The sequence below is a fragment of the Sphingomonas sp. genome (assembly GCF_003248515.1).
Taxonomy (GTDB): Bacteria; Pseudomonadota; Alphaproteobacteria; order Sphingomonadales; family Sphingomonadaceae; genus Sphingomonas_I.
This window is the reverse complement of sequence record NZ_QFOB01000002.1, coordinates 342,711-458,053: the sequence shown is the minus strand read 5'-3', so window position 1 is coordinate 458,053 and position 115,343 is coordinate 342,711. Positions and strand designations below refer to the sequence as shown.

The 115,343-nt window shown below is 65.7% G+C and carries 103 protein-coding genes and 1 tRNA gene (2 of these 104 cut by a window edge); 44 read left to right on the top strand and 60 right to left on the bottom strand.

The genetic code is table 11. The features are described from left to right. Positions 1-110 carry the end of a fumarylacetoacetate hydrolase family protein gene (locus tag DI605_RS05220; RefSeq protein ID WP_293970052.1) on the top strand. Its footprint begins 853 nt before the window's first position, so 110 of the gene's 963 nt are visible here — the last part of the coding sequence; the start codon falls outside the window, past its left edge; its stop codon occupies positions 108-110. Continuing rightward, positions 103-648 carry a DUF4286 family protein gene (locus DI605_RS05215; protein ID WP_293970049.1) on the top strand — a complete coding sequence of 182 codons (546 nt, stop codon included), beginning with the start codon at positions 103-105 and terminating at the stop codon, positions 646-648. The genes DI605_RS05220 and DI605_RS05215 overlap by 8 nt, the downstream gene beginning before the upstream one ends. Here the strand turns inward: DI605_RS05215 and DI605_RS05210 are convergent. Next, positions 609-1,310 carry a hypothetical protein gene (locus tag DI605_RS05210; RefSeq protein WP_293970046.1) on the bottom strand — a complete coding sequence of 234 codons (702 nt, stop codon included), beginning with the start codon at positions 1,308-1,310 and terminating at the stop codon, positions 609-611. The genes DI605_RS05215 and DI605_RS05210 overlap by 40 nt on opposite strands. A 101-nt stretch (positions 1,311-1,411) precedes the next feature. Here DI605_RS05210 and DI605_RS05205 point away from each other — a divergent pair, with 101 nt between their 5' ends. After that, the gene (locus DI605_RS05205; protein ID WP_293970043.1) at positions 1,412-2,011 is read left to right on the top strand and encodes a carboxymuconolactone decarboxylase family protein; all 600 of its coding nucleotides are present in this window, start codon (positions 1,412-1,414) and stop codon (positions 2,009-2,011) included. Here the strand turns inward: DI605_RS05205 and DI605_RS05200 are convergent. The 7 genes from DI605_RS05200 to DI605_RS05170 all read right to left on the bottom strand — a co-directional run bounded on the left by DI605_RS05200 (position 1,960) and on the right by DI605_RS05170 (position 10,240). Further along, positions 1,960-2,931 (bottom strand): LysR family transcriptional regulator, encoded by a 972-nt coding sequence (locus DI605_RS05200; RefSeq protein WP_293970040.1) that lies wholly within the window; start codon positions 2,929-2,931, stop codon positions 1,960-1,962. The genes DI605_RS05205 and DI605_RS05200 overlap by 52 nt on opposite strands. A 126-nt stretch (positions 2,932-3,057) precedes the next feature. After that, the gene (locus tag DI605_RS05195) at positions 3,058-4,056 is read right to left on the bottom strand and encodes an amidohydrolase (RefSeq protein WP_293970037.1); all 999 of its coding nucleotides are present in this window, start codon (positions 4,054-4,056) and stop codon (positions 3,058-3,060) included. Positions 4,057-4,073: 17 nt separating this feature from the next. Beyond that, entirely contained in the window at positions 4,074-5,159 is a 1,086-nt protein-coding gene (locus DI605_RS05190) for an amidohydrolase family protein (RefSeq protein WP_293970034.1), read from the bottom strand. A 14-nt stretch (positions 5,160-5,173) separates the two neighbouring features. Further along, a complete protein-coding gene (locus tag DI605_RS05185; protein ID WP_293970031.1) occupies positions 5,174-5,746 on the bottom strand; it encodes a cytochrome b in 573 nt (190 codons plus the stop codon). A 63-nt stretch (positions 5,747-5,809) separates the two neighbouring features. After that, positions 5,810-8,230, bottom strand: coding sequence for a TonB-dependent receptor (locus tag DI605_RS05180; RefSeq protein WP_293970028.1), 2,421 nt, complete (start codon positions 8,228-8,230; stop codon positions 5,810-5,812). Between the two features lie 176 nt (positions 8,231-8,406). Next, positions 8,407-9,849 carry an FAD-binding oxidoreductase gene (locus tag DI605_RS05175; RefSeq protein ID WP_293970025.1) on the bottom strand — a complete coding sequence of 481 codons (1,443 nt, stop codon included), beginning with the start codon at positions 9,847-9,849 and terminating at the stop codon, positions 8,407-8,409. Positions 9,850-9,889: 40 nt separating this feature from the next. Continuing rightward, positions 9,890-10,240, bottom strand: a complete 351-nt coding sequence (locus DI605_RS05170) for a c-type cytochrome (RefSeq protein WP_293970022.1) — start codon at positions 10,238-10,240, stop codon at positions 9,890-9,892. 325 nt (positions 10,241-10,565) lie between these two features. Between DI605_RS05170 and DI605_RS05165 the strand changes: the two genes are divergently transcribed. Continuing rightward, positions 10,566-11,438, top strand: coding sequence for an alpha/beta hydrolase (locus DI605_RS05165; protein WP_293970019.1), 873 nt, complete (start codon positions 10,566-10,568; stop codon positions 11,436-11,438). A 188-nt stretch (positions 11,439-11,626) separates the two neighbouring features. Here the strand turns inward: DI605_RS05165 and DI605_RS05160 are convergent, their stop codons facing one another. The 7 genes from DI605_RS05160 to DI605_RS05130 all read right to left on the bottom strand — a co-directional run bounded on the left by DI605_RS05160 (position 11,627) and on the right by DI605_RS05130 (position 19,740). Continuing rightward, positions 11,627-13,990: a TonB-dependent receptor gene (locus DI605_RS05160; RefSeq protein ID WP_293970016.1), complete on the bottom strand. Its 2,364-nt coding sequence runs from the start codon at positions 13,988-13,990 to the stop codon at positions 11,627-11,629. Positions 13,991-14,207: 217 nt separating this feature from the next. Next, positions 14,208-15,056 (bottom strand): acetoacetate decarboxylase family protein, encoded by an 849-nt coding sequence (locus DI605_RS05155; protein ID WP_293970013.1) that lies wholly within the window; start codon positions 15,054-15,056, stop codon positions 14,208-14,210. Between the two features lie 48 nt (positions 15,057-15,104). Next, positions 15,105-15,494 (bottom strand): cytochrome c, encoded by a 390-nt coding sequence (locus DI605_RS05150; protein ID WP_293970010.1) that lies wholly within the window; start codon positions 15,492-15,494, stop codon positions 15,105-15,107. After that, a complete protein-coding gene (locus tag DI605_RS05145; protein ID WP_293970007.1) occupies positions 15,491-17,107 on the bottom strand; it encodes an FAD-binding oxidoreductase in 1,617 nt (538 codons plus the stop codon). Before DI605_RS05145 ends, DI605_RS05150 begins: the two co-directional genes overlap by 4 nt. After that, positions 17,104-17,700, bottom strand: coding sequence for a twin-arginine translocation signal domain-containing protein (locus tag DI605_RS05140; protein ID WP_293970004.1), 597 nt, complete (start codon positions 17,698-17,700; stop codon positions 17,104-17,106). The genes DI605_RS05145 and DI605_RS05140 overlap by 4 nt, the downstream gene beginning before the upstream one ends. Before the next feature lie 31 nt (positions 17,701-17,731). Beyond that, positions 17,732-18,742: a dihydrodipicolinate synthase family protein gene (locus tag DI605_RS05135; protein WP_293970001.1), complete on the bottom strand. Its 1,011-nt coding sequence runs from the start codon at positions 18,740-18,742 to the stop codon at positions 17,732-17,734. Between the two features lie 2 nt (positions 18,743-18,744). Further along, positions 18,745-19,740: an ornithine cyclodeaminase family protein gene (locus tag DI605_RS05130; protein WP_293969998.1), complete on the bottom strand. Its 996-nt coding sequence runs from the start codon at positions 19,738-19,740 to the stop codon at positions 18,745-18,747. Positions 19,741-19,882: 142 nt separating this feature from the next. Here DI605_RS05130 and DI605_RS05125 point away from each other — a divergent pair, with 142 nt between their 5' ends. The 3 genes from DI605_RS05125 (at position 19,883) to DI605_RS05115 (ending at position 23,090) form a co-directional block, all read left to right on the top strand. Continuing rightward, positions 19,883-20,536: a FadR/GntR family transcriptional regulator gene (locus tag DI605_RS05125; protein WP_293969996.1), complete on the top strand. Its 654-nt coding sequence runs from the start codon at positions 19,883-19,885 to the stop codon at positions 20,534-20,536. Positions 20,537-20,654: 118 nt separating this feature from the next. Further along, entirely contained in the window at positions 20,655-22,109 is a 1,455-nt protein-coding gene (locus DI605_RS05120) for an NAD-dependent succinate-semialdehyde dehydrogenase (RefSeq protein ID WP_293969993.1), read from the top strand. Positions 22,110-22,118: 9 nt separating this feature from the next. Further along, complete coding sequence (locus DI605_RS05115; RefSeq protein WP_293969990.1) at positions 22,119-23,090, top strand: LysR family transcriptional regulator; 972 nt, start codon at positions 22,119-22,121, stop codon at positions 23,088-23,090. Here DI605_RS05115 and DI605_RS05110 read toward each other — a convergent pair. The 6 genes from DI605_RS05110 to zwf all read right to left on the bottom strand — a co-directional run bounded on the left by DI605_RS05110 (position 23,075) and on the right by zwf (position 30,215). Next, positions 23,075-24,136 (bottom strand): aromatic ring-hydroxylating dioxygenase subunit alpha, encoded by a 1,062-nt coding sequence (locus DI605_RS05110; protein WP_293969987.1) that lies wholly within the window; start codon positions 24,134-24,136, stop codon positions 23,075-23,077. The two genes, DI605_RS05115 and DI605_RS05110, sit on opposite strands and share 16 nt — an antisense overlap. A gap of 99 nt (positions 24,137-24,235) precedes the next feature. Further along, complete coding sequence (locus tag DI605_RS05105; RefSeq protein ID WP_293969984.1) at positions 24,236-25,183, bottom strand: AraC family transcriptional regulator; 948 nt, start codon at positions 25,181-25,183, stop codon at positions 24,236-24,238. Positions 25,184-25,210: 27 nt separating this feature from the next. After that, positions 25,211-25,672 (bottom strand): nuclear transport factor 2 family protein, encoded by a 462-nt coding sequence (locus tag DI605_RS05100; RefSeq protein WP_293969981.1) that lies wholly within the window; start codon positions 25,670-25,672, stop codon positions 25,211-25,213. Between the two features lie 297 nt (positions 25,673-25,969). Continuing rightward, on the bottom strand, positions 25,970-27,457 hold the full coding sequence (gene pgi, locus DI605_RS05095) for a glucose-6-phosphate isomerase (protein WP_293969978.1): 1,488 nt from the start codon (positions 27,455-27,457) through the stop codon (positions 25,970-25,972). 155 nt (positions 27,458-27,612) lie between these two features. Beyond that, positions 27,613-28,434 (bottom strand): class I mannose-6-phosphate isomerase, encoded by an 822-nt coding sequence (locus DI605_RS05090; protein ID WP_293969975.1) that lies wholly within the window; start codon positions 28,432-28,434, stop codon positions 27,613-27,615. Between the two features lie 320 nt (positions 28,435-28,754). Further along, on the bottom strand, positions 28,755-30,215 hold the full coding sequence (gene zwf, locus DI605_RS05085) for a glucose-6-phosphate dehydrogenase (protein ID WP_293969972.1): 1,461 nt from the start codon (positions 30,213-30,215) through the stop codon (positions 28,755-28,757). Positions 30,216-30,412: 197 nt separating this feature from the next. Here zwf and DI605_RS05080 point away from each other — a divergent pair, with 197 nt between their 5' ends. Beyond that, on the top strand, positions 30,413-33,823 hold the full coding sequence (locus DI605_RS05080; protein ID WP_293969969.1) for a LamG-like jellyroll fold domain-containing protein: 3,411 nt from the start codon (positions 30,413-30,415) through the stop codon (positions 33,821-33,823). A gap of 234 nt (positions 33,824-34,057) precedes the next feature. Here the strand turns inward: DI605_RS05080 and DI605_RS05075 are convergent, their stop codons facing one another. The 3 genes from DI605_RS05075 to DI605_RS05065 form a co-directional block, all read right to left on the bottom strand. After that, entirely contained in the window at positions 34,058-34,954 is an 897-nt protein-coding gene (locus DI605_RS05075; protein ID WP_293969966.1) for an ROK family protein, read from the bottom strand. 11 nt (positions 34,955-34,965) lie between these two features. Then, positions 34,966-36,243: a glucose/galactose MFS transporter gene (gene gluP, locus DI605_RS05070; RefSeq protein ID WP_293969963.1), complete on the bottom strand. Its 1,278-nt coding sequence runs from the start codon at positions 36,241-36,243 to the stop codon at positions 34,966-34,968. A 90-nt stretch (positions 36,244-36,333) separates the two neighbouring features. After that, positions 36,334-37,533, bottom strand: coding sequence for an ROK family transcriptional regulator (locus tag DI605_RS05065; RefSeq protein WP_293969960.1), 1,200 nt, complete (start codon positions 37,531-37,533; stop codon positions 36,334-36,336). A 242-nt stretch (positions 37,534-37,775) separates the two neighbouring features. Here DI605_RS05065 and DI605_RS05060 point away from each other — a divergent pair, with 242 nt between their 5' ends. Continuing rightward, on the top strand, positions 37,776-38,999 hold the full coding sequence (locus tag DI605_RS05060) for a glycoside hydrolase family 27 protein (RefSeq protein ID WP_293969957.1): 1,224 nt from the start codon (positions 37,776-37,778) through the stop codon (positions 38,997-38,999). A 25-nt stretch (positions 39,000-39,024) separates the two neighbouring features. Here the strand turns inward: DI605_RS05060 and DI605_RS05055 are convergent, their stop codons facing one another. Together DI605_RS05055 and DI605_RS05050 are read right to left on the bottom strand one after the other, a co-directional pair. Next, positions 39,025-40,566, bottom strand: a complete 1,542-nt coding sequence (locus DI605_RS05055) for a tryptophan halogenase family protein (protein WP_293969955.1) — start codon at positions 40,564-40,566, stop codon at positions 39,025-39,027. 102 nt (positions 40,567-40,668) lie between these two features. Further along, a complete protein-coding gene (locus DI605_RS05050) occupies positions 40,669-43,845 on the bottom strand; it encodes a TonB-dependent receptor (RefSeq protein WP_293969953.1) in 3,177 nt (1,058 codons plus the stop codon). A 449-nt stretch (positions 43,846-44,294) separates the two neighbouring features. On the opposite strand from DI605_RS05050, the gene DI605_RS05045 reads away from it, so the two are divergent. Together DI605_RS05045 and DI605_RS05040 are read left to right on the top strand one after the other, a co-directional pair. Continuing rightward, positions 44,295-44,522, top strand: coding sequence for a hypothetical protein (locus DI605_RS05045; protein WP_293969950.1), 228 nt, complete (start codon positions 44,295-44,297; stop codon positions 44,520-44,522). A gap of 112 nt (positions 44,523-44,634) precedes the next feature. After that, positions 44,635-45,768, top strand: coding sequence for an FUSC family protein (locus DI605_RS05040; protein WP_367120028.1), 1,134 nt, complete (start codon positions 44,635-44,637; stop codon positions 45,766-45,768). Positions 45,769-45,777: 9 nt separating this feature from the next. Here DI605_RS05040 and DI605_RS05035 read toward each other — a convergent pair whose 3' ends face one another. After that, positions 45,778-46,683 carry a LysR substrate-binding domain-containing protein gene (locus DI605_RS05035; protein WP_293969947.1) on the bottom strand — a complete coding sequence of 302 codons (906 nt, stop codon included), beginning with the start codon at positions 46,681-46,683 and terminating at the stop codon, positions 45,778-45,780. Positions 46,684-46,769: 86 nt separating this feature from the next. Here DI605_RS05035 and DI605_RS05030 point away from each other — a divergent pair, with 86 nt between their 5' ends. From DI605_RS05030 to fabI, 3 genes are all read left to right on the top strand, one after another. Further along, the gene (locus tag DI605_RS05030; protein ID WP_293969945.1) at positions 46,770-47,804 is read left to right on the top strand and encodes an aldo/keto reductase; all 1,035 of its coding nucleotides are present in this window, start codon (positions 46,770-46,772) and stop codon (positions 47,802-47,804) included. Between the two features lie 11 nt (positions 47,805-47,815). Beyond that, positions 47,816-48,997, top strand: a complete 1,182-nt coding sequence (locus DI605_RS05025; RefSeq protein ID WP_293969942.1) for an MFS transporter — start codon at positions 47,816-47,818, stop codon at positions 48,995-48,997. A 134-nt stretch (positions 48,998-49,131) separates the two neighbouring features. Then, positions 49,132-49,905, top strand: coding sequence for an enoyl-ACP reductase FabI (fabI, locus tag DI605_RS05020; protein ID WP_293969939.1), 774 nt, complete (start codon positions 49,132-49,134; stop codon positions 49,903-49,905). A gap of 36 nt (positions 49,906-49,941) precedes the next feature. Here the strand turns inward: fabI and DI605_RS05015 are convergent, their stop codons facing one another. The 3 genes from DI605_RS05015 to DI605_RS05005 form a co-directional block, all read right to left on the bottom strand. Further along, positions 49,942-50,364, bottom strand: a complete 423-nt coding sequence (locus DI605_RS05015) for a cytochrome c (RefSeq protein ID WP_293969936.1) — start codon at positions 50,362-50,364, stop codon at positions 49,942-49,944. A 5-nt stretch (positions 50,365-50,369) separates the two neighbouring features. After that, positions 50,370-51,941, bottom strand: a complete 1,572-nt coding sequence (locus DI605_RS05010; protein WP_293969933.1) for a flavin monoamine oxidase family protein — start codon at positions 51,939-51,941, stop codon at positions 50,370-50,372. A gap of 361 nt (positions 51,942-52,302) precedes the next feature. After that, positions 52,303-53,466, bottom strand: a complete 1,164-nt coding sequence (locus DI605_RS05005) for an alpha/beta hydrolase-fold protein (RefSeq protein ID WP_293969930.1) — start codon at positions 53,464-53,466, stop codon at positions 52,303-52,305. Between the two features lie 441 nt (positions 53,467-53,907). Between DI605_RS05005 and DI605_RS05000 the strand changes: the two genes are divergently transcribed. The 5 genes from DI605_RS05000 to DI605_RS04980 are packed head-to-tail and all read left to right on the top strand — an operon-like array spanning position 53,908 to position 61,673. Beyond that, on the top strand, positions 53,908-56,721 hold the full coding sequence (locus DI605_RS05000; RefSeq protein WP_293969927.1) for a TonB-dependent receptor: 2,814 nt from the start codon (positions 53,908-53,910) through the stop codon (positions 56,719-56,721). Further along, the gene (locus tag DI605_RS04995; RefSeq protein ID WP_293969923.1) at positions 56,718-58,304 is read left to right on the top strand and encodes a carboxylesterase family protein; all 1,587 of its coding nucleotides are present in this window, start codon (positions 56,718-56,720) and stop codon (positions 58,302-58,304) included. The genes DI605_RS05000 and DI605_RS04995 overlap by 4 nt, the downstream gene beginning before the upstream one ends. Next, positions 58,301-59,167, top strand: coding sequence for a hypothetical protein (locus DI605_RS04990; protein ID WP_293969920.1), 867 nt, complete (start codon positions 58,301-58,303; stop codon positions 59,165-59,167). The genes DI605_RS04995 and DI605_RS04990 overlap by 4 nt, the downstream gene beginning before the upstream one ends. 8 nt (positions 59,168-59,175) lie before the next feature. Continuing rightward, the gene (locus DI605_RS04985) at positions 59,176-60,603 is read left to right on the top strand and encodes an NAD-dependent succinate-semialdehyde dehydrogenase (protein ID WP_293969917.1); all 1,428 of its coding nucleotides are present in this window, start codon (positions 59,176-59,178) and stop codon (positions 60,601-60,603) included. 23 nt (positions 60,604-60,626) lie between these two features. Then, positions 60,627-61,673, top strand: a complete 1,047-nt coding sequence (locus DI605_RS04980) for an amidohydrolase family protein (protein ID WP_293969914.1) — start codon at positions 60,627-60,629, stop codon at positions 61,671-61,673. 37 nt (positions 61,674-61,710) lie between these two features. Here the strand turns inward: DI605_RS04980 and DI605_RS04975 are convergent, their stop codons facing one another. Next, entirely contained in the window at positions 61,711-62,631 is a 921-nt protein-coding gene (locus DI605_RS04975; RefSeq protein ID WP_293969911.1) for a LysR family transcriptional regulator, read from the bottom strand. A gap of 145 nt (positions 62,632-62,776) precedes the next feature. On the opposite strand from DI605_RS04975, the gene DI605_RS04970 reads away from it, so the two are divergent. From DI605_RS04970 to DI605_RS04960, 3 genes are read left to right on the top strand one after another with little or no spacing between them, the layout of a single operon-like run. Continuing rightward, positions 62,777-64,246 carry a carotenoid oxygenase family protein gene (locus tag DI605_RS04970; protein ID WP_293969908.1) on the top strand — a complete coding sequence of 490 codons (1,470 nt, stop codon included), beginning with the start codon at positions 62,777-62,779 and terminating at the stop codon, positions 64,244-64,246. Further along, complete coding sequence (locus tag DI605_RS04965; protein WP_293969906.1) at positions 64,243-65,634, top strand: MFS transporter; 1,392 nt, start codon at positions 64,243-64,245, stop codon at positions 65,632-65,634. Before DI605_RS04970 ends, DI605_RS04965 begins: the two co-directional genes overlap by 4 nt. A gap of 11 nt (positions 65,635-65,645) precedes the next feature. Beyond that, positions 65,646-66,128: a DUF3237 domain-containing protein gene (locus DI605_RS04960; RefSeq protein ID WP_293969904.1), complete on the top strand. Its 483-nt coding sequence runs from the start codon at positions 65,646-65,648 to the stop codon at positions 66,126-66,128. A gap of 143 nt (positions 66,129-66,271) precedes the next feature. Here DI605_RS04960 and DI605_RS04955 read toward each other — a convergent pair whose 3' ends face one another. After that, a complete protein-coding gene (locus DI605_RS04955) occupies positions 66,272-66,703 on the bottom strand; it encodes an Rrf2 family transcriptional regulator (RefSeq protein WP_293969902.1) in 432 nt (143 codons plus the stop codon). Between the two features lie 87 nt (positions 66,704-66,790). On the opposite strand from DI605_RS04955, the gene DI605_RS04950 reads away from it, so the two are divergent. Next, the gene (locus DI605_RS04950) at positions 66,791-67,570 is read left to right on the top strand and encodes a class I SAM-dependent methyltransferase (protein ID WP_293969900.1); all 780 of its coding nucleotides are present in this window, start codon (positions 66,791-66,793) and stop codon (positions 67,568-67,570) included. Between the two features lie 231 nt (positions 67,571-67,801). Here DI605_RS04950 and DI605_RS04945 read toward each other — a convergent pair whose 3' ends face one another. From DI605_RS04945 to DI605_RS04915, 7 genes are read right to left on the bottom strand one after another with little or no spacing between them, the layout of a single operon-like run. Further along, a complete protein-coding gene (locus DI605_RS04945; protein ID WP_293969898.1) occupies positions 67,802-68,623 on the bottom strand; it encodes an amidohydrolase in 822 nt (273 codons plus the stop codon). 8 nt (positions 68,624-68,631) lie between these two features. Next, positions 68,632-69,648: a zinc-binding alcohol dehydrogenase family protein gene (locus DI605_RS04940; protein ID WP_293969895.1), complete on the bottom strand. Its 1,017-nt coding sequence runs from the start codon at positions 69,646-69,648 to the stop codon at positions 68,632-68,634. Next, complete coding sequence (fucP, locus tag DI605_RS04935) at positions 69,645-70,937, bottom strand: L-fucose:H+ symporter permease (protein ID WP_293969892.1); 1,293 nt, start codon at positions 70,935-70,937, stop codon at positions 69,645-69,647. The genes DI605_RS04940 and fucP overlap by 4 nt, the downstream gene beginning before the upstream one ends. Beyond that, positions 70,826-71,236 carry an SDR family oxidoreductase gene (locus tag DI605_RS04930; protein WP_293970190.1) on the bottom strand — a complete coding sequence of 137 codons (411 nt, stop codon included), beginning with the start codon at positions 71,234-71,236 and terminating at the stop codon, positions 70,826-70,828. The genes fucP and DI605_RS04930 overlap by 112 nt, the downstream gene beginning before the upstream one ends. Before the next feature lie 35 nt (positions 71,237-71,271). After that, positions 71,272-71,409, bottom strand: coding sequence for an SDR family NAD(P)-dependent oxidoreductase (locus DI605_RS04925; protein ID WP_293969889.1), 138 nt, complete (start codon positions 71,407-71,409; stop codon positions 71,272-71,274). After that, positions 71,406-72,698 carry an L-fuconate dehydratase gene (locus tag DI605_RS04920; protein WP_293969886.1) on the bottom strand — a complete coding sequence of 431 codons (1,293 nt, stop codon included), beginning with the start codon at positions 72,696-72,698 and terminating at the stop codon, positions 71,406-71,408. The genes DI605_RS04925 and DI605_RS04920 overlap by 4 nt, the downstream gene beginning before the upstream one ends. Continuing rightward, positions 72,695-73,432, bottom strand: coding sequence for an SDR family oxidoreductase (locus tag DI605_RS04915; protein ID WP_293969883.1), 738 nt, complete (start codon positions 73,430-73,432; stop codon positions 72,695-72,697). The genes DI605_RS04920 and DI605_RS04915 overlap by 4 nt, the downstream gene beginning before the upstream one ends. Positions 73,433-73,559: 127 nt before the next feature. On the opposite strand from DI605_RS04915, the gene DI605_RS04910 reads away from it, so the two are divergent. Beyond that, positions 73,560-74,345 (top strand): IclR family transcriptional regulator, encoded by a 786-nt coding sequence (locus DI605_RS04910; protein WP_293969880.1) that lies wholly within the window; start codon positions 73,560-73,562, stop codon positions 74,343-74,345. Between the two features lie 607 nt (positions 74,346-74,952). Here the strand turns inward: DI605_RS04910 and DI605_RS04905 are convergent. After that, positions 74,953-75,039 (bottom strand) — tRNA-Leu (locus DI605_RS04905). 118 nt (positions 75,040-75,157) lie between these two features. After that, the gene (locus DI605_RS04900; RefSeq protein ID WP_293969878.1) at positions 75,158-75,880 is read right to left on the bottom strand and encodes a zinc-ribbon domain-containing protein; all 723 of its coding nucleotides are present in this window, start codon (positions 75,878-75,880) and stop codon (positions 75,158-75,160) included. Positions 75,881-75,993: 113 nt separating this feature from the next. Here DI605_RS04900 and ftsE point away from each other — a divergent pair, with 113 nt between their 5' ends. The 8 genes from ftsE (at position 75,994) to ssb (ending at position 82,608) form a co-directional block, all read left to right on the top strand. Beyond that, on the top strand, positions 75,994-76,707 hold the full coding sequence (gene ftsE / locus DI605_RS04895) for a cell division ATP-binding protein FtsE (protein ID WP_293970187.1): 714 nt from the start codon (positions 75,994-75,996) through the stop codon (positions 76,705-76,707). Further along, the gene (locus tag DI605_RS04890; protein ID WP_293969876.1) at positions 76,704-77,561 is read left to right on the top strand and encodes a cell division protein; all 858 of its coding nucleotides are present in this window, start codon (positions 76,704-76,706) and stop codon (positions 77,559-77,561) included. The genes ftsE and DI605_RS04890 overlap by 4 nt, the downstream gene beginning before the upstream one ends. Beyond that, complete coding sequence (locus tag DI605_RS04885) at positions 77,558-78,085, top strand: YdcF family protein (protein ID WP_293969873.1); 528 nt, start codon at positions 77,558-77,560, stop codon at positions 78,083-78,085. Before DI605_RS04890 ends, DI605_RS04885 begins: the two co-directional genes overlap by 4 nt. 85 nt (positions 78,086-78,170) lie before the next feature. Next, a complete protein-coding gene (locus tag DI605_RS04880) occupies positions 78,171-79,097 on the top strand; it encodes a DMT family transporter (protein ID WP_293969870.1) in 927 nt (308 codons plus the stop codon). Beyond that, positions 79,094-79,765, top strand: a complete 672-nt coding sequence (locus tag DI605_RS04875; RefSeq protein ID WP_293969867.1) for a COQ9 family protein — start codon at positions 79,094-79,096, stop codon at positions 79,763-79,765. Before DI605_RS04880 ends, DI605_RS04875 begins: the two co-directional genes overlap by 4 nt. 51 nt (positions 79,766-79,816) lie before the next feature. Then, complete coding sequence (locus DI605_RS04870; protein ID WP_293970185.1) at positions 79,817-80,053, top strand: FeoA family protein; 237 nt, start codon at positions 79,817-79,819, stop codon at positions 80,051-80,053. Next, complete coding sequence (locus DI605_RS04865; protein WP_293969864.1) at positions 80,050-81,909, top strand: ferrous iron transporter B; 1,860 nt, start codon at positions 80,050-80,052, stop codon at positions 81,907-81,909. Before DI605_RS04870 ends, DI605_RS04865 begins: the two co-directional genes overlap by 4 nt. Positions 81,910-82,023: 114 nt before the next feature. After that, the gene (ssb, locus tag DI605_RS04860; RefSeq protein WP_293969861.1) at positions 82,024-82,608 is read left to right on the top strand and encodes a single-stranded DNA-binding protein; all 585 of its coding nucleotides are present in this window, start codon (positions 82,024-82,026) and stop codon (positions 82,606-82,608) included. Positions 82,609-82,749: 141 nt separating this feature from the next. Here the strand turns inward: ssb and DI605_RS04855 are convergent, their stop codons facing one another. Together DI605_RS04855 and DI605_RS04850 are read right to left on the bottom strand one after the other, a co-directional pair. After that, positions 82,750-83,289, bottom strand: coding sequence for a DUF177 domain-containing protein (locus tag DI605_RS04855; protein ID WP_293969858.1), 540 nt, complete (start codon positions 83,287-83,289; stop codon positions 82,750-82,752). Continuing rightward, entirely contained in the window at positions 83,277-83,777 is a 501-nt protein-coding gene (locus tag DI605_RS04850) for a ubiquinol-cytochrome C chaperone family protein (protein ID WP_293970179.1), read from the bottom strand. Before DI605_RS04850 ends, DI605_RS04855 begins: the two co-directional genes overlap by 13 nt. Before the next feature lie 148 nt (positions 83,778-83,925). Between DI605_RS04850 and DI605_RS04845 the strand changes: the two genes are divergently transcribed. Next, complete coding sequence (locus DI605_RS04845) at positions 83,926-84,408, top strand: outer membrane protein assembly factor BamE (protein WP_293969855.1); 483 nt, start codon at positions 83,926-83,928, stop codon at positions 84,406-84,408. 138 nt (positions 84,409-84,546) lie between these two features. On the opposite strand, the gene DI605_RS04840 is transcribed toward DI605_RS04845, so the two are convergent. Beyond that, positions 84,547-86,814, bottom strand: a complete 2,268-nt coding sequence (locus DI605_RS04840) for an NADP-dependent malic enzyme (protein WP_293969852.1) — start codon at positions 86,812-86,814, stop codon at positions 84,547-84,549. Positions 86,815-87,019: 205 nt separating this feature from the next. On the opposite strand from DI605_RS04840, the gene mutS reads away from it, so the two are divergent. Next, on the top strand, positions 87,020-89,614 hold the full coding sequence (mutS, locus tag DI605_RS04835) for a DNA mismatch repair protein MutS (protein WP_293969849.1): 2,595 nt from the start codon (positions 87,020-87,022) through the stop codon (positions 89,612-89,614). A gap of 11 nt (positions 89,615-89,625) precedes the next feature. Here the strand turns inward: mutS and DI605_RS04830 are convergent, their stop codons facing one another. The 8 genes from DI605_RS04830 to DI605_RS04795 form a co-directional block, all read right to left on the bottom strand. Next, on the bottom strand, positions 89,626-90,234 hold the full coding sequence (locus tag DI605_RS04830; RefSeq protein ID WP_293969847.1) for a hypothetical protein: 609 nt from the start codon (positions 90,232-90,234) through the stop codon (positions 89,626-89,628). Further along, entirely contained in the window at positions 90,231-90,401 is a 171-nt protein-coding gene (locus DI605_RS04825) for a hypothetical protein (RefSeq protein ID WP_293969844.1), read from the bottom strand. Before DI605_RS04825 ends, DI605_RS04830 begins: the two co-directional genes overlap by 4 nt. Positions 90,402-90,467: 66 nt before the next feature. Continuing rightward, the gene (locus tag DI605_RS04820; protein WP_293969842.1) at positions 90,468-91,094 is read right to left on the bottom strand and encodes a glutathione S-transferase family protein; all 627 of its coding nucleotides are present in this window, start codon (positions 91,092-91,094) and stop codon (positions 90,468-90,470) included. Positions 91,095-91,212: 118 nt separating this feature from the next. Beyond that, positions 91,213-93,681, bottom strand: coding sequence for a TonB-dependent receptor (locus DI605_RS04815; protein ID WP_293969839.1), 2,469 nt, complete (start codon positions 93,679-93,681; stop codon positions 91,213-91,215). Between the two features lie 155 nt (positions 93,682-93,836). Continuing rightward, positions 93,837-94,223: a type II toxin-antitoxin system death-on-curing family toxin gene (locus tag DI605_RS04810; RefSeq protein WP_293969836.1), complete on the bottom strand. Its 387-nt coding sequence runs from the start codon at positions 94,221-94,223 to the stop codon at positions 93,837-93,839. Between the two features lie 8 nt (positions 94,224-94,231). Next, the gene (locus DI605_RS04805) at positions 94,232-94,459 is read right to left on the bottom strand and encodes an AbrB/MazE/SpoVT family DNA-binding domain-containing protein (protein WP_293969834.1); all 228 of its coding nucleotides are present in this window, start codon (positions 94,457-94,459) and stop codon (positions 94,232-94,234) included. 96 nt (positions 94,460-94,555) lie between these two features. Next, positions 94,556-96,880, bottom strand: a complete 2,325-nt coding sequence (clpA, locus tag DI605_RS04800) for an ATP-dependent Clp protease ATP-binding subunit ClpA (protein WP_293969832.1) — start codon at positions 96,878-96,880, stop codon at positions 94,556-94,558. 124 nt (positions 96,881-97,004) lie between these two features. Further along, positions 97,005-97,202 (bottom strand): DUF1192 domain-containing protein, encoded by a 198-nt coding sequence (locus DI605_RS04795; protein ID WP_293970176.1) that lies wholly within the window; start codon positions 97,200-97,202, stop codon positions 97,005-97,007. 73 nt (positions 97,203-97,275) lie between these two features. On the opposite strand from DI605_RS04795, the gene DI605_RS04790 reads away from it, so the two are divergent. Beyond that, entirely contained in the window at positions 97,276-98,277 is a 1,002-nt protein-coding gene (locus DI605_RS04790; RefSeq protein WP_293969829.1) for an NAD(P)H-quinone oxidoreductase, read from the top strand. Between the two features lie 35 nt (positions 98,278-98,312). On the opposite strand, the gene DI605_RS04785 is transcribed toward DI605_RS04790, so the two are convergent. Then, on the bottom strand, positions 98,313-99,008 hold the full coding sequence (locus DI605_RS04785; protein WP_293969826.1) for a DUF2490 domain-containing protein: 696 nt from the start codon (positions 99,006-99,008) through the stop codon (positions 98,313-98,315). A gap of 159 nt (positions 99,009-99,167) precedes the next feature. Between DI605_RS04785 and DI605_RS04780 the strand changes: the two genes are divergently transcribed. Next, on the top strand, positions 99,168-101,066 hold the full coding sequence (locus DI605_RS04780) for a CocE/NonD family hydrolase (protein WP_293969823.1): 1,899 nt from the start codon (positions 99,168-99,170) through the stop codon (positions 101,064-101,066). 208 nt (positions 101,067-101,274) lie between these two features. On the opposite strand, the gene DI605_RS04775 is transcribed toward DI605_RS04780, so the two are convergent. Then, on the bottom strand, positions 101,275-103,062 hold the full coding sequence (locus DI605_RS04775; RefSeq protein WP_293969821.1) for an ABC transporter transmembrane domain-containing protein: 1,788 nt from the start codon (positions 103,060-103,062) through the stop codon (positions 101,275-101,277). Between the two features lie 128 nt (positions 103,063-103,190). On the opposite strand from DI605_RS04775, the gene DI605_RS04770 reads away from it, so the two are divergent. After that, positions 103,191-104,429, top strand: coding sequence for a polyhydroxyalkanoate depolymerase (locus DI605_RS04770; protein WP_293969819.1), 1,239 nt, complete (start codon positions 103,191-103,193; stop codon positions 104,427-104,429). A gap of 91 nt (positions 104,430-104,520) precedes the next feature. Continuing rightward, positions 104,521-105,507 carry an N-acetyl-D-Glu racemase DgcA gene (gene dgcA, locus DI605_RS04765; protein ID WP_293969816.1) on the top strand — a complete coding sequence of 329 codons (987 nt, stop codon included), beginning with the start codon at positions 104,521-104,523 and terminating at the stop codon, positions 105,505-105,507. A gap of 80 nt (positions 105,508-105,587) precedes the next feature. Here dgcA and DI605_RS04760 read toward each other — a convergent pair whose 3' ends face one another. The 5 genes from DI605_RS04760 to DI605_RS04740 all read right to left on the bottom strand — a co-directional run bounded on the left by DI605_RS04760 (position 105,588) and on the right by DI605_RS04740 (position 109,103). Next, entirely contained in the window at positions 105,588-106,073 is a 486-nt protein-coding gene (locus DI605_RS04760; RefSeq protein ID WP_293969813.1) for a pyridoxamine 5'-phosphate oxidase family protein, read from the bottom strand. A 59-nt stretch (positions 106,074-106,132) separates the two neighbouring features. Then, the gene (locus tag DI605_RS04755; RefSeq protein WP_293969810.1) at positions 106,133-107,341 is read right to left on the bottom strand and encodes a mechanosensitive ion channel domain-containing protein; all 1,209 of its coding nucleotides are present in this window, start codon (positions 107,339-107,341) and stop codon (positions 106,133-106,135) included. Next, complete coding sequence (locus tag DI605_RS04750; protein WP_293969807.1) at positions 107,341-108,375, bottom strand: DNA topoisomerase IB; 1,035 nt, start codon at positions 108,373-108,375, stop codon at positions 107,341-107,343. The genes DI605_RS04755 and DI605_RS04750 overlap by 1 nt, the downstream gene beginning before the upstream one ends. Positions 108,376-108,582: 207 nt before the next feature. Beyond that, a complete protein-coding gene (locus tag DI605_RS04745; protein ID WP_293969804.1) occupies positions 108,583-108,861 on the bottom strand; it encodes a hypothetical protein in 279 nt (92 codons plus the stop codon). Positions 108,862-108,902: 41 nt separating this feature from the next. Continuing rightward, positions 108,903-109,103 carry a hypothetical protein gene (locus DI605_RS04740; protein ID WP_293969801.1) on the bottom strand — a complete coding sequence of 67 codons (201 nt, stop codon included), beginning with the start codon at positions 109,101-109,103 and terminating at the stop codon, positions 108,903-108,905. A 128-nt stretch (positions 109,104-109,231) separates the two neighbouring features. On the opposite strand from DI605_RS04740, the gene DI605_RS04735 reads away from it, so the two are divergent. The 6 genes from DI605_RS04735 (at position 109,232) to DI605_RS04710 (ending at position 115,254) form a co-directional block, all read left to right on the top strand. Then, positions 109,232-110,986, top strand: coding sequence for a hypothetical protein (locus tag DI605_RS04735; RefSeq protein ID WP_293969798.1), 1,755 nt, complete (start codon positions 109,232-109,234; stop codon positions 110,984-110,986). After that, positions 110,983-111,549, top strand: coding sequence for a hypothetical protein (locus DI605_RS04730; protein WP_293969795.1), 567 nt, complete (start codon positions 110,983-110,985; stop codon positions 111,547-111,549). The genes DI605_RS04735 and DI605_RS04730 overlap by 4 nt, the downstream gene beginning before the upstream one ends. Positions 111,550-111,551: 2 nt before the next feature. Continuing rightward, complete coding sequence (locus tag DI605_RS04725) at positions 111,552-111,929, top strand: hypothetical protein (protein WP_293969793.1); 378 nt, start codon at positions 111,552-111,554, stop codon at positions 111,927-111,929. Then, complete coding sequence (locus DI605_RS04720) at positions 111,926-112,696, top strand: hypothetical protein (protein WP_293969790.1); 771 nt, start codon at positions 111,926-111,928, stop codon at positions 112,694-112,696. Before DI605_RS04725 ends, DI605_RS04720 begins: the two co-directional genes overlap by 4 nt. A gap of 25 nt (positions 112,697-112,721) precedes the next feature. Then, entirely contained in the window at positions 112,722-114,332 is a 1,611-nt protein-coding gene (locus tag DI605_RS04715; protein WP_293969787.1) for a hypothetical protein, read from the top strand. 244 nt (positions 114,333-114,576) lie between these two features. Further along, positions 114,577-115,254, top strand: a complete 678-nt coding sequence (locus tag DI605_RS04710) for a helix-turn-helix transcriptional regulator (protein ID WP_293969784.1) — start codon at positions 114,577-114,579, stop codon at positions 115,252-115,254. A 21-nt stretch (positions 115,255-115,275) separates the two neighbouring features. Here DI605_RS04710 and DI605_RS04705 read toward each other — a convergent pair whose 3' ends face one another. After that, positions 115,276-115,343: the end of a hypothetical protein gene (locus DI605_RS04705; RefSeq protein ID WP_293969781.1), read on the bottom strand. It continues 328 nt past the right edge of the window; the window shows 68 of its 396 coding nt (coding positions 329-396); the start codon falls outside the window, past its right edge; it ends in the stop codon at positions 115,276-115,278.

Sequence of the window (115,343 nt, the reverse complement as noted above, 5' to 3'; positions counted from 1 at the left end):
AATGGGAGCGCGGCGTCTATATGGGCGAAGGCTCCACCCATCACGATGCGGTCCGTCGCCATCGCCCCGATGCGGTTTTGACGCCCTCGGTCGTGCCCGACCATGATTGACGCCCTCTTCTCCCGCCTTCCGCTGGGCAGCGATGCCGAGAATGGCGACATCCAAGCGCTGATGCGGGACCAGGGCGGCGGGCGGCGGCTCGTTTCCGCCGTGCCGCCGGCCGAGGTGGCAATCTTCTCATGTGATGGGGAGGTCGCCGGCCATCACCTGGCGTCGCCCGGGGCGGCGACCTATGTGCTCGAACAGGTCAGCGATACAGGAGCCGCGACCGAAGCGCCTGGCGCGCTGATGCTCGTCGCCTTCAACGTTCCGCCCGATATGACCGCCGAAGTCGATCGCTGGTATGACGAAGAACATATCGGACTGCTGATGAAGGCGGATGGCTGGCTGCGCGCGCGTCGCTATCGCGTCTTGTCGCACGATGGCGGGCCGCGCTGGACGAGCATGGCTTTTCACGATCTGCGGGATGTCTCCGTCATGGATTCGCCGGAACGCGCCTTCGCGCGATCGACGGCCTGGCGTGCAGAGTTGGAGAAGGGCGCGTGGTTTCAGGCGGCGGGGCGCGGCGTCTTCCGCCCGCTCCGCTGAGATGCGGACGCGGAAATACCGTGCATGATGAGATCGCACACGAAATCGGTGTAGCTCGCGCGAAGCTCTTCCTTGTCGATCGGGCGTCCGCGCGCGATTTCCAGTTGGTGCCGCGCGGCAGGCAGGAATTCGGCCATGCCGACAATGACGGTGTAGAGCATCGCCGGATCGAGATCACGGAAGGTGCCGTCAGCGACACCGGCGCTGAGGATGCGCCCATAAGCGGTGGTGCCGTTGAACGTTGCCTGCGAAATCAGGGCGCGCGCCGCCGGATCGGAGGATTCTCCCATTTCGTTGACCATGAGCTGATGAAAGTTTGGGAAACTGTCGTTCAGTTCGATGATCGCAGCGATGCGAGCGAAGAGACGGCTGCGCGGGCTTCCATCAGAATCGGCCGCCGCCTGCTCGACGCGCGCGCTCAGACGCGACATCATCCGTTCCGCGGCTGCCACCAGCAGGCGCGCGCGATTCTTGAAATAATAGCGGATCAGCGACGGATGCACCCCGGTCGCCCGGGCGACGGCGATCGGCGTGATCGCGCTCGGCGGCGTCGTCCGCAGCAGATCGATCGTCGCGTCGATCAACGCATCCTTGCCGACGGCATTGCCCTCGCCTTCACCACCGCTGCGCGGCCGCCCTGGCGTCCGGCTCGCTTTTGCCAACGTAAGTCCCCCAAAACATTGCTCGCTCTGCCCGCCATTTGCCGCGCGGCAGGCGAAGCTGCAACACTATTGACGCTAACGCGAATTTCGGAGCTTTTGTGGTGAACTTTCCTGCCCTGAACCCCGTCGAGGGAGCTGATCGCTTTCCACCGACGGACCCGGCCGACTGGGACGATGCGATGCGCGCCGCCGCCGCGGCCCTGATCGCCACACCGCGCGGCGAGGTCCGGGGGCCGTTCGTGCCGCTGCTACGCAGCCCGGATCTCCTGGACAGGACCCAGAAGCTGGGCGAGTTCCTCCGCTATCGCTGCGGCGTGGAGGAGCGCCTGCGGGAATTCGCGATCTGCGTGATCGCGCGCCTGTGGAGCCAGCCTTATGAATGGCGGGCGCATGCGCCGCTTGCGGCCCGGGCCGGCGTAGCGCAGGCGACGCTGGCGGCGCTGCGCGACGGCCGCGCCGCACCGGACATGCCGGCCGACGAACGGCTGATCCTCGACTTCTGCACCGCGCTGGATGCCGATCGCCGCATCGATGACGATCTCCATACCCGCACGGTGGCGATTCTGGGCGAAAGCGGCACGATCGAACTGGTCGGCCTTTGCGGCTATTATGCCTTGCTTGCGATGGTGATGAACGTCGCGCGGACGCCCTATTCCGGCGTCGCCTTCGAATTCCCGGTCGATGGCTCGACCGGCAGATAAGCGGGCATCTCGTCCCCGGCATGTCGCTCGGGCAAGTGCCGGATGAGATCGGACAGCAGTCGCGCTATCTTGCGGATCGCCAGCGTCGCCGGGCGCTGATTGGAGCGAACGAGCACCAGCACCATATCCATCGGCGGATCGGAGATCGCAGCGGCGCTGAGCAGGCCAGCCGCCACATCATCGCGAACGGACATGCGCGTCGTGATCGAATAGCCGAAGCCCGCTGCGACGAGCTGGCGCTGCGTGGCCGGAGGATCGACCTGTGTCGCGAAGCGGAGCGGCACTTCCGCCCGCCGCGCCGTCTGCTCGACGAGCATCCGCACCGCGTTGGGAGGCTTGGCCATGATCAGCGGAAGTGCGGACAATTCGGACAGTGCGACGCTCCGCCGGCTCGTGACGGGATCGCCTGCCGACCCCACCACGCACATGGGCAGCGTTAGCAAAGCCTCCTCGGTCGAGAGCAGCGCGCCCTGTTCGCGCAGAACGAGCGCCAGATCGATGCGCCCGACCGCGACCTGTTCGGCAAGCTGGCCGCCCGAAGCCTCGGTCAGATGCAGGTCGATCCCCGGAAACTGGGTCGTCGCGGCATGCACCAGTTCGGTAGCGATGCGGATCGAAGGCAGCAGGCCGACGCTGACGCGCCCGACCGGAACCCCAGCCTGCCCCTTTATATCCCGCATGATCTGATCGAATTCGGCGATCATCGCCTGCACGCGCGGCTGGATCGCCTGGCCGACCTCGCTCAGCACCACGCCCCTGCCGGTACGATAGAAGAGATGGCAGCCGCATTCGGTTTCAAGCGAATTGATGTGCCGGCTGATCACCGGCTGCGGCCGATTGAGAACCGTCGCCGCCTTCGAAAGGCTCCCCATCTCGCTGACGAGGAGGAACAGTTTCCATCGTTCGAGATCCAACGTCACCCTGTGCTCCAGCTGGCCCCGCCTCTCCGACGGGTGCCCATTATCCGATTATCCGCGCGATCATACTCCGCGCGCGATCCGCTTCCAGTGTGCGCCCGACGCTTTAGCCGCACTGTTGCCCCGCCATCACACCCCGGCACGGCGGGTGAAGAGCCGGCGGCCATTATCGTGGAAGACGGCGCGGCGGGCCGCCATGGGCAGATGGCCTGCCGACGCCCGCGCCCGGCCGATAAGCTCGGCATAGGAGCCGGGGGTATTGCCCATGTCGGAGCCCCACAGGATGCGCCCGGCACCGAACAGCCCGACCGCATGCGCCAGGAATGCGGCGGACGAGATACCCGCATCCTGCAGCTTGTCCATGTTGATCGTCGTGAACTTGAAGAAGATGTTCGGCCGGGCGGCGAGCGCGCGTAGCGGCGCATCGAGACCGAAATCCGGCGCGCCGTGCGCATCCGGCCAGTTCAGGTGATCGATCACGATCGGGACGCCGGGAAAGCGAAGGGCGAGATCGACATAGACCGGGAGCGCCTCCACCGGATGGCCGAAGGGATTGGTCATGATCTCCATGACGAGGCCCGTTTTCGCGGCGGTGTCCCACAGCCGCAGCGCGCGATCGGATGCCAGCCAGGGAAAGCCTCCGTCCGACGCCATCACGCCGGTGAGCCTCACTCCGGCCAGGCCGCGCGCCGCCAGATCGCGCACCGTGCCAGGTGTAGCATCGTCCTGCGCATCAAGGATCACGACGGGGAAGAAGAGATGCGGGTAATGCGCCGCGCTATCGAGGATATAGCGATTGTCGAGACCATAGGCGCCACGCTTCTGGATGGCCGCCAGCCCGTCCACCCCTTTCTGCTTCATCCAGCCGGCCATTGCTTCCGCCCCGGGCACTGGCCGCGCCGTGCCGAACTGGCGAAAGCCCATGCCGGGCAGGTTCGCGGTCGCGCCGGGTGCATCGGCGGGTACCTGCGGATAGCGTATCGTATCGGGGGAAACGAGATGCGCATGACTGTCGAACAGCGGCTCGCGCGATGCAGCAATGCGCGCATCCGCCATCGCCGCTCCGGCCCATGCCAGGCCCGCCGCGACCACCTCCCGCCGTCCAGGTCCGATCGATCGATCCTTCATCCTCATTCCTTGCAGGCTCAGGCGATACGGAACAGGCGGCTGGCATTGATGTCGAACAGCTTGCGCTTTTCGGATATCGAGAGCGGCGTCCGCTCGATCGCGCGCACATCGCGCGCCATATCCTCATAGGGATAATCGGCAGCGAACAGGACACGATCGATGCCGACGCGGTCGATCGTGTAGCGTAGCGGGTGCCAGTAATTCACGCCGCTGGTGGTGACCCAGATGTTCCGGCGGAAATAATCGCTCGGCCTGAGCTTGAGCGGTGGCGTCGCGCCCCGGAAATTCCATTCCCACAGATAGCGATTGTCGATGCGATCCAGATAGAAGGGCAGCATCTCGCCCATATGGCCGATGACAATCTTCAGCTTCGGAAAACGATCGAACACCCCGCCCGCGATCAGGCGCAGGACATGCGTACCCACCTCCACCCCATAGCCCCAGCCGACATTGAAGCCGGGAAGATCAAGGCCGCGCATCGACGGCAACGGATCACGCGGATGAATGTAAAGCGGCACGTCCAGTGCCTGCAACGCATCGAGGATCGGCGTGAACCGGGGTGCGTCAAGCGTCTCGCCGGCGGTGTGCGAATTGATCAGCAGGCCGTTGAGGCCGAGCGTACCGATCGCGCGCTCCAGTTCCCGCGCTGCCGCTTCCGGATCCTGCGGCGCCACCGTCGCCAGCGCTGCGAACCGCGCGGGATGCGCGCGAACGGCGGCGGCGACGCGATCATTGGCGAGTTGGGCAAGCTCCCTCGCCTGCTCCACGGGGAAATTCTGAACTCCCGGCGAGCCGAGTGACAACAGGGCGATGTCCAGCCCAGCCGCGTCCATCGCCGCGATCCGCCCCTCGCCCAGATCGGCGGCCGCGTTGCGAAAGGCTTCGCGCACGGCCGGATTGTTGGGCATTCCGGCCCCGCCAGTCGCGCGGTTGGCGGCGGCGGCGGCCGCATCGACCTCCGGAATGGTGAAGCCTTCCTCGGTGGCGATCCGGCGATAGGATCGTTTCCGGGCACTGTCAGGTGTCGTGGCGTGGCTGGCGGATCGCACGGCGAGTGCCGCCGCCGTGCCCGCCAGAAATCCCCGTTTGGACATGGTCGACATCCCGCGCTCTCCTGTCATTTTCCCCCGAGCATCCGGCCGAGGAGCGGCTTGCGATCGATCAGGTGATGCTTGGCGATCGCCGCGACATGAAGCGCCAGCAGAGCCGGCATGAGCCAGGCCGTGAGGAAGGCATGCGCGATGACGAGCAGATCATGGAGCCGATCGACGAGGACGGCCGGCAGCATCGGAAAGACCGGAAAATGCGGCCAATGCAGCCCGAAGAGCCTGAGCGGCGTCTTCTGAACCTTGTGCGCCGATATCGCCATCCAGCCCGTCAGCGGCATCAGGATCATCAGGCCATAGAAGGCCCAGTGCCCCGCCCTGGCGAGAAGATGCTCCCTGTTGGGCAGCGGCCAGCGATAGGGCGGCGGCCGATGGGTCAACCTCCAGGCAAGTCGCGCCAGGCTGAGCAGCAGCACGGATATGCCGATCGATATGTGCAGCGGCAACAGCGGCTTGGGCGAAAAACGCTGCCCTGGCAGTGGATCGGGGAAACCGAGCCCGATCCCGATATTCACGAGGATCAGGACGGCGATCAGCCAGTGCAGCGTGATCGCGACACGATCATAGCGATAGCTTTGCTCCATTCCGCGTGCCTCCGGAAGAAGAACGCCCCAACGGAAAGCCGGCGGGGCGCGGGAGGAGAAGGATCAGAACTTGGCGCTGATCGTAGCACCGAAGGTGCGCGGCGGATCGAGCGTGGCGGAACGCTGGTTGAGCGGATCAGCCGAGGAGCGGAAGAAGGTGGGCAGCGCGGTCTGGCCGGAAGAGCCGACGCCCACCACCGCCTTGTTGGTCACGTTGCGGACGAACAGCTGGATCGACCATTGATCGCCCGGCGCGCGATAGGTGAGATCCAGATCCAGCTTGGCATAGGCGCCGCGCATGTCGCCCGGAGTCAGCAAGGCGGGGTCGATGATGCGAAGCGGCGTGCTGCTCTCGAAATGGCTGTGCGCCGCTGCGATCACCGCCGCCCCGCTCTGGAGGTGGAAGGTGTGGTCGTAGCTGCCGGTGATCGACCAGCGCGGCAGATTGATGCGGCGAAGATCATATTGCGGAACGAGCGCGGCGGTGTTGACGGTCGCGACCGGCGGCGTGCTGTCATATTTGCCGCGCGCATAGAGGATGTCGCCCGAGATGCGATCATTCGGCGTGACCAGCGTATCGATGCTCAGTTCACCACCATAGAGATTGCCATCGAAGTTGGACGGAAAGCTCGTCTGACCGATGGCGATACCATTCAGATAATAAAGCTGAAGCTGGCTGATCTGCTGATTCTTGTACTTCCAGTAGAAACCGGAAAGGTTGATCTGTAGCTTTCCACCCAGGAAGCGGTTCTTCGATCCGATCTCATATGCCGTCAGCATCTCCGGCTTGTAGCTGTTCTGCGTGCCGACGGTGAAGCCGCCGGCGCGAAAACCGGTCTTGACGTTTGCGTAGAGCATGGAGCCCGGACGCGGATCGAACTCCACGCCCGCCTTCCAGCTCACATTATTCTTCTCGTAGCGGCCGCCGTTCGGAACCTCGCAGAAGTTGGTCGGCATGTAATAGACGCCCTGATAGAGCACCGGCGTCAGCGGCGAGGCAACGAGCGTGCAGACGCCGCCGGCCGCCTGGATCGTCGCGACGCTCGCCGCCGAAAGGCCGCTGGCCACCGTATAGCCATTCTGACTCTTGGTTTCCCGTGTGAAGCGGATGCCGCCCGTCAACCGGAACCGATCGGTGAGCGCGTAGGTGGCATCGGCGAAGCCGGCATAATTGCTGTCCGTCAGCTTCGGCGTGCTCAGGATCGCATAGCCGGTGCTCTGCAGATTGTTCTGGAAGGCGTTTTGATCCTCATGGAACAGGAAGGTGCCGATCACCCATCGGAACGGACCATTCCCGTTCGACGCGAGACGCATCTCGAGCGATTCCTGGTCTGATTTTGTGTTGTTCAGGAACAGCAGGCCATTGGAGTAGGTCCTGTAGTTGATCTTCGTGTGGACATAGCTCGGCTGCACCGTCAGCGTGCCGATCGGCGTGTTCCAGTTGATCTCCGTGGAAAGGATATACTGGTCGGCGTTATTGAACCCATCCTGGCCGACCAGGGAAATATTGCCATATCCATTGGCCCCGGTGTTGGTGAAGCCGGCCGGATTGCTCACCGCATTGACCCCACCGACGCTGGTGGAGGCGAAAGAAGGGCACAGCAGCTGGTTGGTGCAGGTACCCGCCGCTCCCAGTCCGAACCAGGGGTTGCTGGGATCGATCCACTTCTGCGTCGGGCTAAGCCAATAGGTGAAGGTGCTGTAAGGCCCCTTCGATCGATTCCAGAACCCGTCGCCGAACAACAGGATCGAGAAATCCGAACTCGGCTTATAGAGCAGGCTTACACGCGCGCCATAATTGTTGGCGTCATCATAGCCATTGGTGAAATAGCCGTCATGGCGGGTCGTCTGGAAAGCGACGCGGCCGGCCAGCGTGTCCGTGATCGGGGTATTGATGTAGCCCTGACTGTTGACCGTGGAATAATTGCCGAGCGTCAGCGTCGCACCACCCTCAAAGCGATCCTTTGGCCGCGTCGGAATGATGTTGATCGCGCCCACCGTCGCGTTGCGGCCATAGAGCGTGCCTTGCGGCCCCTTCAGTACCTCGACGCGCTCGACATCATAATAAGCGCTGGACGCCGAGGTCTGGCGCGCAAGCGGAACACCACCATAGTTGAAGCCCATGATCGCGTCCGAATATTGCGAACCCGATCCGCTGGCCAGGCCGTAAAGGCCAATATAGGCATTGGGATTGGCGACCGTGAGCTTCAGGCCCGGTATGCTGTCGAGCAGCGTGCGACTGTCGACGACGCCGGCCTTCTGCAGATCGGCACCGCTGATCGCCGTAATCGTGAGCGCCGTCTTCTGCGTCGATGCCGAACGCCGCTCGGCGGTCACCACGATCTCGGCAATGCCGCCTTCCGGCTCGGCAGTCGAGCTGCCGGTCTGCGGGCCAGCTTGCGCGCTTTGGGCCGCGACCGGGGTAAGCGAAAGGAACAGGGCACCGAGCGCCGATGCCGCCAGCAGGCCCGAGAATTTGCTCACACAACCTCCCCTTCATTTTTTGGATGTCGACATCGAAACCCCCGCAGTGGAGCGGCCTTGCCTCGTGTCGGTCGATTTATGATGCGGGTGTATTCGCATGCGTCGCGGCGAACCATGCCGCGAATTGCATATCAGTCTGACCGAGTCCGTTTAGGCGCGGCCAAGACGGGCGCATCTCACGCCTTCATCAGAAACGATACGAAGCGCCCTTCAGGATCGTATCTGGCGCGCAGTTCCTCCAGTCTTTTCGATGCCTCTTCCGAAAGATAGCGCTGCGGATCGAGCGCCATATTTTCGTCGTTCATCTGCGCGCCCACCGAGATCGGATGCAGCCTGCGGATCGCATCGAGCGCCCAGGCATCGTTCTTCGCATCCTCCGCCTCGTCCATGTAGACGGCGTTGGCCGAAATATAGATTTCGCCCTGCACCGAATAAGCAGCATTCGGAACCTCGCGCACCGGGCCCCAGCACTGGAAGAAGATGTTGAAGCGCTCACCCGGAAGATTTTCGAAGAGGCTGCGCATCAGCGGTACGAGCTGCTCCGAAGGCGCGTTGGTCCAGATATTGTCGATGACGATGCGATAGCCGGCGGGAAGGCTTTCGGTCGGCGATTCATAGCGCGACGGCGCCACGAAGGGCTGCTGCACCTTGCGGGTGGCCGCCTTGCGGAAGACGGGCGCGGCATCGAAAGCGTCCAGCGCGCCGCGTACCTCCTCCTCACTGCCGAAACCGGAGGCACCGACGAAGAGGCCCGGCCGGCCATCGATCATCCGGCCGAGCATCACTACCTCAAGATGCGCGGGGAACTTCGGAGTATTATTCCGCAGGAAGGCCGTCACCTCCTCGAGATGCGAGAGATCGAAGGTATAGCCGTTGCGGCGCATCACCTGCGGCATCGGATGCACCTGAAGATAATAGCGGACGGCCGCACCGAAATAGCCCGGGCCGGCGCCGCGCGCCGCCCACAGCCAATCATTGTGTTCTTCGGCGGTGGCGTGGATCAGATTGCCGTCGGCATCGATCACGTCGATCGCCTTGAGTTGCTGGCACCCCGGTCCCCATACGCGCGAATTCCAGCCATGGCCGCCACACATCACGAAGCCGCCCATGCCGACGCTCACGCCATGCGCGGAGGGCGTCATCAGCTTGTGCTCGCCCTGCAGGACGGCGTTGAGCCCGTCTCCCGTGATGGACGGGCTGATGATCGCGGTCATCGTCTCCGGTTCCACGCGCAACTCGCGCAGATTGGCGAGGCTGATCAGCAGTGCCCCGTCGCGCATATGCGAACCGACCCACCCGTGGCCGCCGGATCGAATACCGACCTTCCAACCCCGCGCCTTGGCGTAGCGCACGGCATTCTGCACATCATCGACGCTTTCGGCCATCACGATCGCGTTGGGAAAGCGATTGGGCTTGCGCGCGTTGAACACGGCAAGCTGGCGCATCGCCTCATAATCGGGATTGCCGCGCATCAGCATCCGTGCGCCCAGCCGCTTGCGCAGCGTGGCGGCGCCGGGCACGCCCTGCGCCGCCACGCTGCGCGCCACCGTGCCAAGCCCGCGTCCCTCGACAAGAGCAGCCGCAACCGCGCCGCCGAGCATCGTCCGTCTCGTCAACATCTTCAGCCCAATCTGTTCCGGAGTGCGCCCGTGGGGCGGCTCATTTCAATGTCTTGAGATAGGCGATGACGTCCGCCAGATCCTTCGGCCGGGAAACGCCGGGAAAGGCCATCCGCGTGCCTTTCACGTCCTGCATCGGATGCGCGAGGAAGGCTTCCAGCCGTTCCGGCGTCCAGGTGATGCCGCCCGTCTTCATCGCCTCGCTATAGGGAAAGTCGGGCGCGGCGCCGGCCTTCCGGCCGACGACCCCCTTCAGCGGCGGCCCGACTCCCGCGCCCTCTCCATTGGCGCCGTGGCAGTAGGAGCAGGTCGTGAACACACGCTTGCCGTTGGCAAGATCAGGCTGCGCCAGCGCGGCCTGTGGTGCCGCACCGGCGATCACGGCCATCATCAACAATATCCGGAGCAAATTTCCCTCGCCTGATCTGTTCTCTGTCGCGTGCATGATACAAAGCCGGCCGGCGCCTCACAGGCCGGCAGCGGAGGTATCAGCTATACGCTTCGTGGCAGGCCGCCCCGCCCGCTCCCCTCCTCCCCGTCGCGTGCGCCCCGTCACGTCTTCGGTAGGCCGCTTCCGTCCCACGCGCGCTTCGCCACCCACCGGCATCGCTCCGGACCGACCAAGACATTTAATTCTCCTACGTGCTAATTTATGTTGCGAGGATCGAAACGGTCGATCACCATCAAGGACAGCATAAGAGAGCGGGAGCAGGATGATGGTCGATCGAAGCGTCGTGATGACACGACGGCAGACGCTGGGAGCGGGGATCGCGACGATGGCGATCATGGGACGGTTGTCGGCAGCGCTGCCGTCCCCTCGGGAAAGCTGGATCGACGTGGGGGAAGCCTCTCTCTATGTGCGCGACAGCGGCGGCACGGGCATCCCGGTGCTGCTTGCGCATCCGGTGACCGGCAGCGCGCTCGTCTGGGAGGCGCAGGAAGCGCACTATGCAAGCGCCGGCTATCGCGTCATCAGCTGGTCGCGGCGGGACCATGCCCGATCGCGCACGGAGACGTTCAGAAGCGAGCCGGATCAGACAGCGGATCTACTCCGCATCGTCGATGCCCTTAAGCTGAACCGGTTCCACGCGCTCGGCAGCGCGGCCGGCGGAGGTGTGGTGCTGGATTTCGCGGTGGCCCATCCGGATCGGATCCTCAGCCTCGTCATCGCAAACCATATCGGGAATATGGCCGATCCGGTTTTTCGCAGACGCTATGACGCGCTCCGCCCGGCGCCGTTCAGCCAGCTCCCTGCCTCCTTCCGCGAACTCGGCCCGATCTACCGCGCGGCCAACCCGGATGGCGTGGCCCGATGGGAGGAACTGGAGCGCACATCGAGGACGGCGCCGCTGGGGCCGCAACCACGAGGAACATTAGAATGGGAACAACTGGGTCGCCTCACCATGCCCAGCCTGTGGATCACGGGGGATGCGGATTCCTACGCGCCGCCGCCCCTGTTTGACGAGCATAGACGGCGACTTTCCAAAGGCCGCTTCTTCGTCATACCCGGCGCGGGACATTCCGCTTATTGGGAATTCCCCGACATGTTCGACAAGCATGTCCTCGATTTTTGGCGAAGTCGCGCATAGCGGACCTTCGCTCCCACGCGTGGGAGGGGGGGCGGTCTGCTAGACCGGCCCGATTTTCCCCGCCGCTCTCCGTTTCGGGCCGGCAAGCCGTTCAGTCCGCTTCGAAATTGCTTCGGCCCTGTGATTGAGCCTGATCGGCATCGCCCCATCAAGGCCATGCCGATCAGCCCGGAACACCCGCCTTCCGCCTAGAATTTGACGCCCGCGCGAACGCCATAGGTGCGAGGCGGCTGGAGCGTCGCGAAGCGCGCGTCGGCCGGATTGCCGGCGGGCCGATAGAATGTGCCCGGTGCGACGAGCCCGCCGCCCGTTCCCGTGCCGATCACAGCCTTGTTGCCGATATTGTTGACGAACAGGGTAACGCTCAGCTTCGCATCGCTGCTCTCCCAGCCCAGCGAGGCGTTTACGGTGGCAAAAGGATCACGATATTCGCCCGGTCGCCTCGCGGCCTCCGCCACGGGGCGCAACCACGTGCCGCTCTCGAAATGGGTATCCGCACCGATGACGACACGGCCGCCATTCTTGAGCGGTATGCCCTGCTCGGCCTTCACCGTGCCCGACCAGCGAGGCAGATTGACGCGCGGATAATCGGTCAGTCCGCCCACCGTCCCGACTGACGAGATCGCCGTCGGATAGACATCATATTTGCCGCGTTCATAGAGGAGATCCAGCGATATGACACTGTTGCTCAAGGGCCGAACAGAAACATCCAGTTCCGCACCCTTCACATAGCCATCGACATTCACGGGGTAGGAGGATTGCCCGGCGGGATGTAGCGCCTGGAGCAGGCTGATCTGCTGATCCTTGTAATCCCAGTAGAAGAGTTCGAGGTTCACCTGCAGCTTGTTGTCGAAGAAGCGGTTCTTGGATCCGATCACATAGGCTGTCAGCTTTTCCGGCTTGTAGGTGTTCGGCGGCAGCGCCGGCGAAAATCCGCCCGCCTTGAAGCCGGTGCTCACGTTCGCATAGAGCAGGGATTGCCGGGCGAGATCGAATTCGACGCCGGCCTTGTAACTGACGTTGGTGAAATGCAGTCGCCCCTGGTTCGGCACCTGGCAATAGCCGACAGGATAGAGATAACCGAGCGCCGTCGTCGATCCCGTGACGAAAATACCGGGCGACGGACAGCTCGTCGCGGTGAAGGCACCGTCCAGCAGGGTGAAACCGTCCTGCTTCTTCGTCTCGCTGGTATAGCGAATGCCGCCTGTGGCCCGCAGCCTGCTGGTGATCGAATAGGTCGCCTGCCCGAACAGGCCGACGCTCTCATCCGTCAGATTGGGGCTGTAGAGGACCTGATATCCGTTCGGCTCGAACGTATCCTGCCGCGAATTGATATGCTCGTAAAAATAGATGCCGCCGATCAGCCATTTCAGCGGACCATCATTATTCGAAGCCAATCGGGTCTCGACCGAATTTTGATAGGTGCGGTTGCGCAGATTATAGGTAAGGCCACCGCTGAACGTGCGCGTATCCACCGCCGTATCGACGTGCGCGGGAAGGATGGTCAGCTTGGCGAAGCCGATATCCCAGTCGACCTGACCGGCATAGATATCCTGGTTGATACGGACAAAGCCCGTATCCTCGACCACGGAAAGCGAACGGAACGGCGCCGCGAAGGTGGCGCCGGCGCTGTCCCCCCAGGTGGGGCAAAGAGCGGGATTGCCGCAGCCAGCCGGGGAATAGGAAAACCACGGGTTGTTTGGGAACTGATAGGCCTGCCCCGGCGTCGGATATCGCACGATCGTACCCGGGCCGCGCGACCGATCCCGGTAGAGATCGGCCCATGCCAGCACCGTCAGGTTCGGCGTCACTTCGCCCCGCAGGCTCAGGCGCGCGCCCCAATTGTCGGCATCGTCATAGCCGTTGGTAAGATAGCCATCATGCTTGTTATATGTCCCCGCGATGCGGGCCGCGAAGCCGTCTGACAGGGGCGCGTTGAGATATCCGTTGAAGTTCTTCGAGGAATAGTTGCCGAACTGGGCCGTGGCGCCGCCTTCGAAATGGTTGGATGGCTGATTGGGAATGACGTTCAGGGCGCCCACGGTGGCGTTGCGACCATAGAGCGTCCCCTGCGGCCCCTTCAGCAGTTCGACGCGCTGCACGTCATAGACGGCAGACGCCGGCGAGAAGGTTCGGCTCAGCGGCACGCCACCCACGTTGAAGGCGACCACCGGATCAGCATATTGGGTGCTGCCACCACCGCCCAGGCCACGCAGGCTGAGGTTCGCGTTAACATTGGAGCGGGTGATATCCAGCCCCGGCAGAGAATCCAGCAGGGCGGTGGGATTTGCGATGCCAGCCTTGGCGAGTTCCGCGCCACCGATCACCGAGATCGCGACGGCCGTGCGCTGCACGCTCGCCTCGCGCCGCTCCGCCGTGACCACGATCTCCTCGAGCCCGCTGTCCGCCTCCCGCGAAGATGCCTGCTGCGCGGATGATCGCGCCGCGGACTTTGGCGATCGCTTGTCCACAGGCGCAACGTCCTGCGCCATGACCGCGCCGGGCACCAATGCCAACGCAGACGACAATAACAGTGCCTTTGCATGCCTCATGATATCCTCCCCGTTTCAAGATCGATTCTGTCGACGATCCGAACTGACTTTTTGGCTTGTTCCGTAGGGGTGGACTAGCGGCGCCAACTGCATAGCAGCCGTGCACCGAACGTAGAGCTTCACCCCCGTCTCTTGATCTCAGGGCTATTGTTCCGAACGATGTTACTAACGAAGAAAGCGAAACCGTCCGCACAGCGCCGCCGGAACGCACATATCGTCATGTCACCTTCCGCAGCGCGCCACCTCCGGGATCCCCAATCTTTCCATCAGCTTCGCTGATCGTGACGCTTGCCTCCCGCATCTCGAGGCGTGGCAGCGCCGCCAGCGCGTTGATGATCGGATATTGGAAGGGAATGTCCTCCCAGCGCGCCGGATGGAAAACGAAATCGCCCCGGCCGGTGAAGCGTTGCCTGACCGTCATCCCGCCATAGCCCGTCGCGAAGGCGCCGGGCGGCGAATATTCGAGATATTCAACGTCGGCCCGGTCCAGGGCGCCGGTTTCGGGAACATATTTGTAGTGGAAGCTGCCGGAAGCTGTGGCCGGCGACGGATCCGTCTCGCGGCACTCCCTTATGCTGAAATCCAGGAAGCGAAATCCATCCCAGCCTGCGCTGCCGACATGATCGGTGTCGATCGCGATGGGGTCGGGGATTTCGGCAAAGAGCTTCGCCCACCCGAGTTCCTCCCGACCCGTCAGGATCGGATCGGCCATATTCTCCCACACGACTGCGAGGAAATTGCCCGTCAACCGGCCCTGCGACGGGGAATCACGGGCTATCCGAAAGCCCGCGCTGATCAGCGCATAGCCGCGCCCGGCCAGCCAGCCGATGTTGGTCATGTAAAGCGCATTGAGCGTCAGCAGCGGCTCGCCATCCAGCACGCAGCCCGGCGGAAGCAATTCGACCAGCGCGTCCCGGTCGGTCAGCATCGTCATCGAAAGCGCGAGATTGCGCTGGCGGTTGAGGAGATGCTGCCTGTCCTTCGGAACATTGCGCGGGCCAGGCAGCGCGCCGAACACTCTCGGCATCCGATATTGCGGCTTCAGCCGGGGATCATCACCCTTCATCCTTGCCCTCCACTCCCATCGTTCGGTCGCGCCGCTTCCGGACCCGTCTCACCGGCGCGGCGGCTTGCTGTTGCGCGTGAGATAGGCCTCCAGCGCACGCAATTGCGCGTCGCTCACCTCGGTCTTGCGGAACATCGGCATCACCGAAATTCCGTTGCGAACGAAATAGGCGATCATTTCCGGCGCCATGTCCGTCCGTTGCTCCAGCAGTGCGGGAACAGCGCCCGCATATTTGGCCTGCAACGCCGCCGTGCCGGGCTTATGCGCCAGACCGGGATTTCCGATGCCCGGTCCGTGACAGGAGGCACAATTTTCCTTGAAGACCGCTCTGCCTTCTTCCTGCAGCGCGGCCATATGCCGTGTATCCGGAGCGGCCCGCACAGCCGAAGGCGAAAGCGCCGCGATCAGGAAGGCCGCCTTGGCGATGTGCATCGTCATGCCTTCCTCAGATGCCGGGGCCAGATCCCGCCGCGCCCGGCGGCGATGATGCCGTTGGGGTCCACGGCATCCTTCAGCGTTTCGCTGAAGCGGCGAAGGATGCCGTCGTTGAAGCCGTAGGTTCCGGCCACCTGATCCTGAAACAGCGGCGGTGTGCGATATTCGCCATAGCCATGAGCAGCACCCAGATCGATAAGCCGGCGCATCGCATCGCGCGATCGCCGATTGATCGCCGAATCCCCCCGCGAGACGGGAAAGCCCGCCGCCAACACGAACGCACGGTAAATCCAGGTGTAAGGCGCGGTGATCGCGGAATAGACGGTTTCCAGATCGGTACCGCGCAGCGCATCCGCGAACAGGGACTGGGCCTTCAGGATGGACTCCCCGTCTTTCGGAATGATGGGGGTGAACAGCAGATGCCCATCACGCGGCTGGGGATTGAGATCGGATCGCGCGCCAAGCGAAAAGACGTTCATGTTGGGTATGCCGACGAGCACCTTCTTGCCGACGGCTTGCTCCTGCTCGTCGGTCAGGGGAAAGCGGAGATCCTCCTGCTCGCCGACGCGCAGACCGGGAATCACCTTCTCCAGCCTCGAGCGCGCATTCTCCCAGTTCGCGCATATCCCCTCCGGCGCGCCGTAAAACTGAAGCTTGACGGCCCAGACGGCCCGGCCGCGGCGCGCCGCAAATTCGTCCACGATATCGGTGGTGAAGGAGTCCGGCCGCGCAAGCAGCGCCTTCAGCTCGGTATCCATGTTCGTATAGCGGAAGGGCGCGAGCGGGCTCGAATATTCGGGCATGCCGATGATACCGAGATATTCGAGTTCGTTGACGATCTCCGTGAGTGCGATGATGTCCTTGCGGCGGGGCAGCAGCACCTCGCGTGAGAGATAGGCCTCGGGCTGTGGCATGAGATGGAAGCCCATCTTCGTCACGACGCCGAAATTGCCCTGACCGAACAGTCCGTCGACATGCGGTCCGAAGCCGTAGCGAAAATCCGCCCACGTTTCCGATCCGGGCAGCGCCGCCATGCCCGTGCGCATTAACTCGCCATTGGGCAGCACGATCTCCATGCCGCAATGCGACTGGAAATGATCGCGATAGCTCGTCAACGTATGGCCGACACCATGATCCAGCGCATTGCCAACCAGGCTGCCCCAGCCCGGATCGGGACAGTCGATCCATGATCGCAACTTGTTCGCGCGGATGTGATGATGGAGATCGAAATAGGAGACGCCCGGTTCTACGATCGCGAAATGGCGCTTGTCGTTAACCTCGACGATCTTCCGCATTCGCTTCAGATCGAGCACGACGCTGCCCGAAAGATTGGGCGCCGAACCGCCATAACCCAGATTCTTTCCGGTCGAGACCGGATAGATCGGAATGCGATAGCGGTTGGCCGTACGGACGATCGCCTGAACCTGCTCGCGCTCCACCGGGGCTATTGCGGCGGAGACCAGCCGTTCTGTCGGCTCCCCCCATTCCGGAGAATAAGCGTCGCGGTAAAGAGCGACATCCTCGTCGCTGGTGAAAACCCAGTCCGGCCCTACCGCCGTGCGGAATTCGGCGAGTGCCTTCGTCCAATCGGATGCGCTGACACCGGACGGGATCATGCCGATGCTCCGGTCAGGCGGATGCGCGATCGGGGGGCAATGATCCAGCTGGCAAGCGGTTCGCCCCCCATCCCTTTTCCCGGCGCGTGGCTGGGCGGGCAGCGCGAAGGCTCGGGATCGAAAACCCCGAGCGCCTGGGCCTGAAAGCCCGGAAAATCGGCACGTGCGGCCGCGAGCGCCTCGGCCAGGCGCTCGCAACTGCTTGTCCTCGCAACATGCTGATAGCCGCCCGCGGCATCGGGAACATGATCGACCAGCGCGATCACGCAATGGCGATGATCCCAGGCGAAACGCTCGAGGCAGAAAAGAACGTCGTACCCGGTCATGCCGGCAATCTCGGCCTCGCCATCTTGCCAGAGCGCACGAAGCCGCCCGGTCCACAGGCCGCTCACGTCACCCCCCGTCATCACGACAGTTCGGCCTCCGGCGGCGGCCGCACCACCGAAGGCGCGGCTCGCCGGATAACGCCGGTCGGCGATCAGGAGACGGGGCTCCGGCGCGCCGATAATGCCAAACGATGCGCGCGCGCCGCCGCCCATGCCCGCCGCACCGATGATCGCCGAAGCCTGCAGAAAATCGCGTCGCGTCGTCATCCCCGACAGCCTTTCCCGTCGCGGGAGCGGGTCATTGCGGGTGACGCCCATGGAAGAAGGCGACGTCCGCATCGCAGGTCGGCGCGAGGCCCGCATTTTCCTGCCCCTTGCGGAGCAGCGTCATGTCACGCTGATAGACACGGCCGGTCGGGTGCCGGAGCGGGCCGCCATTATAGCCCTGCAACCAGGACTGATATTTCCACATCATCCGGTTGATCAGCCCGGCACCTGAATTGGCGACGCCGTAAAAGGCCTTTCGGGCCGGATCCAGCCGATAGAAGGTTTCGGTGGCGGCCGCGTGATCGCCTGCCTGCACCATGGCATGGATGCGTGGCAGCCAGGGGCCATAATAGGCCGAGAAATTGGTTCCGCAGAACGGGATCGGCATGAATTGCGAAAGCGCGACATATTCATGTTCGATCGGGGAACTGATCACGACATCCTTGTGGAAGGCGCGATGCACCTCCAGCGCGGCCATGATGTGCGGCGCGCCTCCTTCCGCCTTGATCGCGACCACGTTGGGGCATTCGTCGATCAGGCGCCGCAGCAGCGGAACGGGCAGATCCGACGGATGGAGGCGCGAGAAACCCCATGTCGGGATCGGGAAAAGCATGACCGCCATGTCCGTCGCGTCACACAGGGCCCTGGTATAGGCGTGGACTTCATCCAGCGATTGCGGAAAAAAGTAGGGAGGATAACCGAGCAGCATCAGTTCCGCGCCGGCGTCATAGGCCGCCTTCGCCGCCTCGATATTATCTTCCAGTGTATTGAAAACAGCGTGATGGACAATGAATAGCCGGTTCGCCGCCTGGTCCGCCGCGATCTCGCAGAAGCGGCGATACTCAGGTGCCGTGATCGCAACTTCCGAACAGGCCAGCGTACCAACGAAACCATGCTCCACCGCCAGATCGATATCATGGCGTATGGCGCGTTCGTTGAGTTGTCTGAAATCGGCGGTCATCGTCGGTATGGTGACGCTCGCGACGCCATTCAGAGCCTCGCGCGCCCAGTCCCGAGCTTCCCCGCGTGTATATCGCGCCATTTTTATCCTTTCTTCTGCGGCCGCTTCGTATCGAATTGGATCGGCAGCGGTGTGGCCAGACCAGCCTCCAGCGCGCGCGTGAGGATCATCTCCGCGATCACGACATCCTGAAGACCGGCCCCGACCGATTTGAACATGCGGATGCCCGCCTGCGCGATGCGCGCGTCCAGCGCGCCCGCCATCAACTGGTCCATGCCGAAGCAGCGGCCATGAGTATCCACGCCCGATGCCGCCGCAGCCAGCATGTCGCCGGTTTCCTCGATCACTTCCTCCAGCGTGTCGCACACGATCAGATCCGCCGCAGCGATGACGCTGGCATCCAACTCGCGTTGCTCGGGCACGGTGGATCCGATCGAAAGGATCGTTGCGTCTGGCCGCAGCCAATTCCCGAACAGGATCGGCTGCTCCCCCCGCGAGCGCGCGGCCGCCAGCACAACACCCGCCTCACGCACGCCTTCCGCAGGCGTGGCGACGGCGCGAATATCGATTCCCAACTCCGCGCCCAAAGATTGCGCGAAGGCGTCCCGTTTGTGCGGCGTGGGGCTGAAGACGGTACAGGCACCGATCTCGCGGATTGAGGCGAAAGCGCGAAGATGCATCGTCGCCTCGAGACCGCTGCCCAATATAGCGAGGGTCACCGGCTCACGCGGCACGAGCCTGTCGAGAGCAGCGGCCGTGGTGGATGCCGTGCGATAACCCGTCACGAGATTGGCATCGACAAATGCCGCGATACCGCTCGTCTCGCGATCGAACAGCACGATCACATAATCAACACCGGGCGTCGTCGACGATGGTGCCATGCCCATCAGCTTCGCGCCGAAATAGCGACCATTCGCAGGAATGGCGGGCAGGCAGCGCAACCATACGCCGGGCGCCCTGGCCACCGTGCGCGGCGGCAATGCGGTCGGATCTGCCGGCACGGTATAAGCCGCCTGGATCGCCGCGATGGCATCCGGCCACGCAAATGCGCGGACGGCGGCCTGAGCCGATACGAACACTGGTTGCCCCATCGCCCTTAATTACCCTCTCCGCGAATTTTTTCCTGCCTAACCGGCCGTCGGTGGGCATGTCAATATGGGCATTGCAAGTTATTTATATGGGGTCGTGGACCATGGAGATGTTTGGCATTACCGTTCCGACATGGAGGATTTTGCCGCAGACCTGTCGCGATTCCGCTCGTTCGTTTCCCGCGAGGGCAGCAGCGAGGGGGATCGCCTGCCCACCGAGCCAGAACTGGCCGCATTGCTGGGCGTCACCCGCAACCGAATCCGGCGATTGCTCAAAGCAGCCGAAGGCGAAGGTCTGATCTGGCGACATGTCGGCAAAGGCACGTTCATCGGCAATCGGTCACTCCCCGATTTGCCGACCGGCCTCGCCGACCGGATCAGTCCGCTCGAAGCCTTCGAGGCGCGTCTCGCGATCGAGCCGAAACTGGCCAGTCTCGCTGCCGCACGCGCCCTCCCCGCCGATATCGAGGAGATGCGGCGGTGCGTCGCCACGATGCGCGAGACCCGCGAGCAGGATCAGTGGATAAAGCTGGATCACAGGCTTCATCGCCTGATGGCGCAGGCGGCTCGGAATACATTGCTGCTCGCCCTCTACGATATGGTGCGCGAAGCCATGCCGCCGAAGCTGAAATTTCGGATCCAGACGCTTTCGACCGGCGCGGACGACATCGATGCCGAGCATGACGCGTGGGTGGAGGCTATCGCCGACCATGATCCACGCCAGGCCGAAGAACTGATGCGACTTCACATCGAATCCATCCGCCAGCGCGTCTTCGGCGCCATCTAGCCAGATTAATATGACTCAATATCCATATTAATCTGGACAATGCTATGCCTGCGAGGCACATGATCCCGACTGCGCCGAAAGGGCGCGCAGAACAGGCGAGGATGGAATGCCCCACGAAATGCGCGACGCAGACTTGTTCCGATCGGCCGCCTATGTGGGCGGTCAGTGGATCCGGGAAGGCGCCGATGGCGGCTTTCCGCTGCACAATCCTGCAACGGGCGAGAAACTCGGCGATATTCCCCAACTCGATCGCGCGCAGACAGTGGACGCGATCGAGGCGGCCCATCGGGCCGGCCCCGGATGGCGCGCCTTGCCCCCCAAACAGCGCTCGATTCTCCTGCGGCGCTGGTTTGATCTCACGATCGAGCATAGCGACGATCTGGCGCGTTTGATCGTACTTGAGGAAGGCAAGCCCTTCGCGGAGGCGAAAGGAGAAATCGCTTATGCCGCGTCCTTCATCGAATGGTTCGCCGAGGAAGCCAAGCGCGTGAAGGGCGACATCATGGCCTCTCCGGAGCCGTCGCGCCGGATTGTCACCCTGAAGGAACCGGTCGGCGTCTGCGCGGCGATCACACCCTGGAATTTTCCCGCCGCGATGATCACTCGCAAGGCGGCACCCGCCTTGGCAGCCGGCTGCACAATGGTCGTGAAGCCCGCCGAACAAACGCCGCTAACCGCCTTTGCGCTGGCCGAACTGGCCCAACGCGCAGGCATTCCGGGCGGCGTGTTCAACGTGGTCACCGGCAACGCAAGAACGATCGGCGCGGAACTGACCAGCAATCCGCTCGTGCGGAAGATCACCTTTACCGGATCGACCGAAGTGGGCCGCATCCTGATCGCGCAATCAGCGCCGACCATCAAGAAGATGTCCATGGAACTGGGCGGTAACGCGCCGCTCCTGATATTCGATGATGCCGATGTTGACACGGCAGTGGATGGCCTGATCGCCACCAAATATCGCAACACCGGCCAGGCCTGCATCAGCGCGAACCGGATCTACGTTCAGGATGGAATCTATGAAGCCGTGGCTGAAAGGCTCGCCGAACGCGTCAGGAAATTGCGCGTGGGCGGCGGCTTCGAGGAAGGCGTGCAGCAAGGCCCGCTGATCGACGGCGATGCGATCGCCAAGGTGGAATCCCATATCGCGGATGCGGTGGCAAAGGGCGCACGGGTCCGCTGTGGCGGCGGCCGTCACGATCGCGGTGGGCTGTTCTTCCAGCCCACCGTTCTCACCGACGTGACGCACGACATGATCGTCACCCGCGAGGAGACGTTCGGACCCGTCGCCCCGCTGATCCGCTTTACCAATGAGGCAGACGCTATCCGCATGGCGAACGACACGGATTTCGGCCTTGCCGCCTATCTCTTCTCGGCGGACGACAGGCGGATCTGGCGGGTCGCGGCGGCGCTGGAAGCCGGAATGGTCGGCATCAATACTGGTCTCATCTCCAACGAGATCGCGCCCTTCGGCGGAATCAAGCAATCGGGCCTGGGCCGCGAAGGATCGATCTATGGAATCGATGAGTATCTGGAGCTGAAATACCTGGCCTGGGAAGGCGCACGCGAGGGCTGAGCAGGCGCGATGGCGAGCAATCCGCGCCGGACCGGGGCTGCCCTGGATATTGAGCGATGGAAGCTCTTTCTGCTGATCGCCGAAGTCGGCAGCCTGTCGCGTGCGGCGGTAATGCTGAGCCGCCCACAACCCGTGATCAGCAGACAGATCGCCGCGCTGGAAATCGCCTGCCAGTGCACGCTTTTCTATCGCACCGGTCGGGGCCTGAAGCTGACGGAGACGGGGGAGGCGATCCGTGATCGCGTCCGCGCGCTCGTGACGGAAGCGGACCAGCTTCTCGTGGATCTGAAATCGCGCGGCGGGCTGCCGGTCGGGAATGTCAGCCTCGGCCTGCTTCCGTCCGTCCCGATCGCAGCCGATCTCACGCGGATGGTGGCACGGGATCATCCAGGTATCGATCTGCACCTGACCGAGGCGAGCGGAGGCCAGCTTGGCGAACAGGTAGCGGCCGGGCGGATCGATCTGGCCTTGGTGCTGCGCGAACCCGGCATGCTCCAGAGCAAGGACGAGGCACTTTTGCGCCTGCCCATGTGCTTCGTCACACCCCCGGACGATCCCCTGGCAAGCGCGGCAGGCGTGACACTGGAGACGATCGGATCACGGCGCCTGCTGATGGCGAAACCACCCAATGCCCCTCGCATGCTGGTGGATCAGGCGGCCCGAAAAGCGGGTGTGCAGCTCAATTTCGGGATGGACGTGGATCAGCTCGCGACCCAACGCACGCTCGTCGCCGCCGGCCTCGGCTGCACGATCGCCACTCGGGGTGCGGTGCGCGAGGCGGCGGCCCTGGGCAACGTCGGCGCGGTAGAGATCGTCGAGCCCGCCCTCGAAATCATCCTGGCGCTGGCGCGGTCGACCCAGCGCCCCCCGACGCTCGCGATCCGGACGATCGCCCGGCTGGTGTCCGATCTCGTCCGGCGCCTGCCCGATCGATGGCCGGGGGACTCTCGCCCGGCCTTCCTCCCCTATATCGAGCCCTGATCGACGGGAATCTTGCCGGCATCCAGCGCCACTTCCTCACGGATCAGCTTGTCGAGAAGACGCCGCGCCCGGACCGCTCCCGCATCGCCGGGCAGGATCAAAGGTCGCAACGACCAGAGATCGCTCGTTCCCATATTTGCCTGCACCGCGGCCAGCATCGGACTGTCCTCCATCTCGAAGGCGTGGCGGATCGTTTCGAGCGAGCGCCGGTCCTGCTCGACGGAGTCCAGCGAGTGGCTACGCGTCGACGAGAAGAGATAATGGGTGTGGGTAGCCGTCTCCGGACTGAGGAGATGCAGCGAGAGGGATTCCCGCCCTTCGCTCCGTGGCGTGTCCGAAAGCGTGATGCCCACCGTCAGCGCGAGATTGGCCGGCGCGGTCCACAGCATGTCGACCCAATGTTCGACCTGGCGGCCCGCCGTCGGAAAGAAGCGCTCGAAGGCGGGCGGAGAAGCGCCGTGCGTATACCATCTGTTCGATCGGACGCTGCGCGGGCCCGCCCGCTCCACCTCGTAGCAAGCACGATTCAGATCCGGGCTGCCGAGCGAACCGGCATGGACGAACTCCGGGTGGGTTAGGTCCATGAGATTGTCGATCACGAGTTGATAATGACCCGCCGAGCGATAATAACCGCGCACGGTGCGATGCTCCCGATCGTCGTTCAGCACGGGATAAGCCGGAATCAGGCCAGGATCGGCATCCTCTGCATGGCCCATCCAGATCCACAGGATCGTATCCCGCTCCGCGATCGGATAGCTGCGGATGCGCGCCGCCGGAGGGGCCTCGGGCGTCTGCGGGCTGTAACGACAGCGGCCGTCCGGTGCGAAACGAAGGCCGTGATAGCCGCACTGCACCTCATCACCGATGATGATCCCCCTATCCAGCGGGGCGAAGCGATGCGGGCAGCGATTGGCGAGGGCCACCGCCCTCCCTCCGGAATCGCGATAGAAAAGGATCGGCTCGTCCAGCATGCGGCGCGCGACCGTGCCTTGGCCGAGCATTTCGCTCCACAGCGCGGCATACCAGGCATTTCTCAGATAGGTCATGGCATCCTCCCGCAAGGTAGGATGCTCCCTCGTTCGTCCGCCCGCGATGGCATGCCGTCCGGATAAACGGCTCCGGCGTCCGGCACTGACCTGGAAGGATCAGCCGGCGCGAACGGCCCGGCGATAGGCGCTCGGGGAAACGCCACGGCTTCGGACAAACGCGCCACGAAACGCCTTTTCGGATGCATAGCCCAGCTGCACACCGATCTCCGCCACGGATTGGCCGCCCTCTGCCAGGAGTACGGCCGCCGTCTCCATCCTCTGATTCCGCACGAACGTCATCGGCGTATGGCCGACGATACGGCGAAAGGCATCACAGAAGCAGGTCCGGGACATGCCGGCTTCGCGCGCGAGCCTCTTCACGGACCAGGAATCGAGCGGTCGCATGCGGATAGCCTTCAGGCTACGGGCAATGCCCTCCGTCCCGGGCGAGCGGATCAGATCCAGCGTGGAAAGGCTGCTCGTCAGCACGAAGGCACGAACGAGGCTCATCAGGATGAAACGGCTCAGCGCGGTGGCGAGCGCGATGAAACCCGGCCTTTCCTCCATGCTCTCGGCCATTCCGAAACCGTCGATGCGGCTTATCCAGGAAAGCAGATCGGTATCGGTGCGCTTCTGCACGATGACATCAGGCAATGCGCGCAGGATGGCCTGCGCGGTCGCGTCGGCTGGCACGGCCGCGACGAGCGTGAACAGGCGGCAATCCCGGCCACCCCCACCCCAACAAAGCCGGATCGGCCGATGATAACCGTCCTTCGGTGTCTTGGGGCTTCGCGTCCTGCGCCACAGATCCTTGATGCCAAGGATTTCCGCGTCAGGGCGCGAGGCGAGGACGACCCTGGCGCCCCCGAGGCTGAGTACGGAATCGCCCACCTCCAGCTTTTGCGGGCTGCTCCCCGGAACGAGCAGCAGGCAATCGCCCTGCGTGACCACATAGAGGAATGCTCCTCCAGCCATTTCCAGCCCCCAAGGATCGCTGAACAGGAAGCTCCCGATCGACGAGCCATCAATGCGGAACTTGGTCAGGAATTCGCTGAGCAGATCCATGGCCCACCGGACATCACGCGTATCGCGCTAGAACATTCCGTTGCCATTCTTCGCCTCAGCGGGACCCGGAACCTCCTCGATCACGTCCCAGTGCTCGACGATCCGGCCACGGGCGAAGCGAAAGAATTCGGCGATCGCCGAGCCGCGCTCGCCGGGCTGCTTCACCTGATGCGTGTGGATCGCCACCAGATCGCCGTCGGCCAAGATCCGGGCGACAGACACGCGCATCTGGGGGAAGCGGGCGACGAGCCGCCCCAGCGCCTGGATGCCGTTGGCACGGCCTGTCGCCACACGAGGATTGTGCTGGATATAGTCGGCCCCAACATAGCGATCGAACGCTTCCTCCACACGATGCCGGTTGAACACCATATCGATGAAGCCTGAAGCGGCCACGGCATTGGCCGCCTCCTGCCGCGATCGCGCCGAAACCGGTTCCCACGCCTGCAGGATCAGCACGATACCCACGATCGCGCCCGTCGCCTTTGGCATCCCGTCTCCCCCTCCAGCTTTCCTGTTTGTCCGACAGGATTATCAGCCCGGGCACCCCCTTACAAATATTCTCTCATAGAATAATTTCCTGGCCTTCCCCGCTCCATCGGTCGACGCGGGCGATCATGGCGGGCGAGAGAAAAGGCGGGCAAATGCTCCGGAACCGCGGGCTCCATCACGCCCCCCGCATTTGCCAGGCAGTGACATGGGATCCGGCCGGCCCGATCATGATCGCCCGCCGGATCCCCTTGCCGCCGCGCCTCCCGCCCGATCGGCCATGTCCGCATCGGCAGCCTGTCAGATCAGCTCGATCAGCGCCGTGGTCGAGGGATCGAAGCCCCTGGCGCCATCCTTCTCGATGGCCCTGGCGATTTCCTTGCCCAGTTCGACACCGAACTGATCGAACGGATTCACCCCCATCAGCACGGCATTGGCGAAGGTGCGATGCTCATAGAAAGCGATCAGCGCGCCCAGCGCTTCCGGTGTCACGTCATCCAGCACGATCGTGGTGGAAGGCCGGTTGCCCGGAAAGGCGCGGGCGGGATCGGATGGATTGTCGCGCCCTTGCATCAGGGCCGCACCCTGGGCGAAGCAATTGGTGAGCAACGCGCGGTGATGCGCGGGATCGAGGCTGTGCCCCGGCGCCAGCGATGCGATGAACTCCACCGGCATCAGCACCGTGCCCTGATGCAACAGCTGGAACACGGCATGCTGCGCATCCGTGCCCACGCCGCCCCAGGTGATCGGCGCGGTCGGCCCGTCAACGGCCTGCCCCCCGGCCGTCACGCGCTTGCCATTGCTCTCCATCTCCAGCTGCTGAAGATAGGAGGGCAGCAGCGCCAGCCGCTCATCATAGGCGAAGAGAGCGCGCGTCTGGCATTTCAACGCGCGCGCATAATAGCGATCGGCGAAGGCCGCGATCAGTGGCGCATTCGCAGCGGGCTCCGCCTGGCGGAAGTGCCGATCCATCGCGGCCGCGCCGGCCAGAAGCCGCTCGAACCGGTCCCACCCCAGCGCGATGGCCGCCGGAAATCCGATGGAAGACCATAAGGAATAGCGGCCACCGACGCTTTCCGCGAACGGCAGGATGCGATCCTCGCCCACGCCCCATTCGACGGCCTTTTCCGGCGCGGCCGTGAGCGCGATCACCCGCGATCGCGCATCCACGCCCGCCTCATCCATCCACGCGACGGCGCTGGCGGCATTGAGCATCGTCTCGGTGGTGGTGAAGGTCTTGGAGGCGACCGCGACCAGCGTCTTGCGCGGATCGACCCCCTTCATCGCGCGCTCCAGCGCCGTACCGTCGACATTGGAAACAACCGCCACGTCATAGCGGGACACACCATCGCCCAGCGCATCCAGGATCAGCTTGGGGCCAAGCGCCGAACCGCCAATGCCGATGTGCAGGACGTGGCGTATCTCACCCAGATCGCCGGCATCGATCGCTTCGATCAGCGCGCGCATCCGCATATGCTGCGCGCGAGCCCGGGCGACACTTTCCGGCCTGCCCTCCCCACGCTCGGCCGGATGCTCCGCCGCGCGCCCTTCTGTAACGTTGACCGGCTCACCCGCGAACAGCGCATCGCGGCGCGCGGCGAAATCCATGTCCCCGGCCAGCGCGAGAAAGCTCTGCACCAATTCGTCGGTGAGATGAGTCTTCGACCAATCGAACCGGATCGGCCCCTGCCGGATCACATAGCGTTCGAGGCGATCGGGATCGCGATCAAATGCCGTTCGCAGATCCGGCACATTCGCCGTGTCGATGGCTTCCATTGCCTTGCTCATAAATCCTCGCCGTCTGTTGAACTGGGTGAAGGCCAGGCCGGAATGCCGCCCACGCACCGGCCACGAAGGAAAGTCGCGCGCGACAGGATCCGGCCGGCACCGTGCGCCGCATCCCCGCGCCGTGCGTCAGGACAAGAAGAGGGAAAGGCGCGACATCAGCACATGCCCTGCCCCGCCGCCAGCACCACCGCATCTTCGGACAAAGTGAGCGCCGCTATTCCGTCACCCTCCAGATAAAGGCACTCGCCGACGCCCGCGGTCTCGGCGTTCGCGCCGATAGCTCCCGAGATCGGCACGATCCAGATCGGGCCATGCCCCAGCCGATCGCGTATCGCGCCGGCGTCCGCCGAGCGGAAGACGTGGAAGATCGGGCAATCCGCCATCATCCGATCGAGCGGGCCGCCATCGGCGGCGCGCACCGCCTGGACCGGATCATAGGGCCCCGCGCGTGATACGGCGGTGCCGTCATCGAGATGCAGTTCGCGCGGACGACCATAATCATAGAGCCGATAGGTAACGTCCACATTCTGCTGGATCTCGACGAGCGTAACCCCGGCGCCGATCGCATGGATGGTGCCCGCCGGAATGAAGAAGAAGTCTCCCGGCACGACAGGGTGCCACACCATCTTCTCCACGATCGATCCGTCCAGCGCGGCTTCCGTCAGCTGACGGGCATCGAGATCTGCCTCCAGCCCGACCCCGAGCGTCGCCCCCGGTTCGGCCGCGATGATATACCAGCATTCGGTCTTGCCGCCGGCCAGTCCCCGGGCGCGCGCCTGAACGTCGTCGGGATGGACCTGGATCGAAAGCCTCTCGCTGGTGAAGATATATTTGACCAGCAAGGGCAGCGCGCGCCCGTCCGGTGGCGTGAACCAGAGTTCTCCGATCGCGCCATCCATCGTCGCGGGCGGCTTCGCCCAAGCCGGCAGATCATGGCGCCCCCAGGGCTTTTCGACATAGTTTGCGACAAGTTTCATCTTCTGATCCCCGATCAGGCACTGAGGGAAGCGGGCATGGGATCGCACAGCGGCGGTGCGGATCGCACACCCGGTGGCGCATCGGGCAAGGGTGCCGGAGCGGGCTTGAGGATGACCAGTCCCACGATCTTCTCTCCCGGTATCAGAGGCGCCTTGCGCAAACGTCCGCCGCCAGCCTCGAAAAGCCAGCCGCGCCTTGTCTCGATCCTTTTTAATATGTCAAATTTATTTATTTTATAGCCGCATTTGTGCTCGCTTATGCGCGGCCGCGGCTATCGGCTGGCGCGTTCCCCCGTCCGCGCACCCGCTGGCCCGGATTCTTAATCATGCCAGGTGACGCCATCCCGCTCTGCCAATGCGATGGCCGCCGAAGGTCCCCATGTTCCCGCGCCATACAGCCGGGGCCTGATGGCGTTCGCCTTCCAGCCATTCCGGATTCCGTCGATCCAGCGCCACTGGGCCTCCACCTCGTCCCGGCGGACGAACAAAGTCTGATCGCCTTCGATCAGATCCAGCAGCAGGCGCTCATAGGCGATCCGGCGGCGGCCATCGACGAAGGCGTTCGGGATGGCGATATCGAGCGGCACTTCGCGCAACCGTATGCCGTCGCGATCGAGCCCCGGATCCTTCGTCATCAGCAGCAACCGGACATTCTCGTTCGGCTGCAGGCTGATGATCAGTCGATTGGGGCGCAGCGCCGCGCCGACATCGCCAAATATGGAATGGGGCACCCCTCTGAACTGGATGGATATTTCCGATTTCCGGCTGGGCAGCCTTTTGCCGGTCCTGAGATAGAAGGGTACGCCCTTCCATCGCCACGTATCGACATGCGCCTTGATCGCGACGAACGTCTCCGTGTCCGAAAGGGCCACCAGTTCGTCCGCATAAGCGGGCACCGCGTGTCCGTCGATGGCTCCCGCCGCATATTGCCCGGTCACGGTGAGCGCCCCGACATTGGTCTGGTCGATCCGGCGCAGCGACCGCAACACCTTCACCTTCTCGTCACGAACGGCGGTCGCGTCGAAATGCGGGGGTGGCTCCATTGCGACGAGCGTCAGCAACTGCAGGATATGGTTCTGCACCATATCGCGGGTCGCGCCGGCGGCATCATAGAAGCCGACCCGCCCTTCCAGACCCACCGTTTCCGCGACGGTGATCTGGACATGCTCGATCCCGCCCGCATTCCACAGCGGCTCGAACAGCGAATTGGCGAACCGGAGCGCGAGGAGATTCAGCACCGTCTCCTTGCCGAGATAATGATCGACCCGGAAGATGCGCCCCTCCGAAAAGACACCCGACACCGTATCGTTGATCGATCGGCTGGATTCGAGATCATAACCGAGGGGCTTTTCCAGCCCGATGCGCACATTGTCCCCACCCAGTCCCACGGCGGCCAGCCCCTGGATCGTGGGCTGGAACAGCGAAGGTGCCATCGAAAGGAAGATGGCCAGGCCGCCCTTGGTCGATCCGACCGCTTCGGCAAGATCGGCGAAATCCCGGGGGCGGGAAACATCGACACGGACATAGCGGAGGCGATCGAGAAACCGCTGCAGGGAAGTGCCGTCCATGCGATCTGTGGGAATGGTCCGGCGCAGGGATTCGGCAACGCTGCCTCGGAACGCGCCGTCCGAAAGATCCGTGTGCGCGGTGCAGATGATCGAGAGGCCGGGGGCCAGCAGGCCATCGCTGGCCAATCCGAACAGCGACGGCAGCAGCATCCGATAGGACAAATCCCCCGTCGCACCGAACAGGAGGAGTTTCTGACTGGCGTCCCGCCTCATTCGCAAATCCCCTCCCGACAACGTTTCCCGCGCGATCGATGCGGAGGCGTGGCGTCTCACGCGGGTCCGCAGCCAGCCCTATGGCGCCTCGTCGCCTGCTCTCCAACGAATAAATAATTCGATTTGGTTTTTTTGAGGCGATGTGCTTTCAGGGGATCAACGTCGGCGCGATCGGCGGATTTGGGAGATGACCACCGATGGGCAGAAACGGGGCAAGCGCGATCATTCTGGCGCTGCTGGCGACGACGGCAACGGCGCGCGCGCAGAGCTATGGCCCGATCAATGCGGAGCTGCCCGCAGGCGGCGAAGCGCTCAAAAGCGCGATCGGCGGCGCCGATGCGGCTCCTATCGCCGCACGCGAATGGACGCTTTCGGCGTGGATCGAGCCATCGACGATTGCAGCGGGGCCGGTGCTGATCGGCGGCTTTGGCGATCCGCTGGCGGGCCCGCGCCGATATCTGTCGCTCGATGGCGGCCGGCCGGGTCTGGTGACCGAAGGAGGCACTCTGAGCGCCTCTCGGCCGCTTCCGGCGCGCGGCTGGCACCATATCGCTGTGAGCTTCGACGGAACGACCGCGCACCTGTATCTCGATGGCCGCCCCGTTGCGCAGCGCGCCATGACGCTCGCGCCCGTCCCCGCCACGGCCATGCTGGCTCCGCGCACCGGCACCGCCGTCTTTGCGGGCCGGGTAGCCGCCTTCACCCTCGATGCGGGCGCGGCAGACGCGCGCGCGATCAAGGCCGCTGCCTCCCGCACGCCCGATCCCGCGCTGATCGCCTTCAAGCAGGGCAGCCCCCGCTGGCCGGGCCAGATCCAGCAGATGTACGGCCAGATCACGCCGCAGGACGCCGCGACGCGGCCCGCATCGAAGACCCCGTTCGGAGCGCCCGTCGCCCGCCCCGAACCCGCCGGCCCCGCCATCGTCGCGACCGGCCCCGGCACGTGGGACGTGGCACGCTGGCGCCTGGCCGAAGCCCCACGCGTGAGCGCGCCCGGCGCATCGCTCAGCCGGCCCGGCTTTGATGCCCGCACCTGGTATGAGGCGACCGTGCCGGGCACGGTGCTGACCACCCTGGTCGATCGCGGCGTCTATCCCGATCCGGCGCATGGCCTGAACAATCTCGCCATTCCGGAAGGGCTGGCGCGGCAGGATTACTGGTATCGGAGCGAATTCGATGCGCCGGCGGAAGCCGCGGGCAAGCGCCAGTTCCTGACCTTCAACGGCATCAACTATGCGGCCGAAATCTGGGTGAACGGCCAGAGGATCGGCACGATGAAGGGCGCCTTCATCCGGGGTCGCTTCGACGTGACCGACAAGCTGGTGCCCGGCCGCAACGCCATCGCCGTGAAAGTGTCGCCCCCGCCCCATCCCGGCGTGGCGCATGAGGAATCGCTGACGGCCGGCGTCGGCGAAAATGGCGGCGCCATGATGCTGGACGGGCCAACCTTCGGCGCGACGGAAGGATGGGACTGGATCCCCAGCATCCGCGATCGCAATACCGGCCTGTGGCAGGGCGTCACCCTCAGTGCGAACGGCGATGCGACGCTGGGCGATCCGCAGGTGGTGACATCGCTGCCCAGGGCAGACAACAGTATCGCGGAGATCGAGATCACCGCGCCCGTCACCAACATGTCCGATGCGCCCGTCACCGCCACGGTGCGCGCGTCGTTCGACGACGTGACGGTGGAAAAGCAGGTGACGCTGGCCCCGGGCCAGACGAACCAGGCCGTCTTCCGTCCCGCCGAATTCGCGCAGCTGGCCGTGCGCAATCCCAAATTATGGTGGCCGAACGGCTATGGCGATCCCGCGCTCCACACGCTGACGCTGACCGCAAGCATCGCGGGCCAGACCAGCGACACCCGGCAGTTGCGCTTCGGCATGCGGCAGGTGACCTACGATATCTCGCTGATGGATCAGAAGGGCGAGCTGGAGCGCGTCGGCGTCGATCTTACGAAGGCGCGCGCGCTCGGTCAGCAGATCGTCGACGGCAGCCATGAAGGCATCCGCAAGGTGACGGGCGGCTGGGCAGCCTCCCTGCTGCCCGGCGCGGAAAACTCCGCGGCCGTGCATCGCATCGCGGGAGAGGATGGGCTGTCGCCCCATCTCGTCATCCGCGTGAACGGCGTGCGCATCGCGGCGCGCGGCGGCAATATCGGGATGGACGATTTCATGAAGCGCGTCGATCGCGCGCGCCTCGAGCCGTTTTTCCGCCTGCATCAGGATGCCCATCTCAACATCATCCGCAACTGGGTCGGCCAGAATACGGAAGACGCCTTCTATGATCTGGCCGACGAATATGGCCTGATGGTGCTCAACGATTTCTGGGAATCGACGCAGGACTATAATGTCGAGGCGCAGGATCCGGAGCTGTTCCTCAAAAATGCGGCGGATGTCGTCAAACGCTATCGCAACCATCCCTCCATCGTCGTCTGGTTCGGCCGCAACGAAGGCGTACCGCAGCCGATCCTCAATGAAGGGCTGCAGGCGCTGATCCACGAACAGGATGGCACGCGGCTCTACATGGGATCCTCGAACCGGGTGAACCTGCAGAATAGCGGCCCCTATAATTGGCGCCCGCCGGTGGAATATTTCACCGAGCATGCGCGCGGATTCTCGGTGGAGAGCGGAACGCCTTCCCTGCCCACGCTGGAGGCGTGGAAGCGCGCGATCCCGGCGCCCGATCGCTGGCCGATCAGCGACACATGGGCCTATCATGACTGGCACCAGACCGGGAATGGCGCCGTCACCTCCTACATGAACGCGCTGGCAGCGCGCTTCGGCCCGGGCACCAGCCTCGAGGATTTCGAGCGCAAGGCGCAGATGATGCAATATGAATCCTACCGCGCCATCTTCGAGGGCATGAATGCCGGCCTGTGGACGGTGAACAGCGGCCGGATGCTGTGGATGACGCAGCCCGCTTGGCCCTCATCGACATGGCAGATCTTCTCGTCAGACTATGACACGCAGGCATCCTTCTACGGGGTCAAGAAAGCGTCCGAGCCCCTGCACGTGCAGATGAACCTGCCTGATTATAAAGTCATCCTGGTCAATAACCGGAGCGGCGATCTGAGCGGCGTCCGGGTGCGGGCCAAGGTGGTCAGCCTCGACAATCGCCTGCTGGCGGAAAAGGAGGTTTCGATCACCGCCAAAGGCGAAGCCGCCAGCCCCGCCTTCACCCTGGATCTCGCGCCTATCCTGGCCAGCGGCGTCGCCCTCGTCCGCCTCGAGGCGGCCGACGCCGCCGGCACGCTGCTGTCGACCAACTTCTACTGGCAGGCGGGCAATGATGCGCAGTTCCGCGCGCTCAATAGCCTCGCGCCGGTCACCCTGGCTTCCAGCGCCGTCAGCAGGATCGAAGGCGACGAAACGGTATCGACCGTCACGCTCATCAACGACAGCGCCACCCCCGCCATTGAGGCCAAGCTGACGGTGATGAACGCGGACGGCACACAGATCCTGCCCGCTTACTTCACCGACAATTATGTCTCGTTGCTGCCCGGCGAGACGCGTACCGTGGAGATCCGTTACCCGACCGCAAAGGCGGCCACCCCATCCGTGACGCTGCGCGGCTGGAACGTGACGGGCACGAGCAAGAGATTGAATTAACGGAGCACCGTGCGGCCCGTGCGGGCGAGCGGATTGTCGATCCCGATCGGCGTCCGCTCGCCGGGACCGGTTTCATTCGCGGACTTGGCGCGGACTTGGCGCGGACTTGGCAGCGCCGGGGTTCAGGAGGGCTCGGCGAAATGCGGCAGGCTTCCCGCCGTCTCATCCTGACGCTCGGCCAGCCCCAAGCCGCCCCGCCCGGTGCTGGCCCGTTTTACAGGATCGCGAGCGGGATCAGTTTCCCCAGAGCCGCGCCGCGCCGCGCACGCCCGAGGAATCGCCCCACTTGGCGGGAACGATGCGCCCGTCCCATGCCCGCCCAAAGCTGTGCGCGCGGATGATATCGGGAAGGCACGGATAGATCTCCTCGACATTGGACATGCCACCGCCAAGCACGAAGACATCGGGATCGACGATGTTGACGACCATCGCCAGCGCGCGACCCAATCGGCTGATATAGGCATCCAGCACTGTGACGGCGGTGGCGTCTCCGCGCCGCGCGGCCTGAACGATGGCCTCGCCATCCAGCGTGTGGCCGGTGCGCGCGGCATAATCCTTGCGCAGGCCCGTGCCCGATATCAGCATGTCCAGGCAGCCTGAATGGCCGCACCAGCAGGACGGCCCCGGATATTCCTCGGCCGTCATCCACGGCAGGGGAACATGGCCCCATTCGCCGCCAATCCCGTTCGCGCCGCCGATAATCTGGCCGTCGACCACCAGCCCCCCGCCGACGCCCGTACCGATGATGACGGCGAAGACGGTGCGCGCGCCCGCCGCAGCGCCATCCACCACCTCCGAAAGCGCCAGACAATTGGCATCGTTCGCCATACGCACGTCGCGGCCCAGCGCGACTTCCAGATCCTGGCGGAAGCTCCGGCCGTTAATGTAGGTGGAATTGGCGTTGCGCATCAGACCGGTGCGCGGGCTGGCCGAGCCCGGTGTGCCGATGCCGATCGTGCCGGCCGCCCCCGCTTCCTGCTCGGCGGCGCCGATCAGCGCGCACACATCGCGGATCGCGGCATCATAGCTGCCCGGATTCGGCACGCGCATCCGGGCGAGATAGCGGCCGGCATTGTCCAGCGCCGCCGCCTCGATCTTGGTTCCACCGAAATCGATACCGATCTGAATCACAAGCGCCCCTTCTAGTGGCTGGCCGAAAGCCGCGAACGACCGGGCGAAATCGCGACAGGCGCGAGCCCGACGGCGACGGCGAAAAGGGCGATGGCAGCATAGCATATCGCCGGGACGACGAACGCGCCCGACAATCCCGCCATCCGCGATACCGCACCGAACAGCAGCGGCACGACGGCACCGCCGACGATCGCCACGCACAGCATGCCCGCCGTGGCCGCGGGCGGCGCGCTCGATCGATCGAGCGTGATGGTGAAGATGGTCGGAAACATGATCGAATTGAACAGGCCGATGGCAAGCGCGGCGATCGCCGCCGGCGTGCCTGCCGCGGCGATGACGATGCCGCACAGAATGGCCGCCGCCAGCGCCGCCAGCGCAAGCAGGCGATCGGCGCGCATCCGCGTCAGCAGCGCGCTGCCGGCGAAGCGCCCCAGCATCGCGCCCCCCCAATAGAAAGCGAGCATCTGGCCGGCGCGCTCGGCCGTCACGCCGGCAATCGCCGGCTGCTCCAGGAAATTGACGAGGACCGATCCGATCGAGACTTCCGCGCCCACATAGAGGAAGATCGCCATCGCGCCGAGCCGTGCGAACGGCGAGCGCAGCGCATCGCGGATCGTGCCCTGCCCCGCTTCTGTCGCACCCGCACGGCCCGCCCGATCGATTGTTCCGCGCTGGCGCCACAGGAAGCCGGCGAGCAGGATGATGACGATGGCGATCGCCGCATAGGCGATGTCGATCCGCCGCAGCGACTGGGCCAGTGCCTCGGGCGTCGCCGCGCCGCCCGCGAACAGGCCACCCGTGAGCAGCAGAGTGGCGGCGAGCGGCGGCGCGACGAGCGTGCCCAGCGAATTGAAGGCCTGGCTGAGCGCGAGGCGGAAATGCGATCGTTCCGATCTGCCGAGCGCGGCGGACAGCGGGTTCGCCGCCACCTGCAGCAGCGTGATGCCCGAGGCGATCACGAACAGCGCGAGCAGGACGATCCAGTAAGCGCGGACCGCCGTGGCGACGGGCATGAGCAGGCAGCCCGCGACCATCGTGAAGAGCGCGAGCGTGATCGACCGCGACGCGCCGAGCCGCCCGACGAGCGCCGCCGCCGGCAGGGAGACGATGCCATAGGCCAGAAAGAAGGCGAATTGGGTGAGCAGCCCCTCTGTGACGCTCAGCGAGAAGATCGAGCGCACCGCCGGAACCATCACATCATTGATGGAGGTAACCGCGCCCCACACGAAAAACAGGATGGTGACGTAACCGAACGCCCGCCCTGTGCCACTATCCGCCTGTTCCCGCACCCACACTCTCCCGGTGCCGGAATCACGAGCCCGGCTACTGGCTTCGTACTTTGCTGCGGGAATTTATAAAGTCAATTTGGATAATCGAAATTAGCTTTTGATGAGAATGGAATCGGACGGGAGGATGCGATCGAGGAAAGGCAGGATCGCCGCCCCCACCGCCGGCGCATCGCGGGACAGCGCCGCCCGCGCCACCGGGGCCACGGCCGGCAGATTAGGCGCGACCTCCCGCAGCTTGCGATTGCTGGAATCGGCGATGCGATCCAGCACCGCATCAGGCATTCGGCCGGCCAGCAGCACGATCGCCGGATTGATCAGGCAATTGATCGCCGTCAGCGGCGGCACCAGCGCATTGGTCGCATCATCGATCCAGTCGTTGACATAAGGCAGGGCGGCGGCGGGAAATTCCACCGTGGGATCCACATCATCCAACTGAATGCCCGCCCGTTCCAGCCGCGCCGCGAGCGCGGAGAGCGAGACGACATCCTGCAACACCTGGCCATAGGGATCGTTACGATGCAGCGGCAGGAAACCGATCTCGCCGCTGCGCGCGCTCGCGCCGCGATAATAAGCACCGTCGATCACCAGCCCGCCGCCCAGACCGGCGCTGACGAGGATGTAGAAGAAGCTGGCATGATCCAGCCCGCTGCCGAACTGCGCCTCGCCGATCGCGGCGGCGGCGGCATCATTGTCGACATGGATCGAATGCGGCACGATCTCCCCCAGCAGGGCGGCCAGATCGATCTCGCTCCACACACCATAATCGGCCGGCCGGTGCGGCAGCGCGACACTGCCCAGATCATCGGGGATCGCTACCCCCATGCCCAGCACCCTGTCTTCACGCACGGCGCCGCTTTGCCGGATTTCGGCCATTCCTTCGCGAACGATCGCCGCAACATGATGCGGCATCGCGAAGGCGATCTGCCGCGTGAGACGCGAACGCACCGTGCCCGCCAGATCGAGCGACACGAGCGTCACATGATCGCGATCGACATTCAGGCCGATGGCGAAGCATCCGTCGGGATTGATGCGCAGCCGTACCGCCGGCTGCCCCCTGCCGCCCACGCGGCGCCCCGCATCCATGACGAGATCGCTGTCGAACAGGCGGGCGGTGATATTGGCGATGGTGGGGGCGGTAAGCCCCGTCATCGTCGCGATTTCGGTGCGGGTGATATCGGGATTCTTGCGGATCACCTGCAGCACGACGCGCTGGTTGTAATCCCCTGCGCGCACCAGATTGGTGCCGGAGAGGCTGGTCCCCAACCGGGCCGCGCGATCGCTGGCGGTCACACCATTACTGGCCGGCCCGAAGTCCGATAGGTCCAAAACGCCGCCTGCTCCCACAATGCAGTTTCTATGGCCACGGGCACGAGCCCGTTACGCAACGACACCTTGGCGCAGCTTGACGACCGCTGTCCACGCCCTGCTTCGAATATGGTGTAAAACATCAATAGACAATCAACTTTATTTATTGGCATGATGGGTGAGCACGCTCCCCGATGGATGGAGCGGATCGATCACGGGAGAGGCGGATGAAATTGGCACGGCTCTTGGCGGCGGCGCTGGCCCTGCTCCTTCTAGGCACCCCCGCTTTCGCGCAGGAGCAGCCCGATCTCAACAGGATCCCGCCGTCGCTCGATCCGGCGCGCACGGCCAACGGCCTCGCGCAGACCCCGCCCATGGGCTGGAACAGCTGGAACAGGTTCGCCTGCAAAATCGACGAGGCGACGATCCGCGCCACCGCCGATGCGATCGTATCCAGCGGCATGAAGGATGCCGGCTATCGTTATGTCGTGATCGATGATTGCTGGCACGGCACGCGCGATGCCGATGGCTTCATCAGCGAGGATCGCACGCGCTTCCCAGCCGGGATCAAGGCGCTGGCCGATTATGTCCACAGCAAGGGGCTCTTGTTCGGCATCTATTCGGACGCGGGCGCCAAAACGTGCGGCGGCCGCCCCGGCAGCCAGGGCCATGAATATCAGGATGCGCTGCAATATGCCCGGTGGGGCGCGGATTATCTGAAATATGACTGGTGCTCGACGGGATCCCGCAATTCGGAAGAAGCCTATGCGCTGATGGCGGATGCGCTGCGCGCATCGGGACGACAGATCGTGCTGTCGATCTGCGAATGGGGCTCCACCCGCCCCTGGCTGTGGGCCACCCGCATCGGCAATCTGTGGCGCACAACGCCCGACATCATCGATCATTGGGATGGCAAGCATGGCTACAGCCTGGGCCTGCTGCCAATCGTGGATCGCAATGCCGAACTCGCGGCCTTCGCCGGCCCGGGCCACTGGAATGATCCCGACATGCTGGAAGTGGGCAATGGCGGGATGACGGACATCGAATATCGCAGCCACTTCTCGCTCTGGGCGATGATGGCGGCTCCCCTGATCGCCGGCAATGACGTGGCGGCGATGTCGCCCGCTACCGCCGCCATCCTGCTCAATCGCGATGTGATCGCTATGGATCAGGATCCGCTCGGCGCGCAGGGTCGCAGGGTCGCCACCAGCGGAACGAGCGAGATCTGGTCGAAACCGCTGGCCGATGGCGGCCGGGCGATCCTGCTGTTCAACCGTGGCGAGGCGCCCGCCACCATCTCCGTGGACTGGACGTCTATCGGCTATCCGGCGGGCCTTTCGCTCTCGGCGCGGGATCTGTGGCAGCACAAGGAACTGGGGCGGATGCAGAGCCGCTATTCCGCGACGGTGGCGCCCCACGGCGTGGTGATGATCCGGCTTCGCGCCTCCTGATCGGGGGCGCGGCGCGCGGCCGCGATTACGCCGCGCAATAGGCCTTCAGGAAGGCATCGTGCGGCTCCGCCAAGGCCAACGACTGGCCGATCGCGTCGCGCATCCGCGCCAGCGCCGATTCCAGATCGGGAAGGGAAAAATAATCGGCCGCCCGATCATGCCCCGCCGCCACGATATCGAAGCCAGCATACATGGAAAGCCAACTGGGATCATGGAACGATTCCCAGTCGTAGCGCACCAGATGGCCATGCGCCTTGAACAGCCGGATCTTGCGCGCGAGCGTTTCCGGCAGCGCCGTATCGCGGCACCGATCCCACATCGGCTCTCCCCGGCGGCGGTTCGCCCAGTAGTGCAGCAGCAGGAAATCGCGGATCCGCTCATATTCCAGCGCGGTGGTGCGATTATATTCGGCCGCCAGTGCCGGATCGAAATCGCGATCGGGAAAGAGCGCTAGCAGCTTTTCGATGCCCGTCTGGATCAGCGTGATGCTCGTCGATTCCAGCGGCTCCATGAAGCCCGCCGCCAGCCCCAGCGCCACGCAATTGCCGCGCCAGAAATCACGGCGATGCCCCGTGCGGAAGCGGATCATGTTGGGTTCCGCCAGCGCCTCCCCCTCCAGCCGCGAGCGCAGGACATGGACTGCCTCGTCATCGGAAAGGTGCCGGCTGGAATAGACATAGCCGTTGCCCACCCGATGCTGAAGCGGGATGCGCCACTGCCACCCGGCGGCAAGCGCGGTGCTGCGCGTGAACGGCGTGAGCGGCCCCGCCAGTTCGCATGGCATCGCCACGGCCCGATCGCACGGCAGCAGGTTCGTCCAGTCCTCATAGGGGCTGCCCAGCGCGGCGCCGAGCAGCAGGGAGCGGAAGCCGGAGCAATCGATGAACAGATCACCGTCGATCGATTTGCCGCACGCCGTATCCACGCCATCGATCATCCCGCTCTCGCCATTTCGGCGGACATTGACGATGCGGGCGTCGACATGGCCCACCCCCTGGGCCGTCGCGCGCGCGGCCAAGAATTTCGCGAACAGCCCCGCATCGAAATGCACCGCCCAATCGAAGAAGAGCAGATCGTGGACGGGCCTGTCGGTGGGCAGCATGAAGCGGTTCGCGCGCGCCATGGCGGTGGCAAGGCAATAATCCTCCAGATCGATCGCCAGCCCCGCCTGCCGCATCTTCAGCCAATATTGATGGAAGGCGACGCCACGCGACCGCATCCCGTACAGACCGAAGGGGTGGAAGAAGCGCTCGCCCGGCTGCTTCCAGTCGACGAATTCGATGCCGAGCTTCACCGTCCCGCGCGAGGCCACCAGCACTTCCTGTTCGGTCACGCCGATCTCGCGGAAGAAATCGCGGATGCCGGGGACGGTCGCCTCCCCTACCCCCACGGTGCTGATCTCGCTCGATTCCACCACCGTGATACGCACCGGCTGTTTTTCCAGACGGCGCACCAGCATGGTCGCCGCCATCCAGCCCGCCGTGCCGCCGCCGACGATCACGATGGATCGGATCGCGCGATTCCCCGACGCTGGCTGCGACGGCGCGGATTCTGCCCCTTTGGTCATCTTTTTCCCTCTCCGCTCGGATGCTGACAGGCCCGACGCAAGAACGCCCGCCATCCCGTCATGGGATGGCGGGCGCCTGCTACGCATCCAACACGCGCGCTATCAGAATTTCACGCGCATCCCGCCGGTGAAACGACGCTCGTAGATGTTGTTGTACGCATGCTGATCCGGGAAGGTGAGATAATATTTCTCATATTCTCCGGTCAGGTTCGATCCCTGCGCATAGACGGTGAAGTGCGAATTGATGTCATAGCTTACCGAGGCATCGAAATAATTGGTCGGGCGCTGATACAGTTCCAGCCCGCTTATTCCGCCGAAATCCTGCTGCACAGCGCGCTTGGAACGATAGTTCCAGGCGATGCGCGCCTGCAGATGCTGATCCTGGTAGAAGATGGCGACGTTCGTCTGGATCTTCGAATTGTCCTGGAACGGGATAGAAGCGCCCGCCAGATCCTTCTTGCCCGAATTGGAGGGCGAATAGGTGATGTTGGTATCCAGGCCGAAATTCGTCAGCAGCGTCGGCATGAAGGACAGATCGCTGAACGACTGCTTCCATCCGGCCTCGACACCCTTCAGCGTGCCGCCCTTGCCCTGAACCGGCGTGTTGATGAACACGGAGCGGCCACGCACCACGCCATCATTGTCCGGCAGGTCGGTGCGTACCGTGGTGCCCGACTGGATGAAGCTGGCAACGTCGATGTAGAAGGCACCCAGGCTGAGCAGGCTGCTGCGGCCCACATAATATTCGATCGATCCCTCGACGTTGGTCGCCCGCCACGGATCAAGCTGCGGGTTGCCGTTCGAGCTGCCTCCGGTCACCCGGAAGACGGGGGAGCCCGCCACCGAAGTATCGATCGCATAGGTCGGGTTGAGGCCGCCGCCCCACTGGTTGAGATCCAGCAGGGTCATCGTCTTGCTGTAGGCAAGGCGCACCTTCAGGTTGCGGGCGAAATCGAACGCGATGTTCACCGCCGGCAGGACGTCCGTGAAGTTGCGTTTCGTCTCCACCGTGCCGTTGCTGACATTGGCGAGGCCATAAGGCTGCGGAGATCCGGTCACGAACTGGGTGATGTCCAGCCGGGTGTTGATGACCTTGACGCCGGCATTGCCCGAAACCGGAACGCCGAACAGTTCGGCCTTCGCATTCACCTGCGCATAGCCCGAGACCTGCTTCACGCCGACCTTGAACGAGGCGCCCGGATTCTGGACCTCGACATTGCCGGGATAGAAGCTGTTCTGGAAGGCCAGCGCATTATCCATCACCGCTGGATTCAGCACATAGATGCCCGGCAGGCCCGCGGCCGGCAGATTATACTGCTTCACCTGCCCGTTGAAGATCGAGTCGGTCGCGTTGCGCACCACGCCCGCCGTATAATAGCCGGTCGATGGGCCGGCCGAGCAGCTGGAGCTGCTCAGCGGAACGTCGAAGGCCTTCCACTTGACGAGGCAGCCTGCCGCGTTGGTCGCCTGGCCGGCATAGAGCGGCGCTGCGCGATCAAATTCATAATCGCTCACCGAACGCTCGCTGTAGCGGCCGCCCGCGAGGAAGGTCAGGCTGTCATTGGCTTCGAAGGAGACATCGCCGCGCACCAGCTTCAGATCGCCGTCGCGCCGGTAATTGCCCTCGGACGAGGTCGTCTTCATCGCATAGTTGGCGGCGTTGCCGAGCAGCGAGGTCAACTGCGACGGCAGGGTGAAGACCGGCTGCGTGCCGGAGAAATCCACCGACGCCGGCAGCGAGGCCGCACCGGCGATCGTGTTGACGACATAGCCGCCCGGGTTGAAGGCGACATTGCCCGTGGGATAGCGGCCGATGCCGCCGGATTGCCACTGCGCGCCGTTGCTCAGGCTGAACTGCAGATAGCTCTGGTCGTAATTCTGATAGGCCTTGCCATAGATACCGCGCAGGCTGGCCTTGATCCGGCCGCCATTGTCGAATTTCAGTTCGGCATTGTAGTTTTGCGACTGCGATTTGTAGTGATCGTTCTGCGCGTAGGAATCGAAATTGCCGAGATCGTAATTATACACCCGCGTTGTATTCAGGTGATAGTCGCGGGAAATTCCGTTGCTCGTCTGCGTGATGATCGCGCCGGTATCGCGTGATGCGCCCGGCACGGCCTCGCCCGCCTGCCAGTTCACATTCTGCAACTGGATGCCCGCCGTCCGGTCATGCTCGTTCTGGCGGGTGAAGAAGGCATCGGTGACGAGGGTCAACGCATCGCTGATTTCCCACTGGGCCGAGGCGTTGATGCCGATACGCTGGCGCTGGTTGATCTTGTTCCACGCCGTAAAGGCCTGCGGCGTCAGGAAGATATCGTCCGACGTGCCATTGCCGTTCACGTCGCGGCCCGTGCCCACGATCGTTCCGTGCGGCCGGTTCGATGGCGAAAAGCCGCTGGACGTATCCACGTCGCCCGTCGGATTGGCGGCGGTGTTGAACTGCTCGTTGTGCAGGCCGACGCCATAACCCTCCTGGATCCCGTTATGGGAATTGGAAAGGTGCAGGTTCGAATAGGAGCCCGAAAGCAGGAAGCCGACACGCTCGCCATGCCAGGCGAGCAGACCATTGAAGCTGGGATCCCCCGACTTCGATTTGTCGCCATATTGCCCCTCGGCCGCGACCGCGACGGTGAAGCCGCGCTTCAGATCCATCGGGCGGCGGGTGCGCAGATTGACGGTGCCGGTGATGCCGGCGTTCAGCAGATCCGCCGTGCTGGACTTGATGACGTCCGCCCCGGCGAAGAGCTGCGAGGGAATGTCATTGAAGTTGGGCTGGATCGTCGTGATCGACTGGGCACCGAGATAGGCCTCGCCATTCAGCAAGGTCGCCACCTGGGGCAGGCCGCGAATGTTGATGGCCGCGCCTTCGCCGGCATCGCGGCGGATCTGAACGCCCGGAATGCGCTGGAGCGAGTCCGAAATCGTCACGTCCGGCAGCTTGCCGATATCCTCGGCCGAGATCGAATCCGTGACGGACAGCGCCAGCCGCTTCATGTTCACCGCGCGCTGCTGCGCGCCGCGAATGCCCGTGACGACAATATCGGAGCCCGTCGCTGAGCCACTGCCAGGCGTGGCGGCCGGCTCCTGTGCCGCAGGCGCGGCGGCGGCCTGATCGGCGGCCGCAAGTGACGACGTCACGATCGGCGACAAGGACGCGACTGTCGCGCCGGCGGCCTGCTGCGTGCCAGCCTGCTGGGCCAGCGCTGCGGAACCCCACAACAAGGCGGATGCCGATGTAGCGATCGACAAGGCCGCCTTGCGCTGCTTGCTTGAAATCATTCCCCTATCCTCTCCATCCCTAGCTCGAACTGCCTGCGGTGGGCGTCCGTCCGCGCGGGAGGAGTTGATGCCGGGACATGCCGCGCATGTGCCGTTCCTCCCCGACGCGTTGGCGACTTACCGTCGTCTTTCGAGGTGGCGACTCATTATCCAGCGCCGTTCCAACGTCAACGATTAAATAATGCAATTTGACGTTTTATTGATGGAGCGCCGTTTTGGTGCCACTCGTCAGAAGCGTCGATGGAGGCGCGCGCCAGCGTTCGGAGAAGGAACGGGAATCGCTCAATCCAGATTAAGACATTGATAATATTCATAACTCTGTTAGACCGGCACATCTGACATGCCCGCTCATGCCGCGCGCGGAGGCAAATTCGTCGGAGCGGATGATCCGCGCCAACCGTGGCCGAGCCGGCAATAATGCGCGGCGGGGGCGCCCTCAGCGCCAGCCTTTGCCCCGGGCCTGTGCCTGGCCCGCTCAGGGCCAATTGCTCGGCGGCGGTGGCGGCGCCATCCTCGGCAACACACTCAGCGGCAGGCTGGGTTCGGTGACGCGCGGCGGCGCCAACAGCGTGACCGGATCGGGTGGAGTCACCGCCAGCAAGTCGGTCGATCCGCGATCGGGCGTCAGCACGGACGGTACGGGTTCGGCATCGTCCAGCGTGATCCGGGAGCAGTAACCACCGGCATCAGGCGCCGCCGGGATCGCCCCCGGCGGCGTCATGCCATCTCCCCGTCCATCGGCATCCGGGCGATAAATGTTGCAGCGGGGCCGGAAACCCGCGAGCGGGGATGCTGGACCAAACAGCAACCCGCCCCGCCATGCCTCTTGCCGCCTTTCTCAAATCCCATGCCTCACCCCTGCGTCAGGCGGCGAGAGTGCTGATCGGCAGCCTGCTGGCCTATGCGGCCTATCGCTTCCTGCGCCTGCCGCAGGGATATTGGGCCGTCTTCACGGTGATCATCGTGCTGCAGGGATCGATCGCCTCCACGCTGGGCGCCGCCTCCGATCGCCTGATCGGCACGATCGCCGGCGCGCTGATCGGCGGCCTCGCCATCTTCGGGATACAGGAAGGCGACGTGACGGTGGGCGTGGCGCTGGCGCTCGTCATCGGCGTGACAGCCTTCGCCGCCGCACGACGTCCGCAGCTGAAGGTCGCCCCGGTGACTGCCGCGATCCTGCTTCTGACGCGGCCGGAGGGAGCCGATATCGGTCGTTTCGTGATCGATCGGATCCTGGAGATCGCGCTGGGCGGCCTGATCGGTGTGGCGACCAGCATCCTCGTTTTCCCCGCGCGATCACGGCCGCTCGTGATCGCGCGCGCCGCCGACACGATCGAGCAGATGCGACGCATCCTCCAGACACTCGCAACCGCGCTCGAAAGCGGCAAGGCCCCCGCCTTCGGAAACGAGCATGCGACGCTGCGCGCGGCACTGAACGGGGTGGAACAGGCGGCAAGCGATGCCGAACGCGAACGTTCCTCGGGGCTCGCTTATGGCGCGGCGACGCCTGTCATCTCCCGCGCGCTCTGGCGCGTGCGCAACGATCTCGTGCTGGTTGGAAGGGCCGTCGATGTGCCGCTGCCTCCGGGCACCGGAGAGACCATCGCCCTGCCGGCCGCAAATCTTCTGCGCGCGGAAGCCGCCTATGCCGGGCGGTGCGCGGCCGCCCTGCGCGGGGGTGGCATCGCGGAGCACGGCGCGGAGGAGGAGGAATATCGAAATTTCGAGGCGACCTTCGCCAGCCTTCGCCAGACCGCGCTGATCGGATCGCTCGACTTCGCGGCGGCCGGCCGCGTCTTCGGCCTGGCCTTCGCGATCGAGGTGCTGCACCGGGATCTGGCGGATCTGGGCGATCGCCTCGGCAAGGACGAAGGCACCCCACCAAAGCAGGCCACGATCAGCGGCGCTCAACCCGAAGCCTAGACAGGCCGCCTATCGCAGGCGGGCGGCGAGGAAATCGACGAACACGCGGATCCGCGCCGGAATGGTCGCGCCGCCGACGAACACGGCGTGGATCTGCTCGACATCACCGGGGTTGAATTCCTCGAGGATCGGCACGAGCCGGCCGGCCGCGATCTCGCCCGCGACGCTGAAGGCGCCGACGCGGGCGATACCGGCGCCGCCCGCCGCGAGCTGGCCCAGCGTCTCGCCATTATTGGCCTCGATGCCGCCCTTCACCGAAAGAGCGAAATCGCGCCCGTCGCGCCGGAAAGGCCACACCGGCTCGGCGCGGCGAAAATTGAAGTTCAGGCAATTATGCGCGTGCAGATCCTCCGGCACACCCGGCTCGCCCTTGTTCACGAGATAATCGGGCGAGGCCACGATCACGCGGCGCGTCTCGCCCAGCTTGCGCGCGGTAAGCATGCTGTCAGCCAGCGGCCCGAAGCGGATCGCGACATCGGCCTGCCCCGCCGCCACATCCACCAGCGTATCGGTCAGCGCGATATCGATCAGGATGTGCGGATAAAGCGCCGCAAACTCGCCCAGCAGGGGCACCACACAGAGCCGCCCATGCGAAAGCGCCGCACTGATCCGCAGCCGTCCGCGCGGCGCACCCTGATCCGCGATACGTTGCTCGGCCTCGTCCAGATCCGCGAGGATGCGCCGCGCGGACTGGAGATAGGCCTGCCCCTCCACCGTCAGCGACAAGGCACGGGTCGATCGCAGGAGCAGGCGAACGCCCAGCCGCGCCTCGATCCGATCGATCGCGCGCGCCACCGCCGAGGGGCTGAGATCAAGGATGCGCCCGGCGGCGGAGAAGCTCCCCTGCTCCACCACGGTGGCGAAGAGGGCAAGCGATCGCGCCCGATCGGCGCCGCCCGCCAGCTTTGCGTCCATTGCAAAGATCCTTCGCGTCGGAGTGGGCTACCGAGCCCCAGTCATCGGCCTCATTTATGCGTGGACGTAGCAGAGACAGGTGAATCATGGAATATCGGCAATTGGGGCGATCGGGTTTGCGCGTTCCGGCACTGAGTTTCGGCACGGGCACGTTCGGTGGCAAGGGCCCTCTCTTCAGCGCCTGGGGCACCAGCGACGCGGCCGAGGCGCGGCGGCTGATCGATATCTGCATTGAGGCGGGCCTGACCCTGTTCGATACGGCCGACGTCTATTCGGCGGGTGCATCCGAGGAGATATTGGGCGAGGCGATCAGGGGCCGCCGCGGCAATGTGCTGATCTCGACCAAGACCGGCCTGCCGATGGGCGACGGCCCGCGGGACTGGGGCGCCTCGCGCGATCGGCTGATCCGCGCGGTGGAGGATGCGCTGCGCCGGCTCGGCACCGATCATATCGATCTGCTCCAGCTCCATGCCTTCGATGCCTCGACCCCGACCGAAGAGGTGATGGGCACGCTCGATCTGCTGATCCGTGCCGGCAAGATCCGCTATGCCGGCGTCTCCAACTATCCGGGCTGGCAGGTGATGAAGGCGCAGGCGCTGGCCGACCAGCATGGCTGGCCGCGCCTCGTTGCGCATCAGGTCTATTATTCGCTGATCGGCCGCGCCTATGAGGCCGATCTGATGCCGCTCGCCGCCGATCAGGGCGTGGGCGCGCTCGTCTGGAGCCCGCTCGGCTGGGGCCGTCTGACCGGGAAGATCGGACGGGATCGCCCGCTCCCCGAGGGTAGCCGGCTTCACGAAACGGAGCAGTTCGCGCCCCCGGTCGAGGCCGAACTCCTCTATCGCGTGATCGATGAGCTGGAGGCGATCGCCGCCGAGACCGGCAAGACGGTGCCCCAGATCGCGATCAACTGGCTGCTGCGCCGCCCGACCGTCTCATCGGTCATCATCGGTGCGCGCAACGAGGAGCAGTTGCGCCAGAATCTCGGCGCGGTCGGCTGGGCATTGACGCCCGAACAGATCGCCCGACTGGATGCGGCAAGCGACGCGCTGCCGCCCTACCCGCACACCCCCTATCGCCAGCAGGAGGGCTTTGCCCGCCTGAGCCCCGCGCTCGTCTGAGGATCGCACCCATGAAGCTCAATCCGGGGCTGATCGCCCTCTCCATCGGCGCCTTCGGCATCGGCGTCACCGAATTCGCACCCATGGGCCTGCTACCGGTGATCGCGCGCGATCTACATGTCTCGATCCCCACCGCCGGCCTGCTCATCAGCGCCTATGCGCTGGGCGTGGTGATCGGCGCGCCGCTGATGACGCTGACCACCGGGCGGATGCCGCGCCGCACGCTGCTGATCCTGCTGGCCGGCATCTTCACCGCCGGCAATCTGCTGGCGGCCGTGTCGCACGGCTATGGGCTGCTGCTCGCCGCGCGCGTGCTGACCTCGTTCAACCATGGCGCCTTCTTCGGCGTGGGATCGATCGTGGCGGCCAGCCTCGTCCCGCCCGAGCGCAAGGCCGGCGCGGTCGCCGCCATGTTCATGGGGCTGACGATCGCCAATGTCGTGGGCGTGCCGCTCGCGACCTGGGCGGGCGAACATCTCGGCTGGCGCGCCTCCTTCTGGGGCATAGCGGGGCTCGGCCTGCTCACCATGGCCTCGCTCCGGGCAACCCTGCCAGCGCTTCCGGCTCCCTCTGGCGGCAATGCGATGGCCGAACTGCGCGTGCTGGGGCGTGGCAAGGTGCTGGGCGCGCTGGCGCTCACCGTCGTCGGATCGAGCGCGATGTTCACCGTCTTCACCTACATCTCGCCGATCCTGCGCGAGGCGACCCATGCCTCGCTCGGCTTCATCACGGCGATGCTCGTCATCTATGGCATCGGGCTCACCGTGGGGAACTGGCTGGGCGGCCGCTTCGCGGATCGATCGGTGGATCGCACCCTGATCGTCACCCTGGGCTCGCTTTCCGCGATCCTCGTCCTGTTCGCGCTGCTGATGGGCCATGCCGTCCCGGTCGCGGCGCTGGTCTTCCTGTGGGGCATTGCCAGCTTCGCGCTCGTGCCCCCGCTCCAGGTACGCGTGATGACGGCTGCCGCCGACGCACCCAATCTCGCATCGGCCGTCAATATCGGGGCGTTCAATCTCGGCAATGCGATCGGCGCGGCGCTGGGCGGCGGCGTCATCGCATCGGGCCTCGGCTATCCGGCGGTCTCGCTGGCGGGCGCCGTCACGTCCGCGATCGGGCTGGCCGCCGTCCTGATCGCCAGCCGGCCGGGACAGGCCACGGCAGAACGGCAGCTGAGCGCCAACCCGGCCTGAAACGCGGGCCATCCGCGTCATCCGCGGGGCCGCCGGCCGGTCTCCGCGACGATGCGGGGGCATGTTCGCCTTGACCCCGGGCGGCGGCGGCGGCGAGAAACGAGTGATCGCCCCCTGTCGAGGAGAGACGCCGCATGACCCCGCTGGTCAATCTGGAAGGCAAGCGTGGCCTGGTGGTGGGCATCGCCAACGACAAGAGCATCGCGGCGGGCTGCGCCGAAGCCTTCGCCCGCTGCGGTGCGCGCATCGCCGCCAGCTATCTCAACGAAAAGGCGAAACCCTGGGTCGAGCCGATCGCCGAGCGGCTGGGCGCGGAATGGATCGCGCCGTGTGACGTGCGGGTGCCCGGCCAGCTGGAAGCGCTGTTCGCCGAGGTGCAGCGCCGCTGGGGCGGGCTCGATTTCCTGCTCCATTCCATCGCCTTCGCGCCGAAGGAGGATCTGCACGGCCGGGTGATCGATTGCAGCGCGGAGGGCTTCGCGATCGCAATGGACGTTTCCTGCCACAGCTTCCTGCGCATGGCCAAGCTGGCCGAGCCGCTGATGCCCGATGGCGGCTGCCTGCTCAACGTGACCTTCTACGGATCGGAGCGCGTGGTGGCGCACTATAATCTGATGGGGCCGGTGAAGGCGGCGCTGGAGAGCGCGACCCGCTATGTCGCGGCGGAACTGGGGCCGAAGGGCATCCGCGCCCACGCCATATCCCCCGGCCCGATCGCGACGCGGGCGGCCAGCGGCATCGGCCGCTTCGATGAAATGCTGGAGCGCGCCGCCTCCGAAACGCCGGGGCGGGAGCCCGTCGAGATCGAGGATGTCGGCGCGCTGGCCGCGTTCCTCGTCAGCGATGCGGCGCGGCGCATCACCGGCACGATCATCCCGGTCGACGGCGGCCAGCACCTGCTGGCCTGAGCCCGCTTTCCCTGCCCGAGATCAGCCTGCCAGCGATCAGCCGGGCCGCAGCGCATTCTGGCGCACGGCCTGCGCACGCAGCGCCTTCACCTGTTCCGGCGTGACAGCGCCTGCGAAACTGTTGCCGAAATTGCTGCGGATATAGGCCGTCACTTCCACGATCTGCGCGTCCGTCAGATCCGAGAAGGACGGCATCGCCTTCTGCCCCTTCAGCATCACCAGCACCGGATAGAGCGGCGACTGCAACTTCACATTGCCCGCCAGCGGCGGATATTTGCCCGCACCCTCCGCGCCCTTGCCATCGGGCATGTGGCAGCCCTGGCAGATGTGCGTGTAGAGATCCTGGCCGGACTGATAGCGATAGCCGCCGGCGAACTGGGCACCGGCCGAAGTGGCGACGATCGCGATCGGGGCGATCGCCGCCGCCAGAGCGAGCGCGCGTGCAAGCATCCTGTTCATCGCCATCACCCTTGCACGATACGTTGGTGGAGCCGCCCGATCGCATCGAGCGAGGAGAGGACCGCCCCCTCCTGCCAGGCGGGGATCATCGAGACATGCTCGCCCGCCATCACGATGCGGCCATCGATCGCGCAGATATCCTTGTAATGCGCGGCGCGCGTTTCCTCGGTCCAGGAGCCCGCGCAGCCCAGTGTCCAGGGCACGCGATGCCAGGCGACCGTGGCGCCCGTTTCGAATTCGGCGCGATATTGCGGGTGGATGTTGGCGCCATAATCCACCGTCTTCGCGATCCGTTCGGCCGGCGGCATCGCCGTATATTCCACCGCATTTGGCCCGAACGTGTAGGCGCCGAGCAGCACGCCCTTGCCCTTCTTGAAGAAATCGGTGCTCGGATAGCTGATCATGCTGTTGGGCTGATCGGTATAGGTGATGCCGCCGTAAATGCCGTCATCCTCCTCCCAAAAGCGCCGCTTCATCTGGAGGCCCACCTTGGCCGATGCCGCATAGGGCAGCGCATCGATCGCGGCCTTCATCGGCGCGCCCACCTGGATGGGGATCTGGCTGAGCACGGAAGCGGGGATCGTGCAGACGCACCAGTCCGCATGCGCGGTCTCGACCGCCCCTCCCTTCATCGTATCGACGAAGGAGACGGTGACGCCCTTCTTGTCCTGGCGGATCTCCGTCACCTTCGCATTGTAGCGGATGATCTCGCCCAGTTCCTTGCCGAACGCCCTGCCGATCATGCCCATGCCGCCGACCGGCTGGAACATGGTCTGCTGCACGTCGAACGCCTTGGACGAGCCGATCGAGCGCCACAGGCGCGACCGGATCATCTCCTCGAGGCTGACGGGATCGGTCGGCGTCGGCATCGCATCCATGCCGCCGCCGGGCGGATGATCGAAGCCGCGCCGGTTGCTCGTATCCTCGCTCTTCACATAGGCATAATTCTTGTCGAGCGCGCCCCAGCCACGCAGCGCCTGCAACAGGATCTCGCGATCCTCCTTCGTCACCGGCCGATCGAGCTTGTCCTGCTGCACCGTCTTGGCGAGCAGCTCGGCCACATAGCCGTCGAAATCGGCCTCCACTGCGCGATAGCGCTGCGGCTTCCCGCCGAATGCCTGGGTCGAATGGACGTAGGCGGCATAGTTGATCTGGATGAAGGGCTCCAGCTGCACGCCCAACAGCTGGCAATAATGGAGGATCGCCTTGTGATGGTGCGGGATGCGCCACGGGCCAGGATTGAGATACAGCCCCTTGTCGAACGCGATATTCTGCGTGAAGCCGCCCAGCTCGGTATAGGTATCCCCCCCGTAGAGCGACCAGTTCCGGCCGCCCGCACGCCCCTGATATTCGAGGATCTGGACCTTGTAGCCGGCCTTGCCCAGCTCATAGGCGGCGACCATGCCGGCCAGCCCCGCGCCGAGGATCAGCACAGAGGAGCCCTTGGGCGCGCCCGTCAGCGCGATCGGCCCCTTGAAAGTGGAATCGGCCGCATAGGCCATCGAGGCCATCGCCTCGTACATCACGGCGATGCCGGCGGTCTTCCCGATCATCGAGAAGAGCGCCCGGCGGCTCATCAACCCAGGCAATTCATCGCGCACGCAGGCTGCCCCCTGTGAGTTGGTCCTGCTCCCGATCTCGTCCGGGCTTGCCGCCGGATCGATCGGCTCGTTCGATCATGCGCGATGGGGTCTGTCAAACGAGGAGGCAGTCCCGATGTGACGAATCGCCCGCAATCTATCAGAAACACGCCGCGCCGCGCACGACATCAGCGCATCGTCGTCATTTGGAGGTGGATACCCCCATATGGTGGTATCCAAACCCTCACATTTGATGCAATGCGGCGGAATGGCGTAAATCCGGCAGCGGCGCGGACAAGGTGGCGTGCCGACAAGGGGGAGCACCGCCCTTCGGCGGCGCCCCTCCCCGATCCCGATATCAGTCCCTGAAGAGGAGCGGCGCGAGCTGGTAGAGGCTGCGGCGCCACGTCAGGAATTCATGCCCCGTATTGGGCGAGACATAGAAAGCGCTGTTGTAGCCCGCGCCTTTCAGCGCCTCCGCATTCACGCGCGGATCGGCCCGCGGCTGGCCGGGAGGGCCGGCGCGATTGCCCTCCAGTTCCCGGCTGCCGAAGCTGACGAAGGTCAGCTTGACCTTGTCCTTGTAGCCGGGAGTGCCGTTCACATCTTCCAGCGAGAAGGTGCCCCCGCTCAACAGGCCGATATAGGCGAACGTATCCAGATTCTTCGGCGCGATCGCCTTGGTCTCGAAACCGCCCATCGAAAGGCCCGCCATCGCGCGGTGACCCCGGTCGGAAAGCGTGCGGAAATGGCCGTCGATATAGGGGATCAGTTCCTTGACCAGGACCGTCTCGAACGGCTTCACGTCGAAGTTGGGCAGCGTGCCCGGGCGCGCATCGTTGGTCATGCCATAGGTCATCACGATGATGAACGGCCGCGTCTTTCCGGCGGCGATCAGATTGTCCATGATGAGGTTGGCATGGCCCTGGTTGGACCAGGCCGTCTCGTCCTCGCCCCAGCCATGCTGGAGATACAGGACAGGATAGCGCGTGCCGGCCGCCGCATCATAGCCGGGCGGCGTATAGACGAAGGCGCGCCGCTGCGCCCCCGTGCTGGGCGAAGGAAACAGCACCTGCGAGACATTACCGTGGGGAACGCTCTTCAGCGCATAGAATTCGGCGTCGTTCGCCGGAATCTCGATGCCGCTCTCCCAGCGCGTGGAACCGAAGTAATTTAGCGTTCCGGGATCGTTGAACGTGCCGCCGTCCACGGTGAGGTGATAATAATGGAAGCCCTCGTCGAGGGGGCCTTCCGATGTCCCGGTCCAGATCCCGTCGGCGCCCTTGGCCAGCACGGTGCCGCCGCGACCGCCCAGACCCAGGCTGACCTTCACGGCCTGTGCATCGGGCGCGACGATCCGGAAACGCGCATAGCCCTGCGAGTTCACCTGAGGAAATTGCTGCCCCGGCTGGTTCAGGGACGAAGGCTTGAAATCCTCCTTCACCGCCGGCGCCGCCGTTTGCGCGGAAACCCCACCGGCAATCACCATGCCCGCCAATATCGCCGCAACCGCTGCCTTCATCTCTCGCTCTCCCTCAAATGAACTCTTGCTATGACGAGCTTTTATTACTCAGAGTTATTGCAGCATTTTTCGGGTCTGCCAATCCAGAATCGGGCATCTTAATTATTACTGCACTGACATATTCGTGTCAGACCGGACGCAACTGCACCCATCAGCTTGTATGACTATCTCGCGATCAAATGGTCGCGCACCGGCCCCGCCACGGCGATGTGGAACTGCTCCCGGCATCCGGGGATAGTTCGCCCCGGGCGACATGCGCATCTTCAGCCCGCCATGATCGGGAGAGAGCCCGCAAGACATTGCGGGGCGCTCAGCGAAGCGCATCGGGCCGATGGCTATAGGATATTTTTATAGCAGCGCCTGAAATTTTCGGAATTCCCGCGACGGACGTGCCTGCCTACCCCGGCCTCAGCAGGGCAACAGCTCATCGGGGAGGATCTCGTGGAATTTGGCAAATTTGATAGGCGCCGGCAGCTCCGCCGCAGTGCGGTTTCGGCGCTGGCTCTTCTGGCTGCGGTACCCGCTTTCGCGCAGACGGCCGGCGACGCAGCAACCGCGGATGGCAGCGATGTCGGCGAGATCGTCGTCACGGGATCGCGGCTTTCGGCGCGCGGTTTCGCAGCGCCTACCCCGGTGACGTCGCTGGGCGCGGACGACATGTCCCGCCGGGGCCTTTCCACCATCGGCGCCGCCATCACCGAACTGCCCTCCTTCCGCCCCACCAACACGCCGGCGACCAACCAGCTGAGCAGCCAGCAGATCGGCGCCATCTTCGCGGATCTTCGCGGCCTCGGCCCGGCGCGGACGCTGGTTCTGGTCGATGGCCGCCGCCACGTGCCGACCACCCTTACCGGGCAGGTCGACCTCAACGTCATCCCCTCGATCCTGATCCAGCGCGCCGATGTCGTGACCGGCGGCGCCTCCGCCGCCTATGGATCGGATGCCGTGGCGGGCGTGCTGAACCTCGTGATGGACACGCGCTATACGGGGATCAAGGGCGAGGCTTCGAGCGGCTTTTCCCAGCGCGGCGACAATGTGGAATATAAGCTCGCGCTCGCAGGCGGCCTTTCCTTCGCGAACGGGCGCGGCCACATCATCGCCGGCGGCGAATGGGTGCGCAACGAAGGCGTGGGCGATGCCTATTCGCGCAGCTGGGGCGCGCGCGAATGGCAGCAGATCCGCAATCCCAACTGGCCTTCAAACGGCCTGCCCAATCGCATCCTCACGCCCAACGCCCATTTCACCTCGCTGTCGGAAGGCGGCCTGATCACGTCCGGCCCGCTGCGGGGGACGGCTTTCCTGTCGGGCGGCGTACCCACCCAGTTCCAATATGGCAGTCTGGCGGGCACCCAGTATCAGATCGGCGGGAGCGGCTATAACGAGACGTTCCTGAAGGGGATCTACCTCTCCGTTCCGGTCAGCCATTATAGCGGCTTCACCCATGCCGAATATGAGGTGGCCGATGCGCTGACGCTGTTCGGCGAGCTTTCCTATTCGCGCGCGACCGGCACCTCGAATGGCCCGCAGCCACGCGATCAGGGCACGATCACGATCCGCCGCGACAATGCCTATCTGCCGGCGGCGACGGCGGCGGCGATGGATAGTGCCGGCATCAGCAGCTTCAGCATGGGCCGGCTGAGCACTGATCTCGGCTTCCCCTCCGCTCGTTCGGTGACGCCCGCTTTCCGCGCGGTCGCCGGCGCCAAGGGTGATATCGGCGGCGGCTGGTCCTATGACGGCTATTATCAATATGGCCGGGTCGATTATCGGGGCCGGGTCAGCAACACGCGGATCGAAAGCCGGTGGGCGCTGGCCTATGATGCTGTCCGCAATTCGGCGGGCGACATCGTCTGCCGATCGACGCTGACCAATCCCGGCAACGGATGCGTTCCGGTCAATCTCTTCGGATCGGGCTCCATCTCCAGCGCGGCGCGCGCCTATCTGACGGGCACGCAGGTCGCCAATCGCGACATCACGCAGAATGTGGCCGGTGCCAACCTGCGCGGCTCGCCCTTCTCCACCTGGGCAGGCGAAGTTTCGATCGCGGTGGGCGGCGAGTGGCGGCGCGATGCCGTGACGGCGACCTCCGATGCCATTTCGCAGGCCAATGGCTTCAATTTCGGCAATCCCAAGCCGATCTCCGGCCGGATCACCGTCAAGGAGGGCTATGTCGAGGCCGGCGTGCCGCTGCTGCGCGACAGTGCCCTCGGCAAGGCGCTGGATCTGAACGGCGCCGTCCGCCGCACCGATTATTCGACGAGCGGGGCCGTCACGACATGGAAGCTGGGCGCCACCTATGCGCCGGTCGACGATATCCGCTTCCGCGTGACGCGGTCGCGCGACATCCGGGCGCCCAATATCTCCGAACTCTATACCGGATCGCAGTTCGGCACGACGCAGGTCATCGATTCCGTCACCGGATCGCAGCGGCTGACGGCGACGGCGACGACCGGCAATGTCGCGCTCCGGCCGGAGCGTGCCCGCACCTTCACGGCGGGCGTGGTGCTGCAACCCCGCTTCGCGCGCAGGCTGCACATTTCGGTCGATTATTATGACGTGAACATCCGGGGCGCGATCTCCACCCTCGGCGCGCAGACCCTGCTCGATCGTTGCAATGCGGGCGCCAGCGAATTCTGCCAGTTCATCACCCGCGACAGCAGCCGCAACATCACCCTTATCACGCTGGCCCAGCTCAATCTCAATGCCGTGAAGACGCGCGGCCTGGATTTCGAGCTGGAATATCGCCTGCCACTGTCCACGCTCTTCCCCAGTTCGACGGCCAACCTCAATTTCCGCCTCGTCGCGAACAAGGCGCTGGAGCTGACGACCGTCGACAGCAGCGGATCGATCGATCGCGTGGGCCAGACCGGTCTCGCGGTGGGCGCCACCGGCGGCGTGCCCGATTATTCGCTGAACGGCACGATCACCTATCTCGACGGGCCGTTCACCGGCTCCGTGAACATGCGTTACATTCCGCGCGGCATCTATGATGTCACGCTCGTCGGCCCGCAGGACAAGGGCTATTCGCCGACGCTTGCCAACAGCATCAACGACAATCGCGTCGCATCGGCCTTCTATACGAACCTTTCGCTGGATTACGCGATCGGGCCGAACCGGAAGATCCACATGTTCGGCGTCGTCAACAATCTGTTCGACAAGGATCCGCCGGTCTCGCCGGGCACCACGGTGACCAATCCCGTGCTGTTCGACGTGATCGGGCGTACGTTCCGCGTCGGCGTGAGGTTCGCGCTTTGATATCGTCGCGCCGCCTCGCGGATCGGCTGCTGGCCTGCGCGGTGGCGGCCGGCGTGGCCGGCGTGGCGGCGGCGGCCACGCCGGTCGCCTCCGTGCGCGAGGGCACGGTAACGGGAACGGTCGATGGAGATGTCGAACGCTTTCTGGGCGTGCCCTATGCCGCGCCGCCGATCGGCCCGGATCGGTGGCGGCCGCCCCGCCCTGCGGCGAAGCGGGCGGCCATTCTGGCGGCGGAGAACCAGCCGGCGGCCTGCATTCAGGCGCCGCCAGCCGGCCCGACACCCGCACCCGCGACGAGCGAGGACTGCCTTTACCTCAATCTGTGGCGTCCTGCCGCAACCACGCCGGGCGCGCGCCTGCCCGTCTTCGTCTGGATCCATGGCGGGGCGTTTCGCGCGGGATCGATTTCCGATCCGCGCATTCAGGGTGATCTGCTCGCCCGGCGCGGCATCATCGTCGTCACGATCCAGTATCGCCTGGGCGTGCTCGGCTTCCTCAGCCATCCGGGCCTGAGCGCCGAATCCGCCGATCATGTCTCCGGCAATTATGGCCTTCTGGATCAGATCGCCGCACTGAAATGGGTGAGGCAGAATATCGCGGCGTTCGGCGGAGATCCCGCGAAGGTCACGATCGGAGGCCTTTCCGCCGGCGCCATTTCCACCGCAATGCTCGCCTCGGCGCCGCAGGCACGCGGGCTTTATCGCGGCATCGTCTCGATGAGCGGGGGATCCTTCGCGCCGCCGCGCAGCCCCAGCGAGGCCGGCGAGAATATGGAGCCCCTGCGGGAGAGCGAGAAGAACGGCGCGCGCTTTGCGGAAGGCCTGGGCGCGCGCGACATCGCCGCCCTTCGCGCGGTTCCGGCCGCCACCCTCGCCACGGCGGACACGCGGGGGGTGGGCTGGCCCGTGATCGATGGCCTCGTGATACCGGGCGATGAATATCGGCTCTGGCAGGAACGGAAGATCGCGGACGTGCCCCTGCTGCTGGGCACCACCGCCGATGAGGGCTTCTCCTTCTCCCGCATCGGGACGCTGGATCAATATCGGGCCGAAGTGGCGCGCCGCTATGGCAGCTTCGCGCCGGACATCCTGCGCGCCTATCCCGCCGCGACCGATGCCGAGGCGGTGCGCCAGGGGCGCGATCTGACCCGCGACGTGATGTTCGGCTGGGGCACCTGGATCTGGGGGACGCTTCAGGCACGATACGGGAAGGCGCCGGTCCATTCCTATTATTTCGCGCATGTGCCACCGCGCGACGCGCGGACTCCGCCGGATGCCGGCGCCGTCCACGGCGGCGACCAGCCCTACCCCTTCGGCATCGCGCATCAGGACCGTGCCTGGACGGACAGCGATCGCCGCATCTCCGACGCGATGCTCCGCTATTTCGCGAATTTCGTGAAGACGGGCGATCCGAACGGCAATGGCCTGCCGGCCTGGCCGCGCCTTGCTGCGGAAGGGCAGCAGGTGCTGCGGATCGATGACGATCTGGCGGCCGGCCCCGTCGCCAATCGCGCGGGCATCGAAACCATCGATCGCTACATGGCCCTGCGCCGCGAACAAAGCGGGCTGGGGGCCCCGAAATGAAGCGCTTCCTTGCAATCGCGCTGCTCGGGCTTTCGATCCCCTCGTTCGCGACTCAACCCCCGGCTGGCGACAGGCCGCCAACGGGCGACCTCCACATCGCGCATCGCCTGCCCTCCGGCTTCGACAGCAGCTACCGCCTGTACGTGCCGGAGAACTGGAAGCCGGGCGACCGCTGGCCGCTCGTCACGATCCTGCATGGCGGCGGCGGCGACGAGAACAGCCCGTTCGATCGCACACCGGGCTTTCGCGAAAAGATCGAGGCAGCGGCGCGACGGCACCACTTCATCCTGCTTTCGCCGCGCGGCAACAAGGGCTGGTTCGGCGCGCGCATGATCCCCGAAGGCGATGCGCGTCCGATCGGCCCCGGCATCTACCGCTGGCCGCCCGCAGGCGCGATCACAGGCCCCTCGCCCAGGCTTCCGCCGTTGAGCGACGAGGATCTGGCAGTGTCCGAAGAGGATGCGATCGCCACTGCGGATGCCGTGCGCCAGGCCTATGGCACGGATCCCGCGCGCAATTTCCTGGTGGGGAACTCGGCGGGATCGATCGCGACGCTTCATCTCGTTCAGGCGCATCCGGGGCGATGGTGCGCGATCGCGCCCAGCGACGGGCCGATGGACCCCGCCACCTATCCCTATGCGCGCGCCAGGGGGGCGATCCGCGCCGCCCTGTTCGTGCATGGCGACGATGATCGCACCGCCCCGATAGAAAGCATGCGCACGATCGCGGAGGGCTTTCGCGGCGCCGGCGTGCCCACCCGCTTCATCACCGTGAAGGGCGGCGCGCACGATACCAGCTGGCACATCGCGCTCCCCCGCATCTTCTCCTTTTTCGCAAGTCAGCGCTGTCCGGCGCAACGCTAGGGACCTCCATGCTCTCCTATCCTGATCTCCATCTGGCCATAGACGGCGACCATATCCGCGACGGGCGCGAGACGCTGCCCGTGCTCAATCCTGCGACCGGCCGGGAAATCGCGCGGCTGCCAATCGCGACGGAAGCTGACGTCGCACGCGCCCTGGCGACAGCGGAGCGCGCGTTCAGGCTCTGGAGCGCGACCCCGGCCGAGGAGCGCGCCGCCGTGCTCCGCAGGACGGGTGCCCTGCTGCGCGAGCGTTCGGCGCAGATCGCCGCCATCGCCACGATGGAGCAGGGCAAGACGATCGCGGAAGCCACGGCCGAGGTGGCAATGGCGGCCGCCTCGTTCGAATGGGCGGCGGAGGAGGCGCGGCGCATCTACGGCCGGATGCTCGTGCGCCCGTCCGGCCGTCGATCGATCGTCACGCGCGAGCCGGTCGGCCCGATCGCCGCATTCGCGCCCTGGAATTTCCCGATCGACAATCCGGCGCGCAAATTTTCCGCGCCGCTCGCCGCCGGCTGCTCCGTCATCCTCAAGCCCGCCGAGGAATCGCCGGCCTCCGCGCTGGCCGTGCTCTCCGCGCTTGCCGATGCGGGTCTTCCGGCCGGCGTCGCCCAGATCCTGTTCGGCGTGCCCGATCGCATCTCGCGGCAACTGATCGCCTCTCCGGTCATCCGCCAGGTGTCGCTCACGGGTTCGGTGGTGGTCGGCAAGGCACTGATGCGGCTGGCGGCGGACGGCATGAAGCGCACCACCTTCGAATTGGGCGGGCACGCGCCCGTCCTGATCTTCGACGATGCCGATCTCGATCGGGCCGTGACGATGACGGCCACCTCCAAATATCGCAATGCGGGCCAGGTCTGCATTTCGCCCACGCGATTCTATGTGCAGGCAGGCGTCTATGATCGCTTCGTCGACATGTTCGCGCAGCGCGCATCCGCGATGGTCGTGGGCGACGGGGCCGATCCCGCCACCAACATGGGGCCGATGGCCAATGCCCGGCGCCTTCCGGCGATGGAGCGGCTCATCGACGATGCCATGCGCCATGGCGCGCGGCTGGTGACGGGCGGCGTGCGCGGCAATGGCGAGGGCTTCTTCTGGCGGCCGACCGTGCTGGCGGATGTTCCGCGCGGGGCGGCTATCATGAATGAGGAGCCGTTCGGCCCCATCGCCGCCATGGCGCGCTTCGAAAGCTTCGACGAGGCGATCACCGAGGCCAATCGCCTGCCTTACGGGCTGGCCGCCTATGCCTTCACGCAATCCGCCGATCGCGCGCTCGCGCTCGGGCCGGCGCTGGAGGCGGGCATGGTCGGCATCAACACGACGATGGTCGCAGGCGCGGATTCGCCCTTCGGCGGCGTCAAGGAAAGCGGCCACGGATCCGAGGAAGGCCCCGAGGGCGTGGAATCCTGCCTCATCACCAAAGCCATCCATCAGGGCTGAGCCAGCCGCAGCAGGATTTCCCTATGACCGACACCGCACCATCCTCCCCGGCCTATCGCCGGATCGCCGCCGAAGAGGCATTCTTTCCCATCGAGGTGGAGCGCGCCTATCGCGATCTGCTGGAGGCCGGCGATCATGGCGATCCCGGCTTCGAGAGCGCGATGGGCTATTTCCTCAACAGCCCCAGCGAACGGGCAACCGATGTGCGCCGCCGGCTGCTGGATCTCGGAGACGAGCGGATTGCGGACATGGACGTCGCCGGCATCGACATGCAGATCATCGCGCTGACGTCGCCCGGGGTGCAGGTGTTCCGGCGCGATCTGGCGGTTGGCCTGGCGGCATTATCCAACGATCGACTGGCCGAGGCGGTGCACCGCCATCCCGCCCGCTTCGCCGGAATGATCGCGATTGCGCCGCAGGATCCGGACGCGGCCGCGCGCGAGATCGAACGCGGCACCGCGCTCGGCCTCAAGGGCATCATCGTCAATTCGCACACGCTGGGCGATTATCTGGATCAGCCCCGCTTCGCGGCGATCCTGGAGGCGGCCGAAGCCTGCGATCAGCCGCTCTACGTGCATCCCAATACGCCCAGCCCGCGCATGATCGCGCCTTTCCTGGAGGCCGGGCTGGAAGGCGCATTGTTCGGCTTCGGCGTCGAGACCGCGCTTCACGCGCTGCGCCTCATCACCAGCGGCGCCTTCGATCGCTATCCCAAATTGCGGATGGTGCTCGGCCATCTTGGCGAGGCCCTGCCCTTCTGGCTCTACCGGCTCGATTTCATCCACGGCGGCACGGTGCGTTCACAGCGATATGATTTCATGAAGCCGCTGCAAAAGCCAATCAGCGGCTATATGCGCGAAAACGTCTGGATCACGACGAGCGGCATGGCCTGGCAGCCCGCCGTGAGCTTCACCCAGCAGGTGCTCGGCGTCGATCGCGTGCTCTATGCGATGGACTATCCCTACCAATATGTGCCGGATGAGGTGCGCTGGATGGATGATCTGCCGCTCTCGCCGGAGCAGATGAAGCTGTTTTACGAAGGCAATGCCCGGCAGGTCTTCGGCCTGTAGCGCGGTGAGACGGGCGGAGGCGCTTCAGGCGATCCGGTCAGGCTGTCGTCGGCGCGGCAGCCCATTCGACCACGGCGCCCGGATGCGCCTCCACCGTTTTCCGTGCGATTTCGACCAGCGCCTCTTCCGTTGCCGGAGACAGGCCCGGCCCACACACCATTGCGACTTCCATGCGGACGACAGGATTCACGATCCTGTGCGCGACGAGCGTCTGATCCTCGATATCGTCGATGAACATGCCGCAGCTGGCAACGGTGCTCTCGCTGCCGTGCAGAACGAGCGCGCGCCGCAGATTGCCGGGCTCCAGTTCCTGCGCGATATTCAGCCTGATGCCGGCGCGTGCCGCCTCCCGATCCAGATATTGCCGCGGCACATGATCGCGCGGCCCCACCGTCAGGCGATGATTGGCGAGATCGGAAAATTGCACGTCGCCCGGCGGCAGCACGCCGGGCGGCGCGATGAGATGAAGATATTCGCAGTAAAGCGAGATCGCCCTCAGATCCCTTACCGGCACCGCCACGATGCAGATCGCGACGTCCAGCATACCTTCGCGCACATCGTTGATGAGGTTCGTCGACAGGCCCTCGCGGAAGGCGACGCCCATAGCCTCTCCCGACACACGCAGCCCCACCAGCGCGGGGCCCAGCAGATGCTGCGGAGTGGGTGACAGGCCGATCCGGATCTGCGGCCTCTGCGCGATCACGCGACGGCTGATCTTCTGCTTCGCCTCCGTCGCCATGGCGAGGATACGTTCCGCATCGGCCAGGAAAATGGCGCCGGCATCGCTGAGATCCACGCCGCGCGAATGCCGCACGAGCAGCGGCGCCCCGAGTTCCAGCTCCAGTTGCTTCACCTGATAGCCGAGGCCGGGCTGCGATACGTTGAGCCGGCGGGCGGCGGCGGCGAAACTCCCCATCCTCGCGACGGTCACGAAGTCACGGATCTGGCGCAGCTCCATCGGGTCTCTCTCCTGACGCCCGCCTATAGAATTATTTTTAGGCTAGCTATCAAAAATCTCGGAATTCCTGAGGCGATAGGTCTCTGCCATAACAATCCCAACGAAAGTGGCGGATTTTCGCAGCCATGCTGGGCGAGGAGAGATCGTGAAGGCATTTCCCAACAGCCGCAATTTCACGGGCTATTTCGCCCCCTCCAGGATCGAGGCCGATATCGCGGATCTCGAGGTGATCCAGGGCGCGGTTCCCGCAGAGATTGACGGCATCTTTCACCGCGTGGCCCCCGATCCGCATTTCCCGCCGCTGGGCGAGGACGACATCTGGTTCAACGGCGATGGCATGGTGACGGCCTTCGCCTTCCGTGATGGCCGCGTCGACCTGAAACAGCGGTGGGTGGAAACGGACAAGTTCAAGCTGGAGCGCGAGGCCGGGCACGCGCTGTTCGGTGCCTATCGCAATCCGCTGACCGACGATGAGTCCGTCGAGGGCGTCTATCGCGGCACCGCCAACACCAATGTCGTCGTCCATGCGGGCGTCCTGCTGGCGTTGAAGGAAGACAGCCCCCCCGTCGCCATGGATCCGGTCAGCCTCAAGACGATCGGCAACTGGGATTTCCACGGGACGATGAAGAGCCCGACCTTCACCGCCCATCCGAAGATCGACACGCGCACGGGCGAACTGCTTGCCTTCGGCTATGCCGCGCGCGGCCTGCTGACCCGCGACATGGTCTATTATGTGATCGGTCCGGACGGGCGGGTGGCCCACGAGGTTTGGTTCGAGCTTCCCTATTATTGCATGATGCACGATTTCGGCATCACCGAGAATTACGTGATCTTCCATGTCGTGCCGATCACCTCGAACTGGGAACGGCTGGAGCAGGGCAAGCCGCATTTCGGCTTCGATACCGAGCGGGACATCTATCTGGGCGTGCTGCCGCGCCGGGGCACGGCGGAGGATCTGCGCTGGTTCCGCGGGCCGAACCAGTTCGCCAGCCATGTGATGAACGCCTTTGACGAGGGCACGAAGATCCACTTCGATACGCCTGCCGCATCGGGAAACATGTTTCCCTTCTTTCCCGACATCAACGATGCGCCGTTCGATCCCGTCGCCGCGCAGGCGCACATGACACGCTGGACCGTCGACATGGCCGCCAACGAGGATGGCATCGCCGCACGACGGCTGACCGATCTCGTCGGCGAATTTCCCCGGATCGACGATCGCTTCGCCGGGCGCCCCTATCGGCACGGCTACATCCTCGCGCAGGACAAGGACAAGCCGTTCGAGGTGGGCGGCGCGAAGAGCGCCACGGGGCTGATGATGAACACCCTCGCCCATATCGATATCGAGACGGGCGCGGTGGACAGCTGGTGGATCGGGGCGACCAGTTCGTTGCAGGAACCGGCCTTCATCCCCCGGCCCGGATCGACGCAGGAAGGCGACGGCTGGCTGGTGGTCGTGGAAAATCTCCTGGTCGAGATGCGCTCCAATCTGCTGCTGTTCGATGCGCGCAATCTGTCCGCCGGGCCGGTCGCCACCATCGTCGTGCCGATGCGGCTCCGTCCCGCGCTCCACGGCAATTTCGTGGCTGGCGGCCAATTGCAGGCGGCCGTCGCTTGACCGGGGATCCCGTCACGCGCGGGTGGGGCACGGCGCGCTATCGCGGCTGGGCGCTCACCCTGCTGCTGCTGATCTACGCTTCGAACTTCGTCGATCGCGTGATTCTCGCAGCCCTCGGCCCCGCCATCCGCGCCGATCTCAAGATCAGCGCCACGCAGTTGGGGCTGCTGGGCGGGATCGCCTTCGCCCTTTTCTACACGCTTCTCGGCATTCCGATCTCGCGGCTGGCGGAACGGCGCAGCCGCGTCGGCATCATCGCGCTGGCCACCGCGCTGTGGTCGGGCATGACGGCCCTGTGCGGCACGGCGACGGGTTTCGCGCAGTTGCTGCTCTTCCGGGTCGGCGTCGGCATCGGCGAGGCGGGCCTCACGCCTCCGGGCTATTCGCTGATCTCCGATTATTTCCCCCGGCATCGGCGCGCATCGGCGCTGTCCATCTTCCTGCTCGGCATTCCGCTGGGTTCGTTTCTCGGCGCCACCGTTGGCGGCTGGGTAGCGCGAACCTATGGCTGGCGGGTCGCCTTCTTCGTCGTCGGCCTGCCCGGGCTGATCCTCTCGCTGCTCGCTTGGGCCACCCTGCGCGAGCCACCGCGTGGCGCGACCGATCCGGTGCGCCGGCAGGATGACGCGACCCCGCCGTTGCGGGCCGTCTTCGCCACGCTGGCCGCGCGCCGCTCGTTCAAGCATATCGCCCTGGCGGCTTCGCTCACCAGCTTCGCCAATTTCGGCAACAACCTCTTCCTGCCGACCTTCTTCGTACAGGCCCACCAGCGCGATATCGCGACGGCGGGGCTGCTGTTCGGCCTGCTCACCGGCGTGGCGGGTATCCTCGGCACGTTCATCGGCGGCTTCGGCACGGACCATGCCGGCCGCCACGATCGCCGCTGGACATTGTGGCTGCCAGCGATCGGCCTGCTCGCCGGCGCGCCCTTCTTCATGCTGGGCGTCAGTCTGCCCGGCTGGAAAAGCGGCTTCGCGGTGATGCTCGTCTCCAGCATCTTCTTCTATTCCTGGTCTCCCTCGCTCAACGGCGCCCTGCAGAACATGGTCGGCGCGCGGATGCGCGCGTCCGCCGCCGCGATCCTGTCGGTCATCTTCAATCTCATCGGCACGGGCCTGGGGCCGGTGTTCGTGGGCTGGCTGAACGATCTCTATGCGAGCCAGGCCTTCGCGCTCGGCGATTATGCCACTTTGTGCGCGGGCGGCCATTCGGCGGCGGGGGCCTCCGCCGCGACCGCCCATGCCTGTGCCAGCGCGGCGGCCTACAGTTCGCGCTGGGCGATCATCACCACCGCGCTCGCTTATCCCTGGGCAGCGCTCCACTTCTATCTCGCCGGGCGCAGCCTGCGCGAAGACATCGCCGCACAGGATGCGGCCGAAGCCGCCTGACCGGAGTTATCATGACAGACGTTGCGCACCCTTTTCTGCCGAAGCTGGAACACGCCTTTTCGATCGAGATCCGGCTGCAACCCTCGATGCGGGTGGAACCCAATCCGATCGGCGCATCGCGCGTCGCCGTCTATATCGAGGAAGGCATTATCGATGGGCCGCTGCTGCGCGGCCGCGTGCTGCCGATGACGGGCGGTGACTGGGCGCTGCTGCGGCCGGACGGCACCATCGATTTCGATGCGCGCTACATGCTCGAACTGGAGGATGGCTCGATCGTCTACATGCAGAATCGCGGCTATCGCTGGGCCTCGGAAGAGGCGATGGCCAAGCAGGCGCGACGTGAGGACGTGCCGTTCGAGGATTATTATATGCGCGTGTCGCCCAAGTTCGAGGTCCGCACGGGCCCCCACGACTGGCTCACGCGCCATGTGTTCGTCGGCGTGGGCGAGAAGATCCCGACCGGCAATCGCATCCACTATTTCGTCGTGCGCTGAGCCGCTTATCCGCCGGCGGCGGGGGCGCCTCGGCGGCCCATCCCGCCGCCCCGGTCATTCACGATCCGATCTGCGCTTCCCCAAATCAGCCGCCGGTTCATGTTGCGAGCGATCCGGGGAGCCGCCGGCGCGTTGAAGCCGTGTCAGCGAAGCGTGATGCACTCAGCGTCGAACTCGCGCGCCAGTTCGGCCAGTGTGACAGCACCCAGCCGCGCGATCAGCAGGTGCTCAGCGTCCCGCAGAGCGCCCTCGACCGCCGCATTCACGACCTTCTCCACCGCGCAGTCCGGGCTCGGATGCTCGTTCCCGATCGCGAAGAGGCGCGGGCCACCGACGGCATGGTGGATGTCGAGCAGCGATACGGTCTCAAGATCCACCGCGATCGCCCAACCCCCGCCATGCCCCTTCTCGGATCGCACATATCCCGCGTCACGCAGCCCGGCCATCGTGCGCCGGACCACGACGGGATTGGTCCCGAGCATGTGGGCGATCGCATCGGACGTAATCGGACCATCGTGCCGCACCATGTGGAGCAGGACGTGCAGCATCCGGGAAAGGCGACTGTCGGTGCGCATGACGTGATCCTCGACGGGCCGGCCGGGATTGGCAAGCAGGACACATCACGATACTTATCATGTTACGTGATTCGCGGAGTGCCGACGATGCTCGAATATGAGAACCCCGACTATTGGGACGCCGCTGCCCGGCACTATGAGGAAACGGCCCATCCCTTCACCACCCGTTTTGCGGAGGCAGCGCTCGCGCGGGTTTCGCTGACGGCCGAAAGCCGGGTGCTCGATGTCGCCGCAGGCACAGGCGCGCTGGCACTGCTGGCGGCGCGGACGGGTGCGGAAGTGCTTGCGACCGACTTCTCGCCCGGCATGGTCGCACGCCTTGCCGCCGCTGACCTGCCCAACGTCAGGGCGCAGGTTATGGATGGACAGGCACTGGCGCTCGACGATAGCAGCTTCGATGCCGTCTTCTCGATCTTCGGCGTCATCATGTTTCCCGACTGGCGCAAGGGCCTGGCCGAGATGGCGCGGGTAACGCGGCCCGGCGGATATGGCGTCGTCGCGACTTGGCGGAACAGGGGCGCGGCCACCTTCCTGCTGCTCGGTCAGATCCGCCGACAGCTGTTTCCCGAACGCGCCGGCATGACGATGCCGGCTGCGGTGCAGGCGCTCAGCGAGCCTGCGGACTTCGCCCGCGAGATGATCGCGGCCGGATATCGCGATCCACAGATAGATCATGTGACGCACGACTATATGCTCGATACCGCCGCGCTTGCCGAACCGGATTCCCTGTTCGGGATGTCACCCGACTGGACCAGCCTGAGCGATCCGGAAAAGGCCGCCGTCGTCGCCGAGATACGGACGATCGCCGGTACGCGCTCTATGCTGCCGGTTGCGTCGACCGCGCTGGTGGCGACGGCGCGACGCTGACATCCCGAGCATCGAAGGCCATGAATCCCGGGCCGGAAATGGCGCAACAAGCCCATTTGTTTGGTCCCGGCATCTGGTGGAGCGGGGGTTCGCGACACCGACCCGCCCCCCCCTGCCACGGGCCATATCAGACTGATCGACAAGATGGCCACCCGCATGCCCATCTCCTCCCTCGCCGGATCAGTTGCGGGCTTGCTCGACCGGGTCCGGAATCGCCGCCCCCATCCGGTTCTAGAGACGATAGACTTTCGCCGCCGTGCCCCCGAAAATCGCATCGCAGGCACCTTCGCCCAGCGCCGCCACCCGATCCGTCACCAGATCATGCCAGCCGCGATAATCGCCCCCCAGGAGCATCACCGGCCAGTCGCTGCCCCACATCGTCCGCTCGGCACCGAATAGCCGGACGACATCACCGATATAGGGCCCGATATCCTCGGGGCACCAATCCGCGGCCGCCTCGGTTATCAGGCCCGACAGTTTGCAATGGACGTTTGGGCACTCCGCCAGATCAAACAGGCTGCGCGCCCAGCCCGCACGATCGCCCGAGGCGATATCCGGCTTGGCCGCGTGATCGACGACGATCGTCAGCCGTGGATGGGCGCGGGCGAATTGCGCGATCGCGGAAATATGGCGTGGGCGGATCAGCGCATCGAATACGAGGCCGTGATCCACCATCGTCTCGATCGCGGGGGCAACGGCAGGGTCGAGGATCCAGTCGGTCGGCAGATCCTGCAACATCGGGCGGATGCCGCGCAGCCGGGGATGACCAGCCAGATCGGACAGGCGCCGATCCGCATCGGGCGCCTTGAGATCCATCCACCCGACGACGCCTGCGATCGAGGGCGTGCGATCCGCCAGATCCAGGAGCCATGTCGTATCGCGGCTGTCGGGCTGCGACTGGACGGCGACGGTGGCATCGATGGCCAATGCAGCGAGATGCGGCTCCAGCGCCCCGGGCAGGAAATCCCGGCAGATCGCCGGCAGATCCGCGCCCGGCCACGTCTGCCCGTTCCGGCCGATCTGCCAGTAATTCTGATGGGCGTCGACGCGCATCGGACGGATCACAGCTCCACGATAGCCTTTATCACCCCCGCCTCCGGACGCATCCATTCCGGCAAGCGCTCTGGCAAGGCGGGCAAAGGCGCGCTGTGGGTGTGAAAGGCCCTCGTCGGCACGCGGCCGTCGCGCATCGCGGCGATCACAGCCCGGAAATCCTCGACGGTGGCGTTGCGACTGCCGAGCAGGGTCGTTTCCCGCTTGTGGAATTCCGGATCGTCAAAACTGATCTCGCCCGGCACAATCGATACCAGCACATAGGCGCCGCCATGGGCCACATACGCGAAGCCCGCCGCCATCGCCCGGGCATTGCCGGTGGCATCGAAAACCACATCGAAGAATTCGCCCGCGCTCACCTCGGCCAGTCGGGCGCCGGTATCCCCCTCCAGCGCGATCGCCTGCCGCACGCCGAGCCGTTCGACGGCGAAGGCGGCACGCGCGGCATTGCCATCCAGAACCGTGACCTCGCCACCGGCCTCCCGCGCGAAAACCGTCACCGCCAGCCCGATCGGCCCCGCCCCCACGACCAGCACCCGTTGCCCGGCCGTCACGCTGCCGCGCGCGACGGCATGGTGCCCGATCGCCAGGAACTCGACCATCGCCGCCTCGTCAAGCGACAGGCCAGTCGCATCCAGCACGTAGCGCGCATCGACCGACAGATATTCCGCCATGCCGCCGTCGCGGTGAACGCCCAGCACGGCGATGTTCCGGCAGCAATTGGTCTTGCCGCGCCGACAGGCGACGCACTCGCCGCAGAACATGTACGGCATCACGGACACGATCTGGCCGGCGAAAAAACGCCCGCCCTCATCGCCGTCGACCACTTCCCCGGACAGTTCATGACCAAAGATGCGCGGATAGCTGAGATAGGGCTGGGTGCCGCTGAAGATGTGATAGTCGGTACCGCACATGCCGACACGACGGATCCGGATCAGCACTTCGCCGGGCCCGCGTTCGGGCCGGTTCCTCCGGGCGATCTCCAGTTCACCCGGTTGCGGGCAGACGAGAACGGTCATGCTCATGGGATGGCCTCCACCCGGGTTCGCAGACAGGACATGGCGAACAGGCCGATCACGCCGAAGCAGAAAGCGGGCACCAGCATCGCAAGAGTGATCCCGGCCTTGTCGGACAGCAGGCCCATCGCTCCCGTCAGCGCAGCGCCACCGATGATCGCCATGATAATCAGCGAGGCACCCGCCCGACGCAGCGGCCCCAACCCTTCCACGCCCAGGGCAAAGATCGTCGGAAACTGGATCGACAGGAAGAAACTGGCAGCGACCAGCGCATAAAGGCCGGTCCGTCCACCCACGAGGGCCGCGACCAGCGCCAGAGCCAGCGCGAGACCGGCGAAGGCGCCCAACAGGAATGCCGGGCTGATGCGCGCCATCATCGCGGTGCCGAGGAAGCGCCCGACGGCGAACAGTATCAGCGATATGAAAAGCATGTCGGCCGCCGCCCGCTCGCCAATGCCGGGCTGGTTTGCCTCGGCATAGCGGATCGTGAAGCTCCAGAGGCCGACCTGCGCGCCGACGTAGAAGAACTGGGCAAGTGTGGCGAACAACAAGCGCGGCCGGGAGAATATCTCCGTGAAGGAAGGCCGATCCCCCGATGCAGCCAGCCTATGTGCGGGCGCCGCCTCCGGAAAGCGGACGCTGGCCGCCGCCGCCGCAAATAGCAGCACCACGAGGCCGATCACCAGATAGGGCGCCTGAACCGCCTGAATTTCCTGCCGATAATAAGCGAGCTGATCGGCCATGCTCATCGCTGCCAGCGTCGCATCGTCATGCTGAATGCCGGACAGGATGAAATTACGCCCGATAAGGATGCCGCTGATCGCGCCCAGCGGATTGGCTGCCTGCGCCCAGTTCAACCGGCGTGCCGCCGTCGCCGGATCGCCTACCTCCGTCATGAGCGGATTGGCGGAGGTTTCCAGGAAGGCGAGGCCTGCGGCAATCACGAACAAGGCCGTCAGGAACAGGGAATATTGCGAGAGCGCGGCCGCCGGATAGAAAAGCAGAGCGCCCGCCCCATAAAGCAACAGACCGAGCACGATCGCGGCCTTGTACCCCTTCGCCTGCATGGTGAGCGCGGCCGGGATCGCGAACAGGAAATAGCCGAGATAGAAGACCTGCTGGATGAAGCTGGTGCCGAAATCCGAAAGGACGAACGCCTTCTTGAACTGGGCGATCAGGATGTCGTTCAGGTTGTTCGCCATCCCCCACAGGAAGAACAGGCAGACCGTAATGGCGATCGCCGCCCGGTAGCCCCCGTTGGACGTGGTACGCGGTGGCGTGTCGACCGCTGCAGACATCGATCCCATCCCATCCTCTCCATTTTCGTCGCCTGCCCCTTTTGTGGATTATGCAAGCGCCCGATCGAGATGCGTGTAGCCCCCGTCGGGTAGATCCATTGTCCCGTGGTGTGCGCCGATCGTTCGGAGAGCAGGAACACCACCATGTCGGCGATTTCCCGATCCGTCGTCATGCGGTGGCCGAGCGGGATGCGCGCCGTGATCTCCGCAAGCTTCGCAGGCGGATCGTCGAACGTATCCAGCCAACTGCGATAGAGCGGCGTCATTACCTCGGCTGGCAGTACGGCGTTGACGCGCACGTCGCTCTTCGCCAGCGACGCGGCCCATTCGCGGGTCAGCCCCGGTTGCACGGGCTTCGGCCGACGATCGTCGGGATCGCCCCTTCCTCGGCCAGCACGGTCGCGATCGCGCCGCCAATCCCGGCACCGCCGCCGGTGACGATGACGACCTTGCCGTCAAGGCCCAGTTTCACGCCGCCGCCTCCATCCGGGGATGGCGATAATGTTCGATCGAGGCCGGCTTCATCTCGATCGAGAAACCCGGCCGGACCGGCGGCATGTAGGCCGCGCCGCGGATCACGCAGGGATCGACGAAATGCTCGTGCAGATGGTCGACATATTCGATCACCCGCCCCTCCCGCGTGCCCGAAATCGCGACATAATCGATCATCGACAGATGTTGCACATATTCGCACAGGCCAACGCCGCCGGCATGCGGGCAGACCGGCAGATCATATTTGGCCGCCATCAGCATCACGGCCAGAATTTCGTTGAGCCCCCCGATCCGGCAACTGTCGATCTGCACGATATCGATCGCACCGGCCATGATGAACTGCTTGAACATGATACGGTTCTGGCACATCTCGCCGGTGGCGACCTTGATGTCGCCGATGCCACGCTTGATCGCGGCATGCCCCAGCACGTCATCGGGGCTGGTCGGTTCCTCGATGAACCAGGGTTTGGCGAACGACAGGGCATTCACCCAATCGATCGCCTGTTTCACTTCCCACACCTGATTGGCGTCGATCATCAGCCGTACGTCGAGGCCGACCGCCTCGCGCGCGATGCGCAGCCGGCGAACGTCATCGTCCAGATCACGCCCGACCTTCAGCTTCACATGCCGGAAGCCGGCATCCACCGCCGCCCGCGCCAGCGCGCGCAGCTTCTCGTCCGGATAGCCGAGCCAGCCGGCAGATGTCGTATAGCAGGGATAGCCTTCGGCTTCGAGGATCGCGATCCGCTCGGCCTTGCCACCCTCCCGCGCGCGCAGCAGATCCAGCGCCTCGTCGGGCGTGACGCAATCGGTGAGATAGCGGAAGTCGATCGCGCGGACGATCTCCTCCGGGCTCATGTCGGCGACCAGCCGCCAGACCGGCTTGCCCACCGCCTTCGCCCACAGATCCCACACCGCATTGACGATCGCGCCGGTCGCCAGATGCATCGCCCCCTTGTCCGGCCCGATCCACCGCAACTGGCTGTCGCCCGTCAGATGCCGCCAGAAGCGGCCGGCATCCTGCTGAATCCACGCGAGATCGAGGCCGACGATCAGGTGCCGCGCCGCCTCGATCGCGGCCACGCACACTTCGTTGCCCCGGCCGATCGTGAAGGTCAGGCCATGCCCCTCCAGACCCGGACTGTCCGTTTCGAGGATCACATAGGCCGCCGAATAATCGGGATCCGGGTTCATCGCATCCGATCCATCGAGCCGCTCGCTCGTCGGAAAGCGGATGTCCGCTGTTCGCAGGCCGGTGATGCGGGTCATTCGTTGGTCCATCCCCCGTCGATGATGGCGGTCGTGCCCGTCATGAATCCGCTCTCGTCCGAGCCGAGATAGACGGCGAGCGCGGCAATCTCCTCCGGCCGGCCAAGCCGCCCCATCGGCTGCCGCTCGGAGAAGGCCCGATAGGTATCCTCATAGGTCACCCCCGTCCGCCCGGCCTGCTCGCGCATCCGCTGGAGCAGCGAGGGTGATTCCACCGTGCCAGGGCAGATGGCGTTGCAGCGCACCTGTTCCCGCGAATAATCGGCAGCGACAGCCTTGGTCAGGCCGACAACCGCCGCCTTCGACGCGCCGTAGGCAAAGCGGCCCCTCACCCCGATCAGCGAGGAAGCGACCGACGAGACGTTGACGATCGACCCGCCGCCCGCCGCGATCATCCCGGGCAGATAGGCGCGGATCGATCGATACATGGCGGTGGCGTTCAGCGAGAAGGCCAGATCCCAGTCGGCCGGCGGACAATCGAGGATCGTGCCGGCATGGACGATGCCGGCGGCGTTGACGAGGATGTCGATCGGTCCGGTTCGTTCCGGCAAAGCATCGATCGCGGCATGATCGGTGAGATCCAGCGCGATCGAGTTCGCGAAATCCTCGACCAGCGCCCCGTCACGATCGAGCGCATGGACGACCGCGCCCTCCGCCACGAACGCATCCGCAATCGCCCGGCCGATGCCCTGCCCCGCCGCCGTCACCAGCGCCCGCTTGCCCGCCAATCTCACCGGAGCGAGCCCTTCATCTCATCTTTCATATTTAGAAGTTAGTTTTGTATTCGATGACGAGCAAGCGGAAACTGCCGTATTTGCGAGTATGATTGCGCCCCGAGACGCCAGCGATTACCGACGATGCATGGCCGAGGAAGCGGGAGCGAAGGACAAGGCACGCGGATATGCCGCCCCGGCGATCGAGAAGGGCTTCGACGTCATCGAGCTTCTCGCCGACTCTCCCGGCGGACTGACAATCAGCGAGATCGCGCAGCGGCTCGGCCGCTCCATCAGCGAACTGTTCCGGATCATCGTCGTGATGGAACGGCGGCGCTGGCTTTACAAAAATCCTTTCAGCGATCGCTACACGGTCACCTACCGGGTCCTGGAGGTCGCCTATCGCGCGACGCCCGCTCAGGCGCTGACGCTGGCCGCCGCACCGATCATGCATGATCTGACGCTGGCGACCAACCAGTCGTGCCACCTCGTCGTTCGCGCGGAAGGGCGCGGCCTGGTCGTCCTGCGCCAGGAAAATGCGGGGCCTTCGGGTTTCGCGATGCGGCTGGGCGCGGTGATCGATCTGGTGACGAGTTGCTCCGGCCACGTCTTGCTCGCCTATACGGAAGAGGAACGGCTCGACGCCGTGCTGGCGCATCTGCCGGAACCCTGGGCGATGCCCGAGGAGCAATTGCGCAAGAAGCTCTCCGCCGTTCGCCGGCGCGGTTATGAAAAGCAGCCGAGCGCGCGCGTCGCAGGCGTGACCGATCTCAGCTATCCGGTGTTCAGCCTGGGCGGCGGGATCGCCGCCGCGCTGACCATCCCTTACATCCTGATGATCGATGGATCGCAGGCCCATGATCTCGAAGGAATCCGCCATCTGCTGGGCGAGGCCGCGCGTCGCATCTCGTCGGAACTCGGCTGGTCAGCCTGACGTCGTAGCGCATGGGGCAGTCCAGCCCGGACTGCCCGCGCCCGCAGCCCCGCGACGTCACCGTCGGACCAGGCCGAAGGTGGCGATGGCCAAGGTTAAGATGACGGAGGGAAAGCTCTATCCGTTCGCCGCCATCGACCGCACCAGCAAGGTCGCCGTCACGCAATTCGTCGAGGACGCTCGCCGGCCTCCCGCCTTGTGAATAGTCCGGACGTCACAGCCAGACCGATTCATCCTCAATCCGATCCACCAGATGCCGGGACGGAACAGCTAGCGTCCGGTTGGGCAAACCCGCCCAGGCGGCTCGGCTTCGTTTGAATGAAGCATCAGATGGATCGAAGCCCGCCTCTTGCGGGCTTTTTGTTTCCCGCCTTGGTGGTATGCCTACCATGCAGCCCCGAGCTTATCTCGCGCCCCAATGGCCGGGACTGAGGTCAGGAAAACTGGCCGTAGAGACGCGGGAAAGAATGCCGCCGGAATAGCCGCGCAACGGGGACCGAAACGACCTCAGCGCACACGCCGCATATCGGCAAAGCGCCGGGATTGCGGGGATAAATCCCCGCAATCCTGACCTTTTTCTCAATTGGATCAGCCCCTTGGGGCTGAATGGTGCGGTCGAGAAGACTCGAACTTCCACGGCCTTTCGGCCACAACGACCTCAACGTTGCGCGTCTACCAGTTCCGCCACGACCGCACATCGAGAAGATGCCCCGGAAGGCTCCGGGGCGCTGGCAGGCGCGAGCCCCTAGCAGGGCTTTTGGGGACCTGCAACCGCTCCGTTCGCCCTGAATGCCGAAAGGTGCATTTGCCCCTCAACCGTTGCTGCCGACGAAGCTGACCGCGATCTTCGAGGATGTGTGCGGCACATCGACGGCGGCGGCATCGAAATCGATGCTCTTGCCGGGCGCCAGCCGCGCCTGGGGCCGCGTGATCGTCCAGGCATAGACCGTCTTGCCGGACGAATCCTTCAGCTCCGCCCGGATATCGGGCACGGCCTGATCGATCTGGGTGGGATTCCAGATGCGCCCGGATACGGCGAACAGCTCGCTCCCGCCTGCGATCATCCGCCAATCGGGCTGGCGGGTGATGGCGATGCCGAGCGGCACGCGCCGTTCGGACAGGCCAAGCCCATTGGCCACCTGCCCCGGCCCGAAGGCGATCAGCGCGATGGCGCCGCCCAACAGCAGCACGAGCAGGACGAGCCCGAGCGCCACCAGCGGCCCCTTGATCGAAGATCGCCTGCGCGGCGCCCGCGCTTCGGGCTCGGGGGCATCGACGGCGGCCTCTTCCGCCATGGCCGCCTCGACCACAGGCGCTTCGGTGGAAACCGGAGAAGGCGCGGAAGGCACCTCGGGCGTTATTCCGCCCGGCACCGCGCCGGCGGCAGGCTCGGGCGTGTCGACCGGCGCCACGCCGGGGGCCGCCTGCATCCAGCTGGTTCCACAGGCGCGGCATCGCACCTTTCTTCCGCCCGCGCCGATGGCGTCGTCGGGCACGTCATATCCGCTCGCGCAGCTCGGGCAGGTGATCCGCATCGATTCTGGTTAGCGCCCCGTACACCGCTGCGGCAAGCCAAGTCGGTGACAAGATTGCGCGAAGTCCGGCGCATGCTTGCCCGCCGCGCATCCGCCTGCAATGGTCGATGGCGATGTCCGGGATCGTCCATTTCGAAAATGTCGGCCTGCGATACGGCACCGGCAGCGAGACGCTGTCGAACCTCACCTTTTCGCTCGCCCCGGGATCCTTTCATTTTCTGACGGGTGCTTCGGGCGCGGGAAAAACCTCGCTCCTGCGCCTCATCACGCTGGCGCAGAGGCCGAGCCGGGGCATCATCCGCCTGTTTGGCGAGGATGTCGTCACCCTCCCGCGCGAGGCGCTGCCGGCGGTGCGCCGGCGAGTGGGCGTGGTCTATCAGGATTTCCGCCTGATCCCGCATCTCACCGCCTTCGAGAATGTCGCGCTGCCGCTGCGCATCATGGGGCAGACCGAGTCGACCGTGCGCGCGACGGTGCGCGAGATGCTGGACTGGGTGGGGCTTGGCCCGCGCGCCGAGGCGCGTCCACCCACGCTTTCCGGCGGCGAACAGCAGCGCGTGGCGATCGCCCGCGCGGTAGTCAGCCGGCCGGAACTGATCGTCGCGGACGAGCCGACCGGCAATGTCGATCCCGAGATGGCGACCCGCCTTTTCCAGCTGTTCGAGGGGCTGCACCGGCTGGGCACCACCGTGCTGGTGGCGACGCACGATCTGCCGCTCGTCCAGCGCTTTCCTTCCGCGATGACGCTCAGGCTGGCGCGCGGGACGGTGGAGGATCCTTCCGGCATAATACGCCATCCCGCCGCCCCCGGCCGAGCCTATCGATGAGCGCGCTGCCGACAGACCTGCTACCGCGCCCCGGCCGGCGCAGCACGCTGCCATGGCTGATCGCGGCCGTCGCCTTTCTCATGGCGCTCGCCGCAGCCGCCGCGCTCGCGCTTGGCCGCAGCGCGGACGCGATCGCGCAGACCGCCACGGGCCGCATCACCGTTTCGATCGTGGAAGCCGATCCCGCGCAACGCGCCGCCGGAGCTTCCCGCGCCCTCGCCATCCTCGGCAAGGGAGATATCGCGCGCGATGCAGCCCTTGTCGACGAAGCGGAAATTCATCGCCTGATCGCGCCCTATCTGGGGCCTGGCGAGACCGATGTGGCGCTGCCGGCGCTGATCGATGCCGATCTGCGGCCGGGCGTCCCGATCGACGCGGTGCGCGCCGCGCTGCGCCCGATCCCCTCCGCGCGGGTGGATGCGGAGGGGGAGGTGCTCGCGCCGTTACGCGGGCTGGTTTCGGCCTTTCGCCGGCTGGCGCTGGCGGTGCTCGCGCTTTCGGCCAGCGTGGCGATGCTGGTGACGATGCTCGTCGCGCGGGCCGCACTCGCCGCGCATGCGGGCACGATCGAGACGCTGCACGGCCTGGGCGCGACGGACATGCAGCTGGCGCGGCTGGTGGAACGGCGCACCGCGCTGGATGCGCTGGCCGGCGCCTCGCTGGGGCTGGCGCCGGCCGTGGGCGTCATCCTGCTTGTGGGCGGGCAACTGGGCGCGCTCAACGGCGGCGCGGCCGCGGCACGGCTGCCGGTATCGGATTGGGGGCTGCTGGCGATCCTGCCCCTCGCCCTCGCCCTCGCCGCGCTGCTGGCGACCCGGCTGACGATCCTCGGCCAGTTGCGGCGGGCGATATGATCGTCCGGCTGCTTTCCACATTGATGCTGCTGTGGGCGCTGGGCTTCGCACTCTTCGCCACCACCCTGCCCCATCCGGCGGACGATCGCGTGACGGACGGGATCGTCGTGCTCACCGGCGGCCCGGGCCGCGTTCAGCGCGGCGTGGCGCTGCTGCAGGCGGGCCGCGCCAGGCGAATGCTGGTATCCGGGGTCGACCGGCAGGTGCGCCCCGCCGAACTGGCCACGATCAACCGCTTCCCCCACGCCTTGCTCTCCCGCATCGATCTGGGCGCGGACGCCGTCGACACGCGATCGAACGGGGACGAGGCGGCGGCGTGGGTGACCTCCTATCGTTTCCGCACGATCCGGCTGGTGACAACGGACTGGCATATGCGGCGCGGGCTTCTGGAATTGGGCCAGCGCATGCCGAAAGACGTGACGCTGCTGCCGGATGCGATCCCCAGCACGCCCACCTTCATGGCGCTGCTGCGCGAATATAACAAATATCTGCTCCGTCGCGCGGCCACCCTGATCGGGCGGTGACGGCCCGAACCTGCCGGCGTGGCAGCCGCGATCCAGGCGCGCTCCTGCTCTAACGTCAGCCCAACATTGGCCCTAAAGGCGGCCCGTGACCGATTCGCGCGCCCAATCGACCCATCCCCTCGGCCTGCCCGCCTTGCTGGTCGCCAATATCGCGCTCGCCTGCGGACCGTGGCTGGTGCGGCTGTCGCAATCGGAAAGCCATGTGGGGCCGGTGACGGCGGGATTCTGGCGGCTGATGCTGGCCCTGCCGGTGCTGCTGATCGCGGCCCGCCGCACCGAGCATTTTCCGCCACGATCAAGCGCCATCGCCTATGCGACGATCGCGATCGGCGGGCTGGCCTTCGCCGCGGATCTCGGCCTCTGGCATATCGGCATCCTTCACACCCGCCTTGCGAACGCCACCCTGCTCGGCAACGTCACCGCGCTGATTTTCCCGCTCTACGGTTTTGCCGTTTCACGCATCTGGCCCCGGCCGCGCCAGTGGGCGGCTCTGCTGCTCGCCTCGATCGGCGCGATCACGCTGATGGGGCGTTCCTATGAGCTTTCGGGACAGAATCTGATCGGTGACATTCTCTGCATCGGGGCCGGCATCGCCTACACCATCTATCTGATCGCGCTCGATCGGGTGCGATCGGCCGCGCCACCGCTTTCCACCCTCGTCATCAGCATAGCATCCGGCGCACCCGTCCTCCTTCTTTTCGCCTTCGGCCTCGGCGAACAGCTATGGCCGGAAAACTGGATGCCGCTGATCCTGCTGGCGGCGGGCAGCCAGATCATCGGCCAGGGGCTCATCATCTATGCGGTGGGCAAGGTGCCGCCGATCATGGTGGGCCTGATGCTGCTGACCCAGCCGATCGTGGCCTCCACCATCGGCTGGATCGTCTATGGCGAGGCGCTGACGGCGGCGGATTATGCGGGCGCCGTGGGCATCGCGCTGGCGGTGTTGCTGGTGCGTGATCGGCCCGCCAAGGCTTTGCCGGAAGAGGAACAGGGCCTAAGCTCGATCCCATGACCGACTCCGCGATCCCGCCCCTCGACATGACGCTGGACGAGCTGCGCGCAGCGCTCGGCCCGCTGCTGCCGCAGGAAGCCGCGTTCGACGGCTGGAGCGAAACCGCGCTGGCCGCCGCCGCGGCATCGCTGGGCGTGCCGGCCGATCGCGCGCGGCTGGCCATTCCCGGCGGCGCCGTGGACATGATCGATGCCTGGTTCGCGAGTGTCGATGCCGGAATGGTGGAGCGCCTGCCGGCGCAGGCGCTGGCCGGCATGAAGATCCGCCAGCGTATCACCGCGATCGTGCTGGCCCGGCTGGAGATCGCCGCCCCTTATCGCGAGGCATTGCGCCGCGCGCTCGCCCTGCTGGCGCTTCCCACCAACGTGCCGACCGCGACCAGATTCGGCTGGCGCGCGGCGGATGCGATGTGGCGGCTGGCCGGCGACGACGCCACCGGCTTCGCCCACTATACCAAGCGCGCCACGCTGGGCGCCGTCTATCTTTCCACGCTCGTCGTCTTCCTCGACGATGAAGGCGAGGATCTGGCGGAAACGCGCGCCTTCCTCGATCGGCGCATCGCCGGGGTGATGCGGTTCGAGAAGTTCAAGGCGCAGATCAGGCCCGATCCGGACAGGCATTTCAGCCCCGCCCGCTTCCTCGGAAGGCTCCGCTACCGGACGCGATGAATCGCCGCTGGCCAAATTGATAATGTGTCGCAACAGCTCTATGTGCATGCGATGCGCCTCGACGAGCTTCCCCTCCGCCAGACTGCCCATATCGCCGCGATCGACTGGTCGGCGCTGGACGACAAGGGCGCCCGCCGCCTGCGCGAGCTGGGCTTTGACGAGGGGGTGGAGATAGAGGCGCTGCATCGCGGCCTGTTCGGCCGCGATCCGATCGCCTGCCGTGTCGGCCGGATGACGATCGCGCTGCGCAAGAAGCTAGCCTCCGCGATCACGGTGCGTCCGGAATGAACCCGGCACCTCTCGTCGTCCTCGTCGGCAATCCCAATGCCGGCAAGAGCGCGCTGTTCAATGCGCTCACAGGTGCGCGCCAGAAGGTGGGCAATTATCCCGGCGTCACGGTGGAACGGAAATCCGGCCGCATGGCGCTGGATGACGGCCGCCCGATCGAGCTGGTGGATCTGCCCGGCACCTACAGCCTCGATCCCGTCAGCCCGGACGAACAGGTCACGCGCGATGTGCTGTTCGGCAAGCAGGAGGGCGAGCGCCGGCCCGACGTGCTGGTCGTGGTCGTCGATGCGACCAATCTGGACAATCACCTGCGCTTCGCGATCCAGCTCATCGCGCTGGGCCTGCCGACGATCGTGGTGCTCAACATGATCGACATGGCGGAGCGCGACGGCACCGTGATCGATCAGGCTCGGCTTTCCGCGGAACTGGGCGTGCCCGTCCTCGCTACCGTGGCGGTGCGCAAGCGCGGGCTGGAGGAGTTGCGGGCCGCGATCGGACGCGCCACTGCCGGCGGCGGCCGCCCGATCCTCCCCCCGCTCTCGCCCGAGACGGACCTGACCAGCCTCCAGCGGCGCGCCCGCAGCATCGCCCGCGCCGCGACGACCGAGCGCCAGCTCGGCAAGAAATGGACCGAGCGGATCGACCGGGTCGTGCTCCATCCCGTCGCCGGCTTCGTCATCCTGCTCTTGCTGATGTTCGTCATGTTCCAGGCGGTCTTCTCGTGGAGCGAGGCGCCGATCGGCTGGATCGAGGGATTGCAGGCGTGGCTGGCCGACACAGCCACCGCGAGCCTGCCCGATACGTTCCTGCGTGCGTTCCTGGTGGAGGCGATCATCAACGGCGTGGGCTCCGTCGTCGTCTTCCTGCCGCAGATCCTCATCCTGTTCGCCTTCATCCTCGTGCTGGAAGCGACCGGCTACATGGTCCGTGCCGCCTTCGTGATGGACAAGCTGATGGCGGGCGTGGGCCTTTCCGGTCGTGCCTTCATTCCGCTCCTTTCCTCCTTCGCCTGCGCGATCCCCGGCATCATGGCGACGCGATCGATCGATGATCCGCGCGATCGGCTGACGACCATCCTGATCGCGCCGCTGATGACCTGTTCGGCGCGCCTGCCCGTTTACACGCTCATCATCGGCGCCTTCATTCCGGCGGAGAAGGTGGGTCCTGGCATCGGCCTTCAAGGGCTCGTGCTGTTCGGGCTCTATATCGCCGGCATCGTCGGCGCGATGGCGGCGGCCGCCCTGCTCAAGCGCACGGTGGCCAAGGGCGGCAGCGGCGGCTTCATGATGGAATTGCCGCGCTACCAGTTGCCCGTGCTGCGGGATGTGATGCTGGGCCTGTGGCAGCGCGTGCGCGTGTTCATGCGCCGCGCGGGCACGATGATTCTCGCGGTTACGGCCGCGCTCTGGCTACTCACCTCCTATCCGCAGGTGCCGGAAGGATCGTCGATGAAGCAGAGCGAATATTCGATCGCCGGCCGCATCGCGAGCGTGCTGGAGCCTGTCGTCCGCCCGATCGGCTTCGGGCACGATATGGCGATGGCGATCATCCCGGCGATGGCCGCGCGCGAAGTGGCCGTATCGGCGCTCCAGACCGTCTATTCGATCGACGAGGCGGACGAGACGAAGGGCGAGAGGGAGCTGGGCGAGCGTTTGCGCGGCGGCTGGTCGCTGCCCACAGCGCTCGCCTTCCTCGCTTGGTTCGTGTTCGCCCCGCAATGCCTGTCCACGATCGCTGTGATCCGGCGCGAGACGAACGGGTGGCTGTGGCCCAGCTTCACGCTGGCCTATCTCTTCGTGATGGCATGGCTCGCCGCGGGCGCGACCTTCTGGACGGCGACGGCGCTGGGGCTATAGTCTTCCCGACTCCGCACCCCGGCGCATGCCGGGGTCCAGAGCTTCAAGCGTCAACGCCCGTGGCCCTGGATTCCGGCTTTCGCCGGAATGCCGCACAGCTTTTTGGAGAGACGAATGGCCGGATCGGTCAACAAGGTAATTCTGGTCGGCAATCTGGGCCGCGATCCCGAATCGCGCAGCTTCCAGAATGGCGGCAAGGTGGTGAACCTGCGCATCGCCACGTCCGAGACGTGGAAGGATCGCAATTCCGGCGAGCGCAAGGAAAAGACCGAATGGCATTCGGTCGCGATCTTCAACGAAGGCCTCGCCAACACGGCCGAGCGCTATCTGCGCAAGGGCAGCAAGGTCTATATCGAGGGCCAGTTGCAGACGCGGAAGTGGCAGGATCAGTCCGGCCAGGATCGCTATTCCACCGAAGTGGTGCTTCAGGGCTTCAACGGTACGCTCGTGATGCTCGATGGGCCGCAGGGCAGCGGTGGCGGCCAAAGCGGCGGCGGCGGCCGTGGCGGCTGGAGCGATGATGAGGGCGGCGATTTCGGCGGCAGCTATGGCGGCGGCGGAAGCGGCGGCAACTTCGGCGGGGGCGGTTCCGGCGGCGGAAGCGGCTTCGGCGGCGGATCGCGCGGCGGCGGCTCCGGCGGTGGCCGGCCGAGCCCCGCCCCCTTCGACAGCGATCTGGACGACGACGTTCCGTTCTGAGCGGCGGCATTCCGCCCGCGCGGGATCACATAACCGATCCTCCGTCGCCCCGGCGCGGGCCGGGGGCCATCTCCGACGAGACGGGTGCTCGCGCCCCTATATGGAGACATGGTCCCCGCCCGCGCCGGGGCGACGTGCGGTTTATTTCTTCAGTAGATCCTTGAGACCGGCGAGCGCGCCCGTGCGCTTCTCCTCGCCCTCCTTCGCCACGCCGGCGGCGCGCAATATCGCATCCGCGTTCGGCGCGCGGGGATAGGGATCCAGCGCCAGCGCCAGCGTCTGCGCCACAGCCTCCCCCAGATCGACCGCGCCGCCCGCATACCCCACCTCGTCGAGCGCGGCCTCCTCCAGCTCTATCTCCTCGTCGGCCGTGCCGATCTCGGCATCGGCCTCCGGCACGAAGCGCAGCGCGAAGGGCTGGTCGATCGTCTCGGGCACATCCTCGCCGCTCGCGACGCAGCTCTGCGTCGCGGCCGCGACGATCCGGCCCGACACGTTCACCGCATCGCCGATGCGGGTGAGCATCGCCTCGGCCTCCAGCCTGTCGATCGCCACGATGCGGAAGCGTCGGGCAAGCGCCGCGCGCTCCTCGGCCCCCGCCTCCACCGATATCGCACGCGGCACATCGCCCAGCGTATCGAGCCGCACGGGCCGGGAAAATTCGGGATTCAGCTGCGCCATGCGCCCTCCAGCAATTCGTTCACGGGCGTCGCCTCCAGCTCGGCGTTGAGCGACAGGAAGCCATCCCGCAGCACCGCCACCGCACCGCGATCCGCATCCGGATCACGCAACACGTTGCGCGCGATCGCGCCATCCAGATCACCGCCGGGTGCCAGCGCATCGCGGAATGCCCCGAGCCGGCCGCCCAGCGCCCCCATCATCCGCCCCACATGCTTGCCGACGACGATATCGCCTATGCCCTCCTGCCGGAGCTGGCCATCCATGTCATCGACGAAGGTTTCCGTCAGGCGCGCGGCGGCGGCATTGGCCTGTGCCCCCTCGCTTTCCAGCCGCAGCAGGACGAGCGTGAGGATGGTCGCGATCATATCGAACCGGCCATCGATCGTATCGGGCACTTTTCCGGCACGATACCAGACCGGCAGGCGCGCGGCGGAGACGATCGCGCGATAGAGCGGCACGAGCGCATCCCGCCCGGCATCCCGGCCCATCAGCCGGCTGAGAAGCTTCGTTATCAATCCTTCTTCCCTTTTGCGACCGCCCGTTCTTGCAGGCGCGCGGGCTGGCGCATATTGAGGCCCTTGCCCGCCGTTGCAATCCCGGCCGGGTCGCCGGCATTCCGAACGGGAGAGTAAGTTGATGGCCACCTTCGCATCGCGCCGCCTCACGGCTGGCCTGTGCCTTGGCGCGCTCCTCCTTTCCGGATGCGCGCGGATCAAGGATCACAAGGGCTATGTCGTCGATACGGCGCTCGTGGAAAGCGTGATGCCCGGCGTCGACAATCGCGATTCGGTGATGAAGACGCTCGGTCGGCCGAGCTTCGCCTCCGAATTCGATAATGGGGCGACCTGGTATTATCTTTCGCGCGAGACGCGACAGTTCGCCTTCGGCACGCCCAAGGCCGTGCAGCAGACCCTGCTGGCCGTGCATTTCAGCAAGGCGGGCGACGTAAGCTCCGTGGGCAAGAGCGGCACGGAAACGATCGCCAGCGTCCGCCCCTATGGCAAGAAGACGCCGACGCTGGGCCGCAATCGCGGCTTCTTCACGGATCTGTTCGGCAATATCGGCGCAGGCGGCGCCAACGCGACCCGCGCGCCCACCGCCGACAATCCCACCAACTGACCGGTCCGTTCCGCGCGCGCCAAAGCGGGCGAGCGGATCTTTCAAGGGCATTGCGTTCCCGGCCGCGGGCTCCTCCCTCGCGGGAGCAAGGCCGACTGCCCGTGCCGGCGCGGGAGGAGCCCTCCCGCCCCGCGCGCTTCAGACCGCGATGCCCGCCCCCGCCAGCACGGCGAGCGTGAGCAGTTCGGACGCGGTGGAGGACATGGTCGCGATCTGGACGGGCTTTTCCATGCCCACCAGCATCGGCCCGATCATCGCATCGGCCCCCACCACCTCGCGCAGCAGCTTGGCGGAGATATTGGCCGATTGCAGGCCCGGCATGATGAGCACGTTCGCCGGACCCGAGAGGCGGCTGAACGGATAATTCTTCATCACCTCCTCATTGAGCGCGACATCCGGCGCGATCTCGCCCTCGAACTCGAAATCGGGCTTGTCCTTTTCCAGCAGGGCGATGGCATCGCGGACATTGTCGATCCAGGTGCCGTGCGGATTGCCGAAGGTGGAGAAGGACAGGAAGGCCACGCGCGGTTCATGCCCCATCTTGCGCGCCACATTGGCGGTATGCTGCGCGATCGCGGCCAGTTCCTTGGGCTCGGGCCGCTCCGTCACCATCGTATCGGACAGGAACAGGGTACGGTTCTTGGCGACGAGCACGTGGATGCCGCAGGGCCGCCGCCCGGCCACCGGATCGATCACCCGGCGCACCTGTTGCAACGTGCGCGCATAGGTGCGCGTGACGCCGGTGATCATCGCATCGCCCTGCCCCAGGGCGAGCAGCAGCGCGCCGAAGACGTTGCGATCCTGATTGACCATCGATTCCACTTCGCGGCGCAGATAGCCGCGCCGCTGGAGCCGCCCGTACAGATAATCCACCATCTGCGGCACGAGCGGCGAATGGCGGCTGTTATGCAGCTCGAAGCCTTCGGGATTGGTGATGCCCAGCGCGCGCAGCTTCGCCGGCACCTCATCGCGGCCGACCAGAACCGGCGTGCCATAGCCGCCGTCGCGGAAGGCGATCGCCGCGCGCAGCACCACTTCCTCTTCCGCCTCGGCGAAGATCACGCGCTTGGGATTGGCGCGCGCCGCCGCATAGGCGCTGGTGAGGACGGAGGTGGTGGGGTTCAGCCGTCCGCGCAGCGAATCGCGATAGGCTTCCATGTCCTCGATCGGCCTGCGCGCGACGCCGGTTTCCATCGCCGCCTGCGCCACCGCCGCCGGCACGATCTCCATCAGGCGCGGATCGAAGGGTGCGGGGATGATATAGTCGTCGCCGAACGAAGGCGCGTGGCCGCCATAGGCCGCGGCCACTTCCTCCGGCACCTGCTGGCGCGCCAGCTCGGCCAGAGCGCGCGCCGCCGCGATCTTCATCTCCTCGTTGATCGTCGTGGCGCGCACGTCCAGCGCGCCACGGAAGATGAAGGGGAAGCCGAGCACGTTATTCACCTGGTTCGGATAATCCGAACGGCCTGTGGCGATGATGCAGTCGGGCCGCGCGGCCTTGGCCTCGGGCGGGGTGATTTCCGGATCGGGATTGGCCATGGCGAAGACGATCGGCTTGGGCGCCATCTTCTTCATCATCTCGCCCGGCAGCGCGCGCGCGGCGGAAAGGCCCAGAAAGACGTCCGCGCCTTCCAGCGCCTCGACCAGCGTGCGCGCCTCGGTTTCCACCGCATGGGCCGATTTCCACTGGTCCATCTGATGGGTGCGGCCCTTGTAGATCACGCCGGAGCGATCGCACATGATGACGTTGCCGCCGGGCACGCCCATCGCCTTGATCAGCTCGGTGCAGGCGATCGCGGCGGCGCCGGCGCCGTTCACCACCACCTTCACGTCGGAAATGGAGCGGCCGGTGAGGAAGCAGGCGTTGATGAGGCCGGCGGCGGTGATGATCGCAGTGCCGTGCTGATCGTCATGCATCACCGGGATGTTCATCCGTTCGCGCAGCGTCTGCTCGATGATGAAGCATTCCGGGGCCTTGATGTCCTCCAGATTGATGCCGCCGAAGCTTGGCTCCATCAGCGCCACGGCATCGATGAAGGCGTCGACATCCTCGGTCGCGAGTTCGATATCGATCGAGTCGACATCAGCGAAGCGCTTGAACAGCACCGCCTTGCCCTCCATCACCGGCTTGGACGCGAGCGCGCCGAGATTGCCGAGGCCCAGGATCGCCGTACCGTTCGAGATGACGGCGACCAGATTGCCCTTCGCCGTATAGTCGAAGGCGGTGCCCGGATCCTCCGCGATGGCGCGCACCGGCACGGCGACGCCCGGGGAATAGGCCAGGCTCAGATCGCGCTGCGTCGCCATCGGCTTGGAGGCGACGATCTCGATCTTTCCGGGCCGCCCCTGCGAATGGAACAGCAGGGCCTCGCGCTCGGAAAATTCGACGTTGCTGCCCTCGGCCATGCGTTGCTCCTCTCTGAGAGCCTGAGCCTATAGCGGGTGCCATCCGCGAGGAAACCGCGAAACGATACGGATCATGACTTGTCGGGTGACATGCGGCGGAATCAGGCGTTATGGACGGGCTCTCCGGGAGCCGGACGATGGCGGGAGGAGATCCCGGGCGTCGGCCCGCCGCCCAACCACAAGACGATTCCCGCCAGGCGATCCCATGACCACCGCCCCCACGCCGATGATGGCGCAATATCTCGCGCTGAAGGCGAGCACGCCCGATTGCCTGCTCTTCTATCGGATGGGCGATTTCTTCGAACTGTTCTTCGAGGATGCGGCGCGCGCGGCGGCCGATCTGGATATCGCGCTCACCACGCGGGGCGAGCATCTGGGCCAGCCCATCCCGATGTGCGGCGTGCCCGCGCACAGCCACGAAGGCTATCTCGCCCGCCTCATCAAGGCCGGCCATCGCGTGGCGATCGCCGAACAGACGGAAACACCCGAGGAGGCGAAGAGGCGCGGCGGCAAGGCGCTGGTGAACCGCGCGATCGTGCGCATCGTGACGCCGGGCACGCTGACCGAGGAGACGCTGCTCGATTCGCGCGCGGCCAACTGGCTGGCGGCGGTGGGCGAGGCCGGCGGCGGCATCGGCATCGCCGCCTGCGACATTTCCACCGGCCGCTTCGAGATCGGCCCCGTTGCGCGCGATGCGCTGGAGGCCGAGATCGCCCGGCTCGGCCCGGCGGAGCTGATCGCGCAGCCCGCGCTTGCCGCCACGCTGCCGGGTGGCCTCGCCGTGGACAAGGGCTTCGACAGCGCGAATGGCGAGCGGCGACTGAAGAGCCTGTTCGGCGTGGCAACGCTGGACGGCTGGGGCAGCTTCACCCGCGCGGAGCTGGCCGCGGCCGGCGCGCTGATCGATTATCTCGACCGCGCCGGGCAGGGCAATCTCCCCTTCCTCCAGCCGCCCACCCGCCGCGCGGCCGCCGATCACATGATGATCGACGCCGCCAGCCGCGAAAGCCTGGAGATCACGGCGACCGCGAACGGCCAGCGCAAGGGCAGCCTGCTCGACGCGATCGATCGCACGGTGACGGGCGGCGGCGCGCGCGCGCTGGCGGCCGATCTCTCCGCCCCACTGGGCGAGCGCGATGCGATCGAGGCGCGGCTGGATCTGGTCTCGTTCTTCCACGACGATGCCGATCTGCGCGCGCGGCTGCGCGGCGCATTGAAGGCGCAGCCGGATGTGGCGCGGGCGCTGGGCCGCATCGCCTCCGGCCGGGGATCCCCGCGCGATCTGGGCCAGCTGCGCGATGGGCTGGATCAGGCGCGGCGATTGCAGGCGATGCTGGGGGAGGTGGAGCCCGCCCCAGCGCTGCTCGCGCACCTGCTGCCCACGCTGGGCGGGCATGGCGCGCTGGTGGACGAGCTTTCCCGCGCGCTGGTGCCGGCGCCCCCGATCGATTCCGCGCAGGGCGGCTATATCGCCGAAAGCTATGACGCCGCGCTGGATGCCCTGCGCGCGACCGGCGGCGAGGGCCGCCGCGCCATAGCCGGGCTGGAGGCCGCCTTCCGCACGCGCACCGGCATCGCCCAGCTGAAGATCCGGCACAATAATGTGCTGGGCTATCATATCGAGGTGCCGGCCAGGGTGGCCGATCCGCTGATGAAGGCGGAGAGCGGCTTCACCCATCGGCAGACGCTGGCCGGCGTCGTGCGCTTCAACGCGCCCGAGCTGCATGACGAGGCGAGCCGCGTAGGGCAGGCCGGCGCGCACGCGCTGGCCGCCGAGGCCGCGCATCTGGAGGCACTGACCGAACTGGCGCTCGCCCGCCGCCACGAAATCGCCGCGACCGCCGAGGCGCTCGCCCGGCTGGACGTGGCGGCAGCCCAGGCGGAGCGCGCGGCGGAAGGCGGCTGGGCGCGGCCCTCCATCACCGATCGTCCCTGCCTGGAGATAGAAAACGGGCGGCATCCGGTGGTGGAAAGCGCGGTCATGGCAACGGGCGCCCGCTTCGTGGCGAACGACTGCCGCCTTTCGCCGGACGACCGGCTCTGGCTCGTCACCGGGCCGAACATGGGCGGCAAATCCACTTTCCTGCGCCAGAACGCCGCGATGCTGATCCTGGCGCAGGCTGGCGGCTACGTGCCGGCCACCAGCGCGACGCTCGGCCTGTGCGATCGGCTGTTCAGCCGCGTCGGCGCTTCCGACAATCTCGCGCGCGGGAGATCCACCTTCATGGTGGAGATGGTGGAGACGGCCGCGATCCTCGCGCAGGCGACGGAACGCAGCTTCGTGATCCTCGACGAGGTCGGGCGCGGCACCTCCACCTATGACGGCCTCGCCATCGCCTGGGCGGTGGTGGAGGCGGTGCACGACATGAACCGCTGCCGCTGCCTGTTCGCGACGCACTATCATGAACTGACGCGGCTGGCGGACCGGCTGGACGCGCTCTCGCTCCACCATGTCCGCGCACGCGAATGGAAGGGCGATCTGGTGCTGCTGCACGAACTGGCGCAGGGGCCGGCCGATCGCAGCTACGGCCTGGCCGTCGCGCGACTGGCGGGCCTCGCCCCGCCGGTCGTGGCGCGCGCGAAGGACGTGCTGAAGAAGCTGGAGGCGGGCCGCGCGGCAACGGGTGGCATCGCAGCGGGGCTGGACGATCTCCCCCTGTTCGCCGCCGCCGCCAAACCCGAGGAGGAGGCACCCGACGCGTTGCGCGATGCGCTGGCCGGGATAGACGCCGACGCGCTTTCCCCGCGCGAGGCGCTGGAGGCGCTGTATCGGCTGAAGGGAATGGTGGCGGGCGAGTGAGATCGCGCCGATCAGGCGGCGGTATCCATCAGGCTGCCCGGCTCGATACTGGCAAGATAGGTGTCGGGCGTCGTCGGCCTGTCCGCGCTCTGCGCCGCCTTGCCATATCGGCTCTTGTCGGCGGAGGAGGCGGTGCTGGTCGTCGTCTCGCTCGTGCCGTCCGTGTAGGTGATGATTGTCGTCTTCACCGTGCCGGCGACCGTGACGGTGCGCGACAATTCAGTCTTGCTCGCCTCGCCGCCGCCTCCGCCACCTCCACCCTTTCCGGCGGAGGCTTGTCCGGCCGTGGACGAGGCGGTTGTCGGGGAGGTCGTATCGGCGGAGGCCGTCACCGACGCGTCGCCCATCTTGTCGAGCGTTTTCCTGATGTCCGTCGCATCGCTCTCGCTGAGCTTGCCCGACGCGACATCGGCCGCGATCCGCTTGTCGAGCGCCTCGCGCACCGAGGCCGGCTTCGCGGCGCCGCTCCCGCCCGCATCCGCGACCGCCGCGTTCAGGTCGCTCTGAACCAGATCGGCCTTTGCGGACGAAAGGCCGCTCGATTCCAGCTTCCTCTGCAGGACGGTGGTGGATGAGGCGGTGACGATCACGATATTCTCCGGGGAGCCCTGAAGGATCATACGGCCGCCGCTCGGGTCATTTTAGGAAAAGGGCCGGTTTCTGCGACGAACGGTGCGATCGCTTCGCCCCTGAACATCGCGATCTCGAAAGCGTGATGGCCTGCGGACAGGAGCGGATCCACGATCAGCCACCGGATCGCGAATGCCCCCGGATGGAACGCCTCCATCAGCGTGTCGACAGTGTCCGCCTCCCGCTTCCGCCCCCGGCTTCAACCGGCATGGCGCAGGCGCGCTTATTCCGGCTTGGGCATCGCCGCATCGTCCAGTTCGTTCGCCCGAATATAGGCTGGCCGGGCCTTGAGCCCCTCCCAATAGGTGACGAAGGCCGGGCGCGACGGCATCGAGCGGAACTGGAGTCCCCAGCCAATCTGCGCGCCGGCATAGACATCCGCCGCGCTGAAGGCGTCGCCCGCAATATAGGTCTTGCCCGAAACCGCCGTTTCCAGAGCATCCAGCACATGATCGAGGCTGCCATAGCCCACCATGCGTTCTCGCTCCGGCGCCACTTCCACACCCAGCGCCTGGTTCGTCACCGCCGCCTCCACCGGCCCCGCCGCGAAAAACAGCCAGCGATAATAATCCGCACGCGCCGGCGAACCGGGCGGGGGCGCGAGGCCGGCTTCGGGAAACGCATCGGCCAGATAGGCGCAGATCGCCGCGCATTCGGTGACGACCTTGTCGCCATGGACGAGCGCGGGCACCTTTCCCATGGGATTGATCGCCAGATAATCCTCGCTCTTCATCGTGCCGCCATAGCCTAGCAACTCGACATCGTAGGGCTGGCCCAGTTCCTCCATCATCCACCGCGCGATGCGGCCGCGCGACATGGGATTGGTATAGAGTTTCAGCGATGCGGACACGGATCTTCCTCCCCCGATTCGGGCGGGGCGAGTGTGTGTTCTTATTTCGTTCCCGGCAAGATGGTTCGTCGCCTGCCCCTGCTCCCGCCTTCCCGGAAGCAGGGAAAGACCCGCCAGCCTAGAAGCGTGCCTTCACCGTGGCGCCATAGGTGCGCGGATCGGCCGGCTGGCCGACGACGAGGCCGGTATTGCCCGACTGGGTGGCGAGCACTTCGTAATAATTCTTGTCAAAGACGTTACGGACCCAGCCATAGACCTCCCACGTCCGGTTCACGCGCAGGCCCGTGCGGATGTTGGCGAGATAATAGCCGTTGATATCCGTATAGGCCGAGCGCGAAGGATTGGACGAGAATTTCGAGCGCCAGCTGCCGTCATAGCCGAAGAAGATCTCGCTATCCCCGAAAAGCGTGGAGGGCACCCGATATTCGCCGCCATGACTCGTCGCCCAACGCGATACGCCCGGCAGCCACTGGCCGGAAATGTTGCAGAAAGCGGGGCTGATGCCACCCGGCGTGCCCGGCGCGCTGGGCGTCTGCCCGGCGGTGGCTGTGGTGCCGCCGGCAAGCTCGGGCGGGCAAGGCGCATCCACGAACTTCACATATTTGGCATCGGTGAAGGCGCCGGATGCATAGAGGCTGAGCTGGCTGGTCGGGCGGAAGCTGGCATCCGCCTCGATGCCGCGCGTGCGCACCTTGCCGGCATTGGCGAGATAGCCGCGGATCACGCCAAGCTGCCCGTTGGTGACGGTCGCCTGATAATTCTTCACGTCCGTCCAGAAGCCGGCGAGGTTGAAGGTGACGCGGCGATCGAGGAACTGGGTCTTCAGGCCCACCTCATAATGATTGACGCTCTCCGGCTTTACCGTCGACGAGGACAGGATCGGATTGTTGCTCGAATCCAGCGGCAGGCCGGAAAGGTTGATGCCGCCCGATTTGAAGCTTTTCGCATAGGTGGCATAGGCCAGCACGTCCTTCGCCAGATCGAAGGACGCGGTGAAATCGCCCGAGACGTTCCAGTCGCTGAATTTCGGCTGGTAGCTTTGCGGGGCGAGAACGCCGCGCTGATCGCTCGTCAGCGTGGTGCTGCCCGTGCCGGTGACGACCGTGGCGATATAGCTTCCGGTCTTCTTGTCATAATTGACGCGCAGGCCAGGCTGCAGGCGCAGGCGATCGGTGACGTGCCACGTCACCTGGCCGAAGGCCGCGAGGCTCGTATTTTTGAAATGGATGTCGTTATAGGAGGCGAGGCCATTCAGCACCGCCGGATTGCTGGCGCTGGCGCTGGTGGGGTTGAGCAGCCAGCGGCTGGCGGCCGATCCCTGCACCTGCGATCCGGTGGTGTCGATCTTCTGGTAGAAGCCATAGAGGCCGGCGACATAATCCAGCTTGCCGCTGGTGCCCGCATAGCGGAACTCCTGCGTATACTGATCCTGATGCGATGGGTTCTGCGAAACCGTGGTGATCGGCAGGCCCGTGAAATCGCGATCGTTGGAAGGCGTCCAGTCCCAGAAGCGCCAGGCCGAAACGGAGGTGAGCGTGCCCGGCCCCACATCCCATTCCGCGCGCAGCGAAACGCCGCCGATGATCTGCTTGGCCTTCAGCGTCGCATCCAGATCCGTCACGCGATCGAAGGCGTTGGTGGAGGGCGGCGCATAGTTGAAGGCGGCCGCGAGTGCAGCGAACTGGCGGTTGAGCGGGCGCTGGGTGGCACCGGTGCGTACGTAGATCTGCACGCAGCAATCGGGATTCTGGCGGTTATAGTCGCCGGACAGGGTCAGCTTCAGCGTGTCCGTGGCCTTGTAGAGCAGGGTTCCGCGTACGCCCAGATTGTCCTGGCTGTTCACATGGGCGTTGGTGGTGACGTTGTAGATCGTGCCCTGCCGCTTCGTGGCCGATGCGCCGATGCGGATCGCCACCCTGTCGCTCAGCGGGCCGGAGACCGAGGCCTTGCCCTGCACGAAGCCGAGATTGCCGGCGGAGACCTCCACCTGCCCCTCGGGCGTGAAGCTGGGCGCCTTCGATGTGATGCTGATCGCGCCGGCCGTGGTATTCTTGCCGTAGAGCGTGCCCTGCGGCCCGCGCAGCACCTCGACCCGCTCGATATCGAGGAAATCGAACGTGGCCGAGCCCGGCCGCGCATAATAGACCTGATCGATATAGAAGCCGACGCCCGGCTCGATCCCGTCATTGATGAGGCCGAAGGGCTGGCCGAGGCCGCGGATGTTCACCGTCGTGTTGCGCGGGTTGGTGGAATAGAATTGCAGGCTCGGCTGGATCTGCGTGAGCTTCAGCACATTGAAGCTGCCGGTCGCATCGATCGCGCGCGCATCCAGCACGGCGATGGCGAGCGGCACCTTCTGGACGACTTCGCTGCGCCGGCGGGCCGAGACGATGATGTCGCCCGACGGTGCACCGGCCGGCACGGTGCGCTGGCGCGGCGGCTGGCCCGTCCCGGCTGCGGCGGGCGCGGCCTGATCGTCCGCCGCTTCCACGGCGGCGGCCGGCGCGGGCGCCGCCTGGGCCAGCGTGGGCAACGCCAGCAACGAGACTCCTGCCAACCCCGCATAGCGGATCGAGCGCACCGACATGTCATTCCCCTTCGAATCGTTCTCGGAGGGTTACCTACTTTGGAAGTAGGATAAGGCGAGTTAGCAAATCTTGTGGTTGCGAAAGCCGGATGCCCTGCCTCCCATCCATCCTGTCGCGACAACGCGGCGAAGGGCCGATCGGCTGCGACGAAATTTCAGCTCGCCGCGATGCGGGTGCGAAACCAGTCGGCCAGTTCGTCCTCGGAAAGCTCGCCCGCCGCGAGCGCGAGGAAAGCGACGACGACTTCCGCATCACTCGCCTCCAGAAGCATGCCATTGATGGCGAGAAAGGTTTCACTCACCACTGCAGCCGTGCGCTTGTTGCCGTCGACGAATGGGTGATTGCGCGCAATCCCATAGGCATAGGCCGCCGCAAGCGCCGCCGCATCGGGCTCGCCATATGCCACGATATGCCGGGGTCGAGCCATTGCGCTTTCCAGCAGGCCCGGATCGCGAACCCCTTGTCCGCCGCCATGTTCGTCCAGTTGCTCACGATGGATTGCCGTCGCGACCTCCGTCGCAACCCATATCCAACGGGGCATGGTGCGACTTACTTGGCGAGTTCGCGCAGCGCGCGCGCGCGACGAGCCATCACTTCGCGTGCCGCCGCCATCTGACTCTCGAAATCATCGTCCTGCGGACGAAGCTCGATCCCGCGATCGGTCCCGAACGCGCTGACCGTATCGCCCTGCTCAGCCCCGAGACGCGCCAGCAATTCCTTCGGCAGGATCACGCCCGTCGAATTGCCGATCTTCACGAGTTTCAGCGGCATGTTCATACGGGCGTTATAACAGAAGCGAGCGGTTTCCGCGATGGAAAAAGGGCGCCGGATCACTCCGACGCCCCCTTTTCGCTTCTCCGATGCCGGCAGGCGTTATGCCTGCTCTTCCGGCGCGGCTTTCTTCGCCTTGCCGCCCTTGCGGGGCTTCTTCGGAGCGGCGGCCACGATCTCGAAGGCGAGCGCGCCCTCCTTCATGTGGACCTTCACCTCGCCGCCATGGACGAGCTTGCCGAACAGCAACTCCTCCGCCAGCGGCTGCTTCACCTTCTCCTGGATCAGGCGGCCCATCGGCCGCGCGCCATAGAGCTTGTCATAGCCGCGCTCGGTGAGCCACGCCTTCGCCTCGTCATCCAGGCTGATATGCACGTCGCGATCCGCCAGCTGCAGCTCAAGCTGCAGGATGAACTTCTCGACGACACGCCCGATGACCGGCGTGGGCAGATAGTCGAACGGCACGATCGCATCGAGGCGATTGCGGAATTCCGGCGTGAAGAGCTTCTTCACCGCCTCTTCCTGCACGTCCTCGCGACTGCTCGCCCCGAAGCCGATCGATTCGCGCGCCATGTCGGAAGCGCCCGCATTGGTCGTCATGATGAGGATGACGTTGCGGAAATCCACCGTCTTGCCGTGGTGATCGGTCAGCTTCCCGTTATCCATCACCTGCAGCAGGATGTTGAACAGATCGGGATGCGCCTTCTCGATCTCGTCGAGCAGGAGCACGCAATGCGGCTGCTGATCGACGGCATCGGTGAGCAGGCCGCCCTGATCGTAGCCGACATAGCCCGGAGGCGCGCCGATCAGCCGGCTGACCGAGTGCCGCTCCATATATTCGGACATGTCGAAGCGCTGGAGCGGAATGCCCAGGATCGAGGCCAGCTGGCGCGCAACCTCCGTCTTGCCGACGCCCGTGGGGCCGGAGAAGAGATAGTTGCCGATCGGCTTGTCCGGATCGCGCAGGCCCGCACGGCTGAGCTTGATCGCCGAGGACAGCACCTCGATCGCCTTGTCCTGCCCGAACACGACCCGCTTGAGATCGGTTTCGAGGCTGGCCAGCGCCTTGGTGTCGTCGGTCGAAACCGATTTCGGAGGGATGCGCGCCATCGTCGCGATGACCTGCTCGATCTCCTTGGCGGTGATCACCTTCTTCCGCTTGGAGGGGACGACCAGCATCTGCATCGCGCCCACCTCATCGATCACGTCGATCGCCTTGTCGGGCAGCTTGCGATCGTTGATGTAGCGCGCCGAAAGCTCCACCGCCGACTTGATGGCCTCGGGCGTGTAGCGCACCGAATGATGCTGCTCGAAGGCCGGGCGCAGGCCGGTGATGATCTTGATCGTATCCTCGATCGTCGGCTCGTTCACGTCGATCTTCTGGAAGCGCCGGAGCAGGGCCCGGTCCTTCTCGAAATGATTGCGGAACTCCTTGTAGGTGGTCGAGCCGATGCAGCGAATGGTGCCGCCCGACAAAGCCGGCTTCAGCAGGTTCGATGCGTCCATCGCGCCGCCGGAGGTGGCGCCCGCGCCGATCACCGTGTGGATCTCGTCGATGAAGAGCACGGCATGCGGCATCTTCTCGAGTTCGGAGACGACCTGCTTCAGCCGCTCCTCGAAATCGCCGCGATAGCGGGTGCCGGCCAGCAAGGCGCCCATGTCGAGCGAATAGATGACGGCGGGCAGCAGCACCTCGGGCACCTGCCCCTCGACGATCTTGCGCGCGAGGCCCTCGGCGATCGCCGTCTTGCCCACGCCGGGATCGCCCACATAGAGCGGGTTGTTCTTCGAGCGACGGCACAGGATCTGCACCGTGCGGTCCACCTCGGAAGAGCGGCCGATCAGCGGATCGACGCGGCCGTCCTTGGCCTTCTCGTTCAGGTTCACGCAGAATTGCTTGAGCGCGCTCTCGCCCTTCTGCTTGCTTTCGGACTTTTGAGCCTTCTCTTCCTCCGAGCCCTTCACCTCGCGGTTCTCCGTAGGTTGCCCGGCCTTGCCGACACCGTGGCTGAGAAAGGAAACCGCATCGAGGCGGCTCATATCCTGCTGCTGCAGGAAATAGACGGCATAGCTTTCGCGTTCGGAGAAGAGCGCGACGAGCACGTTCGCACCCGTCACTTCCTCGCGGCCGGACGACTGAACGTGGAGGATCGCGCGCTGCACGACGCGCTGGAAGCCGCTCGTGGGCGAAGGATCGGCGTTGCCGGTCGTCTTCAGCGCATCGAGCTCGGTATCGAGATAGGTGGTCACCGCGGTTTTCAGATCGCCCAGATCGACCCCGCATGCGCTCATCACCTTGGCGGCATGCTCGTCACCGGTCAGCGCGAGGAGCAGATGCTCCAGCGTCGCATATTCGTGATGGCGGGAGGATGCGGCGGTGAGCGCATTATGCAGCGTCTGCTCAAGCTCGCGGGCAAAGGATGGCATGGTCAGCTTACTCCTGGCAGCGGCCGAAAGAACGGCCCTGCGACCATCCTCATGTCGTGATGCCGATCCCGCCGATCAAGCCGGGCGCCCCGAAAGGCGTTCCATCCGAAGGCGGGATCCACCTTCATCGCTTGAATAGGCTCTCGGCGCTTGCGCGATGGTTAACGGCGGATTCTATTTTTGCGCGGGTCCGCGCGATCTCCGCCTCCAGCGTGGAGATGCGGGCATGCAGTTCGTCCACGGAAAGGCTGTCGAGATCCTGCGCGCCGAGCGCCGATGCGGGATCGGCGGATTTGCGGGGCAGGATGTCATCGAGATCCATGGGCACCAACGTTGACCCTCGCAGGACGCGTGTCAATAAAGCCCGCGATCAGATGCCCGTTCCCGAGGAAGAGATGTCCATTTTGCCTTCGACGATGCGGGCGCTCGATCCTGAGTCTGCGGGCGGACCGGAACTTCTCGTTCCCGTCGAGCGCCCCGTTCCGCGCCCCGGACCGGGCGAAGTGCTCATTCGAGTCGCGGCCGCGGGCGTCAACCGGCCGGAAATCATGCAGCGGCAGGGCAAATATCCGCCGCCCCCCGGCGCGTCCTCCATCCTTGGGCTGGAACTGGCGGGCGAGGTGGTGGCCACAGGCGACGATTCGGGCACGCCCCTGATGGGCAGCAGGGTCTGCGCGCTCGTCACGGGCGGTGCCCAGGCGGAATATGCGATCGCGCATGTGGGCCACTGCCTGCCCGTGCCCGATGGCCTGAGCCTGATCGAGGCCGCGGCACTCCCCGAAACGCTTTTCACCGTCTGGCACAATGTGTTCCAGCGCGGGCGGGCGAAAGCGGGCGAGACCCTGCTCGTCCATGGCGGCACCAGCGGCATCGGCACGATGGCGATCCTGCTGGCCCGCTTGTTCGATATCCGCGTGATCGTCACCGCCGGCAGTGCCGCCAAATGCGCCGCCGCGGTGGAAATCGGCGCCGATCACGCCATCGATTACAAGACGCAGGATTTCGTGGAGCAGGTCCGCGCGATCACCGGCGGCCGCGGCGTGGACGTGGTGCTGGATATGGTGGGCGGCGATTATGTGCCCCGCAACATGAAATGCCTGGCGCCGGAGGGCCGCCACGTCTCGATCGCGGTGCAGGGCGGGCTCAAGGCGACGATCTCGATCCTCGATATCATGACGCGCCGCCTCACGCTCACCGGATCCACGCTCCGCCCGCGCGACGCCGTCTTCAAGAGCGCGCTGTGCGCCGACATCCGCGCCCACGCCTGGCCGTTCGTCGAGCAGGGCCGGCTGCGGCCGATCATCGACCGGACCTATACGCTGGATCGCGCGACGGAGGCGCATGCGCGCGTGGAGGCGGGCGATCATGTCGGCAAGGTGGTGCTGACGATGGCCTGATCCGCCCTGCCTTTGCCCCCTTCGCAACGGGGCGATCAGAGACGGAGCGCGAACGATACCGGCAAAGCGTGGTTGACGAAGGTGCCGGCCGGGCGATGCAGGATCTGGTGCAGATAGCCGAATTCCATGTCCAGCCGGCGCGACAGCGACACGGATATGCCGGCAAAGGCCCGGAACTGATCCAGCCGGCGCGGCGAGGCCGGCGTCCGGTTGAGCGACACGAAGGGTTCGGCCCAGGTCACGGCATTGGCCCGGGGCATCAGCGGCGTCGTGAGGCGCAGCTGTTCGCGGATGCGCCACGCCGTCTGGTGCACGCCGTGGACGAATCTCTGCTCCAGCCGCGTCCGCGATGAAAGGCGCACCCGGCCGATCGCGATGCCCGCCCAGTTGAGCTGCTCGATCACCTGATCCTCATGCGCGGGGACGATATGCGCGGGATAGGTATCGAAGCGCACATAGCCGGCCCAGGCAACCAGCCCGTCTGCGATCGGATGGCCCAGCTGGGCGCGATATTCGTGCTGCGGATTGAAGGCGGATGTGCGCCCCTCGCGCCGGATCACCTCGCCCGAAACCTGCCAGCCGGATCCCACCGGCGCCACCACCAGCAGCGATGGCCAGGGCTGGAGCTTTTCCTCCGCGCGCAGGGGCGCCGCGAATGCGACGAATCCCAGCCCGAAAAAGAGGATGCGCCCCCGCCCCACGCGATGATCGATAGACGGGTTTTGCGACATTTTGCAGCGCCGGATTCCAAAAATTGTTACGCCTGCGTTTTGGATGTGCTTGGGGATCGGCCACGGGGCCGCCGCGATCCGGATCAGGCCCCGTGCCCCCATCGGCGCGGCCGCCATCTGCCCCCTTCCTTCGGGCCGGCTTCGCTCTAAGCTGGCGGGATGACCAAACCCCTCCCGCTCCTCGCCCTGCTCGTCGCCTCCGCCGCGCAGGCGCAGACGCCGCCGGCCACGAACGACATTCCCGCCCATTATGTCGAGCCGACCGACAGCTATGATTATGTGAAGCGCGTGGTGGAGATCCCCATGCGGGACGGGGTGAAGCTCCACACGGTGATCGTCGTGCCCAAGGGCGCGAAGGGCGCGCCGATCCTGCTGACGCGCACGCCCTACAATGCCGACAAGCGCGCGGCGCGCGGTGCGAGCGGATCGATGCTTTCGATCCTGCCGCAGGGCGACGACGTGTTCGTCGGCGCGGGCTATATCCGCGTCTTTCAGGACGTGCGCGGCAAATATGGCTCGGAAGGCCCCTATGAGATGACGCGCCCCGTGCGCGGCCCGCTCAACCCCACAGGCACAGATCATGTGACGGACGCGTGGGACACGATCGACTGGCTCGTGAAGAATGTGGCCGAGACGAATGGGAAGGTCGGCATGATCGGCTCCTCCTATGAGGGCTTCACGGTGGTGATGGCGCTGCTGGATCCCCATCCGGCGCTGAAGGTGGCGGCGCCCGAAAGCCCGATGGTGGATGGATGGATGGGCGACGACTTCTTCCATTACGGCGCCTATCGCCAGGGCAGCGACGGCTATTTCGTCGGCCAGGAATCCAGCCGCAAGGGCGGCGACGAGATCGTCACCTCCAATCATGACGATTATGATGCCTATCTGCGCGCGGGTTCGGCCGGCGATTTCGCGAAGCTGCACAAGCTGGAACAGTTCGGCATGTGGCGGCGCATGGTCGATCATGTGAGCTACGACGCCTATTGGCAGGGCCAGGCGCTGGACAAGCTGGTCGCGGCCAGGCCTTCCAGCGTGCCCACCATGTGGCTGCAGGGCCTGTGGGACCAGGAAGACATGTATGGCGCGGTCCACAGCTGGGAGGCGCTGAAGGCCGCTGGGCATGAGGCAAACAATTATCTGGTGATGGGGCCGTGGCGGCACAGCCAGGTAAATTATGATGGCTTCAATCTCGGGCCGCTCAAGTGGGATGGCGATACGGCGCTGCAATTCCGCCGCGATGTGCTGCTGCCCTTCTTCAACCAGTATCTGAAGGATGGCGCGCCGAAGGCGGAGACGCCCAAGGTGTTCATCTACAATACGGGCGAAAATCACTGGGATCGCTTCGCCAGTTGGCCGCTCGCCTGCCAGAAGGCGTGCGCCGCTCCGCTCAAGCCGCTCTATCTGGCCGAAGGCAAGGCGCTCTCCTTCTCCGCTCCCACGGCGAAGGGCGGGGATTCCTACGTCTCCGATCCGGCCAAGCCGATCCCGTTCGTCCCCCGCCCGGTGGACATGAACAATGCCGATCAGTGGAAGCCGTGGCTGGTGAGCGACCAGCGCAACGCCGCCGCGCGCCCCGACGTGCTCGTCTATGAGACGGAGGCGCTGAAGACGCCGGTGCGCATTTCAGGCGCCGCGATCGCGGATCTGTTCGCCGCGACGACCGGCACGGACGCGGACTGGGTGGTGAAGCTGATCGACGTCTATCCGGACGAGGTGCCCAACCAGCCCGAAATGGGCGGCTATCAGCTGGCGGTGGCGCTCGACATCTTCCGGGGCCGCTATCGGGAGAGCTTCGAGACGCCGAAGCCGATCCCCGCCGGCAAGGTGCAGGAATATAAATTCCGCCTGCCGACGACCAACCACGTATTCCAGCCGGGCCACAGGATCATGGTGCAGATCCAGTCGAGCCTGTTCCCGCTCTACGATCGCAATCCGCAGACCTATGTGCAGAACATCTTCTTCGCCAAGCCCGCCGACTACAAGGCGCAGACGATGACGATCAGCCATTCTCCCGGCGCGGCGAGTGCCGTGTGGCTGCCGCTGGTGGAGGCGAAATAAGGGCGGGCGCCGGGACGATTACGCGCCTCGGCACATCGTTTCCTCGCGCAGCGCGATCCAACCCCGCCTGTCGCAGGCAGTGCCCTTTCCGCCGCTTTGTCTCATCCCGCGCCGATCGCAATCCTGGGCGCGTGCGCGTCGTGCCCTTCGAGCCGCTAGCCCGCTTGCAAGGGTCGCGGCGCCACGCCTGTCGCGTGGCGCGTTCCGCTCAGGCCGCCTCGCTGTCGAACTGCAGCTTGGCAAGGCGGGCGTAGAGGCCGCCTTGCGCCACGAGCGCGTCGTGGCGCCCCTCCTCCACGATGCGGCCCTTGTCCATCACCACGATCCGGTCCGCCATGCGCACGGTGGCCAGGCGGTGCGCGATGACGATCGTGGTGCGTCCCTTCATCAGCCGCTCCAGCGCGCGCTGGACGAGCCGCTCGCTCTCCGCATCCAGCGCGGAGGTCGCCTCGTCCAGCAGCAGCACGGGAGCGTCGCGCAGCAGGGCGCGGGCGATCGCGATGCGCTGGCGCTGGCCGCCGGAAAGGCGCGCGCCGCCCTCGCCCAGGAAAGTATCCAGCCCCTGCGGCAATTCGCCCAGAAAGGCCGCCGCATTCGCGCTTTCGGCCGCCGCCCAGATGGCGGCATCGTCCGCATCCCAGCGGCCGTAGCGCAGATTGTCGCGCGCGGTGGCGCCGAAGATCACGGTTTCCTGCGGGACGACCGCGATGCGCGCGCGCACGTCGGCAGGATTGGCCTGGGTGAGCGCCACGCCATCGATCCGCACCGTGCCCGAGGCCGGATCATAGAAACGCTGGACGAGCTGGAAGAGCGTGGACTTGCCCGCGCCGGACGGGCCGACGATGGCAACCGTCTCGCCCGGCTCCACCGTGAGGCTGAAATCGTGGAGCGCCGCCACTTCGGGCCGCGTGGGATAGCGGAATTCGACATGATCGAAGGCCAGCCCGCCGCGCGGCGGCAGCGGCAGGGCCTGCGGCCGGGCCGGCGCCGCGATCAGCGGTTTTTCGGCCAGAAGCTCACCCAGCCGGCTGGCGGCGCCGGCCCCGCGCAGCAGATCGCCATAGACTTCGGTCAGCGCGCCGAACGCGCCGGCGACGAGCCCGGCCGTGACGACGAAGGCGAAGATGGCGCCCCCCGTCATCCGGCCCGAGGCTACATCCACGGCCCCCTGCTGGAGGACCAGCGTGATCGATCCGAAGATCAGGGCGATCACGATCGCCGTCATCGTCGCGCGGATGATGATGCGCTTGCGCGATGTGCCGAAGGCGCGCTCCACCACATCGGCGAAGCGGCGGCGCTCGCGCGATTCCTGATTGAAGCCCTGCACGATCTTCATCGCGCCCAGCGTTTCGGCGATTGTGGCGCCGATATCGGCGATGCGATCCTGCGAACTGCGCGAATAGGCACGCACGCGGCGGCCGAACAGCACGATCGGCACCACCGCCACCGGGATCACCAGCAGCAGCATGCCGGCCAGCTTGGGCGCCAGCACGAACATATAGACCATGCCACCCAGCCCGATGAAGACGTTGCGCAGCGCGATCGATACGCTGGATCCCACCACCTGCTCGATCAGGGCCGTGTCGGCGGTGAGGCGCGAGGCGATTTCGGACGGGCGATTCTCCTCGAAATAGCCGGGGCTGAGGGTGAGGAGATTGGCCTGCACGGCGCGTCGCACGTCCGCGATCACGCGTTCGCCCAGCCAGGAGACGTAATAGAAGCGCAGCGCGGTGGCGATCGCCAGCACGGCCACGATCATCAGCAGATAATGGAAGCTGGTCGCCACGCTGGCAGCAGATCCTCCACCCGCCACGAAGCCGCGATCGATCACGCGCTTGAAGCCATAGGGAATACCCAGCGTCGCCGCCGAGGATACGCACAGCGCCACGAGCGCAGCCACGATATGAGCAGGATATTTACCCGCCATGCGCCATATCAGCCCCAGCTCGCCGAGTCGGCTTTTCCCGGGCGGATCGGTGTCGATGCTTCTGGCCATGCCGGCCTAGTAGCAGCGCCCCGATAAGGGCTCAATCGGACGCTATTGTACCACGGCAATATTGCAATGCAGCACGAGCCATCCCACATGGGAGCGTTCGGGATCGCCGAATTTCAGGAGACGTGTCGGTGTTGTACGAGGCTTACGAAATGCAGCGCAGCTTCCTTGCGGGCGCAAGCGCGCTGGCGGGCGCAAGCTCCGACTGGATGACGAATCCCTCCAATCCCTTCTCGAAATCCCCCCTCACCCCCATTTTCGCATCGGGCCTGGATGTCTTCGCCCATGCCTCCGCCACCTATGGCAAGCCCGCCTTCGGACTGGGCACCACCACGATCGACGGCAAGACGGTGAACGTCGTCGAAAAGATCGAGGCGGTTCGTCCTTTCGGCCAGCTCATCCACTTCACGCGCCCCAGGGCGCCCAAGGGCCAGCCCAAGCTGCTGATCGTGGCGCCGATGTCCGGCCATTATGCCACGCTCCTGCGCGGCACGGTGGAACGGATGCTGCCGGGGCATGACGTGTGGATCACCGACTGGGCCGATGCACGGCAGGTGCCGCTGGCGGTCGGCGGCTTCGATCTGGACGATTATATCGATTATATCGTCGATTTCCTGGATCATATCGGGCCGAACACGCATGTGCTGGCGGTCTGCCAGCCGTCCGTTCCGGTCTATGCCGCCACCGCGCTGATGGCCGCCGAGAAGCATCATGCCCGGCCGCTCTCCGTCACGCTCATGGGCGGACCGGTCGATACGCGCAAGGCGCCGACGGCCGTGAACACCACCGCCACGCAGCGCCCGTTCAGCTGGTTCGAACAGAATGTGATCGCCACCGTGCCCTGGTATTATGGCGGCGCGGGGCGGAAAGTGTATCCGGGCTTCCTTCAGCTCACCGGTTTCATGGCGATGAATTTCGGCAACCACCTCGTCAGCCACTGGCAGATGTTCAAGCATCTGGTGGACGGGGATGAGGAAAGCGCCGATTCCACCAAGGCCTTCTACGAGGAATATCGCTCGGTCTGCGACATGACCGCCGAATTCTATCTCCAGACGATCGACGTTGTGTTCCAGCGCCACCTGCTGCCCAGGGGCAAGATGATGCACCGCGATCGGAAGGTGGATCCCGCCGCCATCGCCGACATCGCCCTGCTCGCCGTGGAAGGCGAGCGAGACGATATTTCCGGCCTGGGCCAGACGAAGGCCGCGCTGACGCTCGCGACCGCGCTGCCGGAAGAGATGAAGACCTATCTGATGGCCCCGAAGGTGGGCCATTACGGCATCTTCAACGGCCGCCGCTGGCGTGACGACATCGCGCCGGTCGTGGAAAAGTTCATTCAGGCGGCCGAGGCGCGCGCGCGGAAAGCCTGAGCATCACCCGCCGCCCCGTCCGATCTCCATCGGAACGGGGATCGGCGGTGAAGGATTCCCCCACGCAGCGATCCGCCCTAAACGGGCGACCATGATCCACCGGACGCTTGGCGCGCATATCGAACGCTGGCCCGTGCGCGGCGCCTTCACCATCTCTCGCGGGGCCAAGCGCGAGGTGGAGGTGGTCGTCGCCCGTTTCGACGAGAATGGCGCGGTCGGCCGGGGCGAGGCGACCGCCATCTATTATCATGGCGAAAGCGCGGCGAGCGTGCTGGAGACGATCGTCAGCCACCGCACCGATCTGGAGGCCGGGCTCGATCGCATGGCCCTCCAGGAGATGCTGCCGCGCGGTGCGGCGCGCAACGCGCTGGATTGCGCGCTGTGGGATCTGGAAGCCAAACGCAGCGGCGTGCCGGTCTGGCGGCTGGCGGGCCTGCCCGCACCGCGCCCGCTGGAAACCGCCTTCACCATCTCGCTCGGCGCCCCCGAAAGGATGGAGGCGGATGCGCGCGCCGTCGCCACGCTGCCGCTGCTGAAGCTGAAGCTGGCGGGGGAAGGCGATATCGCCCGTGTCGCCGCGGTGCGCCGGGGCGCGCCCGGAGCCCGCCTGATCGTAGATGCCAACGAAGCCTGGACCGGCCGCGACGTTGCCGCCGAGGCGACGGCCCTCCTGCCTTTCGGCGTCGAACTGATCGAACAGCCGGTGAAGGCGGGCGAGGATCATCTGCTGGATGGGGTGAACAGCCCGATCCCGCTCTGCGCCGACGAAAGCTGCCAGGACCGCGCCGATCTCGACCGCTGCATCGACCGCTATGCCGCGATCAACATCAAGCTGGACAAGGCCGGCGGCCTGACCGAGGCGCTGGCGCTGGCGGCGGAAGCGCGCGCGGCCGGGCTGGAGCTGATGGTGGGCTGCATGCTGGCGACGTCGCTGGGCATCGCGCCTGCGGCGCTCGTCGCGCAGGGCGCGCGCTGGGTGGATCTGGACGGCGCGCTGCTGCTGGCCGAGGATCGCCCCCAAGCGATGATGGCGGAGAAAGGCATCCTCTCCGCCGCCGGGCCGGCGCTCTGGGGCTGAACACGGACAACAGCGTCCCGCCCCCGCCACTGTAGCGCCCGCCTGTTGCAGGAGTATGGCCGCAGCCGGCCGAAGGCCCCTCAGAGGGCCACTTCAGCCATCTTGCCCTTATAATCCTCCTTGGGATCCCGGCCGAAAAGCTGGGTCATCACCGCGCCGAGCGCCGATCCGCCCAGCCACAGCGATGCCCTTTCCGTATCGAGCCGCAGCAACGCGATCCTGGGATCGTTGCGACCACCTTCGAACCAGGCGGCGACATGCGGATTCCAGAGCCGATCGATCGTGGCGGGATCGTTGTCCACCGACAGATTGCCGTGGATGCTCGCGAAGAGATCATGCCCCTTGCCGGTAAAGGTGGCGATCGCCCTGCTCGACGTGCCGAGCGACATGACGAGGCCATTATCCGCGGTGGTGAAGAAGAAGAGCGGGCCGCTCCCCTCTCCATCGAACTGCGCGGTCATCGGCTGGGTATGCCCGTCGCGCACGCCATCCAGCCCCAGCATGAGGAAGGGGCTGGCCTTCAGCTCCTTCCAGAAGCGGGCTTCGATCTTCGCATCCTCGGCCATCGCCATTCTCCTATCTGGATCATGCGCGAGGAACCCGCATCAGCGCGGGCCGGTTCCCGTCATTCCGGCTGCAACCCCTTGTTTTCCGGCTGGATGATGCTGCCATTGCCATGCTGGATCGCCGGTAGCGGCGAGCCCCCGCCTTCCGCGACGGGGCGCCCGTCCGGCCCCGCTATCACCGCCGTCTGGGTGGGGAAGGCGAAATCGATATGGGCATCGTTGAAGGCGGCGAGGATCGCGACGCAGACCTTGTGCCGGGCGGCGAAAACCTCGTCATAATTCTCCGAACGCACATCGAACTGGAGATTGAAATCGAGCGTGGAATCCCCGAAGCCGGACATGCCGCAGCGGACCAGCGAACATTTGTCCTGCCGCTCGACGATCACCTTCAGCATCTCCGGCACATGCGCGCAGACCTCCGGCGGTGTATAATAAGCAAGGCCCAGCACCATTTCGATCCGGCGGCGCTCCAGCCGCGCCATATTGTGCAATTCCTTGTTGAGCAGGTTGGTGTTCGAGACCACCACCTCCTCCCCCGTGACGGAGCGCACGCGCGTCGTCTTGAGGCCGATCTGCTCCACGGTGCCGCTGGTGCCATCCCAGCGGATCGCGTCGCCGCGCTGGAACGGGCGATCGAAGATGATCGACAGCGCCGAAAACAGATCGTCGAATATGCCCTTGGCGGCAAGGCCGATCGCGATGCCGCCGATGCCGAGACCGGCGATCAGGCCGGTGACGTTGACGCCCAGATTATCGAGGATCGCCACCGTCGCGATCGCGAAGATCACAACCGTCACCAGCAGGCGGATGATCCCGATCGCGCTGCCCAGGCCGCTATGATCGTCTCCACCGGCGCGATTTTCGACCACGCCGAGCACGAATTCCCGCACCCACAGCGCTCCCTGCATCGCGGCCGCGATCGTGAAGGCCACATCGATCGTGCGCGCCACGAGATGCGGCGGATCGGCATAGCCCGACACCAGTTTCGCCGCGAACAGGACCATGAACCACAGATGCGTGCGCGCGACGACGCGGCCGATCGTGACCGGCCAGTGCGTCATCAGCCCCGGCCGACGGCACAGGCGCTTGCCCAGCCAGCGCAGGCCGAGCATCGCCGCCACGATCGCCGCGCCGAAGGCGGTGGCGATCACGATCTGGAGATAGTGACCCAGGATCCATTCGATGCTCTGATCCCAGAGCAGCTGAACGGAGGTCTTCGAAACGATCGGCGCCTTCATGGCGGCAGTATTGACGACCTTCTCAGCCATCAGGCGGCCTCCGCTTGAGTTTTGGCGGCCGCCACGACTTCATCGAGGAAACCGATCAGCGCGCGTTCGGCGCCCTTCATATATTTCGTCGCGCGCGGCAGCTTGAGCGCGCAGACGCCATCGCCATTGCCCTGTCGGCACAGCTCGATCAAGGCCGGGTGGACATAGGATTTGCGGCTGATGGCGGGCGTGTTGCCCAGTGCCGAGGCCACTTCCTCCAGCATCGGCTTCAGCGAGAGGTGGCCCGATCGGGCCGCGAGGAGGATATGTTCGAAGGCGAGCAGGCTCGCCCCCCAGGTGCGGAAATGCTTGGCGGTGAAATCGCCGCCCATCGCCTCCCGGATATAATCGTTCACGTCGGCCGAGCCGACCGGGTGAAGCGCGCCATCCTCCCCCACATATTCGAACAGACGCTGGCCCGGCAGATCCTGCGTGCGGCGCACGATCGTGGCCAGCCGGCGATCCTCGATCGTCAGGCGCTGCGTCTTGCCGGACTTGCCCTTATATTCCAGCCGCAGCTTCGCGCCGGCCACGCGGGCGTGGCGATTGCGCAATGTGGTGGCGCCGAAACTCCTGTTTTCCCTGGCATAAGCCTCGTTGCCGACGCGGATGTGGCCGAGATCCAGCAGCCGCACGACGGCGGCCACCACCGTATCCCGATCCAGCCGGCGCGAGGCCAGATCCTCCGCCACGCGCGCGCGCAGCAGGGGCAAGGCACGCCCGAAATCGGCGCATCTTTCATATTTCCGCGCATCCTGCCGGGCGCGGAAGGCGGCATGATAGCGATATTGCTTGCGGCCGCGATCATCGATGCCCGTCGCCTGGATGTGGCCATGCGGGCTGGGGCAGAACCAGGCATCGCGATAGGCGGGCGGGAGCGCGATCGCGTTGAGCCGATCGATTTCCGCGCGGTTCGCGATCCTTTTGCCGCCCGCATCGAAATAGGCCCAGCCCTTCCCCGCCCGCCGGCGGCGGATGCCGGGAAGCGCATCATCGACGAAACAGAGGATGGCGGATCGTTCCGGTTCTGGCATGGCGGGCCTAACGGCAGCGGGCGCCGCGAGGTTCCGTCAGGCCGTGCAGGCGCGCGCCGTGCAGTGGCCGGCAGAGGACGATGGGAGCTTCGGACAGGCAAACGTCACACGAACGTCGCGTCTCTACCGGCTGTACAGGCAGGCGTACATGCAGCGCACGCGCACGCGTTTATGGGCGCGCGGGCGCGGGGAGGCCCGCCGCTCCGTTCAACTCTCCTCTATCGTCAGTGCTTCCACCTCGATCAGCAGGCCCGCCGGCACCGCGCGCCGCCCGGCGATGGCGATATCCGCCAGCAGATGACCGCGCAGGCTGAATTCCGCGTCTGCCAGCCCCGCCTGAAAGACATCGGCCGCCCCGGCATCAGGCAGACCGATTTCCAGCCTGTGCCGCTCTCCCGCAAAGGTGGCGCTGGCCCAGCTCTGGCTGGGGAGCGCGCGCACCTGCGCCGCCGGGCCGGCGCGAGCCGCCAGCGCGGCGATCAGCATCTCCCGCGCGGCGGGGCGACGCGGCCTTCCCCCCGGCGCACTCAATGCGGCAGTTCCTGCGCATCCGCGATATAGGCGCAGACCTTGGCGGCGATGCGCGCCGTAGGCTCGCGCCCGGCGCGCAGATCGCTGACGAAGCGGGGATCGTTCAGCACGATCCGGCCGAATTTCGATTCCGGCGTATCCGTCCGCTCCAGATGGCGGGTGTGAGGGGACAAGAGAGGCTGGAGTGGCGGGAACATCCGGGATCATCCGGGATCACGTGGGCTTGGCCACTGAAAAACCGGGAAAATCGCGGCGGCGACGGGCGATCGCGGCCGGAACGGATTGTCTAGAGTAGGGCGCATGGGCGGTCGAAAGCTATCCCTATGTGCTGAGCCGGACCACGGGTGTGGATGGCTATCCCAACGCCGTGCGCATGGTTTTGCTGGCGAACCAGAATGCCGGGATCGTGCAGGTCGTCAGTCGGCCATTCGGCGCCTATGTGATCGAGCTGACGATCCGGGCGGACAACGTGGCCGGCGCCGGCCTGTTCGTGCAGCCGCTCAACGCCGACTACAGCCAGTTCGGCGACGGCTCCGCCAACCTGTTCCTGTCGCTGCTAAACAAGAAGGATACGAGCGGCTGGCCGGGCGGATCGGCCGGCGCGAGCGACAATTATCTGCGCACCTTCTCCTGGTATTTCGCGACACCGATCGACGGCAACATCGCCCACATCAACTTCTACGCGATGGGCAACTGGGAAAATCTCAGCGGCCCGCGCAATGCGAAGACGCTGGATGTTCACGCCTTCCGCGTGCGGGCTGCCTATGAGGCGGAGATCGCGCAGAAGGACCCGATCACCGGGCTGGATTCGAAGGCCAGCCATGACGAGGTGGTGATGGTCGCGGTCGACAAGGCAGGCACCGCGCTGGCGACGGCGCGCAGCGAGTATGAAGCCGGCTTCGCCGCCGTGGATGGCCAGATCAGCGATGCGATCACGCTGGCGGCGGGGCCGGCCGGCGTCGTGGGCGAGAAGATCAGCGCGGTCGAAGTCCGGGCCGGCGGGCGACAAAATCTCGTCGCCAACGGCTCTGCCGAGCAGGGCATGACCGGGATCGGCGGCCAGACTTCGGGCTGGACGACACGGCCGGCCAACAACCTGTGGGGCTCAAGCTTCGTCTGTTCCGCGACACCCGACGCCACCAATGCGATCCAGTGGCCGCCCTTCGGGGTGCAGGTCGGGGAAACCTATACGATCTCCGCCGATAGCTTGCTCTTCGCGACGGCGGGGCAGGTCTATGTGGACATGCTCTTTCTCGATGCCGGCAACAATATCGTGCCCGGCGGCGACAGCACCGAACGTCCCCGCAACGCCAGCCACGATTTCAGCGCAGGGCCGGCCGGAAAGGATGCGCTGTGGATCAGCGCCGTCTGTCCGGCCGGCGCAACGCAGGCGGTCGCGCGCTTCGTATGGTCCGGCATCTCCGGACTGAGCATCATGGGCGTCCGCCAGATGCAGGTGGAGCGCGGCGCCGGCCCCTGGACCGCCTATAACCAGAGCCTTCAGCCCCTCGCCGCCTCGGTGTCGGTCGCTCAGGGGGCGATCGCAACGCTCGATGGACGCACGGCCGGCGCATATTTCCGGGTCGCCGTGGCCAGCCCAGGCGGCGAGAGCCTGCTCGATCTGGCATCGGATTCGATCGGCGGAACCGTGTTCCGCGTGCGCGCCGGCACGATCGTGCTGGAAGGCAATGTGCTGGTTTCGAACTCGGTTGGCACGAGCGCGCTTGCCGACTTCTCCGTCAACAATATCGTCGCCTCCGCCGGCCCCTTCACCGAACTGACCACGGGCAACACCACGCTCTTCCAGCTGACGATCACGACGACTGGCAAGCCCGTCCTCATTCAGGTGGGCGGTCAGGTGGCCGGCTCGGAGGAGATTTACGGCACGCTTGTGCTGGAGCGTATTGGCTACGGCCAGATTGGCGGCGCGCTGGGCTTCGTGAATCAGAGCGTGGCGCAGATCTTCAAGGAGGATCTGGCGGCCGGAACCTACACCTATCGGCTGTCCGGCACCGTCTCCGCCAATGACGGCTCCGGCATCGTCTATCCCGCCCTCATCCTCCAGGAGGTCAAGAAGTGACCGATTATTGGTTCGTGTACGACCTCGCTACCGGCGCGCTCCGTTGGCCGGGGACAGGGCCGGAGGGATCGGCCACCGCCCAGGTGCTCCCGGAAGGGCTCGGCCTGATCGACATGCCCTTCGATGCTTATACGGCGCTCACCGGGGCGGAGCCGGATCTCGGGCCGCTCAAACTTTATGTGAAGGCGATGGTGGACGCGGCGGCCGGCGTGCTGCGCAAGCGCCACATCACCGATATTCCGGGCCAGCAGGCGACCTATCTGACGAAGGCGCAGGAGGCGAAGGCGTGGATCGCGGCGACCGATCCGGACCCCGCCGATTATCCCTATCTGCGCCATGAGGCGGATGCGACCGGGCAGACGATCGCCGCCGTGGCGGCCGATATCGTGCTGGTCGCCGGCCTGTGGCTGGAGGGCGACGCGATGATCGAGGGCGCGCGCCGTGGCGCGGCCGTCGCGATCGCCGCCGCCACCAACGTCGCCCAGATCGTCGCGGCCGCGCGGATCGACTGGAACGCCCTGCTCGCCTCGATCGCGGTGCCGCCGGGGACGCCCGAGGCGTAACGGTGGCCGTCGATCCTCTCTTTGCCCAGTGGCTCCAGGCCGATGGGGATTATGCGCTGCGCGAGACGGCGGGTGCCAGCGCGCTCTGGGGCGCGTCCGGCCTTACGACCGAGCGCCTGACTGGCATCGCGACCGAGGCGGCCGCCCAGGCCGAGGGCGATCGGCAGCTCGCTTTCTTCGAACGCGGCCCGTTCGCCATCGATGTCCACGATGTGATCGGCACGGACTGGCAGGAGCAGCTGGGCACCGTGATCACGCTTACGGTCAAACAACTGGGCTATGACGCCGGGCAGGACGTGTTCCTGATCGGTGTCGATGCCGACCGGTCCACGGGCATCACCGCATTGACGGTTTTGCGGCCGCTAAGAGGGCTTTCATGAGCCTCTTGGAGATCATCGAACCCTATGCGCTGGCGGGCGCGACGGCGACGCGCGGGACGGGCGCCGACAATCTGCGCACCCCCGATCCCAAGGAAGTGTGGGCGGACAGCGCGGCAGGCAGCGTGGCGACGCTGACATTCGATCTCGGCGCCGCCCGGCCCGTCGACACCATCTTTCTCGGCTATGTCACGCCGCCGGCTGCGTCCGCGACCTGGGCGATCCGGGGCGGCCTCGCGAGCGCGGACGAGACGGCCATCCTCGCCACCTCGGCGCTGCGCGTGCCGGATGTGGCCGGTGACTTTCCCGAGATGAGCCATGCTCTCTGGGCCGGGGCGTCGCAGACGATCCGCTATCTGGCGATCGACGTGGCGCAACCCTCCGGATTTGCGCCGCTGATGGTGGGCGTGCCCGTGATCGGCGCGGCCTTCGTCGCGGATCTCGGGCAGGAATGGGGCGCGGGCCGCAAGCCGATCGACACCGGCACGGCCACGTCTCTCCTTTCCGGCGGCTTCGCCATCGTCGAGGGCGCGCGCAAAAGCTCGTTCAGCTGGACGTTCGGCGATCTCACCGAAGAGGAGGCCGACGCGCTGGAGCGGATCGCGCTCCGCCTGGGCACGACGAAGCCGGGCCTCGTGATCGAGCGGCCCGACCGCACCGCCGGCCTGCGCAGCCGCATCCACTACGGGCTCTTTCAGCAATGGCGCCAGTACGAGCGCCGCAACCGCCGGCAGACCCGCTGGGACATCTCAATCGAGCAATGGGTGTGAGCGCCCTTCAACCCTTGGAGAATTTATGACCGACCGTCTTTCTTCATTCAATCTGAAGTCGAGGGCCGAGGACGTGCGCGCCGGGATCTCGGGCAGCGTCTATACGATCGCGCGCCAGCTCGGCACGACATCGGCCCTGTCGCTGGGGAGCGGCACGAACAGCAACCTTACCCTTTCCGGCACGAGCATCGTCGCGGCCAGCGCGATCGCGGCCGGCGTGACACAGATCGCCGTGGTTCGCGAGGCCAGCGAGGGCTTCGCGATCGAATATCCCGTCGCGCTGACGGGGGCCTCTCCGGCCGGTGCCGGCGAGCTTCTGGTGTGCCCCTTCGCCTACACGAACAGCCTGTTCCCCTTCACCTTCTCCCGCGTGGGCGGCAGGGTGCAGACCACGTTCGATCGTGCGGTATGGGCGCCCACGCCCGACAATCCCGGCTATGCCGGCGCGATCAACACCTTCTATGTCGATATCAGCCGGCCGGACGACACGGGCGACGGGCTCACCTGGGCGACCGCCAAGAAGACGGGCACGGCCGCGATCGACCTCGGCAATGCAGGCGCCAATCCCTTCATCATCTATGCCGCCGCCGGCACCTACTCGCGCGCCAATTTCTTCGCCCGCACGCCGACCAAGCCCTGTGCCATCATCGGCGTCGGCGGCCGGGTCGTAACCGGCTATTTCGATCTGACGGGCGGCTGGTCGCTCGACACGGGAACGACATACAAGGTCACCCGAGCCGATATCCGCCGCTGCCTGGATCTGCGCGGTGTCGATCAGGACGGGCTGTTTCCGGATCTGACCTATGCGACGAGCCTTGCCAATTGCCGGGCCACGCCGGGGTCATGGTGGACCGACAATGCCACGGTCTATGTCAACCGTGGCGATGGCGCGGAGGTGACGGACGCCAACACCCGCCTGCTGATCTCGACCGGCTACAATGCGATGATCCGCTCGTCGAACGGCGGCAACATGTTCCTCAAGAACTTCGATTGCCAGGGCGGCCAACCGCTGATCCTCACCAATTCGCCGACCAACCGCTTCGTGGCCGAGGACTGCACCTTCCGCTATTCCTCCGGCGATGATGGCGTCGTGACGGCGACGGTTGCCCCCCAGCACGGCGTCACGATCTTCAACCTTCTGGGCGCCGCTTTCATCCGTTGCGACGCCAGCGGCAATCAGTCCGATGGCTTCAACAGCCATATCGCCAGCGGCGTGCAGGCGTTCGTCTTCACGATGGACTGCACCGGCTTCAACAATGGCCGGAAGGGGGCGGCGAGCTGCAACTTCATCACCACGCATGACGGCGGCAAGTGGATCGACCTTCGCGGCAAGGCGCGGCGCAACGCCGGGGGGCAGGTCGCAATCGTCAACGACAATACCGCGATGTGGTGCATCGATACGGACTGCGCGGAAAGCCGTGGCGATATCGTGATCGGGGGCACGGTGCCGTCCAGCGACTATCTCGTGGATCAGACCGAGGGCGGCGGGACGAAGGTGACGCTCTATCTCGAAAACTGCCGCTCGGCCGGCTCTTTGTACCCGCTCAATGCCCGTTACGGCACGATCATCTCGCGGGGCGGATCGATGGTCGGCTCTTCGTTGAGCGCCCTTGGCGGGGTCATCGTATCGGTGTGAGATCGGGAGCGCGCGGCCACACGGGAAACCGGCTGCGCGCTATTTTCGGGTGCCTATTTCAAAAACGCAGTGCTCCAGACTCTCTTGTCAAAGACTCCAGAACGTCTTGTCACGCTACAGCGGGTGATGAGGCCCAGCAGATACATGAGTCGCCCTCCGATTCTGTTCCTGATATGTTCTGCTTGCAGGACAAATCCTACATGTCTAGGATTTTTCCTATCTTGAACGATCGGCTTGGGAAGAAATGTCTGTCGACCCCCGCGCCACGCTGGAAAAGCTGATCGCCGAGCGGCGCGAGGATTATGCCGGCCTTTCCCGGCTGCTGGGGCGCAACCCGGCCTATATCCAGCAATATGTGAAGCGCGGCACGCCGCGGCGGCTGGCCGAGGAGGATCGCCGCGCGCTGGCCCGCTATTTCCGCGTGCCGGAGGAGATGCTGGGCGGCCCGCCGGCCGTGCCGACGCCCGTGGCCGCCAATGCCCCGCGCGAATCGCTGCGCGAGGCGGCGATCGTGGCCGTGCCCCGCCGCGCACTGGGCGCATCGGCCGGTGCCGGATCGCTGGAGGAAGACGGAGTGGCAGGCGGCACCGTCTATTTCGCGCCAGCCCTGCTCCGCGCGCTGGGCGCGGGCGATCCTTCGGGCCTGTCCGTGATCCGGGTGACGGGCGATTCCATGATGCCCCTGTTGGCGGACGGGGACGATATCCTCGTCGACCGGCAGGATGGAGCCGAGCGCCTGCGCGACGGCGTCTATGTGCTGCGCAACGAGGAGGCGCTGATGGTGAAGCGGATCGCGCTGCGGCCGGATGGCGGGCTGGCCGTGCTCAGCGACAATCCCGCGCACCAGAGCTGGCCCGATGCCGATCGCAGCCGCATCCGCATCGTGGGGCGGGTGCTGTGGGCCGGCGGCCGGGTGCGATAGGCGCCCATCGTCGGCACCTGTTCAATCGGTGCAGAGCCCGCCCGCGAGCCGCCCCCGCTCGACATGATAGCGACACCCAAAAGGCGTAT

Coding starts and splice junctions, on each gene's coding strand:
- DI605_RS05215 (WP_293970049.1), top strand. CDS start 103: ATGATTGACGCCCTCTTCTCCCGCCTTCCGCTGGGCAGCGATGCCGAG.
- DI605_RS05195 (WP_293970037.1), bottom strand. CDS start 4,056: ATGAAGGATCGATCGATCGGACCTGGACGGCGGGAGGTGGTCGCGGCG.
- DI605_RS05190 (WP_293970034.1), bottom strand. CDS start 5,159: ATGTCGACCATGTCCAAACGGGGATTTCTGGCGGGCACGGCGGCGGCA.
- DI605_RS05185 (WP_293970031.1), bottom strand. CDS start 5,746: ATGGAGCAAAGCTATCGCTATGATCGTGTCGCGATCACGCTGCACTGG.
- DI605_RS05175 (WP_293970025.1), bottom strand. CDS start 9,849: ATGTTGACGAGACGGACGATGCTCGGCGGCGCGGTTGCGGCTGCTCTT.
- DI605_RS05170 (WP_293970022.1), bottom strand. CDS start 10,240: ATGATGGCCGTGATCGCCGGTGCGGCACCACAGGCCGCGCTGGCGCAG.
- DI605_RS05165 (WP_293970019.1), top strand. CDS start 10,566: ATGGTCGATCGAAGCGTCGTGATGACACGACGGCAGACGCTGGGAGCG.
- DI605_RS05160 (WP_293970016.1), bottom strand. CDS start 13,990: ATGAGGCATGCAAAGGCACTGTTATTGTCGTCTGCGTTGGCATTGGTG.
- DI605_RS05155 (WP_293970013.1), bottom strand. CDS start 15,056: ATGAAGGGTGATGATCCCCGGCTGAAGCCGCAATATCGGATGCCGAGA.
- DI605_RS05150 (WP_293970010.1), bottom strand. CDS start 15,494: ATGACGATGCACATCGCCAAGGCGGCCTTCCTGATCGCGGCGCTTTCG.
- DI605_RS05145 (WP_293970007.1), bottom strand. CDS start 17,107: ATGATCCCGTCCGGTGTCAGCGCATCCGATTGGACGAAGGCACTCGCC.
- DI605_RS05140 (WP_293970004.1), bottom strand. CDS start 17,700: ATGACGACGCGACGCGATTTTCTGCAGGCTTCGGCGATCATCGGTGCG.
- DI605_RS05135 (WP_293970001.1), bottom strand. CDS start 18,742: ATGGCGCGATATACACGCGGGGAAGCTCGGGACTGGGCGCGCGAGGCT.
- DI605_RS05125 (WP_293969996.1), top strand. CDS start 19,883: ATGGAGGATTTTGCCGCAGACCTGTCGCGATTCCGCTCGTTCGTTTCC.
- DI605_RS05120 (WP_293969993.1), top strand. CDS start 20,655: ATGCGCGACGCAGACTTGTTCCGATCGGCCGCCTATGTGGGCGGTCAG.
- DI605_RS05115 (WP_293969990.1), top strand. CDS start 22,119: ATGGCGAGCAATCCGCGCCGGACCGGGGCTGCCCTGGATATTGAGCGA.
- DI605_RS05110 (WP_293969987.1), bottom strand. CDS start 24,136: ATGACCTATCTGAGAAATGCCTGGTATGCCGCGCTGTGGAGCGAAATG.
- DI605_RS05105 (WP_293969984.1), bottom strand. CDS start 25,183: ATGGATCTGCTCAGCGAATTCCTGACCAAGTTCCGCATTGATGGCTCG.
- DI605_RS05100 (WP_293969981.1), bottom strand. CDS start 25,672: ATGCCAAAGGCGACGGGCGCGATCGTGGGTATCGTGCTGATCCTGCAG.
- pgi (WP_293969978.1), bottom strand. CDS start 27,457: ATGAGCAAGGCAATGGAAGCCATCGACACGGCGAATGTGCCGGATCTG.
- DI605_RS05090 (WP_293969975.1), bottom strand. CDS start 28,434: ATGAAACTTGTCGCAAACTATGTCGAAAAGCCCTGGGGGCGCCATGAT.
- zwf (WP_293969972.1), bottom strand. CDS start 30,215: ATGAGGCGGGACGCCAGTCAGAAACTCCTCCTGTTCGGTGCGACGGGG.
- DI605_RS05080 (WP_293969969.1), top strand. CDS start 30,413: ATGGGCAGAAACGGGGCAAGCGCGATCATTCTGGCGCTGCTGGCGACG.
- DI605_RS05060 (WP_293969957.1), top strand. CDS start 37,776: ATGAAATTGGCACGGCTCTTGGCGGCGGCGCTGGCCCTGCTCCTTCTA.
- DI605_RS05055 (WP_293969955.1), bottom strand. CDS start 40,566: ATGACCAAAGGGGCAGAATCCGCGCCGTCGCAGCCAGCGTCGGGGAAT.
- DI605_RS05050 (WP_293969953.1), bottom strand. CDS start 43,845: ATGATTTCAAGCAAGCAGCGCAAGGCGGCCTTGTCGATCGCTACATCG.
- DI605_RS05040 (WP_367120028.1), top strand. CDS start 44,635: ATGCTGGACCAAACAGCAACCCGCCCCGCCATGCCTCTTGCCGCCTTT.
- DI605_RS05035 (WP_293969947.1), bottom strand. CDS start 46,683: ATGGACGCAAAGCTGGCGGGCGGCGCCGATCGGGCGCGATCGCTTGCC.
- DI605_RS05030 (WP_293969945.1), top strand. CDS start 46,770: ATGGAATATCGGCAATTGGGGCGATCGGGTTTGCGCGTTCCGGCACTG.
- DI605_RS05025 (WP_293969942.1), top strand. CDS start 47,816: ATGAAGCTCAATCCGGGGCTGATCGCCCTCTCCATCGGCGCCTTCGGC.
- fabI (WP_293969939.1), top strand. CDS start 49,132: ATGACCCCGCTGGTCAATCTGGAAGGCAAGCGTGGCCTGGTGGTGGGC.
- DI605_RS05015 (WP_293969936.1), bottom strand. CDS start 50,364: ATGAACAGGATGCTTGCACGCGCGCTCGCTCTGGCGGCGGCGATCGCC.
- DI605_RS05010 (WP_293969933.1), bottom strand. CDS start 51,941: ATGAGCCGCCGGGCGCTCTTCTCGATGATCGGGAAGACCGCCGGCATC.
- DI605_RS05005 (WP_293969930.1), bottom strand. CDS start 53,466: ATGAAGGCAGCGGTTGCGGCGATATTGGCGGGCATGGTGATTGCCGGT.
- DI605_RS04990 (WP_293969920.1), top strand. CDS start 58,301: ATGAAGCGCTTCCTTGCAATCGCGCTGCTCGGGCTTTCGATCCCCTCG.
- DI605_RS04985 (WP_293969917.1), top strand. CDS start 59,176: ATGCTCTCCTATCCTGATCTCCATCTGGCCATAGACGGCGACCATATC.
- DI605_RS04980 (WP_293969914.1), top strand. CDS start 60,627: ATGACCGACACCGCACCATCCTCCCCGGCCTATCGCCGGATCGCCGCC.
- DI605_RS04975 (WP_293969911.1), bottom strand. CDS start 62,631: ATGGAGCTGCGCCAGATCCGTGACTTCGTGACCGTCGCGAGGATGGGG.
- DI605_RS04960 (WP_293969904.1), top strand. CDS start 65,646: ATGACAGACGTTGCGCACCCTTTTCTGCCGAAGCTGGAACACGCCTTT.
- DI605_RS04955 (WP_293969902.1), bottom strand. CDS start 66,703: ATGCGCACCGACAGTCGCCTTTCCCGGATGCTGCACGTCCTGCTCCAC.
- DI605_RS04950 (WP_293969900.1), top strand. CDS start 66,791: ATGCTCGAATATGAGAACCCCGACTATTGGGACGCCGCTGCCCGGCAC.
- DI605_RS04945 (WP_293969898.1), bottom strand. CDS start 68,623: ATGCGCGTCGACGCCCATCAGAATTACTGGCAGATCGGCCGGAACGGG.
- DI605_RS04940 (WP_293969895.1), bottom strand. CDS start 69,648: ATGAGCATGACCGTTCTCGTCTGCCCGCAACCGGGTGAACTGGAGATC.
- fucP (WP_293969892.1), bottom strand. CDS start 70,937: ATGTCTGCAGCGGTCGACACGCCACCGCGTACCACGTCCAACGGGGGC.
- DI605_RS04920 (WP_293969886.1), bottom strand. CDS start 72,698: ATGACCCGCATCACCGGCCTGCGAACAGCGGACATCCGCTTTCCGACG.
- DI605_RS04910 (WP_293969880.1), top strand. CDS start 73,560: ATGGCCGAGGAAGCGGGAGCGAAGGACAAGGCACGCGGATATGCCGCC.
- DI605_RS04900 (WP_293969878.1), bottom strand. CDS start 75,880: ATGCGGATCACCTGCCCGAGCTGCGCGAGCGGATATGACGTGCCCGAC.
- ftsE (WP_293970187.1), top strand. CDS start 75,994: ATGTCCGGGATCGTCCATTTCGAAAATGTCGGCCTGCGATACGGCACC.
- DI605_RS04890 (WP_293969876.1), top strand. CDS start 76,704: ATGAGCGCGCTGCCGACAGACCTGCTACCGCGCCCCGGCCGGCGCAGC.
- DI605_RS04885 (WP_293969873.1), top strand. CDS start 77,558: ATGATCGTCCGGCTGCTTTCCACATTGATGCTGCTGTGGGCGCTGGGC.
- DI605_RS04875 (WP_293969867.1), top strand. CDS start 79,094: ATGACCGACTCCGCGATCCCGCCCCTCGACATGACGCTGGACGAGCTG.
- DI605_RS04870 (WP_293970185.1), top strand. CDS start 79,817: ATGCGCCTCGACGAGCTTCCCCTCCGCCAGACTGCCCATATCGCCGCG.
- DI605_RS04865 (WP_293969864.1), top strand. CDS start 80,050: ATGAACCCGGCACCTCTCGTCGTCCTCGTCGGCAATCCCAATGCCGGC.
- ssb (WP_293969861.1), top strand. CDS start 82,024: ATGGCCGGATCGGTCAACAAGGTAATTCTGGTCGGCAATCTGGGCCGC.
- DI605_RS04855 (WP_293969858.1), bottom strand. CDS start 83,289: ATGGCGCAGCTGAATCCCGAATTTTCCCGGCCCGTGCGGCTCGATACG.
- DI605_RS04850 (WP_293970179.1), bottom strand. CDS start 83,777: ATGGGCCGGGATGCCGGGCGGGATGCGCTCGTGCCGCTCTATCGCGCG.
- DI605_RS04845 (WP_293969855.1), top strand. CDS start 83,926: ATGGCCACCTTCGCATCGCGCCGCCTCACGGCTGGCCTGTGCCTTGGC.
- DI605_RS04840 (WP_293969852.1), bottom strand. CDS start 86,814: ATGGCCGAGGGCAGCAACGTCGAATTTTCCGAGCGCGAGGCCCTGCTG.
- mutS (WP_293969849.1), top strand. CDS start 87,020: ATGACCACCGCCCCCACGCCGATGATGGCGCAATATCTCGCGCTGAAG.
- DI605_RS04830 (WP_293969847.1), bottom strand. CDS start 90,234: ATGATCCTTCAGGGCTCCCCGGAGAATATCGTGATCGTCACCGCCTCA.
- DI605_RS04825 (WP_293969844.1), bottom strand. CDS start 90,401: ATGGAGGCGTTCCATCCGGGGGCATTCGCGATCCGGTGGCTGATCGTG.
- DI605_RS04815 (WP_293969839.1), bottom strand. CDS start 93,681: ATGTCGGTGCGCTCGATCCGCTATGCGGGGTTGGCAGGAGTCTCGTTG.
- DI605_RS04810 (WP_293969836.1), bottom strand. CDS start 94,223: ATGCCCCGTTGGATATGGGTTGCGACGGAGGTCGCGACGGCAATCCAT.
- DI605_RS04805 (WP_293969834.1), bottom strand. CDS start 94,459: ATGAACATGCCGCTGAAACTCGTGAAGATCGGCAATTCGACGGGCGTG.
- clpA (WP_293969832.1), bottom strand. CDS start 96,880: ATGCCATCCTTTGCCCGCGAGCTTGAGCAGACGCTGCATAATGCGCTC.
- DI605_RS04795 (WP_293970176.1), bottom strand. CDS start 97,202: ATGGATCTCGATGACATCCTGCCCCGCAAATCCGCCGATCCCGCATCG.
- DI605_RS04790 (WP_293969829.1), top strand. CDS start 97,276: ATGTCCATTTTGCCTTCGACGATGCGGGCGCTCGATCCTGAGTCTGCG.
- DI605_RS04785 (WP_293969826.1), bottom strand. CDS start 99,008: ATGTCGCAAAACCCGTCTATCGATCATCGCGTGGGGCGGGGGCGCATC.
- DI605_RS04780 (WP_293969823.1), top strand. CDS start 99,168: ATGACCAAACCCCTCCCGCTCCTCGCCCTGCTCGTCGCCTCCGCCGCG.
- DI605_RS04775 (WP_293969821.1), bottom strand. CDS start 103,062: ATGGCCAGAAGCATCGACACCGATCCGCCCGGGAAAAGCCGACTCGGC.
- dgcA (WP_293969816.1), top strand. CDS start 104,521: ATGATCCACCGGACGCTTGGCGCGCATATCGAACGCTGGCCCGTGCGC.
- DI605_RS04760 (WP_293969813.1), bottom strand. CDS start 106,073: ATGGCCGAGGATGCGAAGATCGAAGCCCGCTTCTGGAAGGAGCTGAAG.
- DI605_RS04755 (WP_293969810.1), bottom strand. CDS start 107,341: ATGGCTGAGAAGGTCGTCAATACTGCCGCCATGAAGGCGCCGATCGTT.
- DI605_RS04750 (WP_293969807.1), bottom strand. CDS start 108,375: ATGCCAGAACCGGAACGATCCGCCATCCTCTGTTTCGTCGATGATGCG.
- DI605_RS04745 (WP_293969804.1), bottom strand. CDS start 108,861: ATGCTGATCGCCGCGCTGGCGGCTCGCGCCGGCCCGGCGGCGCAGGTG.
- DI605_RS04740 (WP_293969801.1), bottom strand. CDS start 109,103: ATGTTCCCGCCACTCCAGCCTCTCTTGTCCCCTCACACCCGCCATCTG.
- DI605_RS04720 (WP_293969790.1), top strand. CDS start 111,926: ATGAGCCTCTTGGAGATCATCGAACCCTATGCGCTGGCGGGCGCGACG.
- DI605_RS04715 (WP_293969787.1), top strand. CDS start 112,722: ATGACCGACCGTCTTTCTTCATTCAATCTGAAGTCGAGGGCCGAGGAC.
- DI605_RS04710 (WP_293969784.1), top strand. CDS start 114,577: ATGTCTGTCGACCCCCGCGCCACGCTGGAAAAGCTGATCGCCGAGCGG.